General features: G+C 63.0%; 101 protein-coding genes and 1 pseudogene (1 of these 102 running past the window's edge). 57 read left to right on the top strand and 45 right to left on the bottom strand.

Annotated features, from left to right (window positions below; all coding sequences use genetic code 11):
• Positions 1 to 153: 153 nt before the first annotated feature.
• From N805_RS04890 to N805_RS04900, 3 genes are read left to right on the top strand one after another with little or no spacing between them, the layout of a single operon-like run.
• Positions 154 to 819 (top strand): ABC transporter ATP-binding protein, encoded by a 666-nt coding sequence (locus tag N805_RS04890; protein ID WP_028613179.1) that lies wholly within the window; start codon positions 154 to 156, stop codon positions 817 to 819.
• On the top strand, positions 819 to 3,272 hold the full coding sequence (locus tag N805_RS04895; RefSeq protein WP_046811295.1) for an FtsX-like permease family protein: 2,454 nt from the start codon (positions 819 to 821) through the stop codon (positions 3,270 to 3,272). Before N805_RS04890 ends, N805_RS04895 begins: the two co-directional genes overlap by 1 nt.
• Positions 3,262 to 4,317 (top strand): lipocalin-like domain-containing protein, encoded by a 1,056-nt coding sequence (locus tag N805_RS04900; protein ID WP_028613178.1) that lies wholly within the window; start codon positions 3,262 to 3,264, stop codon positions 4,315 to 4,317. The genes N805_RS04895 and N805_RS04900 overlap by 11 nt, the downstream gene beginning before the upstream one ends.
• Positions 4,318 to 4,395: 78 nt before the next feature.
• On the opposite strand, the gene N805_RS04905 is transcribed toward N805_RS04900, so the two are convergent.
• From N805_RS04905 to N805_RS04915, 3 genes are all read right to left on the bottom strand, one after another.
• Positions 4,396 to 5,241, bottom strand: a complete 846-nt coding sequence (locus N805_RS04905) for an IS3 family transposase (RefSeq protein ID WP_046811296.1) — start codon at positions 5,239 to 5,241, stop codon at positions 4,396 to 4,398.
• The gene (locus tag N805_RS30915) at positions 5,238 to 5,597 is read right to left on the bottom strand and encodes a transposase (protein ID WP_019471226.1); all 360 of its coding nucleotides are present in this window, start codon (positions 5,595 to 5,597) and stop codon (positions 5,238 to 5,240) included. Before N805_RS30915 ends, N805_RS04905 begins: the two co-directional genes overlap by 4 nt.
• A 135-nt stretch (positions 5,598 to 5,732) precedes the next feature.
• Positions 5,733 to 6,479 (bottom strand): enoyl-CoA hydratase, encoded by a 747-nt coding sequence (locus tag N805_RS04915; protein ID WP_028613176.1) that lies wholly within the window; start codon positions 6,477 to 6,479, stop codon positions 5,733 to 5,735.
• Between the two features lie 102 nt (positions 6,480 to 6,581).
• Between N805_RS04915 and N805_RS04920 the strand changes: the two genes are divergently transcribed.
• The 16 genes from N805_RS04920 (at position 6,582) to N805_RS04995 (ending at position 27,027) form a co-directional block, all read left to right on the top strand.
• Positions 6,582 to 7,226 carry a TetR family transcriptional regulator C-terminal domain-containing protein gene (locus N805_RS04920; RefSeq protein ID WP_016487575.1) on the top strand — a complete coding sequence of 215 codons (645 nt, stop codon included), beginning with the start codon at positions 6,582 to 6,584 and terminating at the stop codon, positions 7,224 to 7,226.
• A gap of 74 nt (positions 7,227 to 7,300) precedes the next feature.
• Entirely contained in the window at positions 7,301 to 8,017 is a 717-nt protein-coding gene (locus tag N805_RS04925; RefSeq protein WP_028613175.1) for a response regulator, read from the top strand.
• Positions 8,014 to 8,799, top strand: coding sequence for a substrate-binding periplasmic protein (locus tag N805_RS04930; RefSeq protein ID WP_028613174.1), 786 nt, complete (start codon positions 8,014 to 8,016; stop codon positions 8,797 to 8,799). The genes N805_RS04925 and N805_RS04930 overlap by 4 nt, the downstream gene beginning before the upstream one ends.
• Positions 8,796 to 11,048 carry a hybrid sensor histidine kinase/response regulator gene (locus N805_RS04935; RefSeq protein ID WP_028613173.1) on the top strand — a complete coding sequence of 751 codons (2,253 nt, stop codon included), beginning with the start codon at positions 8,796 to 8,798 and terminating at the stop codon, positions 11,046 to 11,048. Before N805_RS04930 ends, N805_RS04935 begins: the two co-directional genes overlap by 4 nt.
• Before the next feature lie 196 nt (positions 11,049 to 11,244).
• A complete protein-coding gene (locus tag N805_RS04940; RefSeq protein ID WP_016499182.1) occupies positions 11,245 to 12,651 on the top strand; it encodes an amino acid permease in 1,407 nt (468 codons plus the stop codon).
• Positions 12,652 to 12,981: 330 nt separating this feature from the next.
• The gene (locus tag N805_RS04945; RefSeq protein WP_028613172.1) at positions 12,982 to 13,776 is read left to right on the top strand and encodes an enoyl-CoA hydratase/isomerase family protein; all 795 of its coding nucleotides are present in this window, start codon (positions 12,982 to 12,984) and stop codon (positions 13,774 to 13,776) included.
• Positions 13,777 to 13,808: 32 nt separating this feature from the next.
• Complete coding sequence (locus tag N805_RS04950) at positions 13,809 to 14,969, top strand: acyl-CoA dehydrogenase family protein (RefSeq protein ID WP_028613171.1); 1,161 nt, start codon at positions 13,809 to 13,811, stop codon at positions 14,967 to 14,969.
• A 17-nt stretch (positions 14,970 to 14,986) separates the two neighbouring features.
• Positions 14,987 to 17,104: an acetate--CoA ligase family protein gene (locus N805_RS04955; RefSeq protein ID WP_028613170.1), complete on the top strand. Its 2,118-nt coding sequence runs from the start codon at positions 14,987 to 14,989 to the stop codon at positions 17,102 to 17,104.
• Positions 17,097 to 18,704 (top strand): 5-guanidino-2-oxopentanoate decarboxylase, encoded by a 1,608-nt coding sequence (locus tag N805_RS04960; RefSeq protein ID WP_028613169.1) that lies wholly within the window; start codon positions 17,097 to 17,099, stop codon positions 18,702 to 18,704. Before N805_RS04955 ends, N805_RS04960 begins: the two co-directional genes overlap by 8 nt.
• Before the next feature lie 34 nt (positions 18,705 to 18,738).
• Entirely contained in the window at positions 18,739 to 19,968 is a 1,230-nt protein-coding gene (alr, locus tag N805_RS04965) for an alanine racemase (RefSeq protein WP_028613168.1), read from the top strand.
• A 24-nt stretch (positions 19,969 to 19,992) separates the two neighbouring features.
• A complete protein-coding gene (locus tag N805_RS04970; RefSeq protein WP_028613167.1) occupies positions 19,993 to 21,183 on the top strand; it encodes a pyridoxal phosphate-dependent aminotransferase in 1,191 nt (396 codons plus the stop codon).
• Entirely contained in the window at positions 21,176 to 22,588 is a 1,413-nt protein-coding gene (locus N805_RS04975) for an aldehyde dehydrogenase family protein (RefSeq protein ID WP_046811297.1), read from the top strand. The genes N805_RS04970 and N805_RS04975 overlap by 8 nt, the downstream gene beginning before the upstream one ends.
• A gap of 43 nt (positions 22,589 to 22,631) precedes the next feature.
• Entirely contained in the window at positions 22,632 to 23,333 is a 702-nt protein-coding gene (locus tag N805_RS04980; RefSeq protein WP_028613166.1) for an NAD(P)H-dependent oxidoreductase, read from the top strand.
• A gap of 257 nt (positions 23,334 to 23,590) precedes the next feature.
• Complete coding sequence (locus N805_RS04985; protein WP_028613165.1) at positions 23,591 to 24,694, top strand: polyamine ABC transporter substrate-binding protein; 1,104 nt, start codon at positions 23,591 to 23,593, stop codon at positions 24,692 to 24,694.
• A 33-nt stretch (positions 24,695 to 24,727) separates the two neighbouring features.
• Positions 24,728 to 26,140, top strand: coding sequence for an aminotransferase (locus N805_RS04990; RefSeq protein WP_019473870.1), 1,413 nt, complete (start codon positions 24,728 to 24,730; stop codon positions 26,138 to 26,140).
• A gap of 53 nt (positions 26,141 to 26,193) precedes the next feature.
• Positions 26,194 to 27,027: a helix-turn-helix transcriptional regulator gene (locus N805_RS04995; protein ID WP_019473871.1), complete on the top strand. Its 834-nt coding sequence runs from the start codon at positions 26,194 to 26,196 to the stop codon at positions 27,025 to 27,027.
• A gap of 167 nt (positions 27,028 to 27,194) precedes the next feature.
• Here the strand turns inward: N805_RS04995 and N805_RS05000 are convergent, their stop codons facing one another.
• The 5 genes from N805_RS05000 to N805_RS05020 form a co-directional block, all read right to left on the bottom strand.
• Positions 27,195 to 28,274 carry a helix-turn-helix domain-containing protein gene (locus N805_RS05000; protein ID WP_028613164.1) on the bottom strand — a complete coding sequence of 360 codons (1,080 nt, stop codon included), beginning with the start codon at positions 28,272 to 28,274 and terminating at the stop codon, positions 27,195 to 27,197.
• Positions 28,275 to 28,511: 237 nt separating this feature from the next.
• Positions 28,512 to 29,483 carry a PDR/VanB family oxidoreductase gene (locus tag N805_RS05005; protein WP_028613163.1) on the bottom strand — a complete coding sequence of 324 codons (972 nt, stop codon included), beginning with the start codon at positions 29,481 to 29,483 and terminating at the stop codon, positions 28,512 to 28,514.
• A 78-nt stretch (positions 29,484 to 29,561) separates the two neighbouring features.
• Positions 29,562 to 30,683, bottom strand: a complete 1,122-nt coding sequence (locus N805_RS05010) for an aromatic ring-hydroxylating oxygenase subunit alpha (protein WP_016499196.1) — start codon at positions 30,681 to 30,683, stop codon at positions 29,562 to 29,564.
• 139 nt (positions 30,684 to 30,822) lie between these two features.
• Positions 30,823 to 32,421: a BCCT family transporter gene (locus tag N805_RS05015; protein WP_028613162.1), complete on the bottom strand. Its 1,599-nt coding sequence runs from the start codon at positions 32,419 to 32,421 to the stop codon at positions 30,823 to 30,825.
• A 194-nt stretch (positions 32,422 to 32,615) separates the two neighbouring features.
• Complete coding sequence (locus tag N805_RS05020) at positions 32,616 to 33,707, bottom strand: tartrate dehydrogenase (RefSeq protein ID WP_028613161.1); 1,092 nt, start codon at positions 33,705 to 33,707, stop codon at positions 32,616 to 32,618.
• A gap of 96 nt (positions 33,708 to 33,803) precedes the next feature.
• On the opposite strand from N805_RS05020, the gene N805_RS05025 reads away from it, so the two are divergent.
• Positions 33,804 to 34,715, top strand: coding sequence for a LysR substrate-binding domain-containing protein (locus N805_RS05025; protein ID WP_028613160.1), 912 nt, complete (start codon positions 33,804 to 33,806; stop codon positions 34,713 to 34,715).
• Between the two features lie 41 nt (positions 34,716 to 34,756).
• Here N805_RS05025 and N805_RS05030 read toward each other — a convergent pair whose 3' ends face one another.
• Positions 34,757 to 35,239: an Lrp/AsnC family transcriptional regulator gene (locus N805_RS05030; RefSeq protein ID WP_028613159.1), complete on the bottom strand. Its 483-nt coding sequence runs from the start codon at positions 35,237 to 35,239 to the stop codon at positions 34,757 to 34,759.
• A 123-nt stretch (positions 35,240 to 35,362) separates the two neighbouring features.
• Here N805_RS05030 and N805_RS05035 point away from each other — a divergent pair, with 123 nt between their 5' ends.
• On the top strand, positions 35,363 to 36,394 hold the full coding sequence (locus N805_RS05035) for a histone deacetylase family protein (RefSeq protein ID WP_028613158.1): 1,032 nt from the start codon (positions 35,363 to 35,365) through the stop codon (positions 36,392 to 36,394).
• An 86-nt stretch (positions 36,395 to 36,480) separates the two neighbouring features.
• Positions 36,481 to 37,887: an amino acid permease gene (locus N805_RS05040; RefSeq protein WP_028613157.1), complete on the top strand. Its 1,407-nt coding sequence runs from the start codon at positions 36,481 to 36,483 to the stop codon at positions 37,885 to 37,887.
• Positions 37,888 to 38,085: 198 nt separating this feature from the next.
• On the opposite strand, the gene catR is transcribed toward N805_RS05040, so the two are convergent.
• A complete protein-coding gene (catR, locus tag N805_RS05045; RefSeq protein WP_019473131.1) occupies positions 38,086 to 38,958 on the bottom strand; it encodes an HTH-type transcriptional regulator CatR in 873 nt (290 codons plus the stop codon).
• Between the two features lie 135 nt (positions 38,959 to 39,093).
• Between catR and N805_RS05050 the strand changes: the two genes are divergently transcribed.
• From N805_RS05050 to N805_RS05070, 5 genes are all read left to right on the top strand, one after another.
• The gene (locus tag N805_RS05050) at positions 39,094 to 40,215 is read left to right on the top strand and encodes a muconate cycloisomerase family protein (protein WP_028613156.1); all 1,122 of its coding nucleotides are present in this window, start codon (positions 39,094 to 39,096) and stop codon (positions 40,213 to 40,215) included.
• Positions 40,216 to 40,236: 21 nt separating this feature from the next.
• Positions 40,237 to 40,527 (top strand): muconolactone Delta-isomerase, encoded by a 291-nt coding sequence (catC, locus tag N805_RS05055; protein WP_019474028.1) that lies wholly within the window; start codon positions 40,237 to 40,239, stop codon positions 40,525 to 40,527.
• Positions 40,528 to 40,570: 43 nt separating this feature from the next.
• Positions 40,571 to 41,506, top strand: coding sequence for a catechol 1,2-dioxygenase (gene catA / locus N805_RS05060; RefSeq protein ID WP_028613155.1), 936 nt, complete (start codon positions 40,571 to 40,573; stop codon positions 41,504 to 41,506).
• Between the two features lie 239 nt (positions 41,507 to 41,745).
• On the top strand, positions 41,746 to 42,240 hold the full coding sequence (locus N805_RS05065; RefSeq protein WP_028613154.1) for a GNAT family N-acetyltransferase: 495 nt from the start codon (positions 41,746 to 41,748) through the stop codon (positions 42,238 to 42,240).
• A gap of 164 nt (positions 42,241 to 42,404) precedes the next feature.
• Positions 42,405 to 44,501, top strand: a complete 2,097-nt coding sequence (locus N805_RS05070) for a putative bifunctional diguanylate cyclase/phosphodiesterase (RefSeq protein ID WP_028613153.1) — start codon at positions 42,405 to 42,407, stop codon at positions 44,499 to 44,501.
• Between the two features lie 173 nt (positions 44,502 to 44,674).
• Here the strand turns inward: N805_RS05070 and N805_RS05075 are convergent, their stop codons facing one another.
• The gene (locus N805_RS05075; RefSeq protein ID WP_028613152.1) at positions 44,675 to 45,499 is read right to left on the bottom strand and encodes an aldo/keto reductase; all 825 of its coding nucleotides are present in this window, start codon (positions 45,497 to 45,499) and stop codon (positions 44,675 to 44,677) included.
• A gap of 247 nt (positions 45,500 to 45,746) precedes the next feature.
• On the opposite strand from N805_RS05075, the gene N805_RS05080 reads away from it, so the two are divergent.
• Positions 45,747 to 46,625, top strand: a complete 879-nt coding sequence (locus N805_RS05080) for a DMT family transporter (RefSeq protein ID WP_028613151.1) — start codon at positions 45,747 to 45,749, stop codon at positions 46,623 to 46,625.
• Between the two features lie 8 nt (positions 46,626 to 46,633).
• Here N805_RS05080 and N805_RS05085 read toward each other — a convergent pair whose 3' ends face one another.
• Positions 46,634 to 47,536 carry a LysR family transcriptional regulator gene (locus N805_RS05085; protein ID WP_028613150.1) on the bottom strand — a complete coding sequence of 301 codons (903 nt, stop codon included), beginning with the start codon at positions 47,534 to 47,536 and terminating at the stop codon, positions 46,634 to 46,636.
• Positions 47,537 to 47,846: 310 nt separating this feature from the next.
• Here N805_RS05085 and katG point away from each other — a divergent pair, with 310 nt between their 5' ends.
• The 3 genes from katG to N805_RS05100 all read left to right on the top strand — a co-directional run bounded on the left by katG (position 47,847) and on the right by N805_RS05100 (position 53,084).
• Positions 47,847 to 50,102 carry a catalase/peroxidase HPI gene (katG, locus tag N805_RS05090; protein ID WP_028613149.1) on the top strand — a complete coding sequence of 752 codons (2,256 nt, stop codon included), beginning with the start codon at positions 47,847 to 47,849 and terminating at the stop codon, positions 50,100 to 50,102.
• A 255-nt stretch (positions 50,103 to 50,357) separates the two neighbouring features.
• The gene (locus N805_RS05095) at positions 50,358 to 51,569 is read left to right on the top strand and encodes a M24 family metallopeptidase (RefSeq protein WP_028613148.1); all 1,212 of its coding nucleotides are present in this window, start codon (positions 50,358 to 50,360) and stop codon (positions 51,567 to 51,569) included.
• Between the two features lie 180 nt (positions 51,570 to 51,749).
• A complete protein-coding gene (locus tag N805_RS05100) occupies positions 51,750 to 53,084 on the top strand; it encodes an MFS transporter (protein WP_028613147.1) in 1,335 nt (444 codons plus the stop codon).
• A 129-nt stretch (positions 53,085 to 53,213) separates the two neighbouring features.
• Here the strand turns inward: N805_RS05100 and N805_RS05105 are convergent, their stop codons facing one another.
• Positions 53,214 to 54,221: a GlxA family transcriptional regulator gene (locus tag N805_RS05105; RefSeq protein WP_028613146.1), complete on the bottom strand. Its 1,008-nt coding sequence runs from the start codon at positions 54,219 to 54,221 to the stop codon at positions 53,214 to 53,216.
• Positions 54,222 to 54,401: 180 nt separating this feature from the next.
• On the opposite strand from N805_RS05105, the gene pssA reads away from it, so the two are divergent.
• Positions 54,402 to 55,730: a CDP-diacylglycerol--serine O-phosphatidyltransferase gene (gene pssA / locus N805_RS05110; protein ID WP_028613145.1), complete on the top strand. Its 1,329-nt coding sequence runs from the start codon at positions 54,402 to 54,404 to the stop codon at positions 55,728 to 55,730.
• A gap of 148 nt (positions 55,731 to 55,878) precedes the next feature.
• Here the strand turns inward: pssA and N805_RS05115 are convergent, their stop codons facing one another.
• Positions 55,879 to 56,844, bottom strand: coding sequence for a DMT family transporter (locus N805_RS05115; RefSeq protein ID WP_028613144.1), 966 nt, complete (start codon positions 56,842 to 56,844; stop codon positions 55,879 to 55,881).
• A 101-nt stretch (positions 56,845 to 56,945) separates the two neighbouring features.
• On the opposite strand from N805_RS05115, the gene N805_RS05120 reads away from it, so the two are divergent.
• Both N805_RS05120 and N805_RS05125 read left to right on the top strand, forming a co-directional pair.
• The gene (locus N805_RS05120; RefSeq protein WP_028613143.1) at positions 56,946 to 57,875 is read left to right on the top strand and encodes a LysR substrate-binding domain-containing protein; all 930 of its coding nucleotides are present in this window, start codon (positions 56,946 to 56,948) and stop codon (positions 57,873 to 57,875) included.
• Between the two features lie 163 nt (positions 57,876 to 58,038).
• The gene (locus N805_RS05125; RefSeq protein WP_028613142.1) at positions 58,039 to 59,184 is read left to right on the top strand and encodes a GGDEF domain-containing protein; all 1,146 of its coding nucleotides are present in this window, start codon (positions 58,039 to 58,041) and stop codon (positions 59,182 to 59,184) included.
• A gap of 717 nt (positions 59,185 to 59,901) precedes the next feature.
• Here N805_RS05125 and ppnN read toward each other — a convergent pair.
• Together ppnN and N805_RS05135 are read right to left on the bottom strand one after the other, a co-directional pair.
• On the bottom strand, positions 59,902 to 61,275 hold the full coding sequence (gene ppnN, locus N805_RS05130) for a nucleotide 5'-monophosphate nucleosidase PpnN (RefSeq protein ID WP_019472293.1): 1,374 nt from the start codon (positions 61,273 to 61,275) through the stop codon (positions 59,902 to 59,904).
• A gap of 193 nt (positions 61,276 to 61,468) precedes the next feature.
• Entirely contained in the window at positions 61,469 to 62,530 is a 1,062-nt protein-coding gene (locus tag N805_RS05135; protein ID WP_019472294.1) for a YeiH family protein, read from the bottom strand.
• Positions 62,531 to 62,641: 111 nt separating this feature from the next.
• Between N805_RS05135 and N805_RS05140 the strand changes: the two genes are divergently transcribed.
• Positions 62,642 to 63,529, top strand: coding sequence for a LysR family transcriptional regulator (locus N805_RS05140; RefSeq protein WP_019472295.1), 888 nt, complete (start codon positions 62,642 to 62,644; stop codon positions 63,527 to 63,529).
• A gap of 113 nt (positions 63,530 to 63,642) precedes the next feature.
• Here N805_RS05140 and pncB read toward each other — a convergent pair whose 3' ends face one another.
• Both pncB and N805_RS05150 read right to left on the bottom strand, forming a co-directional pair.
• A complete protein-coding gene (pncB, locus tag N805_RS05145) occupies positions 63,643 to 64,842 on the bottom strand; it encodes a nicotinate phosphoribosyltransferase (RefSeq protein ID WP_019472296.1) in 1,200 nt (399 codons plus the stop codon).
• A complete protein-coding gene (locus tag N805_RS05150; RefSeq protein WP_019472297.1) occupies positions 64,839 to 65,489 on the bottom strand; it encodes an isochorismatase family protein in 651 nt (216 codons plus the stop codon). The genes pncB and N805_RS05150 overlap by 4 nt, the downstream gene beginning before the upstream one ends.
• 138 nt (positions 65,490 to 65,627) lie before the next feature.
• On the opposite strand from N805_RS05150, the gene N805_RS05155 reads away from it, so the two are divergent.
• Both N805_RS05155 and N805_RS29650 read left to right on the top strand, forming a co-directional pair.
• Positions 65,628 to 66,332 carry an NUDIX domain-containing protein gene (locus tag N805_RS05155; RefSeq protein WP_019472298.1) on the top strand — a complete coding sequence of 235 codons (705 nt, stop codon included), beginning with the start codon at positions 65,628 to 65,630 and terminating at the stop codon, positions 66,330 to 66,332.
• A gap of 92 nt (positions 66,333 to 66,424) precedes the next feature.
• Positions 66,425 to 67,372, top strand: a complete 948-nt coding sequence (locus tag N805_RS29650) for an RHS repeat-associated core domain-containing protein (RefSeq protein ID WP_080956779.1) — start codon at positions 66,425 to 66,427, stop codon at positions 67,370 to 67,372.
• Here N805_RS29650 and N805_RS30450 read toward each other — a convergent pair.
• Positions 67,356 to 67,496, bottom strand: a pseudogene (locus N805_RS30450) (EamA family transporter); the annotation flags it as partial. The gene N805_RS29650 and the pseudogene N805_RS30450 overlap by 17 nt on opposite strands.
• A 98-nt stretch (positions 67,497 to 67,594) precedes the next feature.
• Positions 67,595 to 67,966, bottom strand: a complete 372-nt coding sequence (locus N805_RS05160) for a response regulator (RefSeq protein WP_026034563.1) — start codon at positions 67,964 to 67,966, stop codon at positions 67,595 to 67,597.
• A 281-nt stretch (positions 67,967 to 68,247) separates the two neighbouring features.
• Between N805_RS05160 and N805_RS05165 the strand changes: the two genes are divergently transcribed.
• Complete coding sequence (locus N805_RS05165) at positions 68,248 to 69,798, top strand: sensor histidine kinase (protein WP_026034564.1); 1,551 nt, start codon at positions 68,248 to 68,250, stop codon at positions 69,796 to 69,798.
• Here N805_RS05165 and N805_RS05170 read toward each other — a convergent pair.
• Positions 69,788 to 70,339, bottom strand: coding sequence for a TetR/AcrR family transcriptional regulator (locus tag N805_RS05170; RefSeq protein WP_019472302.1), 552 nt, complete (start codon positions 70,337 to 70,339; stop codon positions 69,788 to 69,790). The genes N805_RS05165 and N805_RS05170 overlap by 11 nt on opposite strands.
• A gap of 129 nt (positions 70,340 to 70,468) precedes the next feature.
• Here N805_RS05170 and N805_RS05175 point away from each other — a divergent pair, with 129 nt between their 5' ends.
• Entirely contained in the window at positions 70,469 to 71,308 is an 840-nt protein-coding gene (locus N805_RS05175) for an alpha/beta fold hydrolase (RefSeq protein WP_019472304.1), read from the top strand.
• Positions 71,309 to 71,418: 110 nt separating this feature from the next.
• Positions 71,419 to 72,420 (top strand): NADP-dependent oxidoreductase, encoded by a 1,002-nt coding sequence (locus N805_RS05180; protein ID WP_019472305.1) that lies wholly within the window; start codon positions 71,419 to 71,421, stop codon positions 72,418 to 72,420.
• Between the two features lie 59 nt (positions 72,421 to 72,479).
• Here N805_RS05180 and N805_RS05185 read toward each other — a convergent pair whose 3' ends face one another.
• The 5 genes from N805_RS05185 to N805_RS05205 form a co-directional block, all read right to left on the bottom strand.
• Positions 72,480 to 73,853: an LLM class flavin-dependent oxidoreductase gene (locus N805_RS05185; protein ID WP_019472306.1), complete on the bottom strand. Its 1,374-nt coding sequence runs from the start codon at positions 73,851 to 73,853 to the stop codon at positions 72,480 to 72,482.
• 35 nt (positions 73,854 to 73,888) lie between these two features.
• Positions 73,889 to 74,734 carry an amino acid ABC transporter permease gene (locus N805_RS05190; RefSeq protein WP_019472307.1) on the bottom strand — a complete coding sequence of 282 codons (846 nt, stop codon included), beginning with the start codon at positions 74,732 to 74,734 and terminating at the stop codon, positions 73,889 to 73,891.
• Positions 74,731 to 75,552, bottom strand: a complete 822-nt coding sequence (locus N805_RS05195; protein ID WP_026034565.1) for an ABC transporter substrate-binding protein — start codon at positions 75,550 to 75,552, stop codon at positions 74,731 to 74,733. The genes N805_RS05190 and N805_RS05195 overlap by 4 nt, the downstream gene beginning before the upstream one ends.
• A gap of 113 nt (positions 75,553 to 75,665) precedes the next feature.
• Positions 75,666 to 76,595: a DMT family transporter gene (locus N805_RS05200; RefSeq protein WP_019472309.1), complete on the bottom strand. Its 930-nt coding sequence runs from the start codon at positions 76,593 to 76,595 to the stop codon at positions 75,666 to 75,668.
• 295 nt (positions 76,596 to 76,890) lie between these two features.
• Positions 76,891 to 77,484 carry a helix-turn-helix domain-containing protein gene (locus N805_RS05205; protein WP_019472310.1) on the bottom strand — a complete coding sequence of 198 codons (594 nt, stop codon included), beginning with the start codon at positions 77,482 to 77,484 and terminating at the stop codon, positions 76,891 to 76,893.
• A gap of 346 nt (positions 77,485 to 77,830) precedes the next feature.
• Here N805_RS05205 and glnT point away from each other — a divergent pair, with 346 nt between their 5' ends.
• From glnT to N805_RS05230, 5 genes are all read left to right on the top strand, one after another.
• Entirely contained in the window at positions 77,831 to 79,165 is a 1,335-nt protein-coding gene (gene glnT / locus N805_RS05210) for a type III glutamate--ammonia ligase (RefSeq protein WP_019472311.1), read from the top strand.
• Between the two features lie 66 nt (positions 79,166 to 79,231).
• Complete coding sequence (locus N805_RS05215) at positions 79,232 to 80,137, top strand: class II glutamine amidotransferase (protein ID WP_019472312.1); 906 nt, start codon at positions 79,232 to 79,234, stop codon at positions 80,135 to 80,137.
• Between the two features lie 27 nt (positions 80,138 to 80,164).
• Positions 80,165 to 80,839, top strand: a complete 675-nt coding sequence (locus tag N805_RS05220) for a protein glxC (protein ID WP_019472313.1) — start codon at positions 80,165 to 80,167, stop codon at positions 80,837 to 80,839.
• A gap of 15 nt (positions 80,840 to 80,854) precedes the next feature.
• Positions 80,855 to 82,180: an FMN-binding glutamate synthase family protein gene (locus N805_RS05225; RefSeq protein WP_019472314.1), complete on the top strand. Its 1,326-nt coding sequence runs from the start codon at positions 80,855 to 80,857 to the stop codon at positions 82,178 to 82,180.
• Positions 82,181 to 82,242: 62 nt separating this feature from the next.
• Entirely contained in the window at positions 82,243 to 83,547 is a 1,305-nt protein-coding gene (locus N805_RS05230) for an ammonium transporter (RefSeq protein WP_028613141.1), read from the top strand.
• A gap of 124 nt (positions 83,548 to 83,671) precedes the next feature.
• Here the strand turns inward: N805_RS05230 and N805_RS05235 are convergent, their stop codons facing one another.
• Together N805_RS05235 and N805_RS05240 are read right to left on the bottom strand one after the other, a co-directional pair.
• Positions 83,672 to 85,084 (bottom strand): purine-cytosine permease family protein, encoded by a 1,413-nt coding sequence (locus tag N805_RS05235; protein ID WP_016499253.1) that lies wholly within the window; start codon positions 85,082 to 85,084, stop codon positions 83,672 to 83,674.
• Between the two features lie 411 nt (positions 85,085 to 85,495).
• Entirely contained in the window at positions 85,496 to 85,948 is a 453-nt protein-coding gene (locus N805_RS05240) for an Lrp/AsnC family transcriptional regulator (protein WP_016499254.1), read from the bottom strand.
• Positions 85,949 to 86,059: 111 nt separating this feature from the next.
• Here N805_RS05240 and N805_RS05245 point away from each other — a divergent pair, with 111 nt between their 5' ends.
• Both N805_RS05245 and N805_RS05250 read left to right on the top strand, forming a co-directional pair.
• A complete protein-coding gene (locus N805_RS05245) occupies positions 86,060 to 86,674 on the top strand; it encodes a LysE family translocator (RefSeq protein WP_016499255.1) in 615 nt (204 codons plus the stop codon).
• A 66-nt stretch (positions 86,675 to 86,740) separates the two neighbouring features.
• Entirely contained in the window at positions 86,741 to 87,373 is a 633-nt protein-coding gene (locus N805_RS05250; RefSeq protein ID WP_019473036.1) for a LysE family translocator, read from the top strand.
• A 22-nt stretch (positions 87,374 to 87,395) separates the two neighbouring features.
• Here N805_RS05250 and N805_RS05255 read toward each other — a convergent pair whose 3' ends face one another.
• From N805_RS05255 to N805_RS05300, 10 genes are all read right to left on the bottom strand, one after another.
• Positions 87,396 to 89,207: an ATP-binding protein gene (locus tag N805_RS05255; RefSeq protein WP_019473037.1), complete on the bottom strand. Its 1,812-nt coding sequence runs from the start codon at positions 89,205 to 89,207 to the stop codon at positions 87,396 to 87,398.
• A gap of 81 nt (positions 89,208 to 89,288) precedes the next feature.
• Positions 89,289 to 89,852: an NUDIX hydrolase gene (locus N805_RS05260; RefSeq protein WP_019473038.1), complete on the bottom strand. Its 564-nt coding sequence runs from the start codon at positions 89,850 to 89,852 to the stop codon at positions 89,289 to 89,291.
• A gap of 2 nt (positions 89,853 to 89,854) precedes the next feature.
• Complete coding sequence (locus N805_RS05265; protein WP_016499259.1) at positions 89,855 to 90,607, bottom strand: GntR family transcriptional regulator; 753 nt, start codon at positions 90,605 to 90,607, stop codon at positions 89,855 to 89,857.
• A gap of 88 nt (positions 90,608 to 90,695) precedes the next feature.
• On the bottom strand, positions 90,696 to 91,085 hold the full coding sequence (locus N805_RS05270; protein ID WP_019473039.1) for a carboxymuconolactone decarboxylase family protein: 390 nt from the start codon (positions 91,083 to 91,085) through the stop codon (positions 90,696 to 90,698).
• 161 nt (positions 91,086 to 91,246) lie between these two features.
• Positions 91,247 to 91,732 carry a flavin reductase family protein gene (locus tag N805_RS05275; RefSeq protein ID WP_016487520.1) on the bottom strand — a complete coding sequence of 162 codons (486 nt, stop codon included), beginning with the start codon at positions 91,730 to 91,732 and terminating at the stop codon, positions 91,247 to 91,249.
• Between the two features lie 12 nt (positions 91,733 to 91,744).
• On the bottom strand, positions 91,745 to 93,226 hold the full coding sequence (locus N805_RS05280) for an aldehyde dehydrogenase (protein WP_016499261.1): 1,482 nt from the start codon (positions 93,224 to 93,226) through the stop codon (positions 91,745 to 91,747).
• Complete coding sequence (locus N805_RS05285; RefSeq protein WP_028613140.1) at positions 93,223 to 94,056, bottom strand: alpha/beta fold hydrolase; 834 nt, start codon at positions 94,054 to 94,056, stop codon at positions 93,223 to 93,225. Before N805_RS05285 ends, N805_RS05280 begins: the two co-directional genes overlap by 4 nt.
• Before the next feature lie 68 nt (positions 94,057 to 94,124).
• Positions 94,125 to 94,721 (bottom strand): amino acid synthesis family protein, encoded by a 597-nt coding sequence (locus tag N805_RS05290; protein ID WP_028613139.1) that lies wholly within the window; start codon positions 94,719 to 94,721, stop codon positions 94,125 to 94,127.
• A gap of 265 nt (positions 94,722 to 94,986) precedes the next feature.
• Positions 94,987 to 96,027 carry an LLM class flavin-dependent oxidoreductase gene (locus N805_RS05295; protein WP_028613138.1) on the bottom strand — a complete coding sequence of 347 codons (1,041 nt, stop codon included), beginning with the start codon at positions 96,025 to 96,027 and terminating at the stop codon, positions 94,987 to 94,989.
• Positions 96,028 to 96,102: 75 nt separating this feature from the next.
• Entirely contained in the window at positions 96,103 to 96,588 is a 486-nt protein-coding gene (locus N805_RS05300) for a flavin reductase family protein (RefSeq protein WP_016487516.1), read from the bottom strand.
• Between the two features lie 317 nt (positions 96,589 to 96,905).
• On the opposite strand from N805_RS05300, the gene N805_RS05305 reads away from it, so the two are divergent.
• The gene (locus N805_RS05305) at positions 96,906 to 98,312 is read left to right on the top strand and encodes a purine-cytosine permease family protein (protein WP_028613137.1); all 1,407 of its coding nucleotides are present in this window, start codon (positions 96,906 to 96,908) and stop codon (positions 98,310 to 98,312) included.
• Positions 98,313 to 98,464: 152 nt separating this feature from the next.
• On the opposite strand, the gene N805_RS05310 is transcribed toward N805_RS05305, so the two are convergent.
• Together N805_RS05310 and N805_RS05315 are read right to left on the bottom strand one after the other, a co-directional pair.
• Positions 98,465 to 100,090 carry a methyl-accepting chemotaxis protein gene (locus N805_RS05310; protein WP_028613136.1) on the bottom strand — a complete coding sequence of 542 codons (1,626 nt, stop codon included), beginning with the start codon at positions 100,088 to 100,090 and terminating at the stop codon, positions 98,465 to 98,467.
• 229 nt (positions 100,091 to 100,319) lie between these two features.
• A complete protein-coding gene (locus tag N805_RS05315) occupies positions 100,320 to 101,519 on the bottom strand; it encodes an NAD(P)/FAD-dependent oxidoreductase (protein ID WP_028613135.1) in 1,200 nt (399 codons plus the stop codon).
• Positions 101,520 to 102,065: 546 nt separating this feature from the next.
• Here N805_RS05315 and N805_RS05325 point away from each other — a divergent pair.
• Both N805_RS05325 and N805_RS05330 read left to right on the top strand, forming a co-directional pair.
• A complete protein-coding gene (locus tag N805_RS05325; RefSeq protein ID WP_028613134.1) occupies positions 102,066 to 103,445 on the top strand; it encodes an NAD(P)-binding domain-containing protein in 1,380 nt (459 codons plus the stop codon).
• A gap of 105 nt (positions 103,446 to 103,550) precedes the next feature.
• Positions 103,551 to 104,090, top strand: coding sequence for an RrF2 family transcriptional regulator (locus N805_RS05330; protein ID WP_028613133.1), 540 nt, complete (start codon positions 103,551 to 103,553; stop codon positions 104,088 to 104,090).
• Between the two features lie 126 nt (positions 104,091 to 104,216).
• Here the strand turns inward: N805_RS05330 and N805_RS05335 are convergent, their stop codons facing one another.
• On the bottom strand, positions 104,217 to 105,128 hold the full coding sequence (locus N805_RS05335; RefSeq protein ID WP_028613132.1) for an AraC family transcriptional regulator: 912 nt from the start codon (positions 105,126 to 105,128) through the stop codon (positions 104,217 to 104,219).
• A 102-nt stretch (positions 105,129 to 105,230) separates the two neighbouring features.
• On the opposite strand from N805_RS05335, the gene N805_RS05340 reads away from it, so the two are divergent.
• The 6 genes from N805_RS05340 to N805_RS05365 all read left to right on the top strand — a co-directional run bounded on the left by N805_RS05340 (position 105,231) and on the right by N805_RS05365 (position 110,572).
• Positions 105,231 to 105,791 carry a carboxymuconolactone decarboxylase family protein gene (locus N805_RS05340; RefSeq protein ID WP_028613131.1) on the top strand — a complete coding sequence of 187 codons (561 nt, stop codon included), beginning with the start codon at positions 105,231 to 105,233 and terminating at the stop codon, positions 105,789 to 105,791.
• Between the two features lie 97 nt (positions 105,792 to 105,888).
• Positions 105,889 to 106,953: an acyl-CoA dehydrogenase family protein gene (locus N805_RS05345; protein WP_028613130.1), complete on the top strand. Its 1,065-nt coding sequence runs from the start codon at positions 105,889 to 105,891 to the stop codon at positions 106,951 to 106,953.
• A complete protein-coding gene (locus N805_RS05350) occupies positions 106,950 to 107,771 on the top strand; it encodes an ABC transporter ATP-binding protein (RefSeq protein ID WP_028613129.1) in 822 nt (273 codons plus the stop codon). The genes N805_RS05345 and N805_RS05350 overlap by 4 nt, the downstream gene beginning before the upstream one ends.
• Entirely contained in the window at positions 107,758 to 108,963 is a 1,206-nt protein-coding gene (locus tag N805_RS05355; protein ID WP_028613128.1) for an ABC transporter substrate-binding protein, read from the top strand. Before N805_RS05350 ends, N805_RS05355 begins: the two co-directional genes overlap by 14 nt.
• Positions 108,963 to 109,718, top strand: a complete 756-nt coding sequence (locus tag N805_RS05360) for an ABC transporter permease (RefSeq protein WP_028613127.1) — start codon at positions 108,963 to 108,965, stop codon at positions 109,716 to 109,718. Before N805_RS05355 ends, N805_RS05360 begins: the two co-directional genes overlap by 1 nt.
• Positions 109,719 to 110,326: 608 nt before the next feature.
• Positions 110,327 to 110,572, top strand: a complete 246-nt coding sequence (locus N805_RS05365; protein ID WP_028613126.1) for a hypothetical protein — start codon at positions 110,327 to 110,329, stop codon at positions 110,570 to 110,572.
• A gap of 225 nt (positions 110,573 to 110,797) precedes the next feature.
• On the opposite strand, the gene N805_RS05370 is transcribed toward N805_RS05365, so the two are convergent.
• Both N805_RS05370 and argC read right to left on the bottom strand, forming a co-directional pair.
• A complete protein-coding gene (locus N805_RS05370) occupies positions 110,798 to 111,484 on the bottom strand; it encodes a GNAT family N-acetyltransferase (RefSeq protein ID WP_028613125.1) in 687 nt (228 codons plus the stop codon).
• 80 nt (positions 111,485 to 111,564) lie between these two features.
• On the bottom strand, positions 111,565 to 112,506 hold the full coding sequence (gene argC / locus N805_RS05375; protein WP_028613124.1) for an N-acetyl-gamma-glutamyl-phosphate reductase: 942 nt from the start codon (positions 112,504 to 112,506) through the stop codon (positions 111,565 to 111,567).
• Positions 112,507 to 112,715: 209 nt separating this feature from the next.
• Between argC and N805_RS05380 the strand changes: the two genes are divergently transcribed.
• Positions 112,716 to 113,597 (top strand): LysR family transcriptional regulator, encoded by an 882-nt coding sequence (locus N805_RS05380; RefSeq protein ID WP_028613123.1) that lies wholly within the window; start codon positions 112,716 to 112,718, stop codon positions 113,595 to 113,597.
• Between the two features lie 32 nt (positions 113,598 to 113,629).
• Here N805_RS05380 and N805_RS05385 read toward each other — a convergent pair whose 3' ends face one another.
• A complete protein-coding gene (locus tag N805_RS05385; protein WP_028613122.1) occupies positions 113,630 to 113,836 on the bottom strand; it encodes a tautomerase family protein in 207 nt (68 codons plus the stop codon).
• An 18-nt stretch (positions 113,837 to 113,854) separates the two neighbouring features.
• Positions 113,855 to 114,088: the end of an SDR family NAD(P)-dependent oxidoreductase gene (locus N805_RS05390; protein ID WP_028613121.1), read on the bottom strand. The gene runs 501 nt beyond the window's last position; 234 of the gene's 735 nt are visible here — the last part of the coding sequence; its start codon lies beyond the right edge, outside the window — the gene reads right to left on this strand; its stop codon occupies positions 113,855 to 113,857.

A 114,088-nucleotide genomic window follows, 5' to 3' on the forward strand; every position in this document is an offset into this window, starting at 1 on the left:
ATGGTGGGTTCTGTGCGATTATCGGACTTATATGGATCCATTAACTTCATGGCGTAAGAGACAACCGTAGGAGGGGGCGGGGGTGGATGGCTGCGTACCACTGCGGCTCGGACCTGCTATTACTAAGCAGACGCATCCCATAAAGGCCCGTCGATGCTCGCCATCGAACAGCTCCACAAATCATTCCCCACCCCGCAAGGCCCGCTCCCCGTTCTGCAGGGCGTGGACCTGCGCCTGGCGCGCGGTAGCAGCCTGGCGCTGATGGGCGAGTCGGGCAGCGGCAAGAGCACGTTGCTGCACTTGATTGCCGGCCTGGACCGTGCCGACAGCGGCCGCATCCTGATCGATGGCGTCCCGCTCGACGGCCGTTCGGAGGCGTCGCTGGCGCAGTGGCGACGGGAGGGCATTGGCCTGGTGTTCCAGCAATACAACCTGATCAGCAGCCTGGACGTGGCGGCGAACCTGGCCTTTCAGGCCAGGCTGGCTGGCAGGCATGACCCACAATGGGTGGCTTACCTGGCAGAGCAGTTGGGCTTGGCAGGTTTGCTGGCGCGCTACCCTGAGCAGTTGTCCGGTGGCCAGCAGCAACGGGTCGCCATCGGCCGCGCCTTGGCTGGGCGCCCGGCCTGGCTGCTGGCCGATGAACCCACCGGCAGCCTTGACGAAGCCAGCAGTGATGAGGTGCTGAGCCTGTTGCTGCAACTGGTCGCCGAGGCCGGCAGCGGTGTGTTGATGGTGACCCACAGCCCCCGGCTGGCGGCACGCTTGCAGCGGCGTTGCCAGCTGCAGGCCGGTCGCGTTCAGCCAGAGTTGGGGTGATGAGGCTTTTGTCGCTGGCCCTGTTGGCGTTGTTCAGCCATTGGCGGCGTCATCGTGTGCAGTTTTTCAGCATCTTCACCGGGTTGTGGCTGGCCACGGCGCTGTGGACGGGCGTGCAGGCGCTGAACAGCCAGGCACGCAGCGACTACGCCCGGGCCAGTGCCGTGCTGGCCGGGCCGCTGCAGGCGCAGCTAGTGCCGCGCAACGGTGAGCGCTTCGACCAAGGGCTTTACGTGCAATTGCGCAAGCAGGGTTGGCCAGTAACGCCCGTGCTGGAAGGGCGCTTGCGCTTGCCTGGGGAGCCCGCGCGCAGCGTGCGCCTGCTGGGCATCGACCCTTTGAGCCTGCCGCCGGCCAGCAGCATTGCCGGTGTGCAGCCGCAAGCATTCGATGTGCAGGCGTTCATCGGCACGCCCGGGCAAGCGTGGGCCGGGCCAGACACCTTGCGGCAACTGGGCGCAGAGCTTGGGGCCGCGGTGCGCGACAGCGAAGGGCAATTGCTACCCCCCATGATCCTGCAGCCTGCATTGGCGCCCGGCGTGATCGTGGTCGATATCGGCCATGCCCAGCGGTTGCTGCACGCGCCTGGGCAGTTGTCGCGATTGCTGGTGGCCGGCAAGCCAGGGCCGCTGCCTGCTGATATTGCGGTTTACCTCGAACTGCAACCGCAACAGGACGACGGCGGGTTGCAGCGGCTGACTGAGAGCTTTCACCTCAACCTGACTGCACTCGGCCTCCTGGCGTTCGTCGTAGGCCTGTTTATCGCCCATGCCGCAATCGGTCTGGCGCTAGAACAGCGGCGTGGATTGATCCGGAATCTGCGCGCCTGTGGCGTCAGCTTGAACACCCTGCTGTGTGCCTTGATGCTGGAGCTGGGTCTGTTCGCCGTCCTGGGCGGGCTGGCCGGCGTGGCCAGCGGGTATGTGCTGGCCGCGTGGTTGTTGCCCGATGTGGCAGCCAGTTTGCGCGGCCTGTACGGCGCCCAAGTTGCCGGTACCCTGAGCCTGCCCGCGTGGTGGTGGCTGCTGGGGGTGCTTGTGAGTGTGTTGGGGGCATTGCTGGCAGGGCTGGGCAGCGTGTTGCGTGCAGCCCGGTTGCCATTGCTGGCGTTGGCGCAGCCTCAGGCTTGGCGGCTGGCGCAGGGGCCATGGTTGAGGCGCCAGGCTTGCATAGCGGGGGTTCTGTTGCTGCTGGCCTTGGGCTGTGGCGTGCTGGGTAACCGCCTGGCCAGCGCGTTTGCCATGCTGGCTGGGCTGTTGCTGGCGGCGGCGCTGTTGTTGCCGGCCTTGCTCGACCGGGCTCTGGCCTTGCTGACGCGGTATTGCCGGCGACCTTTGGCGCAATGGTTCGTCGCCGATAGCCGCCAGCAACTGCCGGCACTGAGTTTGGCGCTGATGGCACTGTTGTTGGCGCTGGCTGCCAGTGTCGGGGTGGGCAGCATGACCGAGGGCTTTCGCAAGACCTTTGTCGGCTGGCTGGACCTGCGCCTGTCTGCCGACCTGTACGTCACCCCTCGGGATACCGCCCAAGGTCTGGAGATTGCGCAGTGGCTAGGGCAGCAATCTGCAGCCAGTGTGGTGCTGCCCGGCTGGCGTGTAGAAACGCAGTTGCAGGGCTGGCCGGTGCAGCTCCAGGGTATCGTCGATCACCCGGCCTACCTCAAGCGTTGGCCGTTGCTACAGCAGCAGCCTCACGCCTGGGTAGCGCTGGCCAGCGGGCAGGGCGTGATGCTCAGTGAACAGCTGGCAAGGCGCCTGAAGCTGCAACTGGGCGATCGCCTGGCGCTGCCTTCAAAGGCCATGACGGTGGTGGGTATCTATGCCGATTACGGCAACCCCAAGGGCCATGTGCTGGTCAATGCCGGCTGGTTACGCATGCAGTGGCCACAGGCAGCGCTAACCGGCTTGAGCGTTGACTTGCCCGCTGAACAAGTGCTCGCCATCAAGGCCGCGTTGCAACAGCGCTTCGCCCTGGACGACAGCCGCGTGGTAGAGCAGGCACGCCTGAAACGCTGGTCCACCGAGGTGTTCAACCGTACCTTTGCCGCCACTGCTGCGCTCAACAGCCTCACGCTTGGCGTGGCCGGCGTGGCGCTTTTCATCAACTTGCTGACGTTGGGCCAAACGCGGCTGAGCCAGCTGGCACCCCTGTGGGCGCTGGGTGTGCAGCGCAGACAACTGGTGTGGCTGAGCCTGGGGCAGACACTGATGCTGAGCAGTTTCACGGTACTGCTGGCCATTCCGTTGGGGGTGTTGTTGGCCTGGTGCCTGGTGGCGGTGGTCAACGTGCAGGCGTTCGGCTGGCGCCTGCCGCTTTACGTATTCCCCGTGCAGCTGCTGCAACTGGCCGCCTTGGGGTTGTTCACCAGTCTGTTGGCCAGCGCCTGGCCGCTGTGGCAACTGGCGCGCCGCCAGCCCCGCGAACTGTTGAGGCCGTTTGCCGATGAAGCGTAACGCCTTGCTGTTGCTATGCGGCCTGCTATGCGCTTGTGATCCGCCGGCGCCACAAAGCTATGCCGGGCTGGGGCAGCAGGCAGACGGTTTCAGCCAGGTGGCCCGTGCGCATCGCCTGGAGTTCCCGCGTGACCATGGCGCGCACGATGGCTTTCGCATCGAATGGTGGTACGTCACCGCCAACCTCAAGGACGCCCAAGGGCGTGACTGGGGCGCGCAGTGGACCCTGTTCCGCTCGGCCGTGCGCCCCGGCCCTGAAACCACCGACTGGAACAGCCCCAACCTGTGGATGGGGCACGCGGCCCTGACCGGGCCGGATGGTCACCAGTCTGGCGAAACCCTGGCGCGCGGCGGTATTGGCCAGGCCGGTGTGCAGGCCCAGCCTTTCCGGGCGTGGATCAATGATTGGTCGTTGCAGGGCAGGGGGGGTATCGAAAGCCTGCAAATGGTCGCCGGGGGTGAAGGTTTTCGCTACGACTTGCGTTTGGACAGTGATCGGCCCCTGGTGCTGCACGGCGATCAGGGTTACAGCGAGAAATCCGGCAAGGGGCAGGCCTCTTACTATTACAGCCAGCCGTTTTACCGTGTGCGCGGGGAAGTGGAACGTGATGGCATGTGCATCGCGGTCACCGGCCAGGCCTGGCTGGACCGGGAATGGAGCAGCCAGCCGCTGGCGGCCGGGCAAACCGGGTGGGACTGGTTTTCCCTGCACCTGGACAGTGGTGCCAAGCTGATGGTGTTCCAGGTGCGTCAGGCTGAGGGCGATGCCTACCGCGCCGGCACGTGGGTTGGCCCGCAAGGTGAAGTGGTAGCGCTGCAAGGCGCGCAGGTGCAGTTGCAGGCCCTGGCCCGGGCCGAGCAGAAGAATGGCAAGCAGGTACCGACGCGCTGGCGGGTGCAGGTGCCGGCGCATGGGGTGGATGTGCAGGTTGACGCGGTGGAGCCACGGGCCTGGATGGATACGCGGTTCCCGTACTGGGAAGGGCCGGTGCGGTTGAGCGGGAGTGCGGGTGGGCGCGGGTATCTGGAGATGACTGGCTACTAGGGCCTATAGCCGTCATCACGCGATCCCTTGTAGGAGCGGCCTTGATCTGGTCAAGTAATTTTGGACACCGGTTAAGGTTCATGCCGCTGCCCTGAGCTTTTCCTCCATGGCTACCGGGGTCTCATAGCCGTTGTAGCTGTGGAGGCGCTTGAGGTTGTAGCGCACCAAATAAGCCATGATGTCGGCCTTAGCTGCAGCTTCGGACTCATAGCCCCCTGCTGGCACCCATTCTGATTTCAATGCCCCGAAAAATCGCTCCATGGCGGCGTTGTCCCAGCATTGGCCACGGTGGCTCATGCTTTGTTTCAAGCTGCACTCTTCAAGCACAGCCCTGAATTTATGGCTGGTGTACTGACAACCTTGATCTGAATGAAACATCACCCCTGCAGGTTTACCTCTGGACTCAGACGCCATACGCAGCGCGTCACAGGCCAATCTGGCATCGGCAGTCATTGAGAATGCCCAGCCCACAACTCGGCGTGCGTACAAGTCGATTATTGCGGCCAAATAGAGCCAACGTCTGCCAACCTGGATGTAAGTCACATCGCCACACCAAACCTCATTGATCGTCGAAACTTTGAAGTTTCGCTTCAGCTGGTTTTCCGCAATCAGTGCTTCCGCGCCCGATGAGCGATACCGATGGGGCCTTCGTTGTCGGCATTCCAGACCAGCTTCACGCATAAGAGCACGCACTTTGTAACGCCCGATTTTATGGCCTTCACGTCGCATTTCCTGCATCAACGTGCGTGAGCCTGCGGAGCCTCGTGACGCCTTGAAAAGCTTGATTACCTGCGAGCGTAGAGCATCCCTTTCGAGATTTTCACGCCCTTGGCGTTTGCGCCAGGCATAGAAACTGCTGCGCTTGACCCCAAGCACGCGACAGCAGTCGACAACACCATATTGCTCACTCAGCTCGTTGATCAGCGAGAATGATCTTTGGAGTCCCGAAGCAGGAGAGCACTGGCCTTTTTTAGGATTTCGAGATCCCGATCCTTCTGACGAACCAGAGCTTCCAGCTCCTCAATGCGTCGTTGATCCGGGGTGATAGCCTTGGCCCCAGCAGGGACTTTCCCCGCTCTTTCCTGCCGTACCTGCTCAACCCAGCGGCGGAGAGCTGTACGACCTATTCCGAGGATTTGGCACACCTCAGGAACCGACTGGCCGCCGTCTAACACCATCTCAGCAGCTTGAATTTTGTGTTCTTTCGAGTAGGACTTTCGCACTGATTTTGCCTCCAATTGGGCGCCATGATAGCGCCCTAAGAAGGTGTCCAAAATCATTAGGCCAGTTCACCTTGCGTCGCGACCGGGCCGCAAAGCGGCCCCGGCGATTCTGAGGCGAGGCGCAGATCCTGGGGGCGCTTCGCACCCCTTTCGCGACGCAAGGCCGCTCCTACAGGGGGCGCGCCGGACCATTTAATCTTTGATCAGCCGCCGTAACACGGCCCGTGCTTCTTCGGTGCGCAAGCACTCGATAAACAACTGGCTTTCCCGCGCCACCGTGGCCTCCAGCTCCGCCCGCTGGCTGTCCTTGATCAGCCGCTTGCTGACGCGCAGCGCCGCCTGCGGGTAAGTTTGCAGCTGCCGCGCCAGCTTGCGCGCTGCGGCCAGGCACTGTTCGCCATCTTCATGCAGCTCATTGGCCAGGCCCCAGGCCACCGCCTGTTCGCCATCCAGCAACACGTTACCCAGCAGCAGGCCGGCGGCGCGGGCCTGGCCAAGCAAGCGTGGCAGCAACAGGCTGGAGCCAAACTCCGGGCATACCCCCAACGGTGCGAAAGGCATGCGCAACTTGGTCGAGCGGCTCACCAGCACCTGGTCGCAATGCAGCAGCAAGGTGGCGCCGATGCCGATTGCTGCGCCACTGACTGCCGCGATCAGCGGCTTGTGCAGGCCCATGACCACCCGCATCAGGCGGAACACCGGGCTGTCCAGGTTAGTGGGCGGGTTATCGAGGAAGTCGCGCAGGTCGTTGCCAGCGGTGAAGCAGTGGGGGCCACCGGTGATAATGATGGCATCGACGCCAGGGTCTTCACCCGCTGCCAGCAGCAGGTCGCCCAGTTGCTGGTACATGGCGGTGTTCAGGGCGTTGAGCTTGTCGGGGCGGTTGAAGGCCAGGGTCAGCAGGCCTTGGTCCAGCTCGCGTGTGATCAGGTCGTTCATGGCAGCCGTTTTTGTTGTTGTGGGTATGTGTGCCAAGGGTTTATCACGCAGTCCGGCTTGTTGTACAGTCGTTCAGTCCAGCCCCTGAACCGAGAACCCTTGATGAGCCAGGAAGCCCGCTACCACCGCATGCTGCCGGAATTGCGCAAGGCCAACCTGGTCGAAGCGACCCTGGTGTGCCTCAAACGCCACGGATTCCAAGGGGCTTCGATCCGCAAGATTTCGGCCGAGGCCGGGGTCTCGGTCGGGCTGATCAGCCACCACTACGCCGGCAAGGACGAACTGGTTGCCGAAGCCTACCTGGCCGTCACCGGCCGGGTGATGGGGCTGCTGCGTGACGCCATGGCGCAGGCTGCGCCCAATGCCCGGGAGCGGCTGTCGGCGTTTTTCCGCGCCTCGTTCTGTGCAGAGTTGCTCGACCCGCAGCTGCTCGACGCCTGGCTGGCGTTCTGGGGCGCGGTAAAGACGGCTGACGCGATCAACCAGGTGCATGACCATTCCTATGGCGAGTACCGCAAGGAGCTGAGCCGGTTGCTGGCCGAGTTGGCCACGCAGGAGGGCTGGCAGGGCTTCGATGCCGACCTCGCGGCCATCAGCCTCAGTGCCCTGCTCGATGGCCTGTGGCTGGAGTCGGGGCTCAACCCCGGCACCTTCACCCCCGAGCAGGGCGTGATTATCTGCGAGGCCTGGGTCGACGGCCTGCAGGCCGGTGGTCGGCGGCGCTTCAGCCTGCCCGAGGGCTGTTGATCGTCTGTTCAGTAACGAGTACGCTGCTGGCGCGAGTGTGTAGAACAACACCAATAAAAAAGAGACAACACGCAATGACGCCTCGGGTATTGATCGTCGATGACGATCCGCTTATTCGTGACTTGCTGCAGGCCTATCTGTCCCAGGAAGGCTACGACGTGCACTGTGCCGACACGGCGGAAAAGGCCGAAGCCTGGCTCGCCAGCCAGGATGTCGACCTGGTGCTGCTGGATATCCGCCTGCCTGGCAAGGACGGCCTCACCCTGACCCGCGAGCTGCGGGTGCGCTCGGAGGTGGGCATCATCCTCATCACCGGCCGCAACGACGACATCGACCGCATTGTCGGCCTGGAATGCGGCGCTGACGACTACGTGATCAAACCGCTCAACCCCCGCGAGCTGGTATCGCGCGCCAAAAACCTGATCCGCCGCGTGCGCCATGCCCGCGAAGTGCACCCGGCACCGGCCTGCGCGCAGTCGCTGAAACAGTTTGCCGACTGGGCGCTGGACACCGACCGCCGTCGCCTGATCGACCCACGCGGCGGGCAAACCCTGCTGACCCACGGTGAGTTCCAGTTGCTCAGCGTGTTCCTGCGCAACAGCGGCCATACCCTGAGCCGCGACCAGCTGATGGACCAGATTCGCAACCGCGAGTGGGTGCCTAACGACCGCTCCATCGACGTGCTGGTCGGTCGCCTGCGGCGCAAGCTGCACGATGACCCGGCCGAGCCGCAACTGATCATCACCATTCACGGTACCGGCTACCTGTTCACTGCCAGCGTGGCCGCATGATCCCCCGCGCCCGCCGTGCCTGGGCGATGGTGCTGGCATTGCTCGCTGTGCCGGCCGGTGCGGCACAGACGGTGCGCTACTGCGATTACCCGGTGTACCCGCCGATGTCCTGGAGCGACGGCCACCAGGTGCGTGGCCTGGCGCCAACCGTGGTGCGCGAACTGTTCGCCCGCATGGGCTACCAGGTGCAGACCGTGGTGCTGGGCAACTGGAAACGCTGCCTGATGGACGCTGCCGCCGGGCGGGTAGACGTGGTGCTGGCCTACAACAGCGACCAACGGGACCAGCGCATGCATTTTTCCACGGAGCCGGTGGTGCGCGAGGAAGTAGCTGTGTTCTACAACCGCAAACGGCCGGTGCAGTTCCAGCTGTTGGAGGACCTGGCCGGTTACCGCGGCGGCCTGTTGTACGGCGAAAGCTATGGCGCCGAATTCGACCGCTTCGTCGCCCGCCACCAGAACATCGAACGGGTGTCTTCCAGCCAGCAGAACTTTGGCAAGCTGATCCGCGGGCGCATCGACTACGTGATCCAGGAGCGGCGCACCGGCCAACTGTTCATCGAGCACCTGCCCGGGGCGCAGGACATCCGCGTATTGCCCAGCGCACTGAGCGTGGACTACCTGCGCGTTGCCGTATCGCGGCAATCACCCCTGAGCCAGCACATGGACGAAATCGACGCGCAGTTGCGGCGCATGAACCAGGCTGGCGAGATCGCGCGCTGGCTGGAGCAGAGCGAGGTCACCTACCGCGACATGATCAACCTGCCGGCAGATGCCCGATGATTCGCCTGCACACCGATGGCCTGCTGCGCCGCCTGCTGCGGTTCATCCTGCTGTTCAGCCTGTGTTTCACGGTGCTGGCCAGTGGCGTGCAGCTGTACTTCGAATACCGCCGCGAAATGCGCGACATCGAGGCGCGCATGGCGTTGATCCGTGCCGGCTACCTGGCCAGCCTGGAGCGCAGCCTGTGGGACCTGGACGAGGCGCAGATGGACACACAACTGCGCGGCCTGGTGGACTTTTCCGACGTGGCCCGGGTGCGTTTGGTCAGCGACGATTTTCAACTGCTACGAGGGGAGGCCGAACCCAAAGGGCCGCTGCGCATCGAGCGCTTCCCCCTGGATTATCAGCCCCCCTCGGGCCCGGCCAGGCACCTGGGCGAGCTGGAAGTCAGTATCGACCTGGGTGCGGTGCACCGTCGGCTGTACGCCACCGGCCTTGCCAGCCTGCTGTGGATGGGCGTGTTCCTGTGTGGCCTGGCGGTGGCGCTGTCGGGGCTGTTCTACCGCCTGGTCACCCGCCACCTGCAAGTGATGGCCGAGTTCGCCCGGCGTATTGGCGCCGGCCAGTGGCAGGAGCCGTTGCGCCTGGGCCGCCGCCGTTCATCGCGCCCCGACGAAATCGACACGGTGGCCAATGCCCTGGACGACATGCGACGCGCCATCCTCAGCGACATCGAACGCCGCGAGCGCGACCGCCTGGCGTTGCAGGACAAGCGCGACGAACTGCAGGCCATGGTCGAGCGACGTACCGCCAGCCTGGCCCGGGCCAAGGATGACGCAGAGGCCGCCAACCTGGCCAAGTCGCGCTTTCTGGCGACCATGAGCCACGAGTTGCGCACCCCGCTCAACGGCATCCTGGGCATGGCCGAGCTGCTACGCGGTGGACGGCTGGAAGCGGCCGACCGTCAACGCCTGGAGGCCTTGTACAAAGCCGGCGAGGGGCTGTTGGCGATTCTCAACGAAGTGCTGTACTTCGCCCGGCTCGAAGAAGGCGAGAGCCGCGCCGAACTGGTGGGCTTTTCGCTGCGCCGGTTGTGCCAGGAAGTGCTGGCGCTGCTCGAACCCATGGCCGTGGACAACGGCGACACGCTGCACCTGGAGGTAGATGAGCAATTGGCCGGTTATCAGCACGGTGCCGAGCAGTACCTGCGTCAGGTGCTCAGCAACCTGCTGGCCAATGCCATCAAATTCACCGAGCACGGCCAGGTGCGGCTCAAGGTGCAGGTGCTGGCCAGCGATGCGACCACGCAGCGCCTGCGCCTGTCGGTCAGTGACAATGGCATCGGCATCGAGCCGGCCGTCCAGGCGAAAATCTTCGACCGCTTCGTCCAGGCCAGCGAGGCCGTGGCCCGGCGCTACGGTGGCACCGGGCTGGGCCTGGCGATCTGCAAACACCTGGTGGAAAAGCTGGGGGGCTGCATTGGGCTGGACAGTGTGCAAGGGCAGGGCAGTTGCTTCTGGTTCGAGCTCGACATGGCCCTTGGGCAGCCGGATTCACCCCTTGAGCCAGCCCAGTCGGTCAGCGCCAGCCTGGATATCCTGGTGGTCGAGGATGTCGCGCTGAACCGTGAGGTGGCGGGCGGCTTGCTGGTGCGTGATGGCCACCGGGTGAGCTTTGCCGAAGATGCCGGGCAGGCCCTGCATATATGCGCTCAGCGGCGCTTCGACCTGATCCTGCTGGACGTTCACCTCCCCGGCATGAGCGGGGTGGAACTGTGCCGGCAGCTTCGCGCTACCCCCGGGCCTAACCACCACAGCCGGATAGTGGCGCTGACCGCTGGCGTGCAACCGGGGCAAGTGTCGGGTTACCTGGAAGCCGGCATGCAAGGTGTGCTGGCCAAGCCCCTGCGGCTGGCCAACCTGCGCCAGGCGCTGGCCGACGCAACGCCGACTGAACAGGCCGGTATGGACGCAAACATGGACTGGTCGCTGCTGGCGACCCACCGCTCCCTGCTGGGCGAACAGAAGCTGCAGGGCCTGCTGAACGTGTTGCGCCAGTCACTGGAGCAGCACGCCATGGCGTTGGCCGAGGCGCTGCCGGCCCAGGACTTTACCGAAGTGCTGCACCTGGCCCATCGCCTTGCCGGCAGTTGCGACTCCCTGGGTTTTTCTGGCCTGGCTGCGCTGTTGCGACGCCTTGAAGAAGCAGCCCGCCAGCATGACGGGCAGGCGCTGAACGCACTTGCCGAGCCATTGGCAAACCAGCTCGGCCAGGCCCGTGCGACCCTGAAACAGTTGATCCAGAGCTGACGTACAAAATACTTACGACTTTTTACATCTTCGATCCGTTCGTACAACGGCACCTTACATCCGTTTCCAATAATCCACTGCAACCGTGTTGCACGCGGTCCATGAGGCTTATTGGAGACAAGAATAATGACATGCCGTAGCGCTCAGCCCCTCCTTTGTACCGCCCCTCGCACCTGCCGCAATGGCGAGGTGCGCCATGACTGACAACCACGAAAAAATCCAGCTCACCCGCGCCCTGAAAAGCCGGCACATCTTCATGCTGTCGCTGGGCGGGGTGATCGGCACCGGCCTGTTCATGGGTTCGGGCGTGACCATCAACCAGGGCGGGCCGGTGGGTGCGATCCTGGCCTACCTGGTGGCCGGCTTGCTGATGTACCTGGTGATGGTCTGCCTGGGTGAGCTGTCGGTGCAGATGCCAGTGTCCGGCTCGTTCCAGGCCCATGCCACGAAGTTCATCGGCCCGGCCACCGGCTTCATGATCGGCTGGGTGTACTGGATGAGCTGGGCCACTACCGTGGGCCTGGAGTTTACCGCTGCCGGCATGCTGATGACCCGCTGGTTCCCCGAGGTGCCGATCTGGTACTGGTCGGCACTGTTCGTGGTCGTGCTGTTCGGCCTCAACGCCCTGGCCACTCGCGCTTTTGGCGAGGCCGAGTACTGGTTCTCGGGCATCAAGGTGGCAACCATCCTTGGCTTTATCATCATTGGCCTGCTGGTGATTTTCGGCGCCATCCCGCTGAGCAGCGGGGCGCCGGCGCCAATGCTGGACAACCTGGTGGGCGAGTCGCTGTTCCCCCACGGCCTGTCGGCGGTGTTCGCGGTGATGATGACCGTGGTCTATGCGTTCCAGGGCTGCGAAATCATGGGCGTGGCGGCCGGCGAGACCGAGCACCCGGAAAAAAGCATCCCGCGCGCCGTGCGCAATGTGGTGTTCCGCGTGCTGATTTTCTATGTGCTGGCGATCGCCGTGCTGTCGGCCATCGTGCCGTTCGAGCAGGCCGGCCTGATGGAAAGCCCGTTCGTGCAGGTGTTCGACATGGTCGGTATCCCCTTTGCTGCCGACGTGATGAACTTCGTCATCCTCACCGCCATCCTGTCGGTGGGCAACTCTGGGCTGTATGCGTCTACGCGCATTCTGTGGGCGATGTCCAAGAGCGGCATGGCGCCGAAAAGCCTGGCGCCGCTGAGCAAGCGCGGCGTACCGCTGCGGGCGCTGAGCATCACCTTGTGCTTTGCCCTGGTGTCGCTGATGACCAGCTTCATTGCCGCCGACACCCTGTTCATGGTGTTGATGGCGGTGAGCGGCATGTCTGGCACCGTGACCTGGATCGTCATCGCCCTGGCGCAGTACCGCTTCCGCAAGGCCTACCTGCGTGAAGGTGGGCAACTGCAGGACCTGAAGTACAGGGCACCGCTGTACCCGCTGGTGCCGCTGCTGTGCATCACCCTGTGCAGCTCGCTGTTCGTGTTCCTGGCACTGGATGAAACCCAGCGGCCGTCGCTGTACTGGGGCTTTGGCTTCATTGCCCTGTGCTACGCGGCGTACTTCTTCGTCAACCGCCGTCGGCAGGGTGCCTTTGAGCCGAGCGCGCCTGGCGTTTGATTCACGGTCGTCGGGGCCGCTTCGCGGCACAAGGCCGCTCCCACAGGGATTCACGCAGGTTCCACCTGACGCGGTCTGTTGTAGGAGCGGCCTTGTGCCGCGAAAGGGGCGCAAAGCGCCCCCCAGAATCCCACAGTTGTACAAAGTTGTAACAACAACCAGGAAATCCGCACTCAGAAAAATAAATAAATCATTTAATAACAACAAGTTATGAAGTTTTAAAGGCTGTTACAGGACAAGATCCCGCCAATTGCCGCCTTGTTGAACACTCGTTTAGTATCTCCCTCATCAAGCCCTCCCAAAACCATCACAACAACACTGAGGCCCCCCATGACCACCCCGTCGTCGTCACTGTTGAGCAAAGTCGAAGCCGGCGTTGCCTGGATCACCCTCAACCGCCCCGAGCAACGCAACGCGCTCGACATACCCACCCTCAAGCAACTGCACGCCTTGCTCGAATGCCACAACAGCGACCCGGCCGTACGCGTGGTGGTGCTTACCGGCAGCGGTCGCAGCTTCTGCGCCGGCGCCGACCTGGCCGAGTGGGCTGCCGCCGAAGCTGCGGGCACCCTGGAAAGCTACGGCTGGACCGAAACCGCCCACGCCCTGATGTTGCGCCTGCATAGCCTCGACAAGCCCACCCTCGCCGCCATCAACGGCACCGCCGTGGGCGGTGGCATGGACCTCAGCCTGTGCTGCGACCTGCGTATCGCCGCTGCCTCTGCGCGTTTCAAGGCCGGCTACACCAGCATGGGCTACAGCCCCGATGCCGGCGCCAGCTGGCACTTGCCACGGCTGATCGGCAGCGAGCAGGCCAAGCGCTTGTTGTTCCTCGATGAACTGTGGGGCGCCGAGCGTGCCCTGGCGGCCGGGCTGGTCAGCGAAGTCTGCGCCGACGAGCAACTGCCCGCCGTGGCGGCCGAGCTGGCCGGGCGCCTGGCCAATGGCCCGACGTTCGCCTATGCGCAGACCAAGCAGCTGATCCGCGACGGCGCCCGGCGCACCCTGGCCGAGCAGCTGGAGGCCGAGCGCCACGCCGGCCTGCTGTGCGGCCGCAGCCAGGATGGCGCCGAGGCGCTGCAAGCCTCGGTTGAACGCCGCGCCCCCCGTTTCACCGGCCAGTAACCCGATACCGACCCTGACCAGGACCTTCGCAGATGAATTTCCAACTGACCCAAGAACAAGAAATGTTGGTGGAAGCGGTACGCAGCTTTGTTGCCAAAGAGTTGCTGCCCCATGAGGAAGCGGTGGACCGCGCCGATGCCGTGTCGCCAGAGCTGGCCGCGCACATCCGTGGCAAGGCCATCGCCGCCGGGTTCTATGCCTTCAACATGCCTGAGGAAGTCGGCGGCGGTGGCCTGGACTACCTGTCCCAGGCGCTGATCGAACGTGAGCTGTCCAAGGTGTCCTGGGCGCTGCATGTGTTTGTCGCACGCCCGTCGAAAATACTCATGGCCTGCAAGGACGAGCAGATCAACGACTACCTGCTGCCTTGCGTGCAGGGCGAGAAAACCGACTGCTTCGCCCTCACCGAACCGGGTGCCGGTTCCGATGCCAACGCCATCAAGACCCGCGCCGTGCGCCAGGGCGATGACTTTGTCATCAACGGTAGCAAGCACTTCATCAGCCACGCCGGCCACGCCGATTTCGCCATTGTCTTCGCCGTCACCGACACCTACGAGCACAACGGGCGCAAGCGCAACGCGGTCACGGCGCTGCTGGTCGACCGCGGCACACCGGGCATGACCATCCGCCGCGGCCCCAAGTGCGTGAGCAACCGTGGCTATCACACCTACGAGCTGTTCTTCGACGACTGCCGGGTGCCGGCCAGCAAGGTGCTGGGTGAAGTCGGCAAGGGCTGGGAAGTGGCCAACGCCTGGCTTACCGCCGGCCGGGTGATGGTTGCGGCCAACTGCGTGGGCCAGGCCCAGCGGGCCCTCGACCTGTCGCTGCAGTGGGCCGCCGACCGCAAGCAGTTCGGCCAGGCCATCGGCAGCTACCAGGGCGTGTCGTTCAAGCTGGCCGACATGGCCACGCAGATCCGCGCCGCCGAAATGCTCACCCTGCACACTGCCTGGAAGATGGATCAGGGCAGCATGACCGACGGTGAAGCCGGCATGGCCAAGCTGTTTGCCAGCGAAGTGCTGGGCAAGGTGGCCGACGAAGCCGTACAGATCTTCGGTGGCATGGGCCTGATGGACGAAGGGCCGGTCGAGCGCATCTGGCGCAACGCGCGTATCGAACGGATCTGGGAGGGCACCTCGGAAATCCAGCGGCACATCATCGCCCGCGAACTGCTGCGCCCGCTGCTGCGCTGAGCGCCAGGAGAACACCCATGTCGCAATCGATTCGTGACAACCTCAAGCGCCTGCTGGCGCCCCGGCACCTGGCCTTCGTTGGTGGGCGCAGCATGGCGCGGGCGCTCAAGCGCTGCGCCGAAGGTGGCTTTGGCGGCGAGCTGTGGCTGGTCAACCCGCAGCATGAAAGCCTGGAGGGCATCCCCTGTGTGGCGTGTGTGGCCGACTTGCCGTATGCCCCGGACGCGGTGTTCATTGCCACCAACCGTGAGCTGACGTTGCAGTGCGTTACCGAGCTGGCCGCGCGTGGCGCCGGGGGTGCCATCTGCTATGCCTCCGGCTTTGCCGAAAGCGGCGAAGAGGGCCGCCAGTTGCAGCAGCGCCTGCTGGCTGCGGCCGGCAACATGGCCCTGCTCGGCCCCAACTGCTATGGCCTGCTTGACTACCTGCACGGTGCCGCCCTGTGGCCGGTGGCCCATGGCGGCCAGCAGGTGGAGAAGGGCGTGGCGATCCTCACCCAGAGCGGCAACTTTGCCTACAACCTGTCCATGAGCGACCGCTCGCTGCCGGTGGCCTACATGGCCTCGGTCGGCAACCAGGCGCAATTGGGCGTGGCCGAGCTGATGGACGTCTTGCTCGACGACCCACGGGTAACGGCCATCGGGCTGCACCTGGAAGGCTTGAAGAACGTACCGGGCTTTGCACGCGCCGCCTACAAGGCATTGCAACAGGGCACGCCAATCATTGCCCTGAAGACTGGCGTGTCGCAGATCGGCGCTGAACTGGCGCTCAGCCACACCAGCTCGTTGTCCGGCTCCGATGCCTTGTACGACAGCCTCTTCCAGCGCCTGGGCGTGATCCGCGTCAGCGGCCCGGTGAGCTTTGTCGAAACCCTCAAGGCCGCCGCTTGCGGGCGCTTGCCGGCAGATGGCGAACTGATCGCGCTGGCCTGCTCAGGCGGCGATGCTGGCCTGATCGCCGATTATGCCGAACGCAACCAGTTGAGTCTGCCGCAACTGGGACAAGAGCAGGTGGGGCAGTTGGCCGAAGTGCTGCCGGCCTATGCCAACCTGGTCAACCCGCTGGATTTCACCACTGCCATCTGGGGCGATGAAGCGGCCCTGCAACGCATGCTCGACAGCACCCTGAGCGGGGCCGCTGATGCCGCCATGCTGGTGCTGGACTACCCGGCGGCATTCACTGGCGAGCGCAAGGAGTGCGACCTGCTGCTGGCGTTGTACTGCGACGCGCTGGAGCGTCACGGCAAGATCGGTTTTGTCACCTCCGCCTTCCCGGAGCTGCTGCCCGCCAGTGCGCGTGAGCGCCTGCATGCCCGGGGCATCGCTGCGCTGCAGGGCGTGGAAGACGGCCTGGCGGCCTGGGGCCGTATTGTCGCCTACCAGCGCAACCGCCGGCGGTTGCTGGAGCAAGGCGAGGCCGCACGGGTGCCGCTGTGCCCGCAAGCCCTCACGGGCGAAAGCCGGTTGCTGGACGAATGGCAAGCCAAGCACGCCCTGCGCGCCTTCGGTTTGCCGGTGCCAGCGGGCGTGCTGAGTACGCCCGAGCGCGCTGTGGCAGACGCCGCCCACGTGGGTTACCCGCTGGTACTGAAGGCGGTCAGCACACAGCTGCCGCACAAGACCGAAGCCGGTGCGGTGGCGCTGAACCTGCGTGATGCCGCCGCCCTGGAAGCCGCACTGGTGCAGATGCGCCAGCGCATCGCTGCCTACGCCCCGCACGTCGCGTTCGACCAGATACTGCTCGAACCCATGGCCGAGCCGCCGCTGGCCGAGCTGATAGTGGGCATCAAACGTGAACACGACTTTGCCCTGGCCTTGGTGATCGGCGCCGGTGGGGTGCTGGTCGAACTGCTCAAGGACAGTGTCAGCCTGTTGCTGCCCACCACCGACAGTGCTATCCGCGCCGCGTTGCTGAACCTGCGCAGCGCCAGCCTGCTGCAAGGCTTCCGTGGCCGCCCGGCCGCCGACCTCGACGCCTTGGTCGCAGCCATCCGTGCGGTGGCCGACTACGCCTGCGAAAACGCCGGGCAGCTGCTGGAGCTGGATGTGAACCCATTGATGGTCGGTGCCCACGGCACCACCGCGGTCGACGCGCTGATCCGCCTCGGCCAGGCGCAAGGAGAACGACATGAATGACCTTACCCTGACTGCCGGCCAGGCGCTGGTGCGCCTGTTGGCCAACTACGGCGTGCAGACTGTGTTCGGCATCCCCGGGGTGCATACCCTGGAGCTGTACCGCGGCCTGCCGGGGAGCGGTATCCGCCATGTGCTGACCCGCCACGAGCAGGGCGCCGGCTTCATGGCTGACGGCTATGCGCGGGTGAGCGGCAAGCCGGGGGTGTGCTTTGTCATCACCGGCCCGGGGGTGACCAACGCTGCCACCGCCATCGGCCAGGCCTATGCCGATTCCATCCCGATGCTGGTGATTTCCAGCGTCAACCATACCGCCAGCCTGGGCAAAGGCTGGGGCTGCCTGCACGAAACCCAGGACCAGCGCGCCATGACTGCGCCGATCACCGCCTTCTCGGCTGTGGCGTTGCGCGGCGATGACCTGCCCGAGCTGATCGCCCGCGCCTGGGCTGTGTTCGACAGCGAACGGCCGCGCCCGGTGCACATTTCGGTGCCGCTGGACGTGCTGGCCGCACCCGTCAGCCGTGACTGGAGCGATGAGGTGGCACGCCGCCCCGAGCGTGGCCAGCCGTGCCGCGAAACCCTCGACCAGGCTGCCCTGAAGCTGGCAGCGGCCAAGCGGCCGATGATCATCGCCGGTGGTGGTGCGCTGCACGCGGCCGAGCAACTGGCGCAGTTGAGCACCCGGCTGGCGGCACCGGTGTTCACCAGCGTGGCAGGCAAGGGCCTGCTGGCGCCGCAAGCGCCATTGAATGCGGGTTCCAGCCTGTGCGTGGAGCCTGGCTGGCAGTTGATCAGCCAGGCCGATGTGGTGCTGGCCGTGGGCACCGAAATGGCCGACACCGACTTCTGGCGCGAGCGCCTGCCGATCACCGGCGAGCTGCTGCGCGTGGACATCGACCCGCGCAAGTTCAACGACTTCTACCCCTGTGCCATTGCCTTGCAGGGTGATGCCCGGCAAACCCTGGCCGGCTTGCTCGAGCACCTGCCAGCACTCGACCGAGACCCGGCGCAGGCCAGCGAAGCCGTGAGCAACCTGCGCCAGGCCATTCGTAATGGGCATGCACCGTTGCAGGCCACCCATCAGGCGATTCTGGACCGCATTGCCGCCGTGCTGCCCGACGATGCGTTCATCAGCAGCGACATGACCCAACTGGCCTACACCGGCAACTATGCCTTCGCCAGCCGGGCGCCGCGCAGCTGGCTGCATCCTACCGGCTACGGCACACTCGGCTACGGCCTGCCGGCCGGTATCGGCGGCATGCTTGCCACCGACCATCGCCCAGGCCTGGTGCTGGTAGGCGACGGCGGTTTTCTTTATACCGCCCAGGAGCTGGCCACGGCTGTAGAGGAACTGGACCGGCCGTTGGTGGTGCTGCTGTGGAACAACGACGCCCTCGGGCAGATCCGCGACGACATGCTCGGCCTGAACATCGAGCCGGTCGGCGTGCTGCCGCGTAACCCGGACTTCATCGGCCTGGCCCGTGCCTTTGGTTGCGCGGTGCGCCAGCCGCGTGACCTGGACGCGCTGCAGGCCGACCTGGCCAGCGGTTTCGCCACACCCGGCGTGACCTTCATCGAACTCAAACACACCTGCGTCTGTTAAGGCGCGCACAACCAAAAGAACAAGAGAAACCTACATGCCATTTCGCCGTACACTTCTGGCCGCATCCCTGGCCCTGCTGATTACCGGCCAGGCCCCCCTGTATGCCGCACCACCGCTCTCGATGGACAACGGCACCAACGCCCTGACCGTGCAAAACAGCAACGCCTGGGTCGAAGTCAGCGCCAGCGCCCTGCAACATAACATCCGCACCCTGCAGGCCGAGCTGGCCGGCAAGTCCAAGTTGTGCGCCGTGCTCAAGGCCGATGCCTATGGCCACGGTATCGGCCTGGTAATGCCATCGATCATCGCCCAGGGCGTGCCCTGCGTGGCGGTGGCCAGCAACGAGGAGGCCCGCGTGGTCCGCGCCAGTGGCTTCACCGGGCAACTGGTGCGGGTACGCCTGGCCAGCCTCAGCGAGCTGGAAGATGCCTTGCAGTACGACATGGAAGAGCTGGTGGGTAGCGCAGAATTTGCCCGCCAGGCCGATGCCATCGCCGCGCGCCACGGCAAGACCCTGCGCATACATATGGCGCTCAACTCCAGCGGCATGAGCCGCAACGGGGTGGAGATGGCCACCTGGTCCGGCCGTGGCGAAGCGCTGCAGATCACCGACCAGAAACACCTCAAGCTGGTCGCGCTGATGACCCACTTCGCCGTGGAAGACAAGGACGATGTGCGCAAGGGCCTGGCGGCCTTCAACGAGCAGACCGACTGGTTGATCAAGCACGCGAAGCTCGACCGCAGCAAGCTCACCCTGCACGCCGCCAACTCGTTCGCTACGCTGGAGGTGCCGGAGGCGCGCCTGGACATGGTACGCACCGGTGGCGCGCTGTTCGGTGACACCGTGCCGGCGCGCACCGAGTACCAACGCGCCATGCAGTTCAAGTCGCACGTGGCGGCGGTGCACAGTTACCCGGCCGGCAACACCGTCGGCTACGACCGCACCTTCACCCTGGCCCGTGATTCGCGCCTGGCCAACATCACCGTCGGCTATTCCGATGGCTATCGCCGGGTGTTCACCAACAAGGGCTATGTGCTGATCAACGGCCACCGCATACCGGTGGTGGGCAAGGTGTCGATGAACACGCTGATGGTCGATGTCACCGACTTCCCGGACGTGAAGGGTGGCAACGAAGTGGTGCTGTTCGGCAAGCAGGCCGGGGGCGAAATCACCCAGGCCGAGATGGAAGAAATCAACGGCGCGCTGCTGGCCGACCTGTACACCGTGTGGGGCAGTTCCAACCCGAAGATCCTCGTCGACTGAAACCGCCAAAGAAGGGAGATTGCCATGCGCTACGCCAAGCTTACCCAACGCATCGCCGGCGACGGGGCCGCAGCCTGGGACATCCACTACCGCGCCCTGGCGCTGCAGGCCGAGGGCAAGGACATCCTGCTGTTGTCGGTGGGTGACCCAGACTTTGACACCCCTGCGCCGATTGTCGAAGCGGCCATCGACAGCCTACGGGCCGGCCATACCCATTACGCCGATGTACGCGGCAAGTTGGCCCTGCGCCAGGCCATCGCCAGGCGCCACCAGCAGCGTAGCGGCCAGGCCGTCGACGCCGACCAGGTGACGGTGCTGGCGGGGGCCCAGTGCGCGCTGTACTGCGTGGCCCAGTGCGTACTGGACCCGGGCGACGAGGTGCTTGTCGCCGAACCGATGTATGTGACCTATGAGGCGGTGTTCGGTGCCTGTGGTGCCAAGGTGGTGCCGGTGCCGGTCAAGCCGGAAAACGGCTTTCGGGTATGCCCGCAGGACGTGGCCGAGCGCATCACCCCGCGCACCCGCGCGCTGGCCTTGAACAGCCCGCACAACCCGTCGGGGGCAAGCCTGCCCCGTGCTACCTGGGAAGCACTGGCCGAACTGTGCATCGCCCACGACCTGTGGCTGATCTCCGACGAGGTGTACAGCGAGCTGTTGTACGAGGGCGAGCATGTCAGCCCTGCCAGCCTGCCGGGCATGGCCGAACGCACCGCCACCCTCAACAGCCTGTCGAAGTCCCATGCCATGACGGGCTGGCGGATGGGCTGGGTGGTCGGTTCGGCCGAGCTGGCCGCCCACCTGGAAAACCTTGCCCTGTGCATGCTGTATGGCTCGCCCGACTTCATCCAGGACGCCGCCGTGGTGGCGCTGGAGCAGCAGTTGCCCGAGTTGGTCGCCATGCGCGAGGCCTACCGCCAGCGCCGTGACCTGGTGTGCGAACAGCTGGCCGGCTGCCCGGGCCTGAGGGCGCTGAAGCCCGATGGTGGCATGTTCGTGATGGTTGATATCCGTGAGACCGGCGTAAGTGCCCAGGCCTTTGCCGACCACCTGCTGGACCGCCAGGGCGTGTCGGTGCTCGCCGGCGAAGCGTTCGGCCCCAGCGCTGCCGGGCATATCCGCCTGGGCCTGGTGCTGGGCAATGCGGCGCTGGTCGATGCCTGCCACCGCATCGCCCGCTGCGCCGACGAACTGAAACGGGAGTACGGCCATGCGTGAGTATGCGCGGTTGTACATCGATGGCGCCTGGCAGGTGCCGAGCGGGCAGGGCATGGCTGAGGTGATCGACCCGGCCACCGAGCAGGCCATTGGCCGGGTACCACTGGGTGCCGAGGCCGATGTCGAGCGGGCGGTGATGGCGGCGCGGCGGGCCTTTGATGGCTGGTCGCGCACGCCGTCCAGCGTGCGTGCAAGGTACATTCGGGCTTTGGTCGCACAGCTGCAAAGCCGCGGGGCGGAAATGGCGTCGGCCATTACCGATGAGCTGGGCATGCCGGTGCAGTGGTGCCAGGCGGTGCAGGTCGAAGGCCCGATTGCCGGGCTGGAACAGTATGCCGAACTGGCCGGGCTGATGGATGAGGTGCGCGAAGTCGGCAACTCGCTGGTGTACCGCGAGGCTGTTGGCGTGTGCGCATTCATCAACCCGTGGAACTACCCGCTGCACCAGATGATCGGCAAGCTGGCGCCGGCCCTGGCTGCCGGGTGCACGGTGGTGGTCAAGCCCAGCCAGGAAACGCCGCTGCACGCATTTGTGCTGGCCGAAATGATTGACGCCATCGGCCTGCCGGCAGGGGTGTTCAACCTGGTCAGCGGCCCAGGTGCCAAGGTCGGTGAAGCCCTGGCCCGGCACCCGCAGGTGGACATGGTGTCGTTCACCGGCTCCACCGGTGCCGGGGTGCGGGTGGCACAAGCGGCCGCGCCGACGGTGAAGCGGGTGTGCCTGGAGCTGGGTGGCAAATCGCCGTTGCTGATTACCGCCGACGCCGACCTGCACGCTGCGGTGCGCCACGGCGTGCAGGACGTGATGATCAACTCGGGGCAGACCTGTACGGCACTCACCCGCATGCTGCTGCCGGCCAGCCGCTACGCCGAGGCGCTGGAAATTGCCGAGGCCGAAACCCGCGCACTGGTCATGGGCGACCCGCGTGACCCGGCCAGTTTCCTCGGGCCGATGTGTTCGGCAGGCCAGCGGCGCACGGTGCTCGACTACATTCGCCTGGGGCAGGAGGAGGGCGCGCGCTTGTTGTGCGGTGGTGATAGCGGCGGCTTCAAGCGCGGGTTCTACGTGGCGCCCACGTTGTTCGCCGACGTCGACAACCGCATGCGCATTGCCCAGGAAGAAATCTTCGGCCCGGTGCTGTGCCTCATTCCATACGCCGACGAGGCCCAGGCGCTGGCGTTGGCCAATGACTCGCCGTTCGGCCTGTCCAGCGCAGTGTGGGCGGGCAGCCGCGAGCATGGCCTGGCGCTGGCGCGGCAGATACGGGCCGGGCAGTGCTTCATCAACGGGGGCGGGTTCAACTACCAGGCGCCGTTCGGTGGCTACAAGCAGTCGGGCAACGGCCGCGAGTGGGGCGAAGAGGGCCTGGCGGAGTTCGTCGAGGTGAAAGCCGTACAGTGCTGAGCCACCGCTGCAAGACAACCTGTTTTGTGTAAGGAGAATGTTTGTGAATGTACTGATCGTCCACGCTCACCCCGAGCCGCAATCGTTCACCGCTGCCCTGCGGGACCAGGCCGTGGAAACCTTCCGCGCCCAAGGCCACCAGGTGCAGGTCAGCGACCTGTACGCCATGGGCTGGAACCCGGTGGCCAGTGCCGATGATTTCACCCAGCGGGAGAACCCCGAGTACCTGGTGTATGCCCTGGAGCAGCGCCAGGGGGTCAAGCGCGGCGCCATTGCCGAGGATATCCAGCAGGAGCTGGACAAGTTGTTGTGGGCCGACTTGCTGGTGCTGAACTTCCCGATCTTCTGGTTCTCGGCACCTGCCATGCTCAAGGGCTGGATCGACCGGGTGCTGGTGTCGGGGGTGTGCTATGGCGGCAAGCGTTTCTACGACCAGGGCGGGTTGGCGGGCAAGAAGGCGCTGGTGACCGTGACCTTGGGCGGGCGCGAGCACATGTTTGGTGAAGGGGCGATTCATGGCCCGCTGGAAGACATGCTGCGGCCGATACTGCGGGGCACGCTGGCTTATGTGGGGCTTGAGGTGCTGCCACCGTTTGTGGCCTGGCATGTGCCGTATATCAGCGATGACGCGCGCCAGGGCTTCTTGCAGCAGTACCGGCAACGCCTGGAGCAGCTTGCGGACGACCAGCCATTGGTGTTCCCCCGCCTGGCCCAGTTCGATGAGGCGCTTTACCCTCTATCTTGAGTCGTGCGCAGCCCCCTGTAGGAGCGGCCTTGTGTCGCGATGGGCTGCGCCGCAGCCCCAGGATCTGCGCCCCAGTGCAAATTGTCGGGGCTGCTGTCGCAGCCCATCGCGACACAAGGCCGCTCCTACAAAAAAGCGCGCACTCAGCGAGGCACTAAAAACGACCACCCACACATTCGGGGTATGTTGCCGCTCGGCAAATCCCTCGATAGTGAACCCATCGGCTCGATCCGGAGCATTCACACGATGGAGTTGCCATGCGCAAGGTACTGAAGGTGATGGGTGGTCTGCTGCTGGCGTCTGGTGCCAGCCTGGCGCAGGCGGCAGAGGTGGACAGCGCCAACACGTTACGGTTGTACAACTGGACCGACTACATCGGCGAAACCACCCTGGCCGATTTCGAGAAGGCCACCGGCATCAAGGTCATCTACGACACCTTCGACGGCTACGAAACGGTGCAGACCAAACTGCTGACCGGCCGCTCCGGCTACGACCTGGTCATGCTCAATGCCTCGCTGGTCCCCCCGCTGATCAGCGCCGGCGTGTTCCAGGCACTGGACAAGCAGCAACTGCCCAGCTGGCAAAACCTCGATCAGCAGGTGGTCAACAACCTGCAGGGCTACGACCCTGGCCTGAAGTATTCGGCGCCCTATACATGGGGCAGCTCGGGGGTAACCTACAACGTCGACAAGATCACCGCACGCATGCCCGACGCGCCGATTGGTTCGCTGGCCATGCTGTTCGACCCCCAAATCGTCTCGCGCTTCGCCGACTGCGGCGTCACCCTGATGGACGCGCCCACCGAGGTCATCCCGCTGGCCCTGCAGTACCTGGGCAAGGACCCGCGCAGCGCGTCGGCCGCCGACCTCAAGGCAGCAGAACAACTGCTGCTGGGCATCCGCCCCTACATTCGCAAGTTCGACTCGGTCAACTACCTCACCAGCCTGCCCAACGGCGATGTGTGCCTGGCACTGACCTGGTCCGGCGACTATGCCACCGCCCAGGCCCGTGCGGTGGAGGCGAAGAAAGACATCAAGCTGTCGTTCTTCATCCCCCAGGAAGGTTCGCTGATCTGGTTCGACAACCTGTACATCCCCAAGGATGCGCCGCACGCGGCCAACGCCCACCGCTTCATCGAGTTCCTGCTGCAGCCGCAAACCATGGCCAAGGTTACCGACTACATCCACTACGCCAACAGCAACGCCGCCGCCACTGCGCTGGTGCGTGACGACATCCGCCAGGACCCGGCCATCTACCCCGACGCACAAACCCGTGAGCGCCTGTTCGCGCAGAAAACCCAGAGCCCCAAGGATATGCGCGCCATCACCCGGGTCTGGAGCACGGTCAAGACCGGTTTCTGAACACTGCCCAAAATTTCCGCCAAGGAGCTGCCCATGGCCACCCCAAACAAAGCATTCGCCATCGCCCACGACCCGCTGGTGGAAGCCGACAAGGCCCACTACATGCACGGCTACCATGTATTCGACGAGCACCGCGAGCAAGGCGCACTGAACATCGTCGCAGGCGAGGGCGCCTATATTCGTGATACCCACGGCAACCGCTTCCTCGATGCCGTCGGCGGCATGTGGTGCACCAACATCGGCCTGGGCCGCGAGGAAATGGCCCTGGCCATTGCGGACCAGGTGCGCCAGCTGGCGTATTCCAACCCGTTCTCCGACATGGCCAACGACGTGGCCATCGAACTGTGCCAGAAGCTTGCGCAGCTGGCACCGGGCGACCTGAACCATGTGTTCCTCACCACCGGCGGCTCGACCGCTGTCGACACCGCCTACCGGCTGATCCAGTACTACCAGAACTGCCGCGGCAAGCCACACAAGAAGCACATCATTGCCCGCTATAACGCCTACCATGGTTCCACCACCCTGACCATGTCGATCGGCAACAAGGCCGCCGACCGGGTGCCGGAGTTCGACTATCACCACGACCTGATCCACCACGTCTCCAACCCCAACCCGTACCGTGCCCCGCACGACATGGACGAGGCCGAATTCCTCGACTACCTGGTGGCCGAGTTCGAGGACAAGATCCTGTCGCTGGGCGCTGACAACGTGGCGGCGTTCTTCGCCGAGCCGATCATGGGCTCGGGCGGGGTGATCATTCCGCCCGAGGGCTACTTCCAGCGTATGTGGCAACTGTGCCAGACCTACGACATCCTGTTTGTCGCCGACGAAGTGGTCACCTCGTTCGGCCGCCTGGGCACCTTCTTCGCCAGCGAAGAACTGTTTGGCGTCACCCCCGACATCATCACCACCGCCAAGGGCCTGACCTCGGCCTACCTGCCGCTGGGCGCGTGTATCTTCTCCGAGCGTATCTGGGAAGTGATTGCCGAGCCGGGCAAGGGCCGCTGCTTCACCCATGGCTTCACCTACAGTGGTCACCCGGTGTGCTGCACGGCGGCGCTGAAGAACATCGAGATCATCGAGCGCGAGCAACTGCTCGATCACGTCAAGGACGTGGGTGGCTACCTGGAGCAGCGCTTGCAAAGCCTGCGCGAGTTGCCGCTGGTGGGTGATGTGCGTTGCATGAAGCTGATGGCCTGTGTCGAGTTCGTGGCCGACAAGGCCAGCAAGGCGCTGTTCCCGGACGAGGTGAACATCGGCGAGCGTATCCACAGCAAGGCCCAGGCCCGCGGGTTGCTGGTGCGCCCGATCATGCACCTGAACGTGATGTCGCCACCGCTGATCGTCACCCATGCGCAGGTGGACGAGATCGTCGAGACCTTGCGCCAGTGCATCATCGAAACCGCGCGTGAACTCACGGCGCTTGGCCTGTATCAGGGCCGATGAACCTGGCGCAAAGGGCTGTGCGGGGGCGTGCCTGGCAGGCTAGACTGCCGGGCATGACCCAGGCCACTCCCGACACCCCGCTTACCCTGACAATGGGCGCGCTGCAGCAATGGCATGCGGCGCTGCAGCGTGCGCTGGCCAATAGCGATACGCCCGAGGCGCTGGAGTATGTGGCCGCTGCCATCGGCCAGCTGGTGCAGGTTGAATCGATGATGATCAGCCTTGAGTGCCAGGGGCGGGCGCCGCAGCTGCTGTACCAGCAAGGCATTCCCGAGCTGCACCGCACCGCGGTGCTTGAGCGTTATTTCAGTGCCGGCTACCTGCTCGACCCATTCTGCCTGGCCGTGCAAAGCGGCTTGGCCGAAGGCTTTTACCACCTGCAGGAAATCGCCCCCGACAACTTCTTCGACAGCGACTACTACAAGGCCTATTACCTGGGCACCGGTTGCAGCGAAGACAGCTACTACATCGTCGACGTCAGCGCAGGCCGCAAGTTGTCGCTGAGCCTGTTCCAGGGTTGCAGCGGCACGCCTCTGAGTGCCGGGCAGGTCGACCTGCTGCGGGCGCTGGAGCCCATGGTGCGGGAACTGTTGGGGCGTTACGCCCGGCATAACCTGGAGCCCGGCGCAGCATCGGCCGAACACGGCAGCTTGCAGGCGGCGTTCGACAGCTTTGGTTGCCAGGTGCTGACCGACCGTGAGCGGGAGGTGGCACACATGATTTTGCGCGGGCACTCGGTGAAGTCGACCGCGCTGGAGCTGGGCATCTCACCGGAGACGGTGCGCATGCACCGCAAGAACCTGTACCTGAAGCTGGAGATCAACTCGCAGTCCGAGTTGTTTGCACGGTTTATCGACTGGTTGCGCAACGATCAATCTGGGCCGTGACGTTTCGCGGATGTGCCTGGCTTAAGGAGGTCCTTGTAGGAGCGGCCTTGTGTCGCGATGGGGCGCGCAGCGGCCCCGCAATCCCTGTCTCGACACAAAATTGCCGGGGCCGCTGCGCGCGCCATCGCGACACAAGGCCGCTCCTACAGGCGTTCGCGTAAGCCTGCTCACGAAGCGGCCAGGCGGGCCTCCAGGGCGGCGATGTGCGCCTGTAGCCGTTCATGCTCCTGGCGCTCGGCGCTGATGTCTTCGAACACGCTGATCAGGTGTTCCGGCTCGCCATTGCCACGGCGCTGCAGCGAGGTGCGGGCGCGTACCCAGATGTACTCGCCGTTCTTGTGGCGCACGCGTTTTTCTACTTCGTAGCGCTCGGTTTCGCCGGCAAGCATGCGTTGCAGCAGTTGCAGGTTCTGCGCCAGGTCCTCGGCGTGGGTGATCTGCTGGAAGGTCATGCCGTAGAGTTCATCGGCGCTGTAGCCCAGCAACTCGCACAGGCTGTTGTTGACCCGCTGCCAGGTGCCGTCCGGGTCGATGTAGGCCAGGGCACCCCAGGCCAGCTCGAAGATCGCCCGGAAGCGTTCCTCGCTCTGGCTCAGCGCCTGCTGGGCCACCTGGCGTTCGGTGTTGTCCATGCTGATGCCAACCATCTTTACCGAGCGCCCGGCGCTGTCGCGCACCACTGTGGCGCGGGAAGAAATCCAGCGCACTTCACCGTCCGGGCGGGTGATGCGGAAGTCGCATTCACAGCCACTGCCGTCGGCCACCGCGTCGGCGTACATCACCTGCATGCGCTGCACGTCTTCGTCGGGCAGGTGCTTCCAGAAGTCTTCGTTGTGATGGACCGGCCAGCCATAGACCTGCTCGACGTTGGGCGAGTAGGTGACTTCGTCGCTGATCAGGTTCCATTCCCAGGTGACGATGCGTGCGCCTTCCTGGGCCAGCTTCATGCGCGTTTCGCTTTCCATGATCTCGGCGGTCAGGCGGCGGCGCACGTCGGTCATCGGCAGCTCGACCACCTGCGGTTGCTGGATGTTCTGCAGTGCTTCGTCGCCATAGCGCAGCCAGATCCAGTTGACCTTGAGAAAGTCGGCCAGCTTGCGCAGGTTGTCGTAGTCGATCTCGCCGCCTCGGGTCCACTTGTGCACGGCGGTGCGCGAAATGCCCAAGGCCGTGCCCACGGCTTGCAGGGTCAGCTTGTGATGCTCGAGCAGTTCCTTGAGGCGGAAGGCGAAGCTGTTTTCCAACATCGGCAGGGTGTCCTGATCTGGGCCAAGAGCCTGCCAGTATACCCAAGCTGTCAACTTTTGGTTGACGGGTCCTCACGCTGCCTCTTCTGGGGGAATGACCTTGTGTTGCCTGCACTGGCCTCATCGCCGGCAAGCCAGCTCCCACAGGTATTGACATGGCTGGAGGGCGATGCGGTCCATGTGGGAGCTGGCTTGCCGGCGATGAGGCCAGTACAGGCAACATCAGCCGGGCGGTTGTTAAAGATCCAGCACCAGCCGCGCCGTGCGGGCGCGCGAGACGCACAGCATGATGCTCTGCTGGGCGGCTTTTTCTTCGTCGCTCAGGTACTGGTCGTAATGCTCGGCCTCACCCTCGAGGATGGCCGTCTCGCACGTACCGCACACGCCTTCCCGGCATAAGCACTCGACCTTGGCAGCCTTGGACTTCTCGATGGCCTGCAGAATGGTCATGCCTTCTTCCACCTGCAGTTCCACGCCCGATTGCGCCAGCACCACGGTAAAGGCACTGCCGGTGACCGGGGTGGCGGCAAACTGTTCCCAATGCACGCGCTGCTCGGCAATGCCGGCCTTGGCGGCGCAGGCGATGACCGCGTCGATCAGCGGTTTGGGGCCGCACACGTACAGGTGCGCTTGCTCGTCCAGCCCCGCGCACAGGGCGGCCAGGTCAAGCTTGCGGTCGAGGCTGTCGATGTAGAACTGCGTGTTGGCGGCATGCGGGCCATTGGCCAACTGGTCCTGGAACGCGCCGTGCTCTGGGGCGCGGAAGGCATAGTGCAGCTCGTAATCGGTGCTGCTACCTTCCAGCTCATGCAGTTGCGCCAGGAACGGGGTGATGCCGATGCCGCCGGCAATCAGGACGTGACGGCCTGCCGAAGGGTCGAGGGCGAACAGGTTGTTGGGCGAGGAGATGGTCAGGCGGGTGCCGACTTCTACCTGCTGGTGCATGAACGCCGAGCCGCCTTTGGACTGTTCTTCCAGGCGCACGCCGATCTGGTAGCTGCGGGTGTCACGCGGGTCGCTCATCAACGAGTAGGCGTTGCTGAACTGCCTGCCGTCAGCGCCTTGCATCTGCACGATGACGTGGCTGCCGCCGGTGAAGGCGGGCATCGCCGCGCCGTCTTCGCGGGCCAGGGTAAAGCGCTTGATCAGCGGCGTGGCGTGTTCCACGTCGGTAACGCGTACGTTGAACATTTCATAAGTGTTGGCCATGGTTCACCTCGACTGCCTGGGCGCGCGGCAGGCCCTGCCGCGCACCTTTACGTGCAAATAAACGTGGAGCGATTGCCATCAATCGTCGAGGTGGGCCACGGCGATCAGGTTGTGGAAGTGGGCAATGCCGTGCTCGCTCATGCCACTGCGCTCGCGGTCGGCCATGATGCGGCCCTGGCCACGGTAGCCACGCGACTTCAGGCCCTTTTGCACGCTCTCGACCAGGCGCAGGTCTTCTGGGCGGAACACTTCGCGGTACCAGTCGATCAGCTTCTGCTGCTCTTCGGTGATGTCCTTGTTGAGGAAGTAGATGTCGTAGTGCTGCAGGGTGGTTTCGGCATCGACCGGGAACTCGTAGATCACGGTCATGAAGTTGGCCCCTGGCGGCACGTTGAACATGGTGCACGGCCAGGCCCAGAAGCCGGCGAACGACGGGTCTTTCACGTTTTCGTCGAACTTGAACGACTGCTCCGAAGGCTTGGCCAGGCCATATTGCAGGGTCCAGTTACCGTGCATGGTGTGGCTGTACTGGCCGACGTCGACCGAGTCGGAGAAGCCTGGGTGGGCCGGGGCGCAGTGGTAGCACTCCAGGTAGTTGTCGACGATCGACTTCCAGTTGGCCGGGGTGTCGCTGACGAAGCGCGCCGCCAGGTGCAGGTCGTCGATTACCGCGCAGGCTTCGCGCATGCGTGCTTGCATGCCTGGCAGCTGGTCTTCGACGGAGCCCGCGTCCATGTCCATGTTGATGAAGATGAAGCCGGCGTATTCCTCGACGCGCAGCTGCACCAGGGTGGAGTTCTCTTTGTCGAAATTGACCACGTTGTCGCAGTTGCGGGCGTGGGCCAGTTCGCCGTCGAGCTTGAAGGTCCAGGCATGGTACGGGCAGGTGATGACGTTCTTGGCCTTGCCGCTGCCGCTGAGCAGCTGGTGGCCACGGTGCGGGCAGACGTTGTAGAACGCACGCAGCACGCTGTCACGGCCACGCACGACGATAATGCTTTCGCCAATCACGTCGCGGGTAATGTAGGCATTGTTGTCTGCCACTTCGCTGCGGTGGCCCACGCAGATCCAGCTGCGGGCGAAGATGGCTTCTTTCTCGTGTTCGAACACCGCGGCCTTGGTGTAGAAATTGGCCGGGATGGTGAAGGCCTCGTCGGCGTTCGCGCAGAAATCGGCGGGCAGGCGTTTGAAGTCGTTCATGACAGGTTTCTCACAAGCTCGGTTTATAGTTGTTGGTTAACACGTATCTGTTGGTTAACAGATCAGGCAAAGAAATTTGCAGTGATCAAGGGGGCTGCTTTGCAGCCCATCGCGAGCAAGCTCGCTCCTGCACGGTTAATCAGTGCACGGCAGCAACGCTGCGCGGGGCGTGTTCGGCCGGGGCTTCACCGGCCATCCGTGCAGCCTCTTCTTCGATGACGTGGGCCGGTACCTGGCCGTAGTCGGCGATCATCCACTTGAAGAAGCCATAGATCTTCACCAGCAGAATCACCATGAACGGGATTGCGGTAAGCACCACGGCGGTCTTCATGGTCGACAGCGAGGCCTTGGCGAACAGCATGGCCAGTGGCACCAGGGTCAGCACCACGCACCAGAACAGGCGGTGGGTTGGCGTTGGGTCGTCACCTTCACGCAGGTTGCGGGTGCTGGTGGCGGCCACCGCGTAGGCCGCGGCATCCATGTGCGAAGCACAGAAGATGGCCATGATGAACAGGTAGACACCGAGGAACACCTGGCCCCACGGCAAGGCCAGCAGCAGGTGCGTCACGGCCGATTCGCCGCCTTGTTCGGCGAGCATTTTCGGTACATCCACCGCGCCGGTGATGAACTGGTGCATGCTGTAGCTTTCCAGCGCGCCGAAGAAGAACCAGCAACCGAAGCTGCCCCCCATCAGCAGGGCCAGGACCACTTCCTTGATCTGCCGGCCGCGCGAAACGCGGGTAACGAACATGGCCACGCCCGGGGCGTAGGACACCCACCACAGCCAGTAGAACACCGTCCAGTTGCGGGTAAAGGCACCGTCGCCCGCCGGGTCGGTGAACAGGCTCATGTGCACGTAGTTCTGGATCATCAGGCCAATCGAGTTGGCAGTGTTGTTGAGGGTGAACTGGGTCGGGCCCACCAACAGCACAACCGCGGCAAACACCAGCGCGCCGATGCACACCATCTTGCTCAGGCGCTGCAGGCCACCATCGATACCGATGTAGGAGCTGAGCGAGAACATCACCGCCACGCCGCCGATCACCATCAATTGCACCGTGAACGTATCCGGGGTGCCGGTCAGGTCGTGCAGGCCGCGCGTCAGGGTAGAAGCGGTGAGGGCCAGCGACACGGTCAGGGCGCCCATCATGGTCAGCAGGAAGATCAGGTCGACGGTACGGCCCACCGGCCCGGTAGCCTTGAAACCTGTCACCGCTTCGATAACCGAAGCCAGGTTCAGGCCGCTCTTCTTGCGTACATGGAAGTGGTAGGCCATGGCCAGCGAGGCCAGGGCGTAGATCGACCAGGCGCTGATACCCCAGTGGAAGAACGAGTAGCCCACGCTGTACTCGAGTGCCTTGGGGGTGGCCGCGGCGATGTTCAGGCCTGGGGTCTGGTAGTAGTAGGCCCATTCCATCACGCCCCAGTAGAGGGTCGACGAACCCATGCCGGCACAGATGAACATGAACACCCAGGTGGCTGTGGCGTATTCAGGCTTGCCACTGCCCAGGCGGATGTTGCCGTACTTGCTGAAGGCCAGGTACAGCACGGCCAGGGTACTGCCGAACACCAGCACCTGCACGCTGGTACCGAAGGTGCGGGTGGACAGCTCGAACAACTGGTTGGCGGCGCTTTCAGCCTGGGCGGGGAAGGCTGCAAGGCCGATCACGGTGAGCAGTACGGCGATCAGGCTCACGGTAATCAGGAACACATCAATCTTTTTATTCTTGTGCGACATCATCGTCTCCTGGACGTTGGCGTACTTGTTATACCCGGCAGGCATCCGGGGTGTAGCGGTACTACTCCTTCCTTGGCTGTTAACCACAAGTTAACCAATATCTAATGGTTAACAGATTTTGCATACAATCCACGTCACTCGCAAGAGGCAAAGGGCCGATTGTCAGACACTTCTGACAATCGGCCCCAGGTGCATCAGCCTTCGATCAGCGCGGTGATGGCCTGGCCCACTTGCTGGGTAGACTGCTGGCCACCCATGTCGCGGGTTACGTCACCGGCGGCGATGACCTGCTCGATGGCTTTGAGGATGTCGTCGTGGGCAGCGCGGTAGCGTGGGTCGGTGCCTTCGTTGCCGAGGAAATCGAGCATCAGCGCACCGGACCAGATCATCGCAATCGGGTTGGCGATGTTCTTGCCGTAGATGTCTGGGGCCGAGCCGTGCACCGGCTCGAACAGCGACGGGAACTTGCGCTCGGGGTTCAGGTTGGCCGATGGCGCGATGCCGATGGTGCCGGCGCAGGCCGGGCCCAGGTCGGACAGGATGTCGCCGAACAGGTTCGAGGCCACGACCACATCGAAGCGGTCCGGTTGCAGTACGAAGCGGGCGCAGAGGATATCAATGTGCTGCTTGTCCCAGCTGATTTCCGGATAATTGGCTGCCATGGCGGCGGTGCGTTCATCCCAGTACGGCATGCTCACGGCCATGCCGTTGGACTTGGTGGCCGAGGTGACGTGCTTGCGCTCGCGGGTCTGGGCCACTTCGAAGGCGTACTTGAGAATGCGGTCGACGCCGCGGCGGGTGAACACCGATTCCTGCAGCACGAACTCGTTCTCGGTGCCTTCGAACATGCGCCCGCCCAGCGACGAGTACTCGCCTTCGGTGTTTTCGCGGATGACCACGAAGTCGATGTCGCCGGGTTCACGCCCCGCCAGCGGGCAGGGTACGCCGGGGAACAGGCGCACCGGGCGAATGTTCACGTACTGGTCGAAGTCGCGGCGGAACTTGAGCAGCGAACCCCACAGCGAGATGTGGTCCGGCACCTTGTCTGGCCAACCTACAGCACCGAAGTACAGCGCGTCGAAACCCTTGAGCTGTTCGAACCAGTCGTCCGGCATCATCTTGCCGTGGGCCAGGTAGTAGTCGCAGCTGGCCCATTCGAAGAACTCGAAGCTGATGTCCAGGCCGTGCTTGCGCGCGGCGGCCTCGACTACGCGAATGCCTTCGGGCAGTACTTCGTTGCCGATGCCGTCGCCTGGGATTGCCGCGATTCTGAACGTCTTGCTCATGGGGTGCACTCGTGTCTAGGGAACAGGTGCTGGTCATGCTATAAGGGCTCGGCTCGGAGATAATCTGGCGAATCATGGATTCTTGGAACACGGTACGTGAATAATCTGCCCAACCTCGACGACCTCAACATCTTCCTGCAAGTGGCCAAGCGCGCCAGCTTCGCGGCCGTGGCCGACGAGCTGGGCATGTCGGCGGCGTACATCAGCAAGCGCATTCGCATCCTTGAGCAAACCCTGGAAGTGCGCCTGTTGCACCGCACCACCCGGCGGGTGACGGTGAGCGAGGAGGGCGAGCGGGTGTATCAATGGGCCTTGCAGATCTTCGATGCCGTACAGCGCATGGGCGATGACATCAGTGCCCAGCACCGCGAGCCGGCCGGGCAGTTGCGCATTGCCAGCAGCCTGGGCCTGGGCCGGCGCTTCGTGGCGCCGGCCTTGTCGGAGCTGGCCGAGCGCTACCCGCGGCTGGACGTTCGCCTGGATGTGCACGACCGCCTGGTGGACCTGATTGCCGAAGGTGTCGACCTGGACATCCGCGTGGGCAACGCCATTGCCCCCAACCTGATCGCCAAGCCGTTGGCACGCAACCGCCGGGTACTGTGCGCAGCGCCGGCGTACCTGGCGCGGCGCGGCACGCCCAAAGTGCTGGGCGACCTGGGCAGCCACGACTGCCTGGTGATCAAGGAGCGCGACCACCCGTTCGGGGTGTGGCAACTGATGGGGCCGCTGGGTGAAGAAAGCGTACGGGTGACCGGCGGCCTGTCGACCAACCATGGCGAAGTGGCGCACCAGTGGTGCCTGGACGGGCGCGGGATACTGCTGCGCTCATGGTGGGACGTGCACGACAGCCTGCAGGACGGGCGCCTGGTGCAGGTGCTGGAGGCCTATCATCAGCCGGCGGACATCTGGGCGGTGTACACCTCGCCGCTGGCCAGTTCGGCCAAGGTGCGGGTGGCGGTGGACTTTTTCCGCCAGTACTTTGCCGAGCGCTACAGCTTGCCGGAGTAGGCCGCTCCCACAAAAGTCAAAAGCAGGTTGGGTAAAGGCCTTCAGGGCACGGGTATTCGGGAAACCGCCTTCACCTCGCGCAGCGCCAGGCTCGACTGGATCGAGGCAATGCCTGGCTGACGGCGTAGCACCTCCTCTACGAATCGCCCATAACTCTCCAGGTCATTCGCCAACACCGTCAGCACATAGTCAGCCTCACCCGTCACCTTGTGGCAGGACAGCACCTGCGGCAGTTTCAATATCACCTGCTCGAACTCATCCGGTGCGTTGGCCGAATGGTTGCCAAAGCGTACCTGGGCAAACGCCATCACGTCGTAGCCCAGCTTCTTGCGGTCGAGGTTGGCCTGGTAATCCTTGATGATGCCCAGCTCCTCCAAGCGTTTGCGCCTGCGCCAGCAGGGCGTCACGGTCATCGACAGGCGCTCGCCCAGCGCAGCGCTCGACAGGGTGCCGTCCTCCTGCAAAAGGCGCAGCAGCTCGCGGTCGGTTTCGTCCAGTTGTTCGATAGCAAAGGCTTTGCTCATAGGTGGCCAATCTTGTGAATACTTTGCTCAAGCATCCGGTTTGGTTGAGCATAAAGCAAAGCATTTTCACCGCTCTGTCGCGAAAATTGGTTATCCGGTAACCCCTTGAAAAAGGACATTCGCGTGCTGACAGTCTTTAGCAACAACCACCGCTTGCACCATGGCTCGGAACTCAAGGACGGCGCAATCACGCCATCGTTCGAAAACCCCCAGCGTGCCGACACCGTGCTGGCCCGGGTGCACAGCACCGGCCTTGGCGATGTCATTGCCGAACAGGCCTTCGACCGTGGCTGCTACGTGGCGGCGCACAGCGAGCGCTATGTAAGCTTCCTGGAAAACGCCTGGTCGGAATGGGCCGCCACCGGCAAGACCCACGATGCGCTGCCGCTGGTGTGGCCAGTGCGCGACCTGGCCATCGACCGTGAGCCCGGCTTCATCGACGGCAAGCTGGGCTTTTATGCCATGGACGCTGGAGCGCCGATCACTGCCGGCACCTGGGAGGCGGTGCGCAGCAGCGCCAACGTTGCCTTGACCGGCGTGCAGCGCATCATCGACGGTGCCAACAGTGCCTTCGCCCTGTGCCGCCCACCGGGGCACCATGCGGCCCGGGAATACATGGGCGGCTACTGCTACCTGAACAACGCCGCCATCGCCGCCGAGCGCTGCCTGAGCCAGGGCGCCAAGCGCGTGGCTGTGCTGGATGTGGACTTCCACCACGGCAACGGCACACAAAACATCTTCTACGATCGCCCCGATGTGTTCTTTGCCTCCCTGCATGGCGACCCGCACGTGTCCTACCCGTATTTTTCCGGCTACGCCCATGAGCGGGGCGCGGGGGCAGGCGAAGGCTTCAACGCCAACTACCCGATGGGCAAGGGCACGCGCTGGGCGCAGTACCAGCTGGCCCTGCAGGAAGCGCTCAAGCGCATCGTTGCGCACCGGCCCGAATTTCTGGTGGTGTCGCTGGGTGTGGACACCTTCGAGGATGACCCGATCAGCCACTTCAAGCTCACCAGCGAAGACTTCCTGCGCATGGGCGCCGAGATCGCCAGTGCCGGTATCCCGACCCTGTTCGTGATGGAAGGCGGTTACATGGTCGACGAAATCGGCATCAACGCAGTGAACACCCTGCAGGGTTTTGAAAGCGCGCGCTAACCGCGTTACCAGCCGTGACGAGGCCTGTACTGGGCCGCGCCACGGCACAGCGACATGTGACAGGCCAACAATAAGAAGAGGTCGCCATGCAAGACATGCCCGCAAGCCTTGAGCAAAGCAAACCGGTAACGCCCGACCGTGACGGGCACCTGCAACGCACGCTGGAAAACCGCCACATCCAGCTGATTTCCATAGGCGGCGCCATCGGCACCGGCCTGTTCATGGGCTCGGGCAAGGTGATCGCGCTGTCCGGCACCTCGATCCTGCTGGTGTACGCCATCCTCGGGTTTTTCGTGTTCTTTGTCATGCGCGCCATGGGCGAGCTGCTGTTGTCCGACCTGCGCTTCAAGTCGTTCGCCGACATCGTTGCCCATTACCTGGGGCCGCGCGCCGGCTTTGTGCTGAGCTGGTCGTACTGGCTGAGCTGGAGCGTGGCGGTAGTCGGCGACGTGGTCGTGGTGGCCGGGTTCTTCCAGTACTGGTACCCCGATGCACCGGCCTGGCTACCCGCGTTCTTCACCCTGTTCGTGCTGCTGGGGCTGAACATGCTGGCGGTGCGGATTTTTGGCGAGGTGGAGTTCTGGTTCGGCATCATCAAGATCGTCGCCATCGTGCTGTTGATCATCACCGCGGCGGTGATGATCGCCACTTCCTATACCTCACCCAATGGCGTGGTTGCTTCGCTGTCCAACGTGGTCGCGCCGGGTACGGTGCTGCCCCATGGCATCAGCGGTTTCTTTGCCGGGTTCCAGATTGCCGTGTTTTCCTTTGCCGGTACCGAGCTGATCGGCACCACTGCGGCGGAAGCGAAGAACCCTCATCGCTCGCTGCCCAAGGCCATCAACACCATCCCCTTGCGCATTCTGCTGTTCTACATCCTGGCATTGGTGTGCATCATCAGCGTGGTGTCGTGGGCCGAGGTGCCGGCCAACCGCAGCCCCTTCGTCGAGCTGTTCCTGCTCGCCGGCTTCCCGGCGGCGGCCGGCATGATCAACTTCGTGGTGCTGACCTCGGCGGCCTCTTCGGCCAACAGCGGTGTCTACTCGGGCTGCCGAATGCTGTTCGGGCTGGCCGAGCGGCGTAACGCGCCGGCCCTGTTCGCCAGGCTTTCGGCACTGAGCGTGCCGGTGTACAGCCTGGTGTTTTCCGGCGTGTGCATGCTGATCGGGTTGAGCCTGCTGTTCATCATCCCCGAGGTGATGACGGTGTTCACGCTTATTTCGACCGTGTCGGCGATCCTGGTGATTTTTACCTGGTCGATGATCCTTGCGGCGTACCTTGCCTATCGCAAACGCAACCCGGCTGCGCACGATGCCTCGGTGTTCAAGTTGCCGGGCGGGGTGCCGATGGCCATTACCACCCTGGGTTTCCTCGGCTTTGTGCTGGTGCTGCTGGCGCTGCAACCGGATACCCGGTTGGCGCTGTGCGTGATGCCGTTGTGGTTCGTGTTCCTGCTGCTGGCCTACCGCCGCCGCGCTCAAGCACATTCCTGAGCACAACACATACCCTGTGGGAGCGGGCATGCCCGCGAAGCAGGCGACTCGGTAGATGGCGCACACCCCTGAGCGGATGACATACCCCTGTGGGAGCGGGTTCACCCGCGAAGGCCCCAACGCGGTGCATGGCACCGGCTGCGCCGGTGTTCGCGGCTAAAGCCGCTCCCACAGGTCCGGCGTGGCTTCTGGTTTTGCTCACCCGACCTGCTGCGCTATCAACCCCAGGCACCGCTGCACGATCGGGCTCACGTCACCCTTGCGCCGGCTAAGAATGATCGGGCTGACCGCGCTGCTATCAAGCAAGCCGACATACTCGATATCGGTGCGGTGCTGCTGTTGGACCGATGCTGGCACCAGGGTCACCCCCACGCCGACGGCCACCAGGCCGATGGCCGTCTGCAGTTCGTTGGCCCACTGGCTGACGCGGATGCTCATGCCATGCTGGGCAAACAGCGCCAGCACGTGGTCGGCATAACTGGGCCGGGGGTTGGCCGGGTAAAGGATGAACGCCTCGCCAGCCAGCTGGGCGAGGCTGAGCGGGCTGCCCGCCAGCGGGTGGCCCTTGGGCAGCACGGCCACCAGCGGGTCTTCACGCAGGACCTGTTGCGCAATGGCCGGGTCCTCGATACGAATGCGCCCGAAGGCGATGTCGATTCGCCCGCTCTTCAGCGCTTCCACCTGCTGCAGCGTGGTCATCTCGCTCAGGCCCAGTTCCAGCTCGCTGTCCTGGCGCAGCTCGCGGATCAGCTCTGGCAGCACGTTGTACAGGGTCGAGGGGGCAAAGCCGATGCCTAGCCACTGGCGCTGGCCCTGGCCAATGCGGCGGGTGTTGTCACTGATGTTCTGCAGTTGCTGCAGCACGGTGCAGCTCTGCTCGTAGAAGAAGCGGCCGGCCTCGGTCAGCCGCAGCGGGCGTTCGCGCGCTACCAGCAAGGTGCCGACCTCGTCCTCCAGCTGGCTGATCTGCCGGCTCAAGGGCGGTTGGGCAATGTGCAGCAGCTCGGCGGCGCGGGTGAAGTTCAGGGTCTCGGCCAAGACCTTGAAGTAACGCAGGTGGCGCAGCTCCATCAGACCTCCAGGGTATGGTGGGAGATTCATTTGATATTGGACGGTCATCAGGGTCTCGCGCAATCCTTGAACAATCAAGTAAATGCACCATTCGGGCCTGCAACTGGCAGCCCGACCTGACGGGACCTGGCAACAATGACAAGCGCGCTGATTGAACGTATTGATGCAATTATCGTCGACCTGCCGACCATTCGCCCGCACAAGCTGGCAATGCACACCATGCAGCAGCAGACCCTGGTGGTATTGCGGGTGCTTTGCAGCGATGGCGTGGAAGGGATCGGTGAGGCCACCACCATTGGTGGCCTGGCCTATGGCTATGAAAGCCCTGAAGGCATCAAGGCCAACATCGACGCGCACCTGGCCCCGGCGCTGATCGGCCTGGCGGCGGACAACATCAACGCCGCCATGCTCAAGCTGGACAAGCTGGCCAAGGGCAACACCTTTGCCAAGTCGGGTATCGAAAGCGCCTTGCTCGACGCCCAGGGCAAACGCCTGGGGCTGCCGGTGAGCGAGCTGCTGGGTGGCCGTGTGCGCGACAGCCTGGAAGTGGCCTGGACCCTGGCCAGTGGCGACACCGCCCGGGATATCGCCGAAGCCCAGCACATGCTGGAAATCCGCCGTCACCGTGTGTTCAAGCTGAAGATTGGCGCCAACCCGGTGGAGCAGGACCTCAAACACGTGGTGACGATAAAACGCGAACTGGGCGACAGCGCCAGCGTGCGGGTGGACGTCAACCAGTACTGGGACGAATCCCAGGCCATCCGCGCTTGCCAGGTGCTTGGCGACAACGGTATCGACCTGATCGAGCAACCGATTTCGCGCATCAACCGGGGTGGCCAGGTGCGCCTGAACCAGCGCAGCCCTGCACCGATCATGGCCGATGAGTCCATCGAAAGCGTCGAGGATGCCTTCAGCCTGGCCGCCGACGGCGCCGCCAGCATCTTTGCCCTGAAAATTGCCAAGAACGGTGGCCCGCGCGCCGTGCTGCGCACTGCGCAAATCGCCGAGGCCGCCGGTATCGGCCTGTATGGCGGCACCATGCTCGAAGGCTCGATCGGCACCCTGGCCTCGGCCCATGCCTTCCTTACCCTGCGCCAGCTCACCTGGGGCACCGAGCTGTTTGGCCCGCTGCTGCTGACCGAAGAAATCGTCAACGAGCCGCCGCAATACCGCGACTTCCAGCTGCACATTCCCCGTACCCCAGGCCTGGGCCTGACCCTGGACGAACAGCGCCTGGCGCGCTTCGCCCGTCGCTGATCAGCCAACAAGGAGATAATCATGCTGTTCCACGTGAAGATGACCGTGAAACTGCCGGTGGACATGGACCCGGCCAAGGCCACTCAGCTCAAGGCCGATGAAAAGGACTTGGCCCAGCGCCTGCAACGTGAAGGCACCTGGCGCCACCTGTGGCGCATTGCCGGGCACTACGCCAACTACAGCGTGTTCGATGTGCCCAGTGTCGAGGCGTTGCACGACACCCTGATGCAATTGCCGTTGTTCCCGTACATGGACATCGAGGTCGACGGCCTGTGCCGGCATCCCTCGTCGATCCACAGCGACGACCGCTGATACGCACCTGTCTGCCTGACAAGAACAATATGAGGTACGCACGATGACCGTGAAAATTTCCCACACTGCCGACATTCAAGCCTTCTTCAACAAAGTGGCTGGCCTGGACCACGCCGAAGGCAACCCGCGCTTCAAGCAGATCATCCTGCGTGTGCTGCAGGACACCGCGCGCCTGGTCGAAGACCTGGAAATCACCGAAGACGAGTTCTGGCACGCCATTGATTATCTCAACCGCCTGGGTGGCCGTAACGAAGCTGGCCTGCTGGCCGCAGGCCTGGGCATCGAGCACTTCCTCGACCTGCTGCAGGACGCCAAGGATGCCGAGGCCGGCCTGAGCGGCGGCACCCCGCGGACCATCGAAGGCCCGCTGTATGTCGCCGGCGCGCCGGTGGCACAAGGCGAAGCGCGCATGGACGACGGTACCGACCCCGGCGTGGTGATGTTCCTGCAGGGGCAGGTGTTCGATGCCGACGGCAAGCCGCTGGCCGGCGCCACCGTCGACCTCTGGCACGCCAACACCCAAGGTACCTATTCGTACTTCGACTCGACCCAGTCTGAGTACAACCTGCGCCGCCGCATCATTACCGATGCCGAGGGCCGCTACCGTGCGCGCTCCATCGTGCCATCGGGGTATGGTTGCGACCCGCAGGGCCCGACCCAGGAGTGCCTGGACCTGCTCGGCCGTCATGGTCAGCGACCGGCGCACGTGCACTTCTTCATCTCGGCACCCGGGCACCGGCACCTGACCACGCAGATCAACTTCGAGGGTGACAAGTACCTGTGGGACGACTTTGCCTACGCCACCCGTGACGGGCTGATCGGCGAGTTGCGCTTTATCGAGGATGCTGCTGCGGCGCGTGACCGCGGCGTGCAAGGCGAGCGTTTTGCCGAACTGGCGTTCGACTTCCACCTGCAGGGGGCCACGGCGGTGGAGGCCGAGGCCCGCAGCCACCGGCCGCGTGCGTTGCAGGAAGGATAACGACCGATTGGCGTAGCCCTTGTAGGAGCGGCCTTGTGTCGCGATAGGGCTGCGTAGCAGCCCCGGCAATTACAGCGGTGACGCCGAAAATCGGGGGCCGCTGTGCGGCCCTATCGCGACACAAGGCCGCTCCTACAGGAACCTTCATTTTTGCCTGGGCCTTTCCGTGCGGGGAGGGCCTGGGCTTTTTGCTGTTGGGCCCGGTGATCTAGAATCGACCTTTTGCCCGAGCCCCGCCCATGCTGCCCATCGCGCTGCTGCCAACCACCGCTGACCAGGTTCCGCTGATCCGCAACCTCTACCAGTTCTATTCCTACGAGTCCTCCGACTGGGAGCAGGAAGACGTCGAAGTGGACGGCCGCTTCTACATCCACGACGAGCACCTGCAACGCTACTGGCAGGACGACGGCTGGGGCGCTTACCTGGTGCTGGCGGACGGCTTCATCGCCGGTTTCGTCCTGGTGGAACGCAGCGAACTGCCGGGCATCGACGCGCTTGAGCTGGCTGACCTGTTCATCCTGAAAAAGTACCGCCGCCAGGGCATCGGCCAGGCGGTGGCGTTGCAGCTGCTGGGCGGCGAGGGTGACTGGTTGCTGCGGTGCTACGCACAAGACGCACCGGCCGTGGCGTTCTGCAAGGCTGTGCTGGCGAACCTGTCGCGCCCGGCGCAGGCCATTACCCTGACGGATGAGCCGGACCTGCTCAGTTTTCTGGTGAGCGGCGCCCGCCATTGAGGGTTTGCCAGCTTTCGTTTCGTCCTTGAAGAGGGATAGCGGCATTTTTGTGAGCTACTTCACAAAATCGTCATGAGCGGCATAATGCCATCAATGCTTTCCAGCACCCGGCCATCGCTTGCCGGGGTCCCTTTTCATGCCCTTCGAAGGTTCAGGTAAAGTTCATGTCGCTAGTCGCAAGCCCCGACATCATGTACCGGCTGTTGATTCAGAGTGTGGTGGACTATGCCATCTACATGCTCACCCCCGAAGGTGTCGTCGCCAACTGGAACCCCGGCGCCCAGCGTGCCAAGGGGTACCACGCCGAGGAAATCGTCGGTCAGCATTACTCGCTGTTCTACACCGATGCCGAGCGCGCCGCCGGGCTGCCCGCGCATAACCTGGAGCAGGCGCGCAGCACCGGGCGCTTTGAAGAGGTCGGTTCGCGCCTGCGCAAGGACGGCTCGGCCTTCCACGCCCATGTAGTAATCGATGCGGTGTACGACGATGCCGGGCAGCTGGTGGGTTTTGCCAAGGTTACCCGCGACATTTCCGAACGCCGCCGCCAGGAGGTGGAGCTGCTGCAGGCCAAGGAACTGGCCGAGCAGTACAGCCAGGAAATGGCCAAGCTGTCGCAGTTCCTGGATTCGGTAATTGCCAATATCCCCGCCAGCGTCATCGTCCAGGACCTCGAAAGCCAGCGCATCCTGTTGGCCAACCAGCAGGCGGAGCGCCTGTTCGGCGGCCCAGAACGCAGCATGATCGGCCAACTGCCTGGCGAATGCCTGAGCCCGGCCGCTGCCGATTACCTTGAACAACAACTGGGGCGGGGTGCTCGCAACACCAAGGGCCATGCTGCCGAGACCCGGGTCGACACCGCCCGTGGTCCACGGACCCTGCGCAGCCGTACCTTGCTCAGCCAAAACTGCGAAGGCCAGGCCGACTACGTGCTATTTGTCGCCGAAGATGCCACCGAGGAACTGGCCGCCCACGCGCAGATCCACCACATGGCGCACCATGACGCGCTCACCGGGCTGCCCAACCGCACCCTGTTCAACGAACGCCTGCGTCAGGCGCTGGTGCGTGGCAGCGAGAATGGCAAGCTGACCGCCGCCCTGTGCCTGGACCTGGACAACTTCAAGAACATCAACGACTCCCTCGGCCATGCCTTCGGCGACAAGCTGCTGCGCGAGCTGGGCAAGCGCCTGCGCCGTGAGCTGCGCGAGCACGACACCCTGGCCCGGCTGGGCGGTGACGAGTTTGCCGTGGTACTGACCGGGCTTGATGGCCGCGATGCCGCGTGCAACACCGCGCAGCGCCTGATCAATGCCATTTGCCCGCCGTTCCAGATCGAAGGCCACCAGTTCACGGTGGGGGTAAGTATCGGTATTGCCATTGCCCCCGATGACAACGACCAGGCCGAGCAGCTACTCGGCTATGCCGACATGGCGCTGTACGAGGCCAAGCGCAACGGGCGAAACCGCTACGAGTGCTTCGAGGTGGAACTGGACGTTGCAGCCCGCCAGCGCCGCCTGGTGGAAACCGACCTGCGCACCGCGCTGCACCTGGGGCAGTTGCAACTGCACTACCAGCCGGTGGTCGACCAGCAGACCCATTGCATCACCGGCTATGAAGCGTTGCTGCGCTGGGAGCACCCGAGCCGTGGCATGGTGATGCCCATGGACTTCATACCCATTGCCGAAGAAACCGGGTTGATTCATGAGCTGGGCACCCGGGCCTTGAACCTGGCCTGCCAGGAGGCGGCGAGCTGGGACAGCGAGCAGACGGTGTCGGTGAACCTGTCGCCGGTCCAGTTCAAGAATGCCAACCTGGTGCAGGTTGTGGCCTTGGCCCTGGCCGATTCGGGCCTGTCGGCGCAGCGTCTGGAGCTGGAAATAACCGAGTCGGTGCTGCTGGGTAACAGCGAAGAAAACGTGCGCACCCTGCGCGCGCTGAAGGACCTGGGCGTTTCCATTTCGCTGGACGACTTCGGCACCGGGTATTCATCGCTCGGCTACTTGCGGTCGTTCCCGTTCGACCGGATCAAGATCGACAAGTCGTTTGTGCATGACATGTGCGAAAGCCGTGAGGCGATGTCGATCATCCGCGCCATTACCGACCTGTCCAACAGCCTGATGATCAAGACCACGGCCGAGGGTGTGGAGTCGGAAGAGCAGATGCGCCGGCTGGCGGCGGAGGGGTGCTCGCATTTCCAGGGCTACCTGTACGGGCGGCCGGCACCGGCGAGCGAGCGGTTGAAGCAGGTCATTACGCCAGGCTGACGGCTCACGCAGCCCATTGTGGGGGTAATTGTCTTGCTCAAATTTTAAGAGCTTGTGCAATCCTTGTGGGAGCGGGCATGCCCGCGAACACCGGCGCAGCCGGTGCCAGCCACCGAGTTGGCTTCTTCGCGGGCACGCCCGCTCCCACAAGGTCCGTGTCGCGCTTACGAATTTCAGCTATTCCAGTCTGGCGCAAACGGCGGGCTTACCACCCGCTGATCTTTCGGTAATTGGGCAATCGCCGCGCGATCCTCGTCGTCCAGTTCCACGTTCAACGCTGCCAGGTTGGCCAGCTGGTTCTCGCGGCTACTGGCCTTGGGGATTGCCGCCACACCGTCCTGGTCCAACAACCACTTCAGCGCCACCTGGCTGGGCAGCACGCCATGCTTGCGGGCAATCGCCTGGATCACAGGCTGCGCCGCCGCCTCACCGCGTGCCAGCGGGGTGTAGGCGGTGAGCAGCAGGTCATGGCGGCGGGCGTAGTCCAGCAGCGGTTGCTGGCCGAGCAGCACGTGGTATTCCACCTGAATCGCCGACAACGGCGCGCCCAGGGTTTCCACCACCTGGCGCAGCAGCCCCAGCGGGAAGTTGGCCACGCCGATGTGGCGCGCCTTGCCCTCGTCACGCAGCGCTACCAGGGTCTCGATACTGCGGGCCAGGTCCCAGTCCTTGCCGGGCCAGTGGATATGGAACAGGTCGACCTGCTCGGTGCCCAGGGCGCGCAGGCTGTCTTCCAGCGACTGGCGCATGGCCTTGGGCTCCAGGCGGTCCCACCACACCTTGGTGGTGAGGTGGATCTGCTCGCGTGGTACGTCGCTGTCGCGCAGGGCCTGGCCTACGGCTGCTTCGTTTTCGTAGGCAGTGGCGGTGTCGATGTGCCGGTAACCCACGTCCAGCGCCTGGTGCACGGCCTGGGTGCATTCGGTGCCGGTCATCGGCCAGGTGCCCAGGCCGATTGCAGGCAGGGCCAGACCGTTACGGGTGGTGAGCCTTTGCATGTAAATTCCTTGTAGGGTGTGCAGGGTTCGCACCCGATGGTCGGTGATCAGCGAGGCACGGGCCATGCGTTCATGGCACAAACTGGTCGATCAGCGAACAGAATTTTCCACCAGCGTGGGCAAGCGGCAAATGAACTTCCTTATCCTGCGGCATCTCTTCTAGAGTTCGAGCTGTTGTATCCGCCAGGGCACCCCTGCGCGGCCTTCCCTGGGCGTGGCATGCCGCCGTGTCGTCATCGAGAGAGCCATGAGTTCCAGCACACCGCTGTCCGGCGTCAACCAACCCTTGCGCGGTATCGCGCTGGTGGTGGGAGCGACGTTCCTGTTCGCCAGCCACGATGCCCTGTCCAAATTCCTCGGCGGCATTTACCCGATTGTGATGGTGGTGTGGGCGCGTTATGTCGTGCATACGCTGCTGATGGCCGGCATTTTCCTGCCCAAGTCTGGCCTCAACGTATTGCGCACCCGCCGGCCAGTACTGCAGACCTTGCGGGCCTTGAGCCTGCTGAGCACCAGCCTGCTGTTCACCAGCGGCCTTCAGTATCTGCCGCTGGCTGAGGCGACTGCGGTCAACTTCCTTGCCCCGGTGCTGGTTACCGCGCTGTCTGCTCCGCTGCTCAAAGAGCGGGTGACGGTGGGGCAGTGGGTGGCCGTAGTGCTGGGTTTCATCGGCGTGCTGGTGGTGGTGCACCCAGGTGGGGCGATGTTTACCCCGGCCATTCTGTATCCGTTCGGTTCGGCGTTGGGCTTCTGCTTCTATCAGTTGCTGACGCGCATTCTGGCTGCACATGACAGCCCGACCACCAGCAACTTCTATGCAGGGCTGTGCAACACCCTGGCAATGAGTGCACTGGTGCCGTTCTTCTGGGAGGTGCCGCGTTGGGACCATGCCCTGCTGATGCTGGCCCTGGGGGGCTTTGGCATGACGGCGCACCTGCTGCTGACCCAGGCCTTCCGCCATGCGGCACCGGCGTTGCTGGCACCGTTCAGCTACTGCCAGATCGTGTTTGCCGGGTTGCTTGGGCTTGTATTCTATAGCCAGGTGCCGGATACCCTGAGCCTGGTGGGAATTTCGGTGATCTGCCTCAGTGGGCTGGGCGCGGCGTGGATGCAGCGCAAGAAGTGAGTGATTACCTACCGGGCCATGAACTGCAGGATGCGTTCGCGTAGCCAGCGCTCGGCCGGGTCGTTGTCCTGGGCGCCGCTCCAGACCATAGACAGCTCGGCCTCGGTGATGTCGAACGGCGCCGGGTCGGCGCGCAGGCTGCCGTCGTCGGCCAGGGCGCAGGCGGCGTAGTCCGGCACTGTTGCGATCAGCTCGGTGTTGCGCAGCAGGGCGCGCAGGCTGCCGAACTGCGGCACCGCCAGCACCACCTTGCGGCAGCGGCCGATGCGCGCCAGGTCCAGGTCGATGTTGCCGCTCATGTCGCCGGAGAACGACACCATCACATGCGGGCGCGCGCAGTATTCGTCGAGGGTCAGCGGGCCGGGTCGGTCGTCGGCGCGCAGCACGCGCACGCCGATGTCGCGCAGCTTGCGGCGTTTGGCCGTGGCTGGCAGGTCGGTGGTGTAGCTCACACCGACCGAAATTTCGCCGCTGGCCAGCAGGCCTGGCATCAGCAGGAAGTTGGCGCGCCGCACCACCACACTGATATCCGGGGCCTCTTCGCGCAGGGCCTGCAGCAGGGCCGGGAACAGGCCGAACTCGGCATCGTCCGACAGCCCCAGGCGGAACACATTGCAGCTGCTGGCCGGGTCGAATTCGCGGGCGCGGCTGATGGCGGCGGAAATCACGTCCATCGCAGGCGCCAGTTCGGCGAAAATCTGCAGGGCCCTTGGCGTGGGTTCCATGGCCCGGCCGCTGCGGATCAGCAATGGGTCGTCGAACAGCTCGCGCAAGCGGGCGAGGGCGGCGCTGACGGTGGACTGGGTGATGAACAGCTTTTCACCGACGCGGGTCAGGTTGCGTTCGATCATCAGGGCTTCGAACAGCACCAGCAGGTTCATGTCGACGCGGCGCAGGTCGTTGCGGTTCATTGGGCTCAGGTTCCGGGAATAGAGGGCTTGGCGGTGTATTGAAGCACGCCGCTGGCCTGCTTGCCTTGTATGAATGTGCCGGCCTCTTCGCGGGTTCACCCGCTCCCACAGGTACTGCACAAGCCATTCTGACAGAGCCAGCCTATTACCCCCTAACAGCCACTCTATTAGAACTCTGCCCAAGCTCGTCTAGTCTTTCCCGTGGCCCCGTGTAGACCTGATGAGGGGTAGCACGAGCCCCACACGCTCGGCTGAAAGAACACCTGGCATAGACCGGAAATCTGGATAACCGACCCAAAGGTACCCGCAGATGTCGAACGAATCGAAATGCCCGTTCCATCAAACCGCAGGTGGCGGCACCACCAACCGTGACTGGTGGCCTGACCAGCTCAACCTTCGTATTCTTCACCAGCATTCGTCGAAATCCAGCCCCGATCCGGACTTCGATTATGCCAAGGCGTTCAAAAGCCTCGACTTCCAGGCCCTGAAGAACGACCTGACTGCCCTGATGACCGACTCGCAGGACTGGTGGCCCGCCGACTTCGGCCACTACGGCCCGCTGTTCATCCGCATGGCCTGGCACAGCGCCGGCACCTACCGCATAGGCGATGGCCGCGGTGGCGCGGGCTCTGGCCAGCAACGTTTCGCCCCTCTGAACAGCTGGCCGGACAACGTCAGCCTGGACAAGGCCCGGCGCCTGCTGTGGCCGATCAAGCAGAAGTACGGCAACAAGATTTCCTGGGCCGACCTGATCGTGCTCACCGGCAACGTTGCCCTCGAATCCATGGGCTTCAAGACATTCGGCTTCTCCGGCGGGCGCGCCGATGTGTGGGAGCCGGACGAAGATGTGTATTGGGGTTCGGAAAAGGTCTGGCTGGGCGGCGATACCCGCTACGGCAATGATCAGGTCAAGGCGCAGCCGCCCGGCCAAGGTGACCTGGTGGCCGAGCCGGCCAAGCATGGTGAAGAGCAGAATCGCGACCTGTCGGCCGAGCGTAACCTGGAAAACCCGCTGGCTGCCGTGCAGATGGGCCTGATCTACGTCAACCCGGAAGGGCCGGAAGGCAACCCCGACCCGGTGGCGTCGGGCAGGGACATCCGTGAAACCTTTGGCCGCATGGCCATGAACGATGAAGAAACCGTGGCGCTGATCGCCGGCGGCCACGCCTTCGGCAAGACCCACGGCGCTGGCCCCGCCGACAACGTCGGCCCCGAACCGGAAGCGGCAGGCCTGGAGTTGCAGGGCCTGGGCTGGCCCAACAAGTTTGGTACCGGCAAAGGGGGGGATACCATCACCAGCGGCCTGGAAGTGACCTGGACCTCCACCCCGACGAAGTGGAGCAACGAGTACCTGAACAACCTGTTCAACTTTGAGTGGGAGCTGACCAAGAGCCCGGCCGGTGCGCACCAGTGGCGGCCGAAAGAGGGCAAAGGCGCAGGCACCGTGCCGGATGCCCACGATCCGGGCAAGAAACACGCACCGTCGATGCTTACCTCCGACCTGGCGCTGCGCTTCGACCCGATCTACGAGCCGATCGCCCGTCGCTTCAAGGACAACCCTGATCAGCTGGCGGATGCCTTCTCCCGTGCCTGGTACAAGCTGATCCACCGCGACATGGGCCCGCTGGCGCGCTACCTGGGCCCGGAAATGCCCAATGAAGAGTTGCTGTGGCAGGACCCGTTGCCCAAGGCAGATCCAGCCCCGATCAGCGAGCAAGACATCGCAGATCTCAAAACCAAGATCCTGGCTTCGGGCTTGAGTGTGGGTGAGCTGGTCTCCACCGCGTGGGCATCCGCGTCGACCTTCCGTGGCTCCGACAAGCGCGGTGGGGCCAATGGCGCCCGCGTGCGCCTGGCACCGCAGAAGGACTGGGCTGCAAACCAGGGTGTAGATAAGGTGCTGGCGGCGCTGGAAAAGATCCAGGGCGAGCTCAACAACGGCGGCAAGAAGGTTTCTCTGGCCGACCTGATCGTGCTGGCCGGTACCGCAGCTGTTGAAAAAGCCGCCAAGGATGCCGGTTACACGGGCAGCGTAGGGTTCCGCCCGGGCCGCGTCGATGCGTCTCAGGCGCAGACCGATGTCGAGTCGTTTGCCGTGCTAGAGCCGTTGGCCGATGGCTTCCGCAACTTCACCAAGGCCCGCTACAGCGTCAAGGCCGAGAAGCTGTTGCTGGACAAGGCCCAGCTGCTGACCCTGACTGCGCCGGAGCTGACCGTGCTGATCGGCGGCCTGCGTGTGCTGGGCGCCAACCATGGCGGCAGCAAGCAGGGGGTGTTCACCGACAAGCCCGGTACCTTGAGCAACGACTTCTTCCGCAACCTGCTGGACATGGGCGTGGAATGGAAGCCGACTTCGGCAGACAACGAAACCTTCGAAGGCCGTGACCGCAAGACCGGGCAGGTGAAATGGAGCGGTAGCCGGGTCGACCTGGTGTTTGGTTCGCATGCCCAGTTGCGGGCGTTGAGCGAGGTGTATGGCAGCAGTGATGGGGGTGAAAAGTTTGTGCGGGACTTTGTGGCCGCCTGGCAGAAGGTCATGGAGCTGGATCGTTTTGACCTGAAGTAACGGTGTTGCGGGGGGCGCGTTGCGCCCCATTCGCGGGCTGCCCGCTCCCACAGGTAAAGCGCAGCCTTTCAGGGCGGTGAAAATCCTGTGGGAGCGGGCAAGCCCGCGAATGGGCTGCAGAGCAGCCCCCTTGGCCCTGGTGATCCCGCCAATTCCAGGTCGGATAGATACAAAAGCGTCCTCGTCGGTTCTGTTGCAATGCTTCTCAGGCAGCCAGCCTGAACAGCGTGCTTACAACGACAAGGAACCCCGACCATGCAAATGCCCAAGACCCTGAAAATTCGCAATGGCGACAAGGTGCAGCCGACCTTCTCGGTGCAGGAATATGCAGCCCGCCACGCCCGTCTGCGGGCCTACATGGCCGAGCAGGACATCGAAGCGGCTATCTTCACGTCGTATCACAACGTCAACTACTACAGCGACTTCCTGTACTGCTCGTTCGGCCGTCCCTATGCGCTGGTGATCACCCAGGACAAGGTTGTCTCGATCAGCGCCAACATCGATGGCGGGCAGCCCTGGCGGCGTACGGTCGGTACTGACAACATCGTCTACACCGACTGGCAACGCGACAACTACTTCGTTGCCATCCAGCAGGCGCTGCCGCTGGCCTCGCGCATCGGCGTCGAACACGACCACCTCAACCTGCAGAACCATGCCAAGTTGGCCGCCTGCTACCCCAAAGCCGAGTTGCTGGACATTGGCGCGCCGTGCATGCGCATGCGCATGATCAAGTCGGCCGAGGAACAGGCGCTGATCCGCCACGGTGCGCAGGTGGCCGACATCGGCGGTGCGGCGGTGGTAGAGGCGCTGCGCGAACAGGTGCCTGAGTATGAGGTGGCGCTGCATGCCACCCAGGCGATGGTCCGCGAAATTGCCAGGCGCTTCCCCGATGCGGAGCTGATGGACACCTGGACCTGGTTCCAGTCCGGGCTCAACACCGATGGCGCGCATAACCCGGTAACCAGCCGCCGCGTGGGCAAGGGTGAAATCCTCAGCCTCAACTGCTTCCCGATGATCGCCGGCTACTACACCGCGCTGGAGCGCACGCTGTTCCTCGACCACTGCCCGGATGAATACCTGCGCCTGTGGCAGGCCAACGTCGAAGTGCACGAGGCCGGGTTGAAACTGGTACGCCCGGGCATGCGCTGCAGCGACATCGCCCGTGAACTGAACGAAATCTTCCTGCGCCACGACCTGCTTCAGTACCGCACCTTCGGTTATGGGCATTCGTTCGGCACCTTGAGCCACTACTACGGCCGCGAAGCGGGGCTGGAGCTGCGCGAAGACATCGACACAGTGCTGGAGCCTGGCATGGTGGTGTCGATCGAACCGATGATCATGCTGCCCGAAGGGCGGCCGGGGGCGGGCGGGTATCGCGAGCATGACATTCTGATCGTCAACGACAACGGCGCCGAGAACATTACCAAGTTCCCGTATGGGCCGGAGCACAACATCATTCGCAGATAAAGACCGGAGCTGGCCTCATCGCCGGCAAGCCAGCTCCCACAGATTCTGCATAGCACGCAATGCCTGTGGAGTCCCTGTGGGAGCTGGCTTGCCGGCGATGAGGCTAGCCCGGACAACAAAAATATCACTGTATGACCACCAGACCCTGCCTCCAATTAAAAGAATCAGAGGGTACCCGTCATGTCCAGCACCACACTTGACCCATCCGCCGTCGCCGGGCCCACACACAACGCCGAACGGCAGGCCCTGCGCAAGGCCGCCCGGGCCAGTTTCATGGGCAACTTTGTCGAGTGGTTCGACTATGCCGCCTACGGCTACCTGGCCACCATCATCGCCGCCACCTTCTTCCCGCAGACCGACAAGACCACCGGCTTGCTGGCAACCTTCGCCGTGTTTGCCCTGTCGTTCCTGGTCCGCCCGCTAGGCGGTATCGTCTGGGGGCACTTTGGCGACCGCCATGGCCGGCGCAACGCACTGTCGTGGTCGATCCTGATCATGTCGGTAGCCACCTTCTGCATCGGCCTGTTGCCAGGTTATGCGCAAATCGGCTTGTGGGCGCCGGGCTTGTTGTTGCTGATCCGCCTGGTGCAGGGCTTTTCTGCCTCGGGCGAGTACGCTGGTGCTGCGGCGTTCCTGGCGGAATACGCGCCGCCCGGCCGGCGTGGCCTGTACACCAGCATCGTGCCGGCCAGCACCGCAGCGGGGTTGCTGTTTGGTGCGGCGTTTGTGGCGGTGTTGCACGAACTGCTCAGCAGCGAAGCCCTGCATGAATGGGGCTGGCGCCTGCCGTTTCTGCTGGCGGCACCGTTCGGCCTGGTGGGGCGCTATATCCGCATGAGCCTGCAGGACACACCCAAGTTTCTGGAAATGGAGCAGCGCCTGGAACACAAGGCCGGCATGGCCCCGACGCCGCTGCGTGAGCTACTGGGCCAGCACCGGCGCAGCCTGGCCTTCGGCATTGGCGTTACCTGCCTGAACGCGGTGGCGTTCTACCTGCTGCTCAGCTATATGCCGACCTACCTGTCCAGTGAGATGGGCTTGAGCGAGCGGGATTCATTCATTGCCTCGACAGTATCGCTGGCCACCTACATCGGTTTGATCTTCCTGATGGGGCGGCTGTCCGACCGGTTTGGCCGCAAGACCATGCTGGTGGTGGCTTCGCTGTTGTTCCTGGGGCTGACCGTACCGTTGTTCCGCCTGCTTGACGGGCAGCCGCTGCTGGTCATTCTGGCGATCCAGATTTGCTTCGGGGCGATACTGGCGATGAACGACGGGACCTTGCCGTGCCTGCTGGCCGAGATTTTCCCGACCCGGGTGCGCTTCAGTGGGTTCGCCCTGAGCTTCAATGTGGCCAACGCGTTGTTTGGCGGGACTGCACCGTTCATTGCCACCTGGCTGATCCAGGTGACTGGCAGCAAGCTGGCGCCGGCGGGGTATTTGCTGGCGGCAGCCCTGGTGGCACTGGTGGCCATGCTGATGTGTCGGGAAACGGCACACTCGGCACTGGAAGATTGATAAGCCAGTACTGGCCTCTTCGCGGGTGAACCCGCTCCCACAGGGGCCTCACAGGCCTGAGCATTGTGCGATCCCTGTAGGAGCGGGTTTACCCGCGAAGAGGCCGGCAAAACTATTGCAATATCTGGATCAGTGCAGAGAGGCCTGCCGCCGCTCCCCCAGCGGCGACAAGCCAAAGAACCGGCTGTAACTCTTGGAAAAATGCGCCGGCGAACTGAACCCGCAGGCCAGCGCCACCTCGCGCACCTGCACATCGCTGCGCAGCAGCAACTCCCGGGCCCGCGACAGCCGCAGCTCCAGGTAATATTGGCTGGGCGTGCGCTGCAGGTACTTGTGGAATAGCCGCTCCAGCTGGCGCACGGTCACCTCGTTGAGGCTGGCAAGCTCCTCGAGCCCCAGTGGTTCTTCCAGGTTGGCCTCCATGATCGCCACCACCTGGCTCAGCTTGGGCTGGGCGCTGCCAAGCAGGGTGCGCAGCGGTACCCGTTGGCGCTCGCGCTCGCCCCGCACCCGGTCGCACAGCAACAGCTCCGCCGCCTTGGCCGCGATGTCCTGGCCCCCGGGTTCGCGTGCCACCAGTTGCAGCATCATGTCCATGGCTGCCACACCGCCCGAGCAGGTATAACGGTCGCGGTCCAGTTCGAACAGCTGGCTGGAAATGACAATGCCGGGGAAGTGCGCCTGCAATGTCGGCAGGTCTTCCCAGTGGATGGTGCAGCGGTAGCCTTTGAGCAGTTCGGCCTTGGCCAGCAGGTAGCTACCGGTGCAGATACCGCCCAATGGCAGGTGCTGGCGGGCCAGCTTGCGCAACCAGTCGATCAGCGGGCGGCTGCTACGGCCACGGTCGATCGGGTTGGCGCCGACCACCAGCAGCGCATCCAGCTCGGGCGCGTTGGCGATGCTGTAGTCGGGCAGTACCCGCATGCCGTTGCTGGCGACCACGGGCGCCTCGTCCGCGGCAATCAGCACGCTGCGAAACAGTGGCGTGCGCGCGGCCAGGTTGGCCATGCGCAGGGTTTCCACCGCCGAGGCCAGGCCGATTGTGGTGAAATTGGGCAAAATCAGAAAGCCGAAGGTCTTTACGGAACAACTCTTTACAATAGAGGGCGATAGGTTTGCAGAAGCGGGGTGGACCATTGCGCTGTTCCTGTGCAAGCTGAGGCAGAGTTCGTCAGGGGCAGAGAGAAATACAGCCTCGCGTGGTTCTTGTTGTTATAGGTCGTTGCCGGGTCGATCTTACACCCCCGGCGCAGCGGCCAGGAATGGCCCCGCCGGCTGGCAGGGCCGACAGTGATTGCACAGAGAAGGTGATCGTTCGTGAACCCCGAATCCATGCTGGCGGCATTGCCAGGCTACGCCATATCGCCCGAGTCGATCCAGGTGCTGCCCGATGCCAAGGCATACCGCGCCTGCCTGCTCGAACGCATCCGCGCCGCAACCCGGCGCATCGTCATCGTCGCGCTGTACCTGCAGGAAGACGAGGCCGGCCAGGAAGTGCTGGATGCCTTGTACCAGGCCAAGGCCGAGCGGCCAGGCCTGGAAATCACCATCGTGGTCGACTGGTTCCGTGCCCGCCGCGGCCTTTTGGGGGGCGGGCGCCAGCCGGGTAACGCCGCCTGGTATCAGGCCCAGCGCCAGTTGCGCGGGCTGGATATCGTCATTCACGGGGTGCCGGTGCAGACCCGCGAGCTGTTCGGCGTGCTGCACCTCAAGGGCAGCATCATCGACGACTGCGTGATCTACACCGGCGCCAGCCTGAACAACGTCTACCTGCACCGCTTTGACCGTTATCGCCTGGACCGCTACCACCTGTTTCAGTCGCCGGGGCTTGCCGACGCCATGGTCGACCTGGTGCAGCGCCTGCTGCACCACACCGCCACACCGCGCCTCGACTTGCCTGCACCACCCGCCACCCGTAACCTGCGCGGCGACATCCGGCGCTTGCGTGCGCGGTTGCGGCGCATGGCCTACGAGGCACCGCCCAGCGTGGCGGGGCAGGGGCTGCGGGTAATTCCGCTGTTGGGCGTGGGCCGTGGCAACCCGTTGAACCGGGCGCTGTGCGCCTTGTTGGCGGCGGCGCGCACGCAGCTCATCATCAGTACGCCGTATTTCAACCCACCGCGGGTGGTGATGCGCGAACTGGACCATGCGCTGGAGCGGGGTGTGCACGTTGAGCTGATCGTCGGTGACCGCACGGCCAACGACTTCTATATCGCCCCCGGTGAGCCGTTCAGTGCCAGTGGCGCATTGCCTTATCTGTACGAAGACAACCTGCGTGCCTTCGCCCGGCGCCGCCATGCCGCCATCGCCAGCGGCCAGTTGCAGGTGCGGATATGGAACGATCCCGGGCATACCTTCCATGCCAAGGGTGTGTGGGTCGACCAGCGCTATTCGTTGCTGACCGGCAACAACCTGAACCCGCGCGGGTTCAACCTGGACCTGGAGAACGGCTTGCTGATCGATGACCCGCAAGGGCAATGGCTGGCGCCACGGGAAGCGGAGTTGAACGGGCTACGCCGGCATGCGCCGATGATTGGCTCGGCAGAGGCGCTGGGTGTGAAGGCCGAACATCCCAAGGAAGTGCGCAAGTTTCTGCGGCGCTTGCGTTTTAGCCGGTTGGAGCCGTTGATCAAGCGGGTGCTCTGATGATTTGCCGGGTGCGCTTTTTGTAGAGCGGCCTTGCCGGGGCGCCGGACCGGTCGGGTCGGGCTGCGCAGCAAGCAGCCCCAACAATTTGGGTGGTAACGCAAATCTCTGGGGCTGCTGTGCAGCCCATCGCGACACAAGGCCGCTCCTACAGAGACCGTGCCGGCCCGGTCGCTGTGGCTATCTCGGCTTTCTTCTTGCTTTGCGGCTTGAGCCGCGACACGGCAAACAGCACCACCGCCAGGCCGACGATCTGGTACAGCGAAATCTCTTCACTCAAAAGTGCCCATGATGCCAACACCGTCAGCACCGGGCCCAGATTGCCCACCGCCGCCGTATGGGTAGGGCCCAGCCGCTGGATTGCCAGCGCTACCCAGTAGATCGGCAATACCGTGGAAAACACCGCCATCAACCCGGCATTGGCCCACACCGCGCCCGGTAATTGCCACAACTGCCCGACCGGTGCTACCAGCAGGTAATGCGCCAGCACCATCAGCGAGGACGCCGTGCCGCACAGCCCGGCCAGGCGCATCGAGCCCATGCGCTTGAGCATCACCCCGGTGCCGGAGTAATACAGCGCATAGGTCACCGCACTGGCGAACACCCACAGCGAGCCCAGCACCACCTGTTGGCCAACCCCGGCGACACTGACGTCGTGGACAAAGGCGACGCCCAGCCCCAGGTAGCACAGGCCCATGGCCGACAAGGTGCGCAGGCTTGGCCGTTCACGCAGGGCGATGGCCTGGAACACCAGCACCAGCGTCGGGTAGGTAAACAGGATCAGCCGCTCGAGCCCGGCGCTGATGTACTGCAAACCATAAAAGTCGAACAGGCTGGCCAGGTAATAACCCAGCAGCCCGAGCAAGCCCACACGCAAACCGTCGCCCAGTTTGAGAGGGGCGCTGGCTTGGCTACGGCTGGCCCATACCAGCCAGGCGAACAACGGCAGCGCCAGCCCCATGCGCATCGCCAGCAGGCTGATGGCGTCCACAGGCCCGGCAGCGTACGCGAGCTTGACGAAAATCGCCTTGAAGCTGAAGCCCAGGGCGGCCAGCACGGCGTACAAGGCGCCGCTCTGCATCTGGCGTTGGATCAGGCTGCGTAATGCGTTCATGGAGTACCCGAGGCAGGAGAATGACAGGGCTTATTCTGAACAGAAGGCGGCTAAGCTAGAATCGCTTTTAATCGAAAAGGGTGTTCGCTTTTGGAGAAGCCATGCCATTCGACCTGACAGACCTGCGCCTGCTGCTGGCCATCGCTGCCACAGGCAGCCTGAGCAAGGCGGCTGCCACTTTTCCGGTGGCCGTATCGGCCGCCAGTAATCGCCTGCGCCTGCTGGAGGAGCGCTGCGGGCTTGCGCTGTTCATCCGCAATGCCGGTGGCATGCAGCTAACGCCATCCGGGCGGTTGGTGCTCGAGGGCGCGCGAACCGTTCTCGCTGAGGCGCAAAAGCTGCAGGGCACCTTGAAAGAGCTGTCTGGTGAGCACCGCATCACCTTGCGCCTGGCGGCGTCCACCGTGACCAACAGCACATTGCTGCCCGCCGTGCTGGGGCCGTTCCTGGCGGACTACCCGGAAGTCGACCTGCAACTGGTCGAGCACAAGAGCGTGGATGTGCTGCGGGTAGTGGTGGCCAACGAATGCGAGATCGGTGTGTATGACGGCATCCTGAACAGTGAGGGCGTGGTATCGCTGCCGTTTCGCACCGAGCGCCTGGTGATGCTGGTGCCTGCCGGTCACCCGCTGGCCGGGCGCGAGCAGCTACGCCTGGTCGACGCCTTGGGCTTTGCGTTCATCTGCCTCCCGGGTGAGCGGCCGATGCAGCGCTTTGTCGAGGAAATGGCGATGAAGCTGGCCATGCCCCTGAAGGTACGGGTGCGTGCACCGAGTTTCGAGGCGATTGCCCAGTTGGTGGCACAGCGTGCAGGGGTGGCAATGCTGCCCGAAACAGCCGCCCTACGCGCCGAACAGGAGCTGCCGGTGCGCAGGGTGGCCCTGGCCGAAAGCTGGGCCACCCTGGAGCTTCGCCTGTGCTTCCGTGACTGGGAGCAACTGAGCTCGCATGGGCGGCAACTGGTGAGTTTTCTTTCCGGGCTTGAGGCGGGCGAGACCACCGCGATTTCGGTAGTGAATACGGCGCCTTGATGGCAAAATGATATTGCCAAGGCGCCCATCGACAGGGGCTGGGCTATCATTTGCAGTCAACCGTGCAAGGCCCCTCTGAAAAGTCATCACGAGCGCATACAATCGGGCCTTTTCCTCGTTAACCAGATAGGCCAATGCGTATATGGCGCTAGATCCACCCACGATGCTGACCATCTCGGTCGCCCTGGCAGCGGCGGCTGCCCTGTACCTGGCGATTGAGTGGCGCAGTGTCCGCGAAACCTCACTGCTGTTCTGGAGTGCCGGTTTTGCCACTATTACCGTCGGTTGTGTCCTGGCCTTGTTGCGCGGGGTCGGGTTGTTGTTCATCGGCATCTGGTTTGCCAACGGTTTGCTGGTGGTGGCGCACTGGTTTTTCCTGATAGGCGTACTGCGTTTTACCCAGGACCGCTTGTCGCGGGCCTGGCTGATCATTGTGGTGGTCTGGTTCGCCTTGCTGCTGCTGCCCGTAGGGCCGCAGTGGTCGAAGGTGATGCTGATGGTGAACTCGTTGCTGGTGGCCTCGCTGACGCTCAAGGCCAGCTTCCTGCTGCGGCCGCATGGCAAGTCGCTAAGTGTCGGCGCGGTACAGCTGCGCTATGTATTGCTGATACACGGGTTGTTCTATGTGGCCAAGGCGGTCATTGCGATCACGCCGGGTACGTTGATTGACCTGGCCACCTTTGGCGGGCTGATCATTCAGGTTTCCCTGGTCGAGGGGGCGATGGCGATCATGCTGATTGCCTTGTCGATGACTGGCACTGTGCGCTATCGGCGCGAGGAGCGGATTGCCCGGCTGGCAGCCCGCGACCCGTTGACCGCGCTGTACAACCGGCGCGCGCTGGAGGTGCGGGCGGGGCATTTCTTCAAGGACGTCAGCCCGGCGCAGCCCGGGGCGTTGCTGCTGATCGACATCGACAACTTCAAGCTGGTGAACGACCTGCACGGGCACATTGCCGGGGACCGGTTGCTGATTGCCTTGAGCGAGATGATTCGTACGGTGCTACCCGAGCGCGCGCTGGCCGCGCGGCTGGGCGGTGATGAGTTCGTCATCTTGTTGAGCGGGGCGAGTAGCGAGCAGGTAATGGAGCTGGGTGGGATGTTGCGCGAGCAATTTCAGCAGTATGCCAGCAAGACCGTGCCTACGCCGCACGCGGTTACCTTGAGTATCGGCGTGAACCTGTTCGAGCAGCCGCCGGCGAGCCTGGCGGCGTTGATCGAGCAGGGCGATGTGGCGTTGTACCAGTCCAAGCGCAGTGGGCGCGACAGTATTCGGTTTGTGGAGCGTCCGATGGCTGACATTAACCACTAGGCTGCTTTTTGCTTTTTGCTTTTTGCTTTTGCTTTTGCTTCTAAGTGCGCGGTAGTTCAGGCGACGCAGATTGCGACTTCAGGAGGCCGAGCGCAGGGCTTGCGTAGGGAGGTGACGGGCATGGATGCCCGTCAAGCGCTGGGCCCCAGGATGGGGCCTGCAGCGCGGTCCTCCCGGGAGCAAGCCCGGAGCGAGGGGACCCCGGAGCGAAGCGCAGGGGCCGGATGATGGGAGCGGACGGCTTTGGTTACTTTGGCCAAGACCAAAGTAACCCGCCGGAAGGGCGGAAAGGTGACTGAGCGCCACCTGCGCGAACGAATATCTACACTTGTATCAAGGCGCACATCGTAAAAGCCAAGAAGCTTAAGTGGTGGTTTTGATATGTCGAAAACTCCATTTGCGATAGCGACGCATACTCACCTTTTCGCCCTTACGGCGAGTCACTTTTTGTCAAACGCGACAAAAAGTAACCAAAAAACGCTGCGCTCCGATCATCCGGCCCCTGCGCTGCGCTCCGGGGTTCCCTCACTCCGGCCTCGCTCCCGGGAGGACCGCGCTGCAGGCCCCATCCTGGGGCCCAGCGCTTGACGGGCATCCATGCCCGTCACCTCCCTCCGCAATGCCTGCGTTCGGCCTCCTGAAGTCGCGAAGATCAAGATCAAGATCAAGATCAAGATCAAGATCAAGATCAAGATCAAGATCTAAAGTATCGGGCCGTCAGGTCACCACTTGGTAGCAAGGGACATACGCCGCGCCGCCCGGCAGCTTCATGCGGTGCTGGTCGACGAAGGCCTGCAGCAGCCGGCCCAGTGGGTCCAGCACAGCGCTGTCCCCGCGGATCTGGTACGGCCCGTGCTCTTCGATCAGGCGGATGCCCTTGTCCTTCACGTTACCCGCTACTACGCCGGAAAACGCCCGGCGCAGGTTGGCAGCCAGTTCATGGGGTGGCAGCTCGCGGCGCAGGTCCAGCTCGGCCATGGCCTGGTGGGTCGGGTCGAACGGGCGCTGGAAGCTCTCTTCGATCTTCAGCAGCCAGTTGAAGTGGAAGGCGTCGTTGCGCTCACGGCGGAACTGCTTGACCTCCTTGAGCCCTTCGACCATGTGCCGGGCAACTTCGGCCGGGTCATCAATGATGATTTCGTATAAGCGGTGCGCCGCCTCGCCCAGGGTGGCGCCGACGAAGGCATGCAATTGTTGCAGGTATGGCTCGGCGCTGCGCGGGCCGGTGAGCACGACCGGGAACGGCACGTCGTGGTTGTCCGGGTGCATGAGGATGCCCAGCAGGTAGAGGAACTCCTCGGCCGTGCCGGCACCGCCCGGGAAGATGATGATGCCGTGACCGACACGCACGAAGGCTTCCAGGCGCTTTTCGATGTCCGGCAGGATCACCAGCTCGTTGACGATCGGGTTGGGCGCCTCGGCGGCGATGATGCCCGGCTCGGTCAGGCCCAGGTAGCGGCTGCCATGCATGCGCTGCTTGGCGTGGGCGATGGTGGCGCCTTTCATCGGCCCCTTCATCACGCCAGGGCCACAGCCGGTGCACACGTCCAGCTTGCGCAGGCCCAGTTCGTGGCCGACCTTCTTGGTGTACTGGTATTCCTCGGTGCTGATCGAGTGGCCGCCCCAGCACACCACCATCTTCGGCTCCACGCCCGGGCGCAGGGTGCGCGCATTGCGCAGCAGGTGGAACACGTAATCGGTGATGCCCTGGGAGCTTTCCAGGTCGATACGCTGGCTGGCCAGCTCGCTCTCGGTGTAGACGATATCGCGCAGGGCGCTGAACAGCATTTCACGGGTACTGGCGATCATTTCGCCATCGACGAAGGCGTCGGCCGGGGCATTCTGCAGCTCCAGGCGCACGCCGCGGTCCTGTTGGTGGATTTTAACCTCGAAGTCCTTATAGGCCTCGAGGATAGTCTTGGCATTGTCGACATGGGCGCCGGTGTTGAGGATGGCCAGGGCGCACTGGCGGAACAGGGTGTAGAGGCTACCGGTACCGACTTCACTCAGTTGCTGCACTTCACGTTGTGACAGCGTTTCCAGGCTGCCTTTGGGGCTGACGGATGCATTGATGACATTGCGTTGAGGCATCTAAGTCTTTCCTGTGCGGGTAAAACATCCTTCTTTGACAACACCATACCGAGAAATGTGGACGGCAACGAGGGGGCTGGTGAAAAAGCTTGAGACCGGGTTGGCTTCTTCGCGGGCTTGCCCGCTCTCACAGGTACAGTGCAGATCCCTGTGGGAGCGGGCAAGCCCGCGAAGAAGCCAACCCGGTCCCGATTTATCCCAACAGCTTCTGCACGCCAAGGGTAATCGCCAATCCACCACCTACCAGCCACAGATTCAGAATCGCACCGGTAGCCAGCGCCTTTGGCCCGGCCTGGCGGATCTGGCTGAGGCGCGTCTCCATCCCCAACGCAGTCATGGCCATGGTCAAGGCAAAAGTGTCGAGGCTGTTGACCGCTTGCGTCACGCTACCTGGCAATACCTGCAGGGAATTCACCAGGACCAGCGCGAGGAAGCCGAAGGCAAACCACGGCATCGCAATGCGCCCATTGCCCTGCGCCTGGCCGGCCTTGCGCGAGCGGCTGATCCACAGGCCTACCACCAGCAGTACCGGCACCAGCAGCATCACCCGGGTCATCTTGACGATGGTGGCGATATGAGTGGCTTCAGGGCTGACGTTACTGGCTGCGCCCACCACCTGGGCGACTTCGTGGATGGTGCCACCCAGGAAAAGCCCGGCGCCCAGGGTGTCCAGGTGCAGCCAGCCGGCATTGATGGCCAGCGGGTAGAGGAACATCGACAAGGTGCCGAACAGCACCACGCTGCCGACGGCCATGGCGCTCTTGTGCGGGGCACTGCGCAGTGCCGATTCGAAGGCCAGCACGGCGGCGGCGCCACAGATGGCGCTGCCAGCGGCGGTCAGCAGGGCAGTGTCGCGGTCAAGCTTGAACAGCTTCATACCACACCACAGGCCGATCAGCAGGGTGCTGGACACCACCAGCAACGACACGAGCAGCCCCGACCAGCCGACTTCGGCGATTTCCTGCAGGCTGACCCGCAGGCCAAAGAAGGCCACGGCAATGCGCAGCAGGCCGCGGGCCGAAAAGTTTATGCCGGCAGCCCAGCTGGCCGGTACTCCATCGCGCAAGGCATTGCCGTACAGCGCGCCGGCGACGATGCCGACGATCAACGGGCTGATGCCCAGGTTGGCGATGGCAGGCAAGGCCGCCAGCTGAGTGACCGCAAGCGCAAAAAGCGCGACGAACAGGATGCCGTTGAGCCGCCCTCGGGTAGAGAGGGTAGGCGAATAAGCGGGGTGGGACGGAACCGTGGCCATGTGAGTCCTCCGGAAAGGTGTTTCGACAAGGCCTACGTTAATCTGGTTATAAGCTTATAAAAAATCGTAATTTGGAATGGCAAATATCCGTTTAGCTGATATTTTTAAATCATGACCCCAGAACAACTGATAACGTTTGCCACTGTCGCCGAGCACGGCAACATCAGCCATGCGGCCCAGGCGCTGCACCTGTCGCAGCCGGCGGTGTCCGGCCAGCTCAAGCTGCTGCAGGAGGCTTTTGGCGAGCCGCTGTATCAGCGTGCCGGCCGGGGGGTGAGGTTGACGGCAGCCGGCGAGCAATTGCTGGCCCATGCCGAGCGCCTGCGCGAAACCTTCCGCCAGGCCCAGGCACTGCGCGAGGCCATGCGTGGCCTGGAGCGCGGTACCTTGCGTATCGGTGCCAGTACCACACCTGCCAGCTACCTGCTGCCTTACCTGATTGCTGACTTCCATGCCCGCCACCCGGACGTGCTGGTCACTACATCGCACGGCAACACGGCGGAGATCGTCGCTGCACTGGGCAGTGTCGACATCGCCCTGATCGAAGGGCCGCCTGGGCAGGAGCTGCCCTTGGGCACGCAAGTGACGGCCTGGCGTGAGGACGAAATCGTTGCCATCGTGCCCAGTGGTCATCCGCTGGCGGGCAGTGACCAGCAGGCCTTGGCGTCGCTGGGTGCTTACCCGTTGGTGCTGCGCGAGAGCGGCTCGGGGGTGCGGCAGATTGTCGAGCGGGCGTTTGCCCGTGATGGGGTGGCGATGCGCGTAGCGCTGGAAATTGCCGGGGTGGAAGGGGTGAAGGAGGCGGTGCGTGCGGGGATGGGTGTTGGCTTTGTGTCGGCGATGTCCATCCGCCATGAGGATGGGGCGCTGCACAGGTTGCAGGTTGCGCCGCAGCCTTTGGTCAGGCGGTTTACCATTCTGATGCCGCATGCCGCGACGCCATCGCGGGCGGCGGCGCGGTTTCTTGAGGTGTGTGTGGGTATGCAAGAGGTCGGTTGACTGTGCCGGCCTTTTCGCGGCACAAGGCCGCTCCTACAGGGAGTGCGCAGCATTCAATGGCTTTGTACATGCAGGAGCGGCCTTGTGCCGCGAAGAGGCCGGTGCAGGCGCCCTCAATTCAAATGAAAGACATGCTTCAGATAAGCAACAAAATTCTCGTCCCGGCACTGCGTCTTGCCCGGGCTGTCGGAAATCTTCGCCACTGGCGCCCCATTACAGCCGGTCATCTTGATCACCATGTTCATCGGCTCAACCCCCGGGATATCACACGTGAGCTTGGTACCAATGCCAAAGCTCACATTGATCCGTTCATGCAACGCCCGGTACAGCCCCAGCGCCTTGGCAAAATCCAGCCCGTCGGAAAAGATCAGGGTCTTGCTCCTCGGGTCGATCCCCAGCCGCTCATAGTGGGCAATGGCTTTTTCTGCCCACGCCAGTGGATCGCCCGAGTCGTGCCGCAAGCCATCGAACAGCTTGGCGAAGTACAGATCGAAATCGCCAATGAAGGTATCCATGGTGATGCAGTCGGTTAACGCAATACCCAACAGCCCGCGGTACTCTCTTACCCAGCATTCCAGCGCAGCGGCCTGGCTGTCGACCAGGCGTGGGCCGAGCTGCTGGTGGGCCATGAACCATTCGTGGGCCATGGTGCCGAGTGGCTTGAGCTCGAACTCGCGGGCCAGGTGCACATTGCTGGTGCCGACGAAGCGCCCGGGGAAATCGTGCTTGAGGATGTGCACCACCTCTTCCTGCACGCGGTAGGAGAAGCGCCGCCGGGTACCGAAGTCCGCCAGCTGGAAGCCGGCCAGCTCATCGGCGCTGGCCTCGGCTTTGAGCCAGTCCAGCTTCTGGTACAGGCGTTCGCCCACTTGCTCGATCACCACTTCGCGATAGCGGTAGCGGTTGCGGACTTCGCTGATGATCGCCAGCAGCGGGATCTCATAGAGGATCACGTGCAACCACGGCCCACGTACGCGGATTGCCAGTTGCCCGGCGCCATCCAGGCCCACCTGGACATAGCGCAGGTTGAAGCGAAACAGGCTGAGGAAGCGAATGAAGTCCGGTTTGAGGAAGGGGATTTTTTCCAGATAGGCCAGTTGGTCGTGGGTGACGGTAACCTCGGCCAGTTGCTCCACCTGATAGCGGATCTCGGCCAGGTAGGGGGAAAGGTCTTCGCCATTGCGGCAGCGAAACTCCCATTCCACCTCGGCGTTGGGGTAGTTGTGCAGCACTGCCTGCATCATGGTGATCTTGTAGAAGTCGGTGTCCAGCAGGTTCTGGATGATGCGTGGGCCAAAAACACTGTCGCTCATGGGCGGTCTTCCTTGATCAGGGCAAGCTGGTGGTCAAGCGCGTGCTCGTCGCCGCAGAGGATCACGCCCTCGGCGGCCAACGCACCACACGCCTCGATGGCGCCGGCCTGGGTAAGCGCGCGGCAGGCCGGCAGGTACAGCAGCACCTGGAAGCCGGCCTGGCGCAATTGGCGGGCGGTGGTCTTGACGCAGTAGTCCAGGGCCAGGCCGCCGACGATCACCGCGCCCACCTGCTGCACCTTGAGGTATTCGATCACCCCGGTAGAGCGGCGCTCGGCCAGGTCGTGGTAGCAGGCGCCGTAGGGGTGCAGGTCAGGTTCGACGCCTTTCCACACGAAGTAGTCATAGTCGATGGGAGCGGGCAGGCCGGGCAGCAGCGCGAAGCCCGGTGTGCCGGGGACGCAGTGGCTGACCCAGGTCAGGTCGGCGTTGGCCAGCTGCAGGGGTTGCAGCATGTGCGCAGGGTCGGCGACCACCCAGGCGGCGTTGGCCGGGTGCGCGTCCTTGCTGCCCAGACGCAGGTCGGCGCGCAAGGCCATGGCGTTCAGGTCAGCCGCAATTTCGTCGCCTTCGGGCACGGGCAGCTCCAGCGGGGCGTTGGCAGTGAAGCCGTTTTGCGCGTCGACATCGAAACTGGCGATCTTCATGGCGGTTCTCCTTGCTGGAATGGCTATATAATTCACCTGGTGTATTAAGTATGTCAAGTGGCAAACGATATGGGGTTTGTGGTTGCCTTACTTAGATGCTCTGGTGGATTATTGCGCTACTGAACAAGGAGCTGCACGGTGAGTACAGTTGAAGTCCTGGCCAGTGTCGACATTGTCGCCCTGCGCCTGGCCCCTGATGCCCAGCATCTGCAAGTGTTGTTGCACCGTCGTGAGCGCGAGCCGCATGCCGGGCAATGGGCCTTGCCCGGGGTCATCGTAAATGGGCGTACCCCCGACACCAGTCTGGAAGATGCCGCCAGCCGGGCCCTGCACGAGAAAGCCCGGGTGCAACCGTGCTACATGGAGCAGGTGGGTACCGAGGGCAATGCATTCCGCGATCCACGAGGGTGGTCGTTGAGCACCTATTACCTGGCGTTGCTCGACCCCGCGCAGGCCGTCGAAGGCGAGCAACTGGCGTTTTTCGATCTGGACAGTGTGCTGGGGCGCAAGGTGCTGTTGCCCTTTGACCACAACTTGCTGGTAGAGCGGGCCCGCGAACGGCTGGCGGCAAAGACGGTGTACAGCAGCCTGCCGCTTTACCTATTGGCGCAGAAGTTTACTGTGCAGGATGCGCTCGGGGCGGTGCAGGCCTGCCTGGGCCAGGCGGTGAACGGTACCTCTGTGCGCAAGCGTCTGGAGCGTTTACGCGAGCTGGGTTGGGTAAGGGATACCGGCGAGAAGCACCAGCCAAAACTGGGCCGGCCGCAGCAGTTGTACCAGTACACGCCGCAAGGGGAGCGGGCATTCATGTTTGACCGCAGTTTGTTACCTGAAGGCGGATAACTGAAGGCCAGGCTGACCTGGCAGATCTACCAGTATCGACCCTGTAATCTAACCGTGTACTGTCAAACACCTCTGCCAAAGGTGACGATGGAATGAGCACGATAGCTAACAAGGTCCCCAGTGTGCGCCTGTTCTACGCCAACACCAGGCTGGTTTGTTTGCTCGGTTTGGAAAACACGCGGTTAATGCGTGCTGATGGCAGGGCGCTAGCCCAGTTACAAACATCGGCCAGGCTGTTGCAAAGCGACGCAGCCAATACCGTAGTGGCAGCCCACGCTATTAACTTTCACGATTGCGAGGCTTATTCACCCTATGGTTTTTCGCCTGCCCAGAAAAAACTGGCAATGATTGGTTTCACTGGCGAATGGCGTGATACACAGACGGGGTGCTATCCGTTGGGTAACGGGCATCGACTGTTCAGCCCGTCACTCAGGCGTTTGACAGGGCCTGACGTATTGAGCCCGTTTGACAGAGGAGGGCTGAATGCATACGCCTATTGCACAGGTGATCCCATCAATTACTCAGACCCTTCAGGTCAATTGAGAGTCAGCTTTTCTGGAATGGCTAAAACCTTGGGTGCAATGAAGAAGACCGGTGCTACTGCTCTGCTGCGGGAACATAATGCGCCTATGACGCTCAAACCATTTATCCGACATTTAGCTCAAGAACCGTCTGATGTTAACGCTTTGCTGGACTTACCCGAAGGAAATAATCATGTATTCACAAAACTGTCCAAGGTTGAAGGGATAATTCGCTTCCAACGGCCGGATGTTGATTTTGTTGCCAACTTTGTTCCGACCGTATCTGTGCACAAAGAAGGGCATGTCTTCGCAGTGAACAGAGGGCAGCTTCCCAGAGGGGTCAAGGGATACGAATACACATGGCATGGGAGATATAACAATACCCCTCTCTTTGCTATAAGGCGCCCTAGCTCCTCTAGCACTGATCCTTCGTTCAATGGCCCACCGCCTGAATACGTTCCACCGCCCTCTTATGAAGATGCGACAGCACAAGGGTTTGGCATCAGGACAGCAAGCTGATCATCCCCGCCGCCAGAATGGTCGCCAGCACGATCAACGCAGCCCCCGCCGCCATGCGCAAGCTCGGCTGGTCACCAAACAACCACCACGCGCCGATGATTGCGTACACCGGCTCCAGCGCGATCTACACCGCGCTCGATCATGGCAATGAACGCCGGGAAGTCATTCCAGCGCCTTTTCCGCTGTGTGGGATGCCGAGCGTGTTCGAACAAGGCCCCGTCCTCAAACACTTGCCTTAGGCGATAGCTGTCGCTCAACAGCGTTCAGTAACTGGTCAACCGTCCAGGGTTTGGACAGGAACGTTGAACACGCAGGCAGGCGAACGCCGGGATCAAGTTGGCCGGCCGACATCACGATCACGGCGGTATCAGGCCAACGATCAATGATCAGCTGGGCAAGATCCACGCCATTGAGTTGGCCAGGCATCTGGATATCGGTCAATACAAGGTCCAGGTGGACCATTGTTTCCAGCACCGTTATCGCCTCATCGGCACAACTACAGCTGTGCACGTCGAGGTCGAGCGATTCCAGCGCCTCGCAGGCGAGCATTCGGATCAACTCGTCATCCTCTACCACCAATACACTGCGAGCCATAATAAAAACCCCGATCATGTAGCCATACGGCCAGCGGCCATGACCAGTGGTTTCACGCGGCTGACGGGTGGCGCTTGGGTTGCTGGCAAGCCCAGCGCTCTATACTTGCCCATTACCGTCGGGCTTAGACGGTTTTCGTCATTGCCATCGATCCAGGATCGTTGGTAAATGAAGCCACGAAACTTTTTCGGTCCCGGCCCGGCACGTGCGCAGGGGCCACGGTGTCAAATGGCACGCTCGAAAATAATCTTTCCATATTGGCCAGCTGTGGATGAGAACCCATGCATCAACTGCCTCCCGATGAAATGATCAGGCTTGCACTACAGAAGTCACAGGCCCGTTTACACAAGCAGCATCAGTTGGTGGTGGAGTATGGCGTGTCGTCGCTCAGGTCGACGAACCTCGATACTTTGCTCACGCAGGCTTGTAGCGTGGTGGCCAACGGCATGAACACGCGTTTTGCCAAGGTGTTGATGCCCTTGCCGGGGAGCGATGATTTTTTGCTGACCCACGGCGTCGGTTGGGATCCCTCGGATATCGGCCACGCCAAGGTCGGTGGGGATGTGGCCAGTCCGGCGGGTTATGCCATTTCCACCTACCGGCCGGTGCTTTCCAACCATCTGGGCCAGGAGCAACGCTTCCGCACGCCGGACCTGTTGAAGAAATACGGTATCGAACGCGCCATCAACGTGCCTATCCGGGGTGCGCTCAGGCCCTTTGGTGTGCTGGAGGCGGATAGCACCGACGGTGACGACTTCATCGAAAGCGACCTGGTCTTCCTTGAGGGTATCTCCAACGTCATCTCCATGGCCGTGGAGCGCCTGGCAAATGGGGCGGATGACCAGTTACCGGATCGCTATTCCGAGAGCATGCTCAATGCCAGTCCGGACTGCGTAAAGATCCTCACCACCCACGGCGACATCGAATTCATGAATGAGGCCGGCATGTGCCTCATGCACATCGGCGAGCTGGCAGAGGTGCGCGGCAAACCTTGGGCCCAGCTGTGGCCTGATGACTCCAAGGCGGTGGTGCGTGATGCCATGGCGCGTTCCGTGGCCGGCGAGTCGGCAAGGTTTGAGGCCTATTGCCCTACGGCCACCGATGAGCCGAGATGGTGGGACGTCACCATCGCCCCCATTCTGACTACCGAGGGCAAGTTGGACAGACTCATCGCGGTGTCGCGGGATATTACCGAGCGGCACCAGCATGAGGCTCAGTTGCTGTCGCTGATTGCCGTGCAGAACACCAAGCTGAGCGACAGCGATCTCTACCTCGAAGAGATTCACCATCGGGTGAAGAACAGCCTGCACCTGGTGAACACCCTGCTGCAGCTTCAAGCCAACCTGTCGGCGGATGAGGCGGTCAAGATCCAGCTGCAGACGGCAGCCAGCCGTGTGCTGACGATAGCCAGTGTGCATGAACGCCTCTATCAGACCGCAGAAACCCAGGGCGTCCTGGCATCAGAGTATCTTGGCGCCTTGTTGAGTGACCTGGGGTCGGCGCTGGCTGAACGAAAGATCGTTCTGGACGCCGATGCTTTCATTCTCCCTCCACAGCGGATGGCACCGTTGGGCCTGGTCATTTCCGAGCTGATCACCAATGCCCTCAAGTACGGCAAGGGCACCATTGGCGTGAGCGTCCAGGATGCAGGCGACCATGCTGTCATTACGGTAAGGGACGAGGGGGAGGGCTTTCCTGAGTCTTATCCCGAACCAAGCGGCACAGGCCTGGGCATGCGGCTGGTGAAAAGCTATTCAGGGTATGGAGCCAATGCAATCACGCTGGACCGGCTCGCCCGGAACAGTACGATTTGTGTGAAGTTCAAGCTGTAGGGGTAGGCCGCTTCCCCAGAATGCGGTCTCGACAGACGCTGAGCACTTCATCGGCCAGTGGCGAATCGTCCGGGCAAGCACGCGATAAAACCAAGGCACCAAGGATATGGGCGAAGGTATTGATAATATCCTCACGGCTTTTTGCTGGCTGTATCAAGGCCTCCAGCAAGTCCTCGATTCCGGCCGCATAAGCGGTTTTGATGTCATCAGACTGGCGTGCGGCATCTCCACCAAGGGCCGCTAGCGTGCAACCCGTACCCTTCTCGTCCCGGTGTTTTCGTGAGAGGTAGTAGCTCACGAATTCAGTCAGTTCGAGGCCCTGCAGCTGATCGATCGTCTTGGCAATGCCACACGCTGCCGACTCCTCTATCAGATCCGCCTTGGATTTGAAGTGCTTGTAGAAGCCTCCATGGGTAAAGCCGGCAGCTGCCATGAGATCGGCAACACCCACGCCATCGTAACCGCGCTCACGAAAAAGCGTAGAGGACGTCTCTACGATACGGGCCCGGTTCGCCTGGGCCTGGGCCTTTGTGACCTTCATGTCTCCGCGCTCTCTGCTATCAAGCCAAGCAATAGCTTACATTGATTACGTTCATCATCAAAGTCGTTGACCAAATGGATTACGATCATCATCATTAAGCCAGGTCTTCCACCGAGAGAGCAAAACGTCATGAGCTATACCCATCTCACCGTTCCGTCCCGCACAGTAGAAGTAGGCGGCGACACCTTCACTTACCGCCGTTGGGGTAATGCTGTTGGTGTGCCTCTGGTCTTCATCGCCCATTTCCGTGGCGGTCTCGATCACTGGGACCCGATAATCACCGATGGTCTGGCTGCGGGTCGTGAAGTGATCCTGCTGAACGGCAGGGGGGTGGCTTCGTCGTCGGGTACTCCGGCCACGACCATTGAGCAAATGGCGGATGACATCGCAGCAGCCATCAGTGCTCTGGGGCTGACCCAGGTCGACCTGCTTGGCTTCTCCATCGGTGGTCTGCAGGTTCAGGAAGTGGCGCTGCGTCACCCTGGGTTGGTGCGCAAGCTTCTGCTGATAGGCACCGGTCTGCGCGGTGGTGATCCAAGCATGGCGGAGGGTGTGAGAGAAGCCGCGTCAAACCCTGTGCCCACCATCGAAGACTTCCTGTTCCTCTTCTTCGGTCGCTCGGATGCTGCCAGACGCGCGGGCCTGGCGTTCTGGGAGCGACGCAATCAGCGTGCCGATCAGGACGCGCCAAGTTCCGTTGAGGTTGCCATGGCTCAGGGGGCTGCTTTTGCGGCCTATGTCCAGTCGGCACAGGGTGAGAACCGCTTCTCCTACCTCAACGCACTCAAGCAACCCACCTTGGTGGTCAATGGCGTCGATGACGTCATGATCCCTTCGATCAATTCGTGGAGCCTGGTGCAGAGCATTCCAAATGCCCAGCTGCTGATCTACCCCGACTCCGGTCACGCCGCTCACTTCCAGTTCCCTGAGCGCTTCCTGAAACACGCCCTTCAATTCCTGGAAGAGTAAGGCCAGGCCGGCCTGTGCTGTTGCACACGAGGGGCAACGTGAACGGGTAAGGCCATCATTGCCTGGAGTCGGATAAATAAGGCACGTCTACAGTGTGGAATCTTTAAGGTATGAAAGCGTTTCTGATTGACCGCTACGGCAAAGAGGTCGAGGGTGACATCACTGAAGTGCCACAGCCCAAGGTGGGCGATTTCGATGTGCTGGTTGAGACGCACGCTGCAAGCGTGAATGTCCTTGATATCAAAATCAGGAAAGGCGAGTTCAAGTTGATTCTGCCTTTCCGGATGCCGCTGATCCTGGGTAACGATATTGCTGGTACGGTGAAGCGGGTGGGTGGGAAAGTCAGTCGGTTCCGGGTTGGGGACGAGGTCTACGCACGTGTAGATCAGGCGCGCATGGGCGGTTTCGCGGAGTTCGTGGCTGTCAACGAAGCGGCAGTCGCCCTCAAGCCTGCCAACCTGAATATGCAGGACGCGGCGTCGCTGCCATTGGTGGCCCTGACGGCCTGGCAGGCTTTAGTGAAAGTCGCCAAGGTTCATCCGGGCCAGAAGGTACTGATCCATGCGGGTTCCGGTGGCGTCGGTAGCATCGCCATTCAGGTTGCGAAGCATCTGGGAGCATTCGTCGCGACAACCACGAGTACCGTCAACGTGCCGTGGGTCAAGGCGCTGGGTGCGGACGTGGTGATCGATTACAAGACGCAGCCGTTCGAATCGCAACTGAGTGATTACGATGTGGTGCTCAGTGGCCTGGGGGCGGACGTTCTCGATAAATCGCTCAAGGTACTGAAGCCGGGTGGTCATTTGATTTCCATCTCAGGCCCACCCACCCCTGAGTTCGCAGAGCAGCTTCGTCTTTCCTGGCTGTTCCAGCAGATCGTTCGTTTGATCAGCCGGGGGATCCGGAAAAAGTCGGAGCAGAAGGGGGTCAGTTACAGGTTTCTGTTCATGAGGGAGAGTGGTGCGCAACTTGCTGAGCTGGCCAAGCTGGTTGAAGCCGGGGTCATCAAGCCTGTAGTGGATCGTACCTTCCCGTTGAACGCGACACGCGATGCCTTGGCTTACGTCGCGCAAGGCAGAGCGAAAGGTAAGGTCGTAGTGACGGTGAAGTGACCACCTGAGCACAAAGGGGAGCGAAAGCTTCCCTTTGTGTGGGGCGGTTCAGCCCTGAGTCACTGCTGCCGGAAACACGCTCCATAAGCAGATGATGGCAGGCGGCTCGAGCGGTCATCTCTGAGGCGAGACCGGAAGGTGCCGCTTTGCGCTTGCGTGCGATAAAGCCCGCGTTTTTGGAGTTCAGGCACAATCAGCTCGACGAAGTCCTCCAAAGTGCCAGGACTGGTGAGCGGGTTCAGCATGTAACCACTGGTTCCCGAAATGCGGGCGTGCTCCTCGATACGGTCGGCGACTTGCTCAGGCGTTCCTACCAGAATCAAATCCGTACCGCGTGTGACGTTGGCAAAACGCTTTCTGACGTCACCTGCCGTCAACGGCTTGCCGCTGCCGTCTGGTCGCATCATGTAGGAGGTCAAACCTTCGGTATGGGTCGAGAGCGCATCGCCGTCCGCGTAGCGGCTAAGGTCGATGCCTGTATCGCCGGCATAGCTGACCAATTGTGCTTCCAGGTGATAGTTGCTCTGAAGCGCGTCATACTTTCTCTGGGCCTCAATCTCGGTTTTCGCCGTGACGATCCGCAACACCGTAAGCGATTTCACGTCATCCCGATCACGTCCACGAGCCTGTGCCATCGTCCAGATTTCTTCCAGACCCTGGCGGATTTCATGTGGGTTGGATTTGGCGATGAAAATCAGCTCTGCATGTTTGGCTGCGAACTCGCGGCCCCGGCCTGACCAACCGGCCTGGATAAGCAGCGGGGTTCGTTGCGGGGAAGGCGCTGTCAGGTGAGGGCCTGCCACGCGGTAGCGCTCCCCGCAATGATTGATCGGTCTCACTCGCTCGCCACGGGCGTAGTGCTGACCCGCCTTGTCCTGCACCACTGCGTCGTCTGCCCAACTGCCCTCCCAGAGCTTGTAGGCCACGTCCATGAACTCTTCGGCGCGTTCGTAGCGGTCGGCATGCTTGACCATCTCTTCCAGGCCGAAGTTGCGAGCAGCACTGGAAAGGTAGGACGTGACGATGTTCCAGGCGATCCGGCCATTGGTCATGTGGTCGAGCGTGCTGAAGCGCCGGGCATGCGTGAAGGGATGCTCGTAGGTCGTGGTAACGGTAGCGCCGAATGCCAGGTTCCTGGTGATCGCAGCTAGCCCCGGAATGATCATCAATGGGTCGTTCGCAGGCGCTTCTACCGCCCACTTCACTGCTGCTTCAGCGCTCCCGCCGAAGACGTCGTAGAAGCCCAGGACATCTGCGAAGAAGAGCATGTCGAGGTTAGCCTGGTCGGCGATACGGGCTTGGTTCGACCAGAAATCAAACGTGTTGGCGGCCAGGCGCTCATCCGCTGGATGAGTCCATAGGCTGGGTGCGCCACCGCAGCCAACGCTCGCTTGTTCGTATAGCGCAAACAACAGGGGTTTGGGGTCGGACATCATTTTTCCTGTCTTCATTGATATCAGCTGGCAGCTCACCGCTGATGCTGGAACCCTTTGCCGAAGTGGCGTTCAAGACGGTGCTGAATGAGCTCCAGCCCAATGGACAGCAGCCAGTAGATGAGCGCGGCAGTGGCGAGCATTTCGATATAACGGTATGAGGAGCGTCCGTAGGACTGCGCCAGGAACATCACTTCCCACACCCCCATTACAGAAATGAGCGACGAGTCCTTCAGCATCGAGATGAACTGGCTGGTGGTCGGGGGGATAATCGTCCTCATCGCCTGCGGAAGCACAACATGCAGGAACGCCGACGTCGGCCTCAAGCCAAGCGCAGCAGCCGCTTCTCGCTGCCCGGGTGGGACAGCCATGATGCCGGCACGAAAAATTTCGCTGAGGTAGGCGCCGTAGTTGAGCGACAGTGCGATGATCCCTGCGCTAATCGCTCCCGGCACCACACCCAGTTGCGGTAAGCCCAGGTAAATGAGCAGGATCTGGATCAGCAGCGGCGTACCGCGAAAAAACGATGCATAGAAGCTCGCCACGCCGAACGCCACAGCACTGCGGGATAACCGCGCCAGCGCCGTAACAAAGCCCAGCAGCAACGAAAACCCTATCGAGCAAATGCAGAGAAACAGCGTCAGTGCTGCACCCTGAAGGAAGCCGTTGGGTCCCAACCGCAGGCCTACAAGGTTGGGCCATTTATCCAGGATGATCGAGAACTTCAGGTCAAAGCTCAGGAAGAAGAAGACGCAAAGGCCAAGCAACGCCCCCCAGGTCAGATACAGGCGGGTCTTGAACCCAAAGGTCCGACCCAGCAGGCTCGATTTCACCTTGGGTGCGAGAACGGACTTTGCGGGATGTGGGTTAAGGACTGTCATTTACTGATATCGGCGCCGATCCACTTCTGGGAAATCTTGGCCAGTGTTCCATCGGCCTTGAGTGCTGTGATGACCTCCGTGACCTTTTCATTCCACTGCGGATCGCCTTTCTCAATAGCGATTACGTTGGGTTCGGCGTACAAAGTCTCGCCTGTGATTTTGAAGCGGGGATCCTGGGCAATACGCTCCTTGGCAGTGATCAGATTGGTGACCATTGCGTCCAGGCGCACGCCGGCACCCAGTGCCAGATCCTGGAAGGCGACAGTTTCGTTGTCATAGGGCGCAGCCTGGGCATTATCAAACGGGTAGATGAGAGGTTTGTCTTCTGCCCCTTCGATGGTGAGATCCTTGTTCAGGTAAGCCTCATAGGTCGAGGCGCTGATGACGCCAACTTTCTTGCCCGACAGATCTTTTCCCGAGGTGATGGTGGTGTCCTTGGCGTTGACCACGATTACCGCTGGCGACTGGTAATACTCGACCGGGAAATCGAACACCTCAGCACGCGCCTTGCTCGGTGTCATTGAGCAGACACAGATATCGTAACGGCCCCCCCAGCGGCCTGCGGCGATCACATCCCAAGAGGGCGTTTCGAGCTTGAGCTTCACCCCAAGACGCTCGGCTACGGCCTTGGCGACATCCACGTCAAAGCCATCCAGCTGGTTTTGCTCATTCAAGAACGAGAATGGCGGGTAGTTCTCCATCAGCACCCCGGTAAGCTCACCCTTGCCCTGGACACGATCAAGCGTTGAGCCCGCAAGGGCCGTTGAGCAAGCCGCCAGTAAGGCAATGCCCAAAGGTAAAAGTGGGAAGGCTTTCAACGGCTGCTACTCCATAGGAATTGATTTTTAATATTAAAACGCAATATAAAATCAGTTGATACAAACATTATGGAATATGCTTGGTTCCGGGCGCTATATCTACCGTGCTTTGATCAATGCGCGCAGCGGCTGGGATCGCCTTGCTCGGCCGGTGCCTTGCGCGCCGCAGCCAGCAGGGTAGCCAGCACGATGAGCGCAGCACCAGCGGCCATGCGCAGGCTCGGCTGATCACCAAACAGCCACCACGCGCCGATGATCGCGTACACCGGCTCCAGCGCGATGATCATGCCGGCCGTGCGCGCTTCCAGCCCTTCCAGGCTTTTGACGAAAAGAAATTGCGCAAGCCCGGTGCAGAACACGCCCAGCAGCGCCAGGTTGACCCAGTCACTGCCCGCCAGGCTGGTGCTGCCCAGGTGGGCGAAGGCAAACGGCGCCACCAGCGCGGCCACCACCACGTTCTGCCAGAAGGCCACCTGCATGGCGTTCATGCTTGATGCATTGCGGCGATTGGCCACGGTCAGCAGGGCGAATGCCAGGCCCGAGCCCAAGCCCCAGAGCAGGCCGATGGTGCCGTTGTCCAGCAGGTCGAAAGTCGGCACCACCAACACCAGGCCGGCGGTAACCATCAGCAGAAGCAAACCTTGCACGGCCCCGATGCGCTGACCAAACACACCGCGCTCGATCATGGCAATGAACGCCGGGAAGCTGGCGAAGCCCAGGGTGGCGACCGCCACGCCGCCGACTTTGACGGCAATGAAGAAGGTCACCCAGTGGGCTGCCAGCAGGGCGCCGGTCAGGCCCAGCACCGGCAGGTTGCGCAGCGTAAGCGCATCGAGCAGGCGGGTGCCCTTGAGGCCGGCGACAAAGCCCAGGGCAATGAAGGCAAAGGTGGCGCGGCCGAAGGTGATGATGCTGGCATCGGCGCTGATCAAGTGACCAAGGATGCCGGTCAGGCCGAACAGTACAGCGGCGATATGGGCAACGCACAGGGCATTACGGTGGCCGGTGGCAGCACCGGCTACGGGGATTGAAGTCGCGATCATGGCAGTCAAGTCTTCACACTGTGGCGCGCGCAAACACTCCCGGCTGGCGCTGCGCAGGTCTGTGATACTGGGAGTTTTATCGTTATGAGCCCGGACGAATTGCCCGGTGCAAAAAGGCGCCACAGCGTTGGAATTGTGAAGCGAGGCTGTTTTACTCGCGGCTACCACGTCGGCCAGCCCACGGCGCGGGGCTGGTCGATGTGTGTATTATTTTTGTATACAGGGTTTTGCAGCCGATTGCGGGCGACGTGTGCTTGTCTGATCGCGACATCGGCTGTTGCCTTGCAGCGCCGCGTCACTCCTCGCCGTAGTTCATGATCGACAGCAGCCGTATGGGCACTTGCACCAGCTGCTCCGGGCCGTGCGGGGTTTCGCCGTCGAAGGTCAGGCTGTCGCCGGCGTGCATGTGGTAGAGCTGGTTGCCATGGCGGTACACCAGCTCGCCCTCCAGCAAATGGAGGAACTCGGTACCGGGGTGGGCGAAGGTCGGGAACTCTTCGCTGGCGTCGTCCATGCTCACCATATAGGCCTCGAAGTTTTTCTTCGGCCCCCTGGCGTGATTGAGCAAGTGGTAGGTGTGGCCCTTCTCGGTGCCGCGGCGTACCACTTCCAGCCCTTCACCGGCCTTCACCAGCAGGGCATTGCCGTCGGGCTGGTCGTATTGGCTGAACAGCTTGGCCATCGGCATGCCCAGTACGTCGCACAGGCGGCTGAGGGTGTCGAGGCTGGTGGACACCTGGGCGTTCTCGATCTTGCTTAGCATGCCCTGGCTGATGCCGGCGATGCGTGCGACATCGGCGAGCTTGAGGGACTGGGCCTGGCGCTGGCGCTTGATCTGCAGGCCCAGGTATTGCTCCAGGCGAAGGCGCGGTTGGGTTTCGGTCGACATCAGATGTCCTGCACGGTTTCAGTTCAAGAATAATATTTTCGCACTGGGAAAGTGCGAAATGCAGCTGCGTTGGCCGCTTCTTTCCTCAGGTGAAAACAAGTTTCCCATAAATAGAACAGAAAAACCTGCCTGGATTTTGTCTTGCCTGTGCCGGCCTCTTGGCGGGCAAGCCCACTCCCACAAAGGTTTTGCGGCAATCCTGTGGGAGCGGGCTTGCCCGCGAAGAGGCCCAAACAGACACCCCAAGGTCGCGGCCTGAACAAACTTGGCAAGCGCATTGCATTCCTGACAGGAAAGTAAGTTTCCCTTGCGGAATCATTGCCCCTTGCCCAGGAGTGTCCAACCCATGTTGCCAGCAGAAACCCAGCGCACGCTCGACCAACACGGCATCAAGTACGTGCTGGCGCAGTTCGTCGATATTCATGGCTCGGCCAAGACCAAATCGGTGCCGATATCGGGCCTGAAAATGGTAGCCGAGGAGGGTGCCGGCTTTGCCGGGTTCGCCATCTGCGGCATGGGCATGGAGCCCCACGGCCCGGACTTCATGGCCCGCGGCGACCTGTCTACACTGGTGCCGGTGCCGTGGCAGCCAGGCTATGGCCGCGTGGTGTGCGTGGGCCATGTCAACGGCCAGCCTTGGCCCTATGACACCCGCTACGTGTTGCAGCAACAGGTGCAGCGCCTGGCCGACAAAGGCTGGACCCTGAACACCGGCCTTGAGCCTGAGTTCAGCCTGTTCCGCCGCGACGAAGGCGGCAAGCTGCAACTGGTAGACGCCTCCGACAACCTCGACAAACCCTGCTACGACTACAAGGGCCTTTCGCGTTCGCGGCTGTTCCTCGAGCGCCTGACCGAGGCGCTGCAGCCGGTGGGCTTCGACATCTACCAGATCGACCACGAAGACGCCAACGGCCAGTTCGAGATCAACTACACCTACAGCGACGCCATGGAATCGGCCGACCGCTTCACCTTCTTCCGCATGGCTGCCGGTGAGATCGCCAACGATCTGGGCATGATTTGCTCGTTCATGCCCAAGCCCGACCCCAAGCGCGCTGGCAACGGCATGCACTTTCACCTGTCGCTGGCCAGCAGCACCCACAAGAACCTGTTCCACGACCCGTCCGACAGCAGCGGCATGGGCCTGTCGAAGCTGGCCTACCACTTTGCTGCAGGGCTCATGGCCCACGGCCCGGCGTTGTGTGCCTTTGCGGCCCCGACAGTCAACTCCTACAAGCGTCTGGTGGTAGGCCGTTCGTTGTCGGGTTCGACCTGGGCCCCGGCCTTCGTAGCCTGGGGCGCCAACAACCGTTCGGCGATGGTGCGCATTCCTTATGGTCGCCTGGAGTTCCGCCTGCCGGACGCCGGTTGCAACCCCTACCTGGTCACCGCCGCGATCATTGCTGCCGGCCTCGACGGCATCGACCGCCAGCTGGAACCGGGCGAGATGTGCAATGAAAACCTCTACACCCTCAGCCTTGAAGAAATTGCCGCACGCGGCATCAAGACCCTGCCGCAATCGCTGAAGGAGGCCGCCGACGCGCTCGAAGCCGACCCGTTGTTCCGCGAGGTGCTGGGCGCCGAGATCGTCGACGAGTTCATCAAGCTCAAGCGCATGGAGTGGGTGGAGTACTGCCGCCACGTCTCCGACTGGGAAATCCAGCGTTACACCGAGTTCTTCTGACCGCCCCCAATCCCCTGGGCGGCCAACACGAGAGCGGTCGCCCACTGCCTAGTAAGGAGCATCACCATGTGTGGAATTGTAGGCCTGTACCTGAAAAAGCCCGAGCTGGAAGCCCAGCTTGGCAAGCTGTTCGAACCCATGCTCCAAGCCATGACCGACCGTGGCCCGGACAGCGCCGGCTTCGCCATCTACGGCGATGAAGTGGCCGAAGGCTGGGTCAAGCTGACGCTGCAAGCGACTGACACCAATTACCCCTGGACCACCCTGATGGGCCAGCTGGAAGGGCACCTGGGCTGCTCGCTGGACTGGTTCCAGAATGCCAGCGCCGCGGTGCTCAAGGTGCACACCGATGAAGCCGCTGCCCGCGCCGCGTTGGCCGAGCTCGCGCCCGACGTGCGCATCATGAGCGCCGGGCAGAGCATCGAAATCCTCAAGGGCATGGGCTTGCCAGCAGAAATTTCCAGCCGCTTCGGCCTGGCCGGCATGAAGGGCAGCCACATCATCGGCCACACCCGCATGGCCACCGAAAGCGCCGTGACCATGGAAGGCAGCCACCCGTTCTCCACCGGCGCCGACCTGTGCCTGGTGCACAACGGCTCACTGTCCAACCACTTTCGCCTGCGCCAGGAGCTCAAGCGCGAAGGCATCAGTTTCGAAACCGACAACGACACCGAAGTGGCCGCCGGCTACCTGACCTGGCGCCTGCAGCAGGGTGACAGCCTGGCCCAGGCCCTGGATGGCGCACTGCAAGACCTGGACGGCTTCTTCACCTTTGCCATCGGCACCCGCAACGGCTTTGCCGTGATCCGCGACCCGATTGCCTGCAAGCCGGCGGTGCTGGCCGAGACCGAAGACTATGTGGCCATGGCCTCGGAATACCAGGCACTGGCCGGCCTGCCAGGCATCGAGCACGCCAAGGTCTGGGAACCGGCCCCGGCCACGCTGTACGTCTGGGAACGCGAAAGCGCCTGACTTGCCACCGAACCCCTGGAGAACCTTATGAAGACGATCGACCTTTCCAGCACTTCGGTGCGTGTGCTCAACCAGTCCCTGCACGGCGAGGTGCAGGACCTTGAATGGCAAGTGACCCACCCTGGCGGCAAGCACAACCTGGCTGTGGGCATCAACGCTGCCGTGGCGGTGGATATCGAAGGCCATGCCGGCTACTACTGCGCCGGCATGAACCAGCAGGCCAGTGTCACGGTGCACGGCAACGTCGGTGTGGGTGTGGCCGAGAACATGATGTCCGGTTTGGTGCGGGTGAAGGGCAGTGCCTCCCAGGCCGCTGGAGCCACTGCCCATGGCGGGCTGCTGGTGATCGAAGGTGATGCCGGTGCCCGTTGCGGTATTTCCATGAAAGGCGTGGACATTGTGGTCGGCGGCAGCATCGGCCACATGAGCTGCTTCATGGGCCAGGCCGGGCGCCTGGTGGTGTGTGGCGATGCCGGCGATGCGCTGGGCGACTCGCTGTATGAGGTGCGCATCTACGTCAAGGGCTCGGTGCAGTCACTGGGCTCGGACTGCATCGAAAAGGACATGCGCGCCGAACACCTGCAAGAGCTGCAGGAGCTGCTGAACAAGGCTGGCCTGGACCACAAGGCCGCCGATTTCAAACGCTACGGCTCGGCCCGCCAGCTGTACAACTTCAAAGTCGACAACGCCAGCGCGTACTGATCCAGGAGCATTTCCATGAGCGAGCAATTCCCCCCGGTACTGCGTGAGTCGGCTACCTTCGATCGCCTGACCATCCAGGAAATCCAGCGTGCCGCCGAAACCGGCATCTACGACATTCGTGGTGGCGGTACCAAACGCCGTGTGCCGCATTTCGACGACCTGTTGCTGCTGGGTGCCAGCGTGTCGCGCTACCCCCTGGAAGGCTACCGCGAAAAGTGCGGCACCGACGTGGTGCTGGGCAACCGCTTTGCGAAAAAGCCGATTCACCTGAAAATCCCGGTGACCATCGCCGGCATGAGCTTCGGCGCGCTGTCGGCCAATGCCAAGGAAGCGCTGGGCCGTGGGGCGACCATTGCGGGCACCAGCACCACCACCGGCGACGGCGGCATGACCCCGGAAGAGCGCGGCCAGTCCCAGCATCTGGTGTATCAGTACCTGCCATCGCGCTACGGTATGAATTCCGATGACCTGCGCAAGGCCGACGCCATCGAGATCGTCCTCGGCCAGGGCGCCAAACCGGGCGGTGGCGGCATGCTGCTGGGCATGAAGGTGACCGAGCGGGTGGCCGGCATGCGCACCTTGCCGATCGGCGTCGACCAGCGCAGTGCCTGCCGCCACCCGGACTGGACCGGGCCTGATGACCTGGCGATCAAGATTGCCGAGATCCGCGAGATCACCGACTGGGAAAAACCCATCTACGTGAAGATCGGCGCCAGCCGCCCGTACTACGACGTCAAGCTGGCGGTGAAGGCCGGTGCTGACGTAATCGTGCTCGACGGCATGCAGGGTGGTACCGCAGCGACTCAGGAAGTGTTCATCGAGCACGTCGGCATCCCGATCTTGCCGGCCATCCCGCAGGCGGTGCAGGCGCTTCAGGAAATGGGCATGCACCGCAAGGTGCAGCTGATTGTCTCTGGTGGTATCCGCAACGGTGCCGACGTGGCCAAGGCCATGGCCCTGGGGGCTGACGCGGTGGCCATCGGTACGGCGGCGCTGATCGCCTTGGGTGACAACCATCCGCGCCTGGACAGCGAGCTGAAGAAGATTGGCTCGGCCGCCGGCTTCTATGACGACTGGCAAAACGGCCGCGACCCGGCCGGCATCACCACCCAGGACCCAGAGCTGGCCAAGCGCCTGAACCCGGAAGAGGCGGGGCGACGGCTGGCGAATTACCTGCGGGTGCTGGTGCTGGAGGCGCAGACCATGGCGCGGGCGTGTGGCAAGTCGCACTTGCACAACCTTGACCCGGAGGACCTGGTGGCCTTGACCGTGGAAGCGGCGGCGATGGCGCGGGTGCCCCTGGCGGGGACGGCCTGGGTGCCGGGGCAGGCGCAGTACTGATCCACCGTTTTTGGGGCTGCAAAGCAGCCCCAAGACCCCCCCATTCCCACAGGAGTGACGCCATGAAGCACCTCACCCTAGCTGTAATGTTGTTAGCCCTGGCCACCCAGGCCACTGCCGCCGAAACCACCCTGGATACCGGCAACACTGCCTGGATGATCTGCGCCGCGATGTTCGTGCTGATGATGTGCATCCCTGGCCTGGCGCTGTTCTACGGCGGCATGGTGCGTGCCAAGAACTTCCTCTCCGTGTTCACCCAGCTGTTCGCCGTGGCCGGGGTTATCGGCATCCTCTGGGTACTGTTCGGTTACAGCCTGGTGGTCGATACCACCGGCATGGTCGAGGGCCAGCTCACCTTCAACAGTTTCATCGGCGGGCTGGACAAGGCACTGATGCTGGATATCGGCCATGACAGCCTGGTCGGCACCATCCCCGAAGGCGTGTTTGCGGTGTTCCAGCTGACGTTCGCCATCATCACCCCGGCGCTGATTGCCGGCGGCTTTGCCGAGCGCATGAAGTTCAGCGCTTCGTTGCTGTTCATGGCGGCGTGGTTCGTGCTGGTGTACGCGCCAATCGCCCATATGGTGTGGGGCGGGCCGGGGGCGTTGATGGTCAACTGGGGCGTGCTGGACTTCGCCGGTGGTACTGCGGTGCATATCAACTCTGGCGTGGCTGCCTTGGCTGCGGCGTTGATGCTGGGCAAGCGCAAGGGCTACCCGCAGGTGGCCATGCCGCCGCACAACCTCGGCTTTACCCTGGTGGGTGCGGGGTTGCTGTGGGTGGGCTGGTTCGGCTTCAACGTGGGGTCGGGGCTGGCGGCCAACGAGGGGGCCGGGGTGGTGATGCTGGCGACCATGGTGGCGGCCTGTGCGGGGATTGTCGGTTGGTTGCTGACCGAGAAGGTGATGCATGGCCGGCCGACTGCCTTGGGTGCAGCGTCGGGGGCATTGGCCGGGTTGGTGGGCATCACACCGGCTTGCGCGTTCGTCGGGCCGCTGGGGGCGCTGGTGATCGGTGTGCTGACGGGGGCCATCTGCTTCTTTGCCGTGACCCGGCTCAAGCAGGCGCTGGGGTATGACGACAGCCTCGATGTGTTCGGGCTGCATGGCGTTGGCGGCATGGTCGGGGCGGTGCTGACCGGGGTGTTCGCAGCGCCCTCGCTGGGGGGCTATGTCGAGGGCGTATCGCCCATCGGGCAGGCACTGGTGCAGCTAAAGGGGGTGGCGTTCACCTTTGTGTACTGCTTCGTGGTGAGCTGGGCGATTCTCGGCGCGATCAAGCTGACTGTCGGGCTGCGGGCCAGCCGGGAGGAGGAAGAGCAGGGGCTGGACCTGGCGGAGCACAATGAGCGGGCTTACAACCTCTGATTGATGTGTTGCCAGCACCGGCCCTATCCCCGGCAAGCCAGCGCCCACAGCTCCCTACTTGGCCCAGGCCTGGGGTGCTCATGTGGGAGCTGGCTTGCCGGCGATAGGGCCGTTACAGGTTGAATCAGTGCCCCATGGCCAACTTGGCACTCGTCTGCCGGCGACGGTAGGCACTGTCACGGCTGGCCAGCCACCAGTACAGCGGCGAGGTGATTGCCAGCCCTACCAGCCACGACAGGTCAGCCCCGTTGATGTGCTCGGAAATCGGCCCCACGTACAGTGGCGTGTTCATGAACGGAATCTGCACCACGATACCTACCGCATAGGCAATCAACGCCTGCGGGTTGTAACGCCCGTAGATACCGCCATCGACCTGGAAGATCGACTGGATGTCGTAGTCACCTTTGTGGATGACATAAAAGTCGATCAGGTTGATCGCTGTCCACGGCACCAGCACCACCAGCAGCACCAGCACCATGTCGACGAAGTGGCCGATGAAGTCTGCCGAGGCGAACACCGCCACCACGCAGCAGGCCGACAGGACGATCAGCGACAGCACCGCACGGCTCTTGGCAGTAGGAATCCAGCGATAAGCGAAGGTTTGCACCAGAGTGATGATCGACAGCACCGCGCCATACAGGTTGAGGGCGTTGTGGCTGATGACGCTGAGCAGGAACAGCACCAGCATGATCGGGCCCAGGGTGCCGGTGGCCAGCTTGACCGCATCCATGGTGTCCATGCCTGCCGGGATCGCCAGTACCGCCACGGCGCCGAAGATGAACGACAGGCTCGATCCCAGGGCAGAGCCCAGGTAGGTGGTCCAGAACGTCGAGCTGACTTTCACATCCGCCGGCAGGTAGCGCGAGTAGTCCGACACATAGGGCGCAAAGGCGATCTGCCACAGCGCCGCCAGCGACACGGTGGCCAGCCAGCCGGCCAGGTTGAAGCTGCCACGGGTGAGGAAGTCGTCGCTTTGCACGTGGGTGAAGATGTAGCCGAAGCCGACCACGATGCCGATGCCCAGCACCCAGGTGCCGATACGGTTGAGCACGTGGATGAAGCGGTAGCCGATGATGCCGATGATGCCCGACCCGAGCGCACCGATGACGATGCCCACCGGTACTGGCACGGTGTCTACCACGCCATGTAGCGACTTGCCGGCGAGAACGATGTTGGAAGCGAAGAAGCCGATGTACATGACGCCGGCGATCACTACCACCAGCAGCGCGCCGAGGGTGCCGAACTGGGCGCGGCTCTGGATCATCTGCGGGATGCCCATTTGCGGGCCCTGGGCCGAGTGCAGTGCCATCAGTACCCCGCCGACCAGGTGGCCGACCAGGATGGCGACGATGCCCCATATCAGGTTCAGGTGAAACAGCTGCACGCCCAGCGCGCCGGTGACGATGGGCAGCGGCGCGATATTGCCGCCGAACCACAGTGTGAACAGATCCCTTACCTTTCCATGGCGGTCTTGCGGGGGCACGTAGCCGATTGTGTGTTTTTCTATCAGGGGTGCCGAATTGGCTGCACTGGTCATGACTGACTCCAAGGCAAGGTAGGGCATCGGGAGCTGCCCGGGGGCGTGCCGGCGATGGGCGACGCGTTCTTGTTGGAGGGATGATGCGGGGCGCGGGGATAACGAGAAATTAGTAAATATGTACCCATAAACCTTAAAAAACCTAAGGCTGACAAAAGCTTAAGCGGGTGACGGTAGCAAGGACGGTGCCAGTGGGCGGCAGGGCCTGGGATAGAGGGGTTGAGCCCGGTGTCGGTAGAAAGCGGTGGGCTTTGATGGTGCGTGATGCGCGTTTTCAGGGCAACTGAATGGTTGCCTGTATAGGCCCTTCGCGGGCTTGCCCGCTCCCACAGGTATGGCGCAGCTTTCAGTACCTGTGGTGAGCCTGTGGGAGCGGGCGAGCCCGCGAAAGGGCCAGTACAGGCAATAGAGCTACATCGGCAGCAACCGGTCCTGAATCACTTCTTTCATTACCAGGGTCGAGCTCAGGCGCTTCACGTTGGGAATGCTGGTCAGTTTCTCGTCGTACAGCTTCTGAAATGCCGGCAGGTCCTTGGCCACCACATGCAGCAGGTAATCCGGGTCGCCGAACAACCGCTGCGCTTCGACAATCTGTGGGATCTCCGAAAGTGCCGCTTCAAAATCCGCCACTGGCTGGCGGGTGACCTCGCGCAGGGTCACGAACACCAGCGCAGCAAAGTTCAGCCCCAGGGCGCTCGGCGCCAGGCGGGCGTGATAGCCGAGTATCGCCCCGGACTCCTCCAGTGCCTTCAAGCGCCGATGGCACGGCGACAGGCTGAGCCCCACACGCTCGGCCAGCTCGGTTACCGACAGCCGACCGTCTTTTTGCAGCTCGGCAAGTATTTTCCTGTCTGTCCTGTCCATTGAGAAGGATCTTCCATTAATTGAGCGATTGCAGGGAATATACGAAAGAAAATCCCCGAGCGGAATCCGTAATCTTTCGACATCCCAAGGCAGTAGATAAGGAAGATTCAAGTGGCTATCAGTGTGCTGACGGCATTTTGGGCCGTGTCGATGCTGTTTGTGATTACCCCGGGTGCAGACTGGGCTTACGCCATTTCGGCAGGCATGCGCGGGCGCTGGGTGATGCCCGCAGTGGCGGGGATGTTGTCGGGGCATTTCCTGGCGACACTGGTGGTGGCTGCGGGTGTAGGTAGCCTGTTGGCAGGTCACCCGCTGGCGCTGACCCTGCTGACCTTGGCAGGGTGCAGCTACCTGCTGTGGCTGGGCGGCAACCTGTTGTTGAGCCCCGCATTGCCCGAGGCTGGGCAGGGTGGTGAGGGGGAGTCGGGGTCGCGCTGGGCGTTGAAGGGGTTTTGCGTCAGCGGCCTGAACCCCAAGGTTTTCCTGCTATTCCTGGCCTTGCTGCCGCAGTTCACCGACCCGCAGTCGAGCTGGCCGGTGCCGTTGCAGATCTTGCTGCTGGGCCTGGTGCACCTGTGCAGTTCGCTGGTGATCTATTCACTGGTCGGCTATGGCGCCAAAGCCGTGCTGAGCACCAGGCCGGGCGCGGCGAAGCTGGTCGGGCGGGTTTCGGGGGTGGCGATGATTACCGTTGCCCTGGGTTTGATAGCCGGGCAAATCAACTGATTTCACCCGTGACCAATGGCTTCAGATAGACTCGCCGCAAACCCACGCACAACCAGGATGTGCCCCATGCCTGAAACTACCCAGCTGCTCACCTTTGCCCTGATCTGCCTCGGCATGGTACTGACCCCGGGGCCGAACATGATCTACCTGATCTCCCGCTCGATCTGCCAGGGCCGCAAGGCCGGTTTGATTTCTCTGGGGGGTGTGGCGTTGGGCTTCGTCATTTACATGTTCTGCGCGGCATTGGGTATCACGGCGCTGGTCATGGCAGTTCCCTTTGCCTACGACGCGCTGCGTATCGGTGGCGCTTTGTACCTGTTGTACCTGGCCTGGCAGGCGCTGCGGCCAGGTGGCCGTTCACCCTTCCAGGTGCGTGAGCTGCCTGCCGACAGCCCTCGGCGGCTGTTCACCATGGGTTTTGCCACCAGCCTGCTCAACCCCAAGATCGCCGTCATGTATCTATCGCTGATGCCGCAGTTCATCGAACCGGGGCATGGCAGTGTGCTGCTGCAGTCGCTGGTGCTGGGTTCGACACAGATCGCCATCAGCGTCACGGTCAATGCGTTGATTGCGGTCATGGCTGGGTCCATCGCCGTGTTTCTGGCTGGCAGGCCAGTGTGGCAACAGGTTCAGCGGTGGTTGATGGGCACCGTGCTGGCAGGGCTTGCGCTGCGCATGCTGGCAGAAGGGCGCCGTTGATCGTTCATTGCGTTGCAAGGTATCAGTGGCTGCTGGCCGAGGCGTCTTCGGCCGGGGCTGCAGGCGGATCCTCCTGTGGCAGGTAAAGGGTGAAGGTGGTGCCCTGGCCGGGGATGCTTGCTACCTGTACATCGCCCCCGGACTGTTTGGCAAAACCGAACACCTGCGACAACCCCAGCCCGGTACCTTCACCCGGGGCTTTTGTGGTGAAAAACGGGTCGAAGATACGTTCCAGCAGTTCGGCGGCAATACCCACACCGCTGTCGCTCACCGAAATCGCCGCGAACCGGGCTGGCGGTGAAGGCTGGCCGCGCAGGGCAGGCAGGCGCCGGTCAGCCTGCAGGCGCAGCAGCAAGGTGCCTTCGCCGGCCATGGCGTCGCGCCCGTTGAGCATCAGGTTGATCACCGCGGTTTCCAGCTGACTGACGTCGGCGCGGATGTGGCACGCCGTCTGCGGTAGTTGCAGCTCGACCTGGATGCGCGCCCCGGTGGCGGTGTCGAGCATGTCGGCCATGGCCTCCAGCCGTGGCCCGGCCTCGAACACTTCGGGGCTGAGGGCCTGGCGGCGGGCGAAGGCCAGTAGCTGGCCGGTCAGTTTGGCACCACGGTGGACCGTGTCAGATATGGTCTTGATGTAGCGCTCGCGGCGTTTTTCATCAAGGTTGGGGCGCTGCAGAAAGTGCAACGACGAGCGAATGATGGTCAGCAGGTTGTTGAAGTCGTGTGCCACGCCACCGGTCAGCTGGCCGATGGCTTCCAGCTTCTGGGCCTGGCGCAACGCTGCCTCGGTGTGCACCAACTGGGTGGTGCGCTCGTCTACGCGGTGTTCGAGGGTGGCATTCAGCGCCTCCAGTGCGGCCATGGCCTCACGCACTTCGGCATGGGCCTGAACCCGCTGGATATGCGCCCAGCAACGCTCGGTCACTTCGCTGATCAGCGCCTGTTCGTAGTCTGTCCATGTGCGCGGCGCGTTGTCATGGATCGCCATCAGTGCGATGAGGCGGCCGCCTTTGATCAGCGGCATGCAGATGGTGGCGGTAATGCCGATGGCCTGGAAGGCGGCGGCTTCGTCGGCGGCCAGTTCACTGAGGTTGTCGTTGATCACCAGTGGCAGGCCGCTGCGCAGGCGGCTGAGTGCCAGGCGGCCAAAGTCGTGCAGTTGGTACTGGCCCACCAGCCTCGGCGAGCCGGGGGCCACCGCGTCGCCACAGATGGTAAAACCGTCCTCGTCAGCGTCCATCACCGCATACGCGCAACTGGAAAGGCTAAGGTGCTCGACCATCATGCGCGTGGTGGTGTCCAGGATCTGGTCCGCGGCGGTGGCGTCGGCTATGGCACGGCCGAGTGCGTCGAGAAAGTTGAGGCGCCTGTTGGCGAGCACGCTGGTGGTGGTTTCGGTGACCGTGTCGAGCATGCCCAGCACCTCGCCATCAAGGCCGCGAATCGGGCTGTAGCAGAAGGTGAAATAGGCCCGCTCCGGGCCGCCGTTACGTTCGATGATCAGCGGAAAGTCTTCGATGTACACCGCTTCGCCAGCCAGGGCACGGTCAGCCATGTTGCCAATGTCGGCCCAGGCTTCCTGCCACACGTCGCGGAAGGGGATGCCAAGGGCCAAGGGCTTGCGCCCGAGAATCTGGGTGAAGGCATCGTTGTGCAGGGTAATCAGGTCAGGGCCCCAGAGCACCGCCTGCGGGAAGCGCGAAGCCAGGCACAGGGCCATGGTGGTCTTCAGTGCGTCGGGCCAATGTTCCAGTGGGCCCAGCGGGGTAGTGGCCCAGTCGTGGTTGCGGATGCGTTCGGCCATCAGCCCGCCGCCGTCTAGCCATTTCGCCATTTGTTCTGTCGGTCCTTTAACACAAGGCCTTTAGGGTGCACCGAGAATAGACGGTTGGCGAGCATTTTGTGGCGGCCCAGGCTAGCGGATGAAGTGAACCTTGCCAGTGTCGTCATTGCCCATGTAGATCCCGTAAACCCCAGCCTGCCGCTCAAGGATGTAGCGTTCGAGAATCTGCCGGATTGCTGGATAATAGATCTCGTCCCACGGAATTGCGTCGGGTTCAAAGAACTTGTATGCCAGGGTCTCCGGGCCGTACTGCCCGGTTTCTTCGGTGACGCTGGCGCGGAAGATGATGTACACCTCGCTGATTTTCGGCACGCTGAAGATGGAGTAGGGCGAGACGATGTCGGCGCGCACGCCGCTTTCTTCCCAGACCTCGCGCAGTGCAGCCTGCTCGGTGGTTTCGCCAGCCTCCATGAACCCGGCCGGCAAGGTCCATGTGCCGGGGCGTGGCGGGATGGCGCGCTGGCACAACAGGTACTTGCCATCGCGCTCGATGATGCAGCCGGCGATGATCTTCGGGTTGATGTAATGGATATAGCCGCAGCCGGTGCAGTGCAGGCGTTCGTGGGTGTCGCCTGTGGGAACGCCCCGGGCCAGTTCCGTGGTGCAGTGCGGGCAATAGCGCGGGGCGGTAGGCATGATCAGCGACCTATGCGGGGTTCCTTGAGGGCCAGGGGCTCGACGATGTCGCGCACCTTGGGGTTGTCATCCTGCTTCTGGCGCAGGTAGTCCAGGGCCACCTTGGCGGCAGCGCGGACGTGGTCGACCGAAGCCTGATGGGCCACCAGCGGGTCGCCACCCTTGATCGCTTCGACGATCTTTTCCATTTCTCGGTTGCTGGCGCCACGGCGGTTTTCCTGTGAGACCGAGGTGGCGCGCAGGTAGCTGATGCGTGCCTGCAACTGGCGCAGCTGCTGGGCCGCTACCTGGTTGCCGGAGCCTTCCAGCAGCACATCGTAGAAACCTTGTACCGAGTCCAGCACCTGTTGCAGCTCGCCTTCTTCCAGCGCTTCGCGGTTCACTTCCAGCGCGCGTTCCAGGGCACGAATGTCCTTGGCCTTGGCGTTGAGAGTGAACAGCTGCACGATCAGGCCTTCGAGCACGCAACGCAGCTCGTAGATGTCGCGGGCGTCTTCCAAGGTGATGATGGCTACGCGTGGGCCCTTGGCGTCGGCAAACTCTACCAGGCCTTCAGACTCCAGATGACGCAGGGCTTCGCGCACCGAGGTGCGGCTGACGCCAAGGCGGTCACAGAGGTCGCGCTCGACCAGGCGGTCGCCCGGGAGCAGGTGGAAGTTCATGATCGCCGCCCGCAGCTTGTCTAGCACGATTTCGCGCAGGGTAACGGGGTTGCGGTTGACCTTGAAGCTGTCGTCGAGTGGCTGGCGTTTCATCAGGTGCGCTCTTTAAGAGGCTGTTGCGCCAACATCGCGGAACGCCCCGAACCGAGGCTTTCCATGCAGTGGTTCGAACAGCCCGTTGTTATCGGGTTGACTCCGTATCGGCTTCGGCAAACGCTTCACGGGCCAGGCGGAAACTGTCCACCGCCGCGGGTACGCCGCAATAAATACCGACCTGGAGCAGAATTTCGCGAATCTGTTCACGGCTCAGGCCATTGCGCAATGCGCCGCGAATGTGCAGCTTGAGCTCGTGGGGCCTGTTGAGCGCGGAAATCATGGCCAAGTTTATCATGCTGCGCTCTTTGAGCGACAAGCCTTCGCGGCCCCAGACGTGGCCCCAGCAGTATTCAGTGACCAGTTCCTGCAACGGCTTGGTGAACTCGTCGGCGTTCTGGATCGAGCGGTTGACGTAATCCTCGCCCAGCACCTGGGTGCGGATCTTCAGGCCTTTCTCATACTTCTCGTTACTCATGTGCCGTACTCCGGAAGAAAAAAGGGAACGGGGGCCGCTTTGCGGCCCATCGCCGGCAAGCCAGCTCCTACAGGGACTGCACAGGACCAGAGGCCTGCGCAATTCCTGTGGGAGCTGGCTTGCCGGCGATGGGCTGCAAAGCAGCCCCGGCGGTCTCAAGGTCAGCCAAGCGGCGGCAGGGCGCCCAGCTTGCCTTTGTGGTAAACCATCGGCGTCACCGGCTCGGCCGGCAGCACCAGGTTCTTCACCGCGCCGACGATGATCGCGTGGTCACCGCCGTCATACTCGCGCCACAGTTCGCACTCGATGATCGCCGTCGCCTTGGCCAGCAGCGGGTTGCCCAGCTCGCTCAAGTGCCACTCGACGCCCTTGGCCTTGTCCTTGCCCTTGCCGGCGAAGGCATAGGCCTCGGCGGTCTGTTCGGCGGACAGCAGGTGAATCGCGAACTGCTTGCTGTCCCGCAGGATCGGGTAGGTGTCGGAGGCGTAGTTGGGGCAGAACAGTACCAGCGCCGGGTCGATCGACAACGCGCTGAAGGCGCTGGCGGTGATGCCGACGATGGCGCCGTCGGCGTCCAGGGTGGTGACTACCGTGACGCCGGACGGGAAAGAGCCCATCACGTCTTTGTAGATGCCGGGTTCGATCATCTCGTGTTCCTCCTAGCGCATCACGAACGGGTCGGGCATCGGCGCGGTGGACAGGTTGATCCACACGGTCTTCAGCTCGGTATAGGCCAGCACCGAATCGATGCCGCTCTCACGGCCGTAGCCGCTGTTCTTGAAACCACCGATCGGCGCCATGGCGGACACGGCGCGGTAAGTGTTGACCCAGATGATCCCCGAACGCACGTCGCGGGCCAGGCGATGGGCACGGCCCAGGTCACGGGTCCAGATGCCGGCGGCCAGGCCGAATTGCGAGTCGTTGGCGATTGCCAGGGCCTCTTCCTCGGTCTTGAAGCGGATGACCGCGGCGACAGGGCCAAACACTTCTTCCTGCATGATGGTCATCGAGTTGCTGTCGCACTCGAACAGGGTCGGTTCGTAGAACCAGCCGTCACCCTCGACCTCGGCACGCTTGCCGCCCATGTGCAATTTGGCGCCTTCGGCCTTGGCCGCAGCCACCAGGCCTTCGACCACGGCCAGCTGCTGCGCGGTGGCCATGGGGCCCATTTCGCTGGCGTCGTCTTGCGGGTTGCCGATGCGGATGCGCTTGGCGCGGGTAACCAGGCGCTCTACGAATTCGTCGAAGATCTCGTCCTGCACCAGCAGGCGCGAACCGGCCACGCAGCTTTGCCCGGAGGCGGCATAGATACCGGCCACGGCGCCATTGATGGCGCTGTCCAGGTCGGCATCGGCGAAGATGATGTTCGGCGATTTGCCGCCCAGCTCCAGCGACAGCTTGGCGAAGTTCTCGGCACTGCTGCGCACCACGTGGCGTGCTGTAGCGGCGCCGCCGGTGAAGGCGATCTTGCGCACCAGGGGGTGGCGGGTCAGGGCCGCGCCGGTGGTTGGGCCGTAGCCGGTGACCACGTTGACCACACCGGCCGGGAAGCCGGCTTCGAGGGCCAGGCGGGCCAGCTCGAGGATGGTCGCCGAGGCGTGCTCGGAAGGTTTGAGCACGATGGTGTTGCCCGCAGCCAGTGCCGGGGCCAGCTTGATCGCGGTGAGGTACAGCGGGCTGTTCCACGGGATGATCCCGGCAACCACGCCGATGGGCTCGTGCACGGTGTAGGCGAACAGGTCGGGCTTGTCCAGCGGCAGGGTGCCGCCTTCAAGCTTGTCGGCCAGGCCTGCGGTGTAGTGGAAGAACTCTGGCAGGTAGCCGACCTGGCCGCGGGTTTCGCGGATCAGCTTGCCGTTGTCACGGCTTTCCAGCTGGGCCAGGTGTTCCTTGTTCTCGGTAATCAGGTCACCCAGGCGACGCAGCAGCTTGCCACGCGCGGTGGCGGTGATGCTGCGCCATTCCTTGCTTTCGAAGGCACGCTGGGCGGCCTGCACGGCCAGCTCGACGTCGGTTTCGTCAGCGTCGGGAAGCTGCGCCCAGGCTTGGGCGGTGGCCGGGTTGAGGCTGTCGAAGGTCTTGCCGCTCTGGGCATCGCGCCATTGGCCGTCGATGCACATCTGGAAACGAACGAGGGTCATGCAACAATCCCCTTGGCGGATTCGGTGAGGGTGCGGGCTTGCGCGAGGAAGTCCAGCAGCATCTTGTTGACTTCACGGGGTGCTTCTACCGGCATCATATGCCGTTGCTCGGCGAGGACCACACTGTGCGCACCCGGAATGCTGGCGGCGAGCTGGCGGGTCATGGCCGGGGTGGAGCCCGAGTCGAGTTCGCCCGTGGCGATCAGCGTCGGCACCTGAATGCTGCCCAGGTCGCCGGCGCGGTACATGTCCTGGGTGGCAAACAGCGAATACGTGGTGTGGTAGCCCTGCGGGTCGTTGCTCGCCAGCACCTGGCGAATGGCGGCGACCTGCGCCGGGTTGGCTGCCTTGTATTCACGGCTGAACCAGCGGTCGAGGGCAGCATCGACGTTGGCGTCGGGGCCCAGCTCCGCTGCCTGGGCAGCGCGGGCGATCACGCCGGCACTCTGCTCGGGGGTACGGTTGAACACGCTGTTGAGCACGACCAGTGCAGCCAGGCGCTGCGGGTAGTTAAGGGCAAAGGCACGGGCAACCAGCCCGCCCATGGAGAAGCCGATCACGGTCGCTTGTTGAATTTGCAGGTGGTCGAGCAGTTCGGCGAGCTGGTCGGCGTAGCCTTCCAGCGGCGTGTCGGCAGCCGGTACGCGGCTTTGACCATGGCCGAGCATGTCGTAGGCGATGACACGGTAGTCGTTGGCCAGGCCAACGATCTGACCGCCCCACATTTCCTTGTTCAGGCCCACGCCGTGGATCAGTACCACGGGTTGGCCCTGGCCTACGGACAGGTAGCTGGTGCCGGCAGGTGTACGTTCAGCGACAGGCTGAATCATGGAGGGCGCTCCTTGAAGGTCGGGCACGGCGGGAAAGCACGCCACGCCCCGGCCCGTCTTGGTTGTTGTTATTGAGCGTTGGCTTTTTCGGCAGCCAGTTCTTCCAGGTCGATGTAGCGGTTGCCGATGCGCGGGTGCAGGCGGCCGCCGTCGGCAGCGCCCAGCACCACGACGATTTCATCGGCGCGCGGGGCGTCTTCGATCTGCATTTCCAGGGTGATGTAGTGCGAACGCAGGCCTTCGTCGTCCTTTTGCATCATCGGGATCTGGATCGAGGTGCCAGGGCCGCCGCGCTTGTTGGTGAAGCTCAGGTAGCTCTTGGCCTGTACCGCTTCGCGGTAGTGGTTGCCGAAGCGCAGGGTGTGGATCACGGCCGAGGCATGCTCGATTTCGCCGTCGGCGCCGACCACAGCAGCTTTACCGTAGGCTTCGATCTTGTCGGCACCGCCGATGGCAGCGGTGAGACGCTCGACCATCAGTGCACCCAGCTCCGAGCAGTTGGCGCGGATTTCCGGCTTCAGATCTTCAACAAAACCGCGACCGGCCCATGGGTTCTTGATCACCACGGCCAGGCCGACCATGGTCACCGGCTTGTCGGTGGCCTTGCCGCCTTCGATGTGGGTCTCTTCGGAGTAGGTGACGATCTTGCGGATTTCGAAACTCATGGGTGGCTCCTGGTGAGGGTTATCAGCTCTTGTTGTCTGATGGTATACCATAATATTTGTTGTGCAAGAGGTGTCTGGAAATTTCTCTTGGTGGGGGGACGAAAGGTGGCCTGATGCCTTGATTTCTCTGCTGTCTGTACTGGCCTCTTCGCGGGCTTGCCCGCTCCCACAGGGACTGCACAGGTTTCAAAAAAAAGCCCGCTCACGCAGGCCGAAGGGGCCCACGGGAGCGGGCGCGTCCCGCAATGATTCAGGCAATGGGAATTCAGGCGAACGCCGGCACCACTTCCTTGATGAACAGCTCCAGCGACTTCTTCTTCTCGGCGTGGGGCAGGCTGTTGTCGCACCAGAAGCTGAACTCGTCGACGCCGAGTTCCTGGTAGTACTTGATGCGCGCGATGATTTCTTCCGGGGTGCCGATCATGGTGTTCTTGCGGATGTTGTCCAGCTGGAACGCCGGCACCTCGGCAAACTTCGATTCCGGGCTCGGCTCCAGAAAGCCGTTGACCGGAACAGTCTTGTTGCCGAACCAGGCATCAAAGGTGCGATAGAAGCGCGAGATGGCCTGCGCGCCGACTTTCCAGCCTTCAGGCTCGGCCGGGCTGTGCACGTGGGTGTGGCGCAGCACCATCAGTTGTGGGCGCGGCACGTCCGGGTTGTTGTCCAGAGCGGCCTGGAACTTGTTCTTCAGGTCCAGCACTTCTTCGTCACCCTTCATCAGCGGGGTAACCATGACATTGCAGCCGTTGGCCACGGCGAAGTTGTGCGAGTCCGGGTCGCGGGCAGCGATCCACATCGGCGGCGTCGCGTTGAACGGCTTCGGCACGCTGGTGGAGGTGGGGAACTTGTAGACTTCGCCGTCATGGGCGTAGTCACCTTCCCACAACTTGCGTACCACCGGCACCATCTCGCGCAGCGCCTTGCCGCCGTCGGTGGCCGGCATGCCATTGGCCATGCGGTCGAACTCGAACTGGTAGGCGCCACGGGCCAGGCCCACTTCCATGCGGCCGTTGCTGATCACGTCGAGCAGGGCGCATTCGCCGGCGACGCGGATCGGGTTCCAGAACGGCGCGATGATGGTGCCGGCACCCAGGCGGATCTTCTCGGTGCGCGCGGCCAGGTAGGCCAGCAGCGGCATCGGGCTTGGCGAAATGGTGTACTCCATGGCGTGGTGCTCGCCAATCCATACAGTGCTGAAACCGCCGTCTTCGGCCATCAGGGTCAGTTCGGTCAGGTCTTCGAACAACTGGCGGTGGCTGACCTGTTCATCCCAACGTTCCATGTGTACGAACAACGAAAATTTCATGGGGCTTTCCTCAACGCTTGAAAGGGGCTGGCGCCTGGCAGGGTGGGCACCAGTGGTCTCGATTCAGAATAGGCTTCAGGCAAAGGCCGGCAGGCTGGCCATCTTGCCGCGGCAGTACACCATCGGCCGGGGCGCTTCTTCGGGCACGATCAGGTTGTGCACCTTGCCGACCATGATGGCGTGGTCGCCACCTTCATATTCACGCCACAGTTCGCATTCGATAACGGCGGTGGCGCCGGCCAGGATCGGGTTGCCCAGTTCGCTCATGGACCACTCGATGCCGCTGGCCTTGTCCTTGCCCTTCTTGGCGAACGCATACGCTTCGGCCTGCTGTTCACCGGAGAGCAGGTGAATGGCAAAACGCTTTTGTTTGATCAGCACTGGGTAGGAGTCGGAGGTGTAGTTGGGGCAGAACAGCACCAGCGGCGGGTCCATCGACAGGGAGGAGAAGGCGCTGGCGGTCAGGCCGACAACCGAGCCGTCGTCGTCCAGGGTGGTGATGACGGTAACGCCGGACGGGAAGGAGCCCAGGACGTTCTTGTAGACGGTTGCGTCGATCATCGGGAGTACCTCTAAAGGGCTGCGGTGGTCCGCGGTTTTTATCGTTGATGTGTCTGATGGTATACCGTAATACCTATTTTGCAAGTGGAATTTTCAAGCAAGGGTATTGTGCGATAAACGGCTCTAAGCCACGTGGAACGTGGCTTATAGCGGTGAGGCGGTTTGTCGCAGGGGTTTCCAAAGCAGATCAGTGGACGCTTTTTCGTGCGGATCAGTGTTGTCAAAAGTTTGGAATACCATAATATGGTCCGCAGCTGAGAGGCCGCCTAGATGCGGTTTCCTTACAAAGATAAAAACGACCTTTCGAGCTGAATCCTATGTCCCAACCGTCATCGCAACACCAGTTTGTCGAGAATCACACGGTCGATTACGTTCCACCTGCCGAGCGCCACGGGAAGGCGCGCGACCTGTTCACCCTCTGGTTCAGTACCAACATTGCGCCACTGCCTATCGTCACCGGCGCCATGGTGGTCCAGGTGTTCCACCTGAACCTCTTGTGGGGGCTGATCGCCATCGTGCTGGGCCATCTGGTCGGGGGCGTGGTCATCGCCCTGGCCTCTGCGCAGGGACCGCAGCTGGGCATTCCACAGATGGTGCAAAGCCGTGGCCAGTTTGGCCGCTACGGCGCCTTGCTAATCGTGTTCTTCACCGCACTGATCTATGTTGGCTTCTTTATTTCCAACATCGTCCTCGCGGGCAAGACCATTCACGGCATTGCCCCGAGCATGCCGATGCCGGGTGCGATCGTGATCGGTGCCCTGAGCGCCACTGCCATTGGCGTGATCGGCTACCGCTTCATCCATGTCCTGAACCGCATCGGTACCTGGGTGATGGGGTCCGCGCTGCTGGCGGGGTTCATCATGATGTTCGCCCAGGAGCTGCCGGCCGACTTCTTCAGCCGTGGTGCATTCAACCTGTCGGGCTTTATCGCCACAGTGTCGCTGGGCACCATCTGGCAGATCAGCTTCTCGCCGTACACGTCCGACTATTCGCGTTATCTGCCGCGTGAAGTGGGCATTGCCAAGCCGTTCTGGGCCACTTACTTCGGCGCGACCCTGGGCACCATCCTGTGCTTCAGCTTCGGTGCCGTGGCGGTGCTGTGCGTGCCGGAAGGTACCGATGCCATGGACGCGGTGAAGCAGGCCACCGGCTGGCTGGGCCCGATTCTGATGGTGCTGTTCCTGCTCAATATCATCAGCCACAACGCCCTCAACCTGTATGGCGCAGTGCTGTCGATCGTTACCGCGATCCAGACCTTCTTTGCCAAATGGACGCCGAGCATCAAGGTGCGGGTAATCCTGGCCTCGGTGATTCTGGTGGGTTGCGGGATGGTTGCACTGAACGCCTCGGCGGACTTCATCGGCCACTTCATCGGCCTGATCCTGGCGCTGCTGCTGGTGCTTGTGCCGTGGGCTTCGATCAACCTGATCGACTTCTACCTGATCAAGAAGGGCCAGTACGACATCGCTTCGATCTTCAGTGCTGACGGCGGCATCTATGGCCGCTTCAACCACCACGCGATCATTGCTTATGCTTGCGGCATCGTGGTGCAGCTGCCGTTTGCCAATACGGCGCTGTATGTGGGGCCGTATTCCAACATTGTCGAAGGGGCGGACTTGTCCTGGCTGTTCGGGCTGCTGGTGACGGTGCCGCTGTATTACTGCCTGGCGACTCGCGGCAAGGCTGCCGAGCAGGCGGGGCGGGTTGTGAGTGTCAACGACTGATAGATTGAGGTTGCTGTAACAGGGGCTGCTCTGCAGCCCATCGCCGGCAAGCCAGCTCCCACAGGTTCTATGTTGCCCTTGAAGGGTACGCTGTCATTGTGGGAGCTGGCTTGCCGGCGAATGGGCCGCACCGCGGCCCCGGCTATGTCCGATCAAACCTTGAACTGTGCCACCATGCCATTCAGGTCCACAGCCAACCGCGACAGGTCCTGTGCCGCCGCGCTCGTCTGGTTGGCCCCGGCCGACGTTTGCATAGCCAAGTCGCGAATGTTCACCAAATTGCGGTCCACTTCGCGCGCCACCTGCGCCTGCTCCTCCGAAGCGCTGGCAATCACCAGGTTGCGCTGGTTGATCGACGCAATCGCCTCAGCAATCACTTCCAATGCCTGACCGGCGCCCTGGGCCACTTCCAGCGTGCCCGTCGCACGTCCCTGGCTGCTGTGCATCGCCGTCACGGCCCGCTCGGTACCGTTCTGGATACCGGCAATCATCTGCTCGATTTCCGCGGTCGACTGCTGGGTGCGGTGGGCGAGGGCGCGGACTTCGTCGGCCACCACGGCAAAGCCACGGCCTGCCTCGCCGGCGCGGGCTGCCTCGATGGCGGCGTTCAGTGCCAGCAGGTTGGTCTGCCCGGCAATCGCGCCGATCACATCCAGCACACGGCTGATCTCATTGGCATTGTTGGCCAGCTGTTCGATCTCGGCCGAGGTGCCGGTCACATCGGCCACCAGGTGCTGGATAGACGCCAGTGCCTGGTTGACCCGGACGCGGCCATCGCGGGTGGTCTGGTCGGCGCCTTTGGAGGCGTCCGCAGTGCTGACTGCATTGTTGGCCACTTCCTCGACCGCTGCGGTCATCTGGTTGACGGCCGTGGCGGCCTGGTCGATTTCGGCACTCTGCTGGTGCAGGCCGCGGCTGGTGTCTTCGGTGACGGTGTGCAGTTCTTCCGAGGCTGAGGCCAACTGGTCGGACGAGGCGGCGATCTTGCGGATGGTGTCGCGCAGGCTGCCTTGCATGCGGCTCAGGGCACGCAAGAGCAAGGCGGGCTCATCGCGGCCGGTAACGCGTATTTCCTGGGTAAGGTCACCGGTGGCCACACGCTCGGCGACCGCCACCGCATCGGCCAGGGGCACCACGATGCTGCGAGTCAGCACGGTAGCCATTGCAGCCAAGGCAAGCATGATCACAAGCAACGAGAAGATGATGGCGGTGAATGCTTCGTCTGCTACGTCGCTGCTGCGCTGCGAGGCATCTTCGGCACCTTTGCTGTTGTAGTCGATCAGCGCCGTCAAGGCCTTCATCATACTGTCGGCACGCTGGGTGAGCGGGCCGCTGATCTGCTGCTTCGCCTCGTCCATGCGGCCTGCGGCAATGTCCTGCAGCACTTCTACTTGCAGTTCGAGGTACTGCTGATACGCGTCATTGAAGGTGTTGAACAGGGCGCGATCGTCGGCAGCGATGATGGTGTCGGCGTAGGCTTTCAGGCCACCTTTGAGTTCGGCGTTGATACGTTCGAGCATCTGCAGGTTGCGTGTGCGCTCGGCGGGGTTATCGTCCAGCGCGGCGCGCAGGGTGACGGCGCGGGCGCGCCCGAGGTTGCTGCTGATGTCACCCAGCGCTACCACGGCGGGCATCCAGGTGACCCGGATTTCGTCGGTGGCCTTGTCCATCTGGCGGGTTTCGTAAAGCGCGGTAAGGCCCATGACCAGGACCAGGATGCCCAACAGGGCGAATACGCCGGCAGCGCGAATGCCGATCTTCAAATTCCGTAACTGCATGGAATGCTCCTTGACGGTGGCGTGCAGGCGTCAGGAGCTGGCCGCAAAGCCAGGACACCGAGGTGGCGCCAGGCTCTTGATGCACTGCGGATTAGTAGATTTTTCTCACCCTCTTGCATGTTTTTTCTTTGAATGATGCCATATGGCCATCATTATTGAACAGTCATTCAATGTAACGACATAATTGACAAAACCGTCATTTTTTGACGGTTTTGTCAGGTTTTTCACATCAAGCGATGGGGATCATCGGGTCGGCAGCAGCCAGCGCCAAGCTGCGGTCGGCTGCCGGCGGGTAGATCCACACCGAGTTGATCTGACGCTTGAGGTCCTTGCCTTCCTGGCCCTGCAGTTTCAATTCTCGCTCCCAACCTTCGCTGTACGCCGCGCCCCATTCACCCAGGTCGAGGCAGGTGACGTACTTGGGCTGGCGGTAGACCACAGGTGCCACCCCAAGCAGGTCAGCCATGGCGTTGTTGCCACTGTGGCGACCCATCGGGATGGCGTGCTGGCAGGTCATCAGGGCGTGGTTGCCAACGTCGTCGACAGCAGCCCAAGCGGTATCGCCGGTCGCATAGATGTGGTCCTGGCCGATTACCTTGAGGTGCCCGTCGACCTTGAGCCGGCCGAAGTTGTCACGCTCGCCGGCAACCTGCGCGGTCAGCGGGCTGGCCTTGACGCCGACGGTCCAGATCACGGTGTTGCTGGCGATGTATTCGCCGTTGTCCAGAGTTACGCCACCGGCATCGACAGCCACCACCGAGGTGCCAGTCAACCACTGGACGCCAGCAACCTGCGAGGCGGCAACAATCGACGGCTTGATGCCTGCACCCAATGCCGCGCCGATGCTGGCGCCACGGTCTACCAGCAGCACCCGCACATCGGCGTCTGCGAGGATGGCGCGCAGCCGGGCGGGCATTTCGGTGGCCGTTTCGATGCCGGTGAAACCACCGCCGCAGACCACCACGGTATTGCGGGCAGGTGAAGCGGGCAGGGCGGCCAGGCCCGTCAGATGCTGCTCGAGGCGTACGGCTGACTCCATCTTGTCGACATCGAAGGTGTGCTCTGCAAGGCCCGGGACTGCCGGGCGCGCTACCTGACTGCCAGCGGCAAGGATGAGGCGGTCGTAGCTGATCTGCTGGCGCTGGCCTTGGCTGTCGATGTAGCTCACGGTGCGCGCATCGGCGTCGATGGCTTCGGCGTTACCGGTGATGAAATGCACGCCCACCGCATTGAACAGCTCACCTACGGGGGCCTTCAACGTGTGTGCGTTGGCCTCGTAGAAGCGCGGGCGAATGTGCAGTTCCGCTTGCGGCGCGAGCACGCTGATGCTCAGGTCGTCGCGCTGGGCCTGGTCGAGTAGCCGGGCGGCGCTCAGGGCGCTCCACACACCGGCAAAGCCGGCACCGATGATCAGGATGTTGGATTTCATGCAGGTGCTCCGCAAAGGTCGGGGATGAAAACGGTGGCTTCGATCACACGATAGGTGTCGCTCGAATAACTACGACTCTATTGGTCGTAGTTTATCTCTGCAAGTGTTTTTTCATCATTGCGATGAGGCGAGCCCCAGGACGGGCGTACGCAAAGGCCGTATTTCGTGCTGCCGTGACTGCCGCGGCCGGGGCCGCAAACCTTGCTATCCCCACCCCCATCCGTTATAGATAAAGAAGAAACCATAAAGAAAAGAGGCCATTTCAGCCCCCATGCACGAGATCACACGTATCTTCCGCCCCTCAGGCCCCCATTTCGCGCCCTGCGCAGATGGATACGGGCCCGCCCCCATGACCCTCTCTCCGCTTTCGAGCCTGTACCACGTGTTGTCGATCCCACCGGTCAAGCTCCTGCTGACCCAGATGCGCAAACGCCCCGTCCCTCCACCTGCACCGTAGCGCCTGAATTCCACCACCCCCGGCCATTTGCCGTATGGGGTTGGGGAGCCTTTGCATTTTTTTCAGCGTTCAACTGTTCAGGAATCACTATGACTCTTCGTGTCGCTATCATCGGTGCCGGCCCGTCCGGCCTTGCGCAACTGCGTGCCTTCCAATCCGCCCATGCCCTGGGCGCGCCCATGCCCGAAATCGTATGCTTCGAAAAGCAGGCCGACTGGGGCGGTATGTGGAACTACACCTGGCGCACCGGCCTCGACCAGCATGGCGAGCCGGTGCACGGCAGCATGTACCGCTACCTGTGGTCCAACGGCCCCAAGGAATGCCTGGAGTTCGCCGACTACAGCTTCGATGAGCACTTTGGCCGGCCGATTTCCTCGTACCCGCCGCGCGAGGTGCTGTGGGACTACATCCAGGGCCGCGTGAAGAAGGCCGGGGTGCGCGACTACATCCGCTTCAATACTGCGGTCAAAAACGTCAGCTTCGATGAAAACACCCGCGAGTTCACCGTCAGCGCCCACGACTACAGCGCGGGGCTTGGCATCGAGCAGGTGTTTGATTATGTGGTGGTGGCCAGCGGGCACTTCTCTACCCCGCACGTGCCGGAGTTCGAAGGCTTCGAGCGTTTCACCGGGCGTATCCTGCACGCCCACGACTTTCGCGAAGCGATGGAATTCAACGGCCAGGACCTGCTCATCGTCGGCAGCAGCTACTCGGCCGAAGACATCGGCTCGCAGTGTTACAAGTACGGCGCGCGCTCGATCACCACGGCTTACCGCACCCAACCGATGGGCTACAAATGGCCAAAGGGCTGGGAAGAGCGCCCGCAACTGGTGCGCGTTGAAAACGACCTGGCGTTTTTCGCCGATGGGTCGAACAAGCGCGTGGATGCGATCATCCTGTGCACGGGCTACCAGCATCACTTCCCGTTCCTGCCCGATGAACTCACCCTCAAGACCAACAACCGCCTGTGGCCTGCCGGGTTGTACCAAGGCGTGGTGTGGGAGCAAAACCCGCAACTGCTTTACCTGGGCATGCAGGACCTGTGGTACAGCTTCAACCTGTTCGATGCACAGGCCTGGTTTGCTCGCGACTACATGCTGGGGCGCATCAAGCTGCCGACCAAGGCTGGCATGCAGGCCGACAGTGCGCGCTGGCGCGAGGATGAGGAGCAGCTGGCAACCACTGCTTCGATGTATGAATTCCAGGGCCGATACATCAAGCACCTGATCGAGCAGACGGATTACCCGCGCTTCGACATCGATGCGGTCAACCGCATCTTCCTGCAATGGAAGACCGACAAGAAGCACGACATCATGGGCTACCGCGACAAATCGTACCGCTCGGTGATCACCGGCACCAAAGCGGTACCTCACCATACCCGCTGGATGCAGGCCATGGACGACTCGCTGCAGGAGTACCTGCGCGAAACGGATGGCAAGCAAGGCGAGGTGAAGGTGCTGCGCGGGTAGCTGCCGGACCGACCAGCACGATCAGGATGCGTGCAAGCGGGGAAGTGTTTTGCCGTACCGACGCTCCCCGCGTATCATTTGCGACATGGTTGGTCGGAGATTGATATGTCGCTTTACAGTGCTGGCGTCGAATACGGCATCCATTGCCTGCTGTTTCTGGTAGGCGAGGGTGGTGAGAGCCGTGATTCCAGCGTGCGCGACCTGGCCGAGTTGCAGGGCGTGCCGCAGGAATACCTGGCCAAGGTTTTCACCAAGCTGGCACGTGCCGGGTTGGTGGCCGCCACCGAAGGCGTGCGCGGTGGTTTCCGCCTGGCGCGACCGGCGGCTGAAATCACCGTGCTGGATATCGTCAACGCCATCGACGGGCCGAAGAAGATTTTCGATTGCCGCGAGATCCGCGAACGCTGCACGCTGTTCGAGGGCTCGCCGCCCGCTTGGGCGACGGAAGGCACCTGTGCGATTCATGCCGTGATGCTGGGGGCGCAGAAGCGCATGGAAGAGGCGTTGGCGCAGCAAACTGTTCTGGCATTGGCAATGCGCTTCGGGCGCAAGGCCCCGGCCGAGTTCGGCCAACAGGTGAATAGCTGGATGGGTGAGCGGCGCGAGGGTAAAGGGGGCGGGGATATACCCGTCAGCCAGGTCTGAATGTGTTACCTGTACCGGCCTATTCGCGGGTGAACCCGCTCCCACAGGTACTTCACAGGTCTTGAAAGCTGTGGTGACCCTGTGGGAGCGGGTTCACGCGAATAGGCCGGTACAGGAGTAACGCTTTCAGCGCCCCTCATGCTGGCGCCGATACGCCCCCGGCTGCACCCCCACCGCCTTGGCAAACGCCCGGGTAAACGCCGCCACCGACTGATAGCCCACCTGCGCACCCACTTGCTCCACGGTATTACCCGCCCGTAGCAACTGGCTGGCATGGCGCATGCGCAGCGCCAGCAGCACTTGCCCCGGCGATTGCCCGGCCAGTTCATTGAAACGCTTGAAAAACGCCGACCGCGACAAGCCGGTGCAGGCGGCCATGCTCTCCAGCGTCCAGGCTTGCCCCGGTTGCTCGATCAACTGTTCCAGCAGCCCGGCAAACGCTGGCTGGCGGGCAAGGGCGACCAGCCCGCCCAGTGGCTGCCCGGCAATGACCTGCTGGCGCAGCACGTACAGGAACAACAGGTGCGTCAGGCGCTCCAGCAACGTCTGTGACGGGCCGGCGGCCCGCCGGCATTCTTCCAGAATCAGCTCGAACAGCGCCCGCGCCGCACTGCCGGCGGGGTCTTCGGCGCGCAGCAGGATCCAGTCGGCCAAGCCTTCGACAATCAGTGAAGACAGGCCGGACTGGAAATGGAAGAAGCCACAAACCAGCCCGACGCCGTCGCTGGCTTCGCTATCCAGTGCCTGCATGGCCTGGCGCGGTTGGGCGCAGGCGTCGACCGGGTCCTGATCGCTGGACAAGCGATAGGCAAGGTCGCGCAACAGGAATACTGCATCTCCCTTCTCCAGGCGCACCGGTTGCGGCTGGCCGTCGATGTGCAGCCAGCAATGCCCTTGCACCACCAGGTGGAAGCTGGCGCGGCCCATGCCCTGGGTGCTGGCGTGCCAGCCACCGCAGTAGCGGCCGACATGAAACAGGCTGGCATCGAGCTCCAGGCCCTCTAATAACCAATCGACAAGGTGGCTGGACGAAATCATCTAATACAAAGACTCAGGAACAAGGAAAGGCGACTGATGAATATGGAGGGTAATTCTTATAACCAACAGACTGTAGTGACACCCATCAAAGGAGACCACTCCATGTCCTCGCGCATTACTTTACACACGCTGCAGAGTGCTCCGGAAGCGGCCCGGCCGTTTCTCGAGAATGCCCAGAAGAATTCCGGCTTCATCCCCAACCTGCTGGGCGTGCTGGCCAACGCCCCGGCGGCGCTGGAAACCTACGTGACCGTTTCGGCACTCAATGGCAAGTCCGAGCTGAGCCTGGCCGAGCGAGAAGTGGTGCAACTCATTGCTGCCACCCTGCATGGCTGCGATTTTTGCGTGGCCGGCCACACCGCTGTGGCGCTGAACAAGGCCAAGCTGCCGCAGGAGGTGGTCGATGCCCTGCGTGCCCGTGGCGAACTGCCCGATGCCCGTTACGAAACCCTGGCCGCATTTGCTCGCGAAGTGATTGCCACCCGTGGCAATGTCAGCGAGGCCACCTACCAGGCCTTCCGTGAAGCTGGCTTCAGCGAAGGCAACGCGCTGGAAGTGATTTTGGGGGTCAGCCTCGCAACCCTGTGCAACTTTGCTAATGTTTTCGCCCAGACGCCACTCAACGACGAGCTTGGCAAATACCGCTGGCAGCCTTCTGCGTAGCCCGGTGTGCTTGGGCCATGACGCAGTCGTTGTAGGAGCGGCCTTGTGCCGCGAACGGGCCGCATAGCGGCCCCAGCGTTTTCAAAGGAGCAAGACCATGCAAGATTGTGCATTTCGACACTGGCTGGATGCCAATGCCGAGGCCATCGACCGGGGCCTGTGCGAACCGCAGCAGGTGCTGGCGCAGATCGCCGAATCACAGCTGTTGCGCATTGGTGTCGACCCGGCCCTGGGCGGCACGGGCGGGCAGGTGACCGACGCGGTCGAGGCGATTGCCGCCATCGCCAGCCGCTCGTTGGCGGCGGCCTTCGTCTGCTGGGGCCAGCGTGCCTTTATCGAATACCTGTTGCACAGCCCCAACCAGCCCCTGCGCGAGCGCCTGCTGCCGCGCTTGCTGACAGGCGAGCTGGCCGGCGCCACCGGGCTGTCCAACGCCATGAAGTTCCTTTCCGGCATTGAAGCGTTGCAGGTGCGTGGCCGGCCGGCAGCCGATGGCTGGCACCTGGAAGGGCGCCTGCACTGGGTGACCAACCTGCGCAAAAGCGGCTTCGTGGTGGCGGCGGCCATCGAAGATGAAGCCGGCGGCGCGCCGTTCGTACTGGCCATTCCTTCCGACGCCCTGGGCCTGGAGCGCTCCGACGACCTGCAACTGATGGGCCTGCAGTCGAGCAACACGGCGGCACTGGCCTTCCACCAGGTGCCGTTGGCGCGGGACTGGCTGCTGCACGAGAATGCGCGCGAGTTCCTGCCACGGGTACGCCCGGCATTCCTGGCGCTGCAGTGCGGCATGGCCATCGGCCTGGCGCGACGGGCGCTGGACGAGGTTCAGGAGCACCTGCACGGCCGCGCCTCGTTCCTCGACGAAGCCCGGCAGGTGCTCAGCGAGCGCCTGGAAAACACCGTCAGCGAGCTCAAGCAGGGCCTGCTCGAAGGCCGCTTCCAGCAACAGCCGGCGGCCTTGTTCAAGCTGCGCATCACCTTGGCTGAGTGTGCCGCCGATGCAGTCCAGCTAGAGTTGCAGGCCAGCGGCGGCAAGGCCTACCTCAGCGAGTATGGCGAAGGCTTCGCCCGCCGCTGGCGTGAGTCGGCCTTTGTGCCGATCGTCACCCCCAGCCTGGTGCAATTGCGCGCCGAACTGCAACGCCAGGCGGGCGCGGCATGAGTGAAGTGTTGCTCGAAGCCCGCGACATCAGCCTGGGCTACCCGCGGGAGGGTGGCTGGCAGCAGGTGCTGGCGCAGTTCGACCTGCAGTTGGCGCCAGGCGAAGTGGTGAGCATTCTTGGCCCTAGTGGCGTCGGCAAATCCAGCCTGCTGCGGGTGCTGGCCGGCCTGCAACAACCCGGGGGCGGCAGCGTGAGCCTGCACGGCCAGCCGCTGCAAGGGCCGCACCCGCGCCTGGCGGTGGCCTTTCAGGACCCGAGCCTGCTGCCCTGGCTGAACCTGGAAAAGAACGTCGCCTTCGGCCTCGACTTTGCCCGCCAGCCCAAGCTGGCCGCTGACGAGCGGCGCGCGCGCATCGACCATGCAATTGCCGCCGTCGGCCTGGCCCACGCCCGTGGCCAGTACCCGGCGCAGTTGTCCGGTGGCATGGCCCAGCGCACCGCGCTGGCCCGCTGCCTGGCCCGCCAGCCCGAAGTGCTGCTGCTCGACGAGCCGTTCGGCGCGCTGGATGAAGTGACCCGCGCCGACATGCAGCAACTGCTGCTGCAACTGATCGCCACCCACAACACCGCGGCGGTACTGATCACCCACGATATAGACGAAGCCCTGCTGCTGTCCGACCGGGTCCTGCTACTGGGCAACCACCCAGCGCACATCCTCGGCCAGTGGCACATCGACCTGCCGCAACCGCGCGCCCAACGGGTCGAAGAACTGGGCGCGTTGCGCATCGAAATCCTCAAAACCCTTCGGCGGGCAAGCCGCACAGGCGAACCTACCCCAACCCCGTTGCCCTCGGAGGCTGTCCATGTGCATGGATGACTGCTGTTCCACTTCTTCGCGTCGTGATTTTCTAAAGCTTGGGGCCATGCTCACCGCCGCCGGTGCGCTGCCGTTGCTGTCGAGCTTGCAGGCGCGCGCCGCTGCCGAGCCGGATGCGCCGGTGCGCATCGGTTACCTGCCGATCACCGACGCCACGCCGCTGCTGGTGGCCCATAACAACGGCCTGTTCGAGGCCGAAGGCATCAAGGCCGAGCGCCCGGTGCTGCTGCGCAGCTGGGCGCAGGTGATTGAGGCGTTCATCTCTGGCCAGGTCAACGTCATCCACCTGCTGTCGCCGATGACTGTATGGGCGCGTTATGGCAGCAAAGTGCCGGCCAAGGTGGTGGCCTGGAACCACGTGGGCGGTTCAGGCCTGACGGTGGCACCCGATATCACAGACATGAAACAGCTCGGTGGCAAGACCGTGGCCATCCCGTTCTGGTACTCGATCCACAATGTGGTGCTGCAACAGATGCTCAACGACAACGGCCTGACGCCGGTGTCGAAGCCGGCCAATGCGCAGCTGGCCGCCACCGAGGTCAACCTGCTGGTGCTGCCGCCATCCGACATGCCGCCAGCACTGGCCAGCAAGCGCATTGCCGGCTACATCGTCGCCGAGCCGTTCAACGCCCTGGCCGAGAACCTCAAGGTTGGCCGCGTGCAGCGCTTTACCGGCGATGTATGGCGCAACCACGCCTGCTGCGTGGTGTTCATGCATGAGCATGACCTGAACAACCGCCCGGAATGGTCGCAGAAGGTGGTGAATGCCATCGTCAAGGCCCAGCACTGGACCCGCGACCACCGCGCCGAAGCCGCTGCGTTGCTGTCCAAGGCCGGCCCTAACAAGTACACCCCGCACGAGCCCGCGGTGCTGGCCAAGGTGCTGGCGCCGGCCGCCGAGGACCGTGCCGGCTACGTTGCCAGTGGCGCCATTCGCCATCAGCAGTGGGACGAAAAGCGCATCGACTTCCAGCCATACCCGTTCCCCAGTTACACCGAAGAGCTGGTCAAACGCCTGAAAACCACCCTGATCGAAGGTGATAACGCGTTCCTTGCCGGGCTTGATCCGGCGCAGACCGCCCGCGACCTGGTCGACGATCGCTTCGTGCGTAATGCCATCGCTGCGGTTGGTGGCCCGTCGGTGTTCGGTATTGCCGACAACTTCGAGCGTAGCGAGGAGTTCGCCGTCTGATGCGCACGCATGTGGTACACGCCAGCCTTGGGCTGGCTGGGTTGCTGGCTTTGTTGCTGCTGTGGTGGGCCGGTGTTGCCGTGTTTGGCCAGGCCGAAGGGCTGTCGGCGCGCTTTTCGCCGGCGGCAACGTTGGCCAGCCTGGTCGAGCTGTTGGGGCAGGGTGAGGTTTACGGGCACATCTGGGTCAGCCTCAAACGTATTCTGGTCGGGCTGCTGCTGGCGCTGCTGATTGGCGTGCCGTTGGGTTTACTGGTGGGCAGCTACCGGCATCTGGAAGCGGCGACCACGCCGGCGTTCCAGTTTTTGCGCATGATCTCGCCCTTGTCGTGGATGCCGGTGGTGGTGATGCTGATGGGCGTGGGTGACCAGCCGATCTACTTCCTGCTGGCGTTTGCCGCGTTATGGCCGATCTTGCTGAACACCGCGGCGGGCGTCAGGCAGTTGGACCCACGCTGGCTGCAACTGAGCCGCAGCTTGAGCGCCACGCGCTGGGAAACCTTGTGCAAGGTGATCGTGCCGGGTGTGATCGGCCACGTGTTGACCGGCGTGCGCCTGGCCATCGGCATTCTGTGGATCGTGCTGGTGCCGTGCGAAATGCTCGGGGTGAGTGCGGGATTGGGGTATTTCATCCTCGATACCCGCGACCGGCTGGCGTATTCCGAACTGATGGCGATGGTTCTGCTGATTGGCGTGTTGGGGTTTGTGCTGGACGCCTTGGCGCGCGGGCTGCATCGGCGCTGGGTGCATGGCTGAAGGGCCAATGTGGCTGCTTCGCGGGCTCGCCCGCTCCCACAGTGACCGCGCAAACTTTCAACGTTTGAGCAGGACAGTTGCTCCATAGGGACTGCGCCGTTCTTGAGATCACGCTATCCCTGTGGGAGCGGGCGAGCCCGCGAAGTGGCCGGTGCGTTGTAATCATATACTGCAGATAACGTGGGGCGGGGTTTAGCCGGTAAGGGAGTGGTAGAAGGCAGGAGAAGTGTTACTGCGCATGCCCTTTGCTTGAAACGCTCCCCCGACACCGGTAGTCTTTGCCCGCTGCTGTCAATCCAGCAGCCGGGTTTGGTCACCCGCAATCATCAAGGCGCACAAGCGCCCGCTCTGCGATACAGTTGGCGCTTTTTTGCGCCCGGCTGTTTCGTTTTATGGCGGCTGTGCGTGGGGCGCCTCCGTGCGCGCCGGTTTCCTTGATTCCCGGTTGACCAACCCGCGTACAGTCGCCACCCATTCGTTTGGTCACGTTGTGTGGCGGCTCCAGTGAATCAAGGAGCGACACAATGACAAAAGGTTTACCTGATCCTCCCGCCCGCGCCACCACGGCATCGTCCAGTTTCTCGACTTGCGAATGCAGCCATCCGCCGCTGTTTGCCGTGCGTTCTGGGGTGGACTACGAAGATGCGCTAGTGCACCTGTCCACGCTGCTGAAAGGGGCGTTTGCGACCAACCTCAAAGCGTTGGAACTGGCCAAGGGGACCTGTCGTGACCTGCTATTGAGCAATGACCATGGGCTGGATTCGGCCAAGGCGGTGGTGGAGGCGCTGCTGGACGGGCTGGAGAGGCAGCAACTGGCCGGGCCGGGCAAGGCGGAGCAGGTGCGGGGTGTTTGAGAGCCGGCTTGGGGCTTGTGTATGGGCTTCCAAGTGGTCGCTAATAGAAGTTTGGCGCCTGTGAGATCGAGCGCCGCTCGCGGCGCTTCGCGGGGCAAGCCCGCTCCCACATTGACCGCATCACATTCAAGTCATGCGCCGTCCCTGTGACCCCAGGTACGGCGCAGTTCTCGAGGCCTGCGTTGTACCTGTGGGAGCGGGTTTACCCGCGAACAGGCCCTTGGATCAATGCACGGTCTTGCGCTGCCGTACGCACTCCAGCGCCTGGGCGGCCAGCTCATCCAGCCGTTCATCGCGCATCTGCTCCGCTTCGATCATTGCATCCTCACCCTGCTGGTTAAGCAGGTAGGTATGAATCTGCAGCACTTCAGCCGTTTGATAAATCGGTGCAATGTCCAGGCGCCCGATCAGCGCACCACTGGCCTGGCCGGTACTGCTCATCAGCACCTGCGGCCCGTTGGCGGCTACCACTTGCATGCCCATTGCCTCGAACCATGGCACCTGGTTGGCAAAGGCGTTCAATTCCACGCAGGCATGGCGTGCCTTCAGGTCGCCCAGCAGGGCGCGGGCGATGCCTTGGCGGCGATGGCTGGCGCGCACGGCAAGAAAGGCCAGTGAACACGCCTGCTCATCGTCCTCGGCCGGCAGCGACAGGGCAAAACCGAGCAACTGGTCCGGCGCCTCGGCATCCAGTGCAAGGGTCAGCGCCACGGCAAGGCCGCGGGTGCCATCCAGCGCTTGCAGGTACTGGTGCACCTCCATGCCGACGCCGTACTGGTACAGCGGGTACAGCGGGTTGTCGGCGGTAATGGCGACACTGCTCAGGTCGCCGACATGGTGGATCACCAGTTCGCGGATCTGGTTCTGGAAAGATTCGGGCGGCACGCTGTCGAGGCGGCTCAGGATGAACATCTGGGGGTGGGCTCCGGCGGGTGGGAATACAGCCCGGGCCAGGCTGGCGCGGGCTGTACAGTTTAACCGGTTTTGCCGTGTCAGCCTTGCTGCTGTATTGCACCCAGCATCAGATCGAGGTTTTGCACTGCCGCGCCGGAGGCGCCTTTGCCCAGGTTGTCGAATACCGCAGTCAGCAGTACCTGGCCATGCTCGGGGTTGGCATACAGCGCCAGGCGCAGGTCATTGCTGTCATTCAATGCCTCGGGGTCAAGGTTTGCTGCTGCACCTTGCTGATGCAGCGGCATTACCTGCACGTGGCGAGCCCCCTGGTAATGCTGTTCCAGGCAGGCCTGCAGCTGTTCGGCGCTGACCTGGCCGGGCAGCAGGCGCAATTGCAGCGGGATACTCAAAACGATGCCTTGGCGGTAGGCGCCGTAGCCGGGCATGAACACCGGCCGCGCCGACAGCCCTGCGTGTTGCTGGATTTCGGGTACGTGCTTGTGCGCCAGCTCCAGCCCATAAAGTTGCAAGACCGGGGCATTACCGGCACCAGGTTGTTCGTGGCGCTCGACCGCCGCGCGGCCACCGCCGGAGTAGCCGGAGATGGCATGGATGCCCAGCGGGTAGTCGGCTGGCAGTAACCCGGCCTTGACCAGCGGGCGTAGCAGGGCGATGGCGCCAGTGGGGTAGCAGCCCGGGTTGCTGACGCGCTTGCTGTGGGCAATGCGTTCGGCCTGCTGGTCGTCCAGTTCTGGCAGGCCATAGACCCAGCCCGGGGTGGTGCGGTGCGCCGAACTGGCGTCGATCACCCGAACCTGCGGGTTGTGGATCGCTGCCACGGCCTCACGAGCGGCGTCGTCGGGCAGGCACAGCAGGGCGATGTCGGCGCTGTTGATGGCCTCGCGGCGGCGCTGCGGGTCTTTGCGCTCGGCCTCGGGCAGGGTGAGCAGGCGCAGGTCGCTGCGGCCTTGCAAGCGGGCATGGATTTGCAGGCCGGTGGTGCCTTGGTCGCCGTCGATGAAGACAACAGGAGTGTGCATGTTCGGGTCCGGTTTGGGAAAGATGGCCTATGCTCGCCTGTGGCTTTGGTAATGAAAATTTTAATATGATGATCGATGTATTCAGGTTTTCTGAACAAGCCAGTCAGTGCCGGCCTATTCGCGGGTAAACCCGCTCCCACAAGGTTGGTGCTGGTGTTGATAAAAGTGGTGAACCTGCGGGTTTACCCGCGAATAGGCCGGCACTGACCATGCGCGAAATCAGCCTCGACCGCCTCCGTACCCTGGTGGTCATCGCCGACCTGGGTTCTTTTGCCGAGGCCGCCCGCCAGCTCAACCTGGCACCACCCACCATCAGCCTGCATGTGGCCGAACTGGAGGCTCGTATCGGCGCCCCGTTGCTCAGCCGCACCCGTGGCCAGGTGCGCCCTACGGCCATTGGTGAAACGCTGCTGGCCCGTGCCCGGCGCCTGCTGGCTGACGCCGACCTGGCGCTGGACGAAGTACGCCGGCAGGTGGAGGGGCTGACCGGCCGGGTACGCCTTGGCGCGTCGACCGGTGCTATCGCCCACTTGCTACCGCAGGCGCTGGAGCACCTGCGCGTGGACCATCCGGGGATCGACGTGCAGGTGCAGGTGCTGACCTCCCAGGCGTCGCTGGGGCGATTGCGCGAGGGGACGCTGGACATCGGCCTGGTGGCCCTGCCGCAGGTCGCCGGCAAAGGGCTGACAGTTACTCCTTGGCGCCGCGACCCGATCCTGGCCTACGTACCGGCCGACTGGCAGCCGCCGACGAAGGTCACACCGGCCTGGCTGGCGCAGCGGGCGTTGATTCTCAACGACAGCAGTACCCAGCTGTCACGGGTTACCGGGGAATGGTTCGCGGCAGCGGGGTTGTACCCCGAGCCGCGGATCGAGCTGAACTACAACGATGCGATCAAAAGCCTGGTCGGGGCTGGGTACGGTGCGACGTTGTTGCCGCAGGAAGGCGAGGCAGCCGAACTGGACCGGCGCATTGCGCGCCGGCCGCTGCGACCAGGGTTGTGGCGGCAGTTGGGTATCGCCTGCCGGGAGGGCCAGGTGGAACGGGCCACGGGGTATGTGTTGCAGGCGTTGGAGCGGTTACGGCAGTGAGGGCACAGGGGGCTGCAAGGCAGCCCCCTGGTTCATCGCCGTTCTCGCACCCGGACCGCGGTCACCGTCTCCCCACCTACACCCCAGTTGTCGGTGGGCACCTCTTCGATCACCACAAAAGTACTGGCCGGTGGCTTGCCCAGCACTTCCTGCAGCAGGCGGGTCGTGCCTTCGATGAGCTGGCGCTTGTGCTCGGCGCTCACCCCTTCATCGGTCACGCGGATATGTACATAAGGCATGGCTGCGCGCTCCTCTGATCAGTGCCAGGTGCCAGCGGTGCTACCGCCATCCACAGGCAGAATCACACCGCTGACAAAGCGTGAGTCGGCCAGATAAAGCACCGCGTCAACCACGTCTTGGGGCGAGCCGGTGCGGCCACTGGGCGACAACGCGCCCATGCCCTGAATATTGCCGCCATGCAGCGGTGTTTCGATGATCCCCGGTGCCACGGCATTCACCTGCACGCCACTGGCCGCCAGCTCCAGTGCCAG

Origin of the sequence: Pseudomonas putida S13.1.2 (assembly GCF_000498395.2) — a bacterium.
Taxonomy (GTDB): domain Bacteria; phylum Pseudomonadota; class Gammaproteobacteria; order Pseudomonadales; family Pseudomonadaceae; genus Aquipseudomonas; species Aquipseudomonas putida_Q.

Excerpts from the sequence above, each read along its gene's own strand:
- N805_RS04890 (WP_028613179.1), top strand. The coding sequence starts at position 154 with ATGCTCGCCATCGAACAGCTCCACAAATCATTCCCCACCCCGCAAGGC.
- N805_RS04895 (WP_046811295.1), top strand. The coding sequence starts at position 819 with ATGAGGCTTTTGTCGCTGGCCCTGTTGGCGTTGTTCAGCCATTGGCGG.
- N805_RS04900 (WP_028613178.1), top strand. The coding sequence starts at position 3,262 with ATGAAGCGTAACGCCTTGCTGTTGCTATGCGGCCTGCTATGCGCTTGT.
- N805_RS30915 (WP_019471226.1), bottom strand. The coding sequence starts at position 5,597 with ATGATTTTGGACACCTTCTTAGGGCGCTATCATGGCGCCCAATTGGAG.
- N805_RS04915 (WP_028613176.1), bottom strand. The coding sequence starts at position 6,479 with ATGAACGACCTGATCACACGCGAGCTGGACCAAGGCCTGCTGACCCTG.
- N805_RS04920 (WP_016487575.1), top strand. The coding sequence starts at position 6,582 with ATGAGCCAGGAAGCCCGCTACCACCGCATGCTGCCGGAATTGCGCAAG.
- N805_RS04925 (WP_028613175.1), top strand. The coding sequence starts at position 7,301 with ATGACGCCTCGGGTATTGATCGTCGATGACGATCCGCTTATTCGTGAC.
- N805_RS04930 (WP_028613174.1), top strand. The coding sequence starts at position 8,014 with ATGATCCCCCGCGCCCGCCGTGCCTGGGCGATGGTGCTGGCATTGCTC.
- N805_RS04935 (WP_028613173.1), top strand. The coding sequence starts at position 8,796 with ATGATTCGCCTGCACACCGATGGCCTGCTGCGCCGCCTGCTGCGGTTC.
- N805_RS04940 (WP_016499182.1), top strand. The coding sequence starts at position 11,245 with ATGACTGACAACCACGAAAAAATCCAGCTCACCCGCGCCCTGAAAAGC.
- N805_RS04945 (WP_028613172.1), top strand. The coding sequence starts at position 12,982 with ATGACCACCCCGTCGTCGTCACTGTTGAGCAAAGTCGAAGCCGGCGTT.
- N805_RS04950 (WP_028613171.1), top strand. The coding sequence starts at position 13,809 with ATGAATTTCCAACTGACCCAAGAACAAGAAATGTTGGTGGAAGCGGTA.
- N805_RS04955 (WP_028613170.1), top strand. The coding sequence starts at position 14,987 with ATGTCGCAATCGATTCGTGACAACCTCAAGCGCCTGCTGGCGCCCCGG.
- N805_RS04960 (WP_028613169.1), top strand. The coding sequence starts at position 17,097 with ATGAATGACCTTACCCTGACTGCCGGCCAGGCGCTGGTGCGCCTGTTG.
- alr (WP_028613168.1), top strand. The coding sequence starts at position 18,739 with ATGCCATTTCGCCGTACACTTCTGGCCGCATCCCTGGCCCTGCTGATT.
- N805_RS04970 (WP_028613167.1), top strand. The coding sequence starts at position 19,993 with ATGCGCTACGCCAAGCTTACCCAACGCATCGCCGGCGACGGGGCCGCA.
- N805_RS04975 (WP_046811297.1), top strand. The coding sequence starts at position 21,176 with ATGCGTGAGTATGCGCGGTTGTACATCGATGGCGCCTGGCAGGTGCCG.
- N805_RS04985 (WP_028613165.1), top strand. The coding sequence starts at position 23,591 with ATGCGCAAGGTACTGAAGGTGATGGGTGGTCTGCTGCTGGCGTCTGGT.
- N805_RS04990 (WP_019473870.1), top strand. The coding sequence starts at position 24,728 with ATGGCCACCCCAAACAAAGCATTCGCCATCGCCCACGACCCGCTGGTG.
- N805_RS04995 (WP_019473871.1), top strand. The coding sequence starts at position 26,194 with ATGACCCAGGCCACTCCCGACACCCCGCTTACCCTGACAATGGGCGCG.
- N805_RS05000 (WP_028613164.1), bottom strand. The coding sequence starts at position 28,274 with ATGTTGGAAAACAGCTTCGCCTTCCGCCTCAAGGAACTGCTCGAGCAT.
- N805_RS05005 (WP_028613163.1), bottom strand. The coding sequence starts at position 29,483 with ATGGCCAACACTTATGAAATGTTCAACGTACGCGTTACCGACGTGGAA.
- N805_RS05010 (WP_016499196.1), bottom strand. The coding sequence starts at position 30,683 with ATGAACGACTTCAAACGCCTGCCCGCCGATTTCTGCGCGAACGCCGAC.
- N805_RS05015 (WP_028613162.1), bottom strand. The coding sequence starts at position 32,421 with ATGTCGCACAAGAATAAAAAGATTGATGTGTTCCTGATTACCGTGAGC.
- N805_RS05020 (WP_028613161.1), bottom strand. The coding sequence starts at position 33,707 with ATGAGCAAGACGTTCAGAATCGCGGCAATCCCAGGCGACGGCATCGGC.
- N805_RS05030 (WP_028613159.1), bottom strand. The coding sequence starts at position 35,239 with ATGAGCAAAGCCTTTGCTATCGAACAACTGGACGAAACCGACCGCGAG.
- N805_RS05040 (WP_028613157.1), top strand. The coding sequence starts at position 36,481 with ATGCAAGACATGCCCGCAAGCCTTGAGCAAAGCAAACCGGTAACGCCC.
- catR (WP_019473131.1), bottom strand. The coding sequence starts at position 38,958 with ATGGAGCTGCGCCACCTGCGTTACTTCAAGGTCTTGGCCGAGACCCTG.
- N805_RS05050 (WP_028613156.1), top strand. The coding sequence starts at position 39,094 with ATGACAAGCGCGCTGATTGAACGTATTGATGCAATTATCGTCGACCTG.
- catC (WP_019474028.1), top strand. The coding sequence starts at position 40,237 with ATGCTGTTCCACGTGAAGATGACCGTGAAACTGCCGGTGGACATGGAC.
- catA (WP_028613155.1), top strand. The coding sequence starts at position 40,571 with ATGACCGTGAAAATTTCCCACACTGCCGACATTCAAGCCTTCTTCAAC.
- N805_RS05065 (WP_028613154.1), top strand. The coding sequence starts at position 41,746 with ATGCTGCCCATCGCGCTGCTGCCAACCACCGCTGACCAGGTTCCGCTG.
- N805_RS05070 (WP_028613153.1), top strand. The coding sequence starts at position 42,405 with ATGTCGCTAGTCGCAAGCCCCGACATCATGTACCGGCTGTTGATTCAG.
- N805_RS05075 (WP_028613152.1), bottom strand. The coding sequence starts at position 45,499 with ATGCAAAGGCTCACCACCCGTAACGGTCTGGCCCTGCCTGCAATCGGC.
- N805_RS05080 (WP_028613151.1), top strand. The coding sequence starts at position 45,747 with ATGAGTTCCAGCACACCGCTGTCCGGCGTCAACCAACCCTTGCGCGGT.
- N805_RS05085 (WP_028613150.1), bottom strand. The coding sequence starts at position 47,536 with ATGAACCGCAACGACCTGCGCCGCGTCGACATGAACCTGCTGGTGCTG.
- katG (WP_028613149.1), top strand. The coding sequence starts at position 47,847 with ATGTCGAACGAATCGAAATGCCCGTTCCATCAAACCGCAGGTGGCGGC.
- N805_RS05095 (WP_028613148.1), top strand. The coding sequence starts at position 50,358 with ATGCAAATGCCCAAGACCCTGAAAATTCGCAATGGCGACAAGGTGCAG.
- N805_RS05100 (WP_028613147.1), top strand. The coding sequence starts at position 51,750 with ATGTCCAGCACCACACTTGACCCATCCGCCGTCGCCGGGCCCACACAC.
- N805_RS05105 (WP_028613146.1), bottom strand. The coding sequence starts at position 54,221 with ATGGTCCACCCCGCTTCTGCAAACCTATCGCCCTCTATTGTAAAGAGT.
- N805_RS05115 (WP_028613144.1), bottom strand. The coding sequence starts at position 56,844 with ATGAACGCATTACGCAGCCTGATCCAACGCCAGATGCAGAGCGGCGCC.
- N805_RS05120 (WP_028613143.1), top strand. The coding sequence starts at position 56,946 with ATGCCATTCGACCTGACAGACCTGCGCCTGCTGCTGGCCATCGCTGCC.
- N805_RS05125 (WP_028613142.1), top strand. The coding sequence starts at position 58,039 with ATGCTGACCATCTCGGTCGCCCTGGCAGCGGCGGCTGCCCTGTACCTG.
- ppnN (WP_019472293.1), bottom strand. The coding sequence starts at position 61,275 with ATGCCTCAACGCAATGTCATCAATGCATCCGTCAGCCCCAAAGGCAGC.
- N805_RS05135 (WP_019472294.1), bottom strand. The coding sequence starts at position 62,530 with ATGGCCACGGTTCCGTCCCACCCCGCTTATTCGCCTACCCTCTCTACC.
- N805_RS05140 (WP_019472295.1), top strand. The coding sequence starts at position 62,642 with ATGACCCCAGAACAACTGATAACGTTTGCCACTGTCGCCGAGCACGGC.
- pncB (WP_019472296.1), bottom strand. The coding sequence starts at position 64,842 with ATGAGCGACAGTGTTTTTGGCCCACGCATCATCCAGAACCTGCTGGAC.
- N805_RS05150 (WP_019472297.1), bottom strand. The coding sequence starts at position 65,489 with ATGAAGATCGCCAGTTTCGATGTCGACGCGCAAAACGGCTTCACTGCC.
- N805_RS29650 (WP_080956779.1), top strand. The coding sequence starts at position 66,425 with ATGAGCACGATAGCTAACAAGGTCCCCAGTGTGCGCCTGTTCTACGCC.
- N805_RS05160 (WP_026034563.1), bottom strand. The coding sequence starts at position 67,966 with ATGGCTCGCAGTGTATTGGTGGTAGAGGATGACGAGTTGATCCGAATG.
- N805_RS05165 (WP_026034564.1), top strand. The coding sequence starts at position 68,248 with ATGCATCAACTGCCTCCCGATGAAATGATCAGGCTTGCACTACAGAAG.
- N805_RS05170 (WP_019472302.1), bottom strand. The coding sequence starts at position 70,339 with ATGAAGGTCACAAAGGCCCAGGCCCAGGCGAACCGGGCCCGTATCGTA.
- N805_RS05175 (WP_019472304.1), top strand. The coding sequence starts at position 70,469 with ATGAGCTATACCCATCTCACCGTTCCGTCCCGCACAGTAGAAGTAGGC.
- N805_RS05180 (WP_019472305.1), top strand. The coding sequence starts at position 71,419 with ATGAAAGCGTTTCTGATTGACCGCTACGGCAAAGAGGTCGAGGGTGAC.
- N805_RS05185 (WP_019472306.1), bottom strand. The coding sequence starts at position 73,853 with ATGTCCGACCCCAAACCCCTGTTGTTTGCGCTATACGAACAAGCGAGC.
- N805_RS05190 (WP_019472307.1), bottom strand. The coding sequence starts at position 74,734 with ATGACAGTCCTTAACCCACATCCCGCAAAGTCCGTTCTCGCACCCAAG.
- N805_RS05200 (WP_019472309.1), bottom strand. The coding sequence starts at position 76,595 with ATGATCGCGACTTCAATCCCCGTAGCCGGTGCTGCCACCGGCCACCGT.
- N805_RS05205 (WP_019472310.1), bottom strand. The coding sequence starts at position 77,484 with ATGTCGACCGAAACCCAACCGCGCCTTCGCCTGGAGCAATACCTGGGC.
- glnT (WP_019472311.1), top strand. The coding sequence starts at position 77,831 with ATGTTGCCAGCAGAAACCCAGCGCACGCTCGACCAACACGGCATCAAG.
- N805_RS05215 (WP_019472312.1), top strand. The coding sequence starts at position 79,232 with ATGTGTGGAATTGTAGGCCTGTACCTGAAAAAGCCCGAGCTGGAAGCC.
- N805_RS05220 (WP_019472313.1), top strand. The coding sequence starts at position 80,165 with ATGAAGACGATCGACCTTTCCAGCACTTCGGTGCGTGTGCTCAACCAG.
- N805_RS05225 (WP_019472314.1), top strand. The coding sequence starts at position 80,855 with ATGAGCGAGCAATTCCCCCCGGTACTGCGTGAGTCGGCTACCTTCGAT.
- N805_RS05230 (WP_028613141.1), top strand. The coding sequence starts at position 82,243 with ATGAAGCACCTCACCCTAGCTGTAATGTTGTTAGCCCTGGCCACCCAG.
- N805_RS05235 (WP_016499253.1), bottom strand. The coding sequence starts at position 85,084 with ATGACCAGTGCAGCCAATTCGGCACCCCTGATAGAAAAACACACAATC.
- N805_RS05240 (WP_016499254.1), bottom strand. The coding sequence starts at position 85,948 with ATGGACAGGACAGACAGGAAAATACTTGCCGAGCTGCAAAAAGACGGT.
- N805_RS05250 (WP_019473036.1), top strand. The coding sequence starts at position 86,741 with ATGCCTGAAACTACCCAGCTGCTCACCTTTGCCCTGATCTGCCTCGGC.
- N805_RS05255 (WP_019473037.1), bottom strand. The coding sequence starts at position 89,207 with ATGGCGAAATGGCTAGACGGCGGCGGGCTGATGGCCGAACGCATCCGC.
- N805_RS05260 (WP_019473038.1), bottom strand. The coding sequence starts at position 89,852 with ATGCCTACCGCCCCGCGCTATTGCCCGCACTGCACCACGGAACTGGCC.
- N805_RS05265 (WP_016499259.1), bottom strand. The coding sequence starts at position 90,607 with ATGAAACGCCAGCCACTCGACGACAGCTTCAAGGTCAACCGCAACCCC.
- N805_RS05270 (WP_019473039.1), bottom strand. The coding sequence starts at position 91,085 with ATGAGTAACGAGAAGTATGAGAAAGGCCTGAAGATCCGCACCCAGGTG.
- N805_RS05275 (WP_016487520.1), bottom strand. The coding sequence starts at position 91,732 with ATGATCGAACCCGGCATCTACAAAGACGTGATGGGCTCTTTCCCGTCC.
- N805_RS05280 (WP_016499261.1), bottom strand. The coding sequence starts at position 93,226 with ATGACCCTCGTTCGTTTCCAGATGTGCATCGACGGCCAATGGCGCGAT.
- N805_RS05285 (WP_028613140.1), bottom strand. The coding sequence starts at position 94,056 with ATGATTCAGCCTGTCGCTGAACGTACACCTGCCGGCACCAGCTACCTG.
- N805_RS05290 (WP_028613139.1), bottom strand. The coding sequence starts at position 94,721 with ATGAGTTTCGAAATCCGCAAGATCGTCACCTACTCCGAAGAGACCCAC.
- N805_RS05295 (WP_028613138.1), bottom strand. The coding sequence starts at position 96,027 with ATGAAATTTTCGTTGTTCGTACACATGGAACGTTGGGATGAACAGGTC.
- N805_RS05300 (WP_016487516.1), bottom strand. The coding sequence starts at position 96,588 with ATGATCGACGCAACCGTCTACAAGAACGTCCTGGGCTCCTTCCCGTCC.
- N805_RS05305 (WP_028613137.1), top strand. The coding sequence starts at position 96,906 with ATGTCCCAACCGTCATCGCAACACCAGTTTGTCGAGAATCACACGGTC.
- N805_RS05310 (WP_028613136.1), bottom strand. The coding sequence starts at position 100,090 with ATGCAGTTACGGAATTTGAAGATCGGCATTCGCGCTGCCGGCGTATTC.
- N805_RS05315 (WP_028613135.1), bottom strand. The coding sequence starts at position 101,519 with ATGAAATCCAACATCCTGATCATCGGTGCCGGCTTTGCCGGTGTGTGG.
- N805_RS05325 (WP_028613134.1), top strand. The coding sequence starts at position 102,066 with ATGACTCTTCGTGTCGCTATCATCGGTGCCGGCCCGTCCGGCCTTGCG.
- N805_RS05330 (WP_028613133.1), top strand. The coding sequence starts at position 103,551 with ATGTCGCTTTACAGTGCTGGCGTCGAATACGGCATCCATTGCCTGCTG.
- N805_RS05335 (WP_028613132.1), bottom strand. The coding sequence starts at position 105,128 with ATGATTTCGTCCAGCCACCTTGTCGATTGGTTATTAGAGGGCCTGGAG.
- N805_RS05340 (WP_028613131.1), top strand. The coding sequence starts at position 105,231 with ATGTCCTCGCGCATTACTTTACACACGCTGCAGAGTGCTCCGGAAGCG.
- N805_RS05345 (WP_028613130.1), top strand. The coding sequence starts at position 105,889 with ATGCAAGATTGTGCATTTCGACACTGGCTGGATGCCAATGCCGAGGCC.
- N805_RS05350 (WP_028613129.1), top strand. The coding sequence starts at position 106,950 with ATGAGTGAAGTGTTGCTCGAAGCCCGCGACATCAGCCTGGGCTACCCG.
- N805_RS05355 (WP_028613128.1), top strand. The coding sequence starts at position 107,758 with ATGTGCATGGATGACTGCTGTTCCACTTCTTCGCGTCGTGATTTTCTA.
- N805_RS05360 (WP_028613127.1), top strand. The coding sequence starts at position 108,963 with ATGCGCACGCATGTGGTACACGCCAGCCTTGGGCTGGCTGGGTTGCTG.
- N805_RS05370 (WP_028613125.1), bottom strand. The coding sequence starts at position 111,484 with ATGTTCATCCTGAGCCGCCTCGACAGCGTGCCGCCCGAATCTTTCCAG.
- argC (WP_028613124.1), bottom strand. The coding sequence starts at position 112,506 with ATGCACACTCCTGTTGTCTTCATCGACGGCGACCAAGGCACCACCGGC.
- N805_RS05380 (WP_028613123.1), top strand. The coding sequence starts at position 112,716 with ATGCGCGAAATCAGCCTCGACCGCCTCCGTACCCTGGTGGTCATCGCC.
- N805_RS05385 (WP_028613122.1), bottom strand. The coding sequence starts at position 113,836 with ATGCCTTATGTACATATCCGCGTGACCGATGAAGGGGTGAGCGCCGAG.